The sequence below is a fragment of the Yersinia sp. Marseille-Q5920 genome, from assembly GCF_946902935.1.
Lineage (GTDB): Bacteria > Pseudomonadota > Gammaproteobacteria > Enterobacterales > Enterobacteriaceae > Yersinia > Yersinia rochesterensis.
Window position 1 is genome coordinate 115,344 of record NZ_CAMPQA010000008.1, and the last position, 110,241, is coordinate 225,584.

The following is a 110,241-nucleotide window of genomic DNA, read 5'->3' on the forward strand; positions in this document are numbered from 1 at the left end:
TCATGGCAGCCCATTGCCACCGGCTACCGTGAGCGGGTGCGAGCAAGCTGACGCCATTTTATTTGGCTCCGTGGGCGGCCCCAAATGGGAACATTTGCCACCAGCGGAACAACCTGAGCGCGGTGCATTGTTACCCTTGCGCAAACATTTTAAATTATTCAGCAACTTACGCCCTGCGCGTTTGTATCAAGGTTTAGAAGATTTCTGCCCATTGCGCAGTGATATTGCTGCTCGAGGTTTCGATATTCTGTGCGTGCGTGAATTAACCGGCGGTATCTATTTCGGTCAACCCAAAGGTCGTGAAGGCCAAGGTATGCACGAACGTGCATTTGATACTGAAGTTTATCACCGCTTTGAAATTGAACGCATCGCCCACATTGCTTTTGAATCTGCACGTAAACGCCGTGGCAAAGTGACCTCTATTGATAAAGCCAATGTGTTGCAAAGTTCAATTCTGTGGCGCGAAGTGGTCACCGCCATTGCCTCCGATTATCCAGATGTTGCGTTATCCCATATGTATATTGATAACGCCACCATGCAGTTAATTAAAGATCCATCCCAGTTTGACGTGTTGCTGTGCTCCAACTTATTTGGCGATATTTTGTCCGATGAATGCGCGATGATAACCGGCTCGATGGGCATGCTGCCGTCCGCCAGTTTGAATGAGCAAGGTTTTGGTTTGTATGAACCCGCTGGCGGCTCCGCACCGGATATCGCGGGCCAAAATATTGCCAACCCTATTGCGCAAATTCTGTCTTTGGCCCTGTTGTTGCGCTTTAGTTTGGGTAAAGACGACGCGGCTGACGCGATTGAAAACGCCATCAATCAAGCATTGGAACAAGGCTATCGCACCGCTGATTTAGCCGGTGATGGCAAAGCAATCGGCACCAATGAAATGGGCGATATCATCGCTAAATTTGTGGCGGAGGGGGTTTAACATGGGCAAGACGTTATATCAAAACAAGACGTTATATCAAAAGTTGTATGATGCGCATATCGTGCACGAAGCGCCAAATGAAACCCCGCTGTTGTATATCGACCGCCACTTAGTGCATGAAGTGACCTCGCCGCAGGCCTTTGACGGCTTGCGCGCCATGGGCCGCCCGGTACGTCAGCCGGGTAAGACCTTTGCCACCATGGATCACAACGTTTCGACGCAAACCAAAGATATCAATGCCAGCGGCGAAATGGCGCGCATTCAGATGCAAGAGTTGATCAAAAACTGTGCTGAATTTGGCGTTTCTTTATATGATTTGAATCACCCATTCCAGGGCATCGTGCATGTGATTGGCCCAGAGCAAGGAATGACTCTGCCGGGGATGACGATTGTGTGCGGAGACTCCCACACCGCGACTCACGGCGCATTTGGCTCATTGGCATTTGGTATCGGCACCTCAGAAGTTGAGCACGTGTTGGCCACCCAAACCCTGAAACAGGGCCGCGCCAAGACCATGAAAATTGAAGTTAATGGGGATGTTGGCCCCGGTATTACCGCTAAAGATATCGTGCTGGCAATTATCGGCAAAACCGGCAGCGCCGGGGGTACTGGCCATGTGGTGGAATTCTGCGGCAGTGCGATTGAAGCGCTGAGCATGGAAGGCCGGATGACTTTGTGCAATATGGCGATTGAAATGGGCGCTAAAGCCGGTTTAGTTGCACCGGACGACACCACTTTTAACTATCTGAAAGGCCGACAATTTGCACCAACTGGCGAGCAATGGGAGCAAGGTGTGGCTTACTGGCGCAGCTTGAAATCTGATGCTGACGCCAAATTCGATACTGTCGTCACCTTAGATGCTGCCGAGATAGCGCCACAAGTGACTTGGGGCACCAATCCGGGCCAAGTCATCGCGGTGAATGAAATCATCCCGGCACCGGAATCCTTTAGTGATCCGGTTGAGCGCGCCTCGGCAGAAAAAGCCTTGGCTTATATGGACTTGCGCCCTGGTATCAAGTTGACCGAAGTGGCGATTGATAAAGTCTTTATCGGCTCTTGCACCAACTCGCGCATTGAAGATTTACGTGCCGCTGCCGCCGTGGCGCAAGGGCGCAAAGTGGCGACCGGCGTACAGGCGATTGTGGTGCCCGGCTCCGGCCCGGTGAAAGCGCAGGCCGAAGCAGAAGGTTTGGATAAAATCTTTATCGAAGCCGGTTTTGAGTGGCGTTTACCCGGCTGCTCTATGTGTTTGGCGATGAATAATGACCGCCTGGAGCCAGGCGAGCGCTGTGCTTCCACCAGCAACCGGAATTTTGAAGGGCGTCAGGGCCGTGGAGGCCGCACCCATTTGGTTAGCCCGGCAATGGCTGCCGCAGCGGCAGTCAGTGGTCACTTTGCTGATGTCCGCGACTTATCCGCCGCCACCCACTAATCGGAGACACCACCATGACAAAATTTACTCAACACTCTGGTTTGGCTCAACAAACGGGTTTGGTTCAACATAAGGGTTTGGTCGTTCCATTGGATGCGGCAAACGTCGACACTGACGCGATTATCCCGAAACAGTTTTTGCAAAAAGTGACGCGCACCGGTTTTGGTCAACATCTGTTTAACGACTGGCGTTTTCTCGATGATGCTGGCAAAGTGCCCAACCCTGAATTTGTGCTGAACCAACCGCGCTATCAGGGCGCGACCATTTTGTTAGCCCGCGAAAACTTCGGCTGCGGCTCATCACGCGAACATGCGCCTTGGGCACTGACAGATTTCGGTTTCAAAGTGGTTATCGCCCCAAGTTTTGCTGATATTTTTTACGGCAATTCATTTAATAACCAGTTATTGCCGGTCACATTAAATGAAGCGGATATTGATACTTTATTCCAATTGGTTAAAGAAAATGAAGGCATCGAATTTATTGTCGATTTAGAGCACCAGACGGTAAATGCCGGTGGAAAAAGTTATTCTTTCGAAATTGATAGTTTCCGCCGTCATTGTATGATTAACGGTTTAGACAGCATTGGCCTGACACTACAGCATGAAAGTAATATTTCAGCCTACGAAAAACAACAGCCAGAATTCCTACGTTAATTATTTTTAATTCATTTTGTGAGTATATTGTTGGTGTCAGGTTCCCTGACCCAACAATTCAAACCCCATCTAAACTCTAATCAAAAAAAAAAAAATCAAAAACCCTAATAAAAAACCCATTACCATTTTATCCCTCACCCGAGAAATAATAAAAATATGATTATAATCAACAGAATACAAATCAGCACCTTAATCTATACAATTGCATAAACATTAATAATTATAATATATTCTGCATTGATTGTAATTTGTGCTGACGGTCACTTTTTATTTCCTCAACAACGCTATGCTGTAATTGACTATTTCCTCCCTAGAGGTCGCCTTATGACACGCATTATATTGCGTTACGAAGCACGTATCTCCGGCGATAGCCGAGCTTGGTTTAATATAGATTACCGCCTCGCCAACGATTTCCCGCGTTAATTCCCCCATTGCTTATTCAGCTTCGGCTGAAAATCTCATTTCTTTATTTTTTTGCCGTCATAGGTGATGCGAATAATGACTTTCGCTCGTCACTAAATGACAGCATTTTTAATATATAGCCAAAGTCATTGGAGTTGCAGGTCGGCAGCTAACGCCCCTGCGGTTTCAAGTACGACGGGTATTTGGAGTTATAAGCCATGAAACGCATTCCTGAACCTTTCCGTATTAAAATGGTAGAAAATATTCGGATGACTAACCGGGAGGATCGTGAGAAAGCACTGATTGAGGCGGGCTACAACCCATTCTTACTCCCCAGTGAAGATATTTATATTGATTTACTGACTGACTCTGGCACTGGGGCGATGAGTGACCGCCAGTGGGCTGGCTTAATGATGGGCGATGAATCCTATGCTGGCTCGCGTAACTATTATCACTTGTGTGACCAGGTTAAAAAACTGATTGGCTACCCATTTACTATCCCAACACATCAGGGCCGCGGCGCGGAACAAATTCTATTCCCTTGCCTCATTGCCAAAAAACAAAAAGCAGGGGGAGCCAAGAATCCCGTTTTTATTTCCAACTTCCACTTTGATACCACCGCCGCCCATGTTGAGATCAATGGGGCGAAAGCTATCAACGTGGTCACCCCGAAAGCCTTTGATACTGTGACTTATTATGACTGGAAAGGGGATTTCGATTTAGACCAACTGAAAGCCACTATTGCCGAGCATGGTGCTGACAATGTGGTGTCAATTATTACCACCGTCACTTGCAACAGCTCCGGCGGGCAGCCAGTTTCAATGAGTAATATGCGCGAAGTATATCGAATTGCTCAACAGCATAATATTCCAGTGGTGATTGACTCCGCCCGCTTCTGTGAAAACGCCTGGTTTATCAAGCAGCGCGAGCCGGGTTATGGCGATAAGTCGATCAAAGAGATCATTCTGGAAATGTATCAGTATGGCGATATGCTCACCATGTCAGCCAAAAAAGACTCGCTGGTAAACATTGGCGGTTTATGCTGTTTCCGTGCCGATGAAGACCTGTTCAACGACGTTCGCATCCGTTGTGTGCCAATGGAAGGTTTTGTGACTTATGGTGGTTTGGCTGGCCGCGACATGGAAGCGCTGGCGATTGGGCTGGAAGAGGGAATGAATGAAGACTTCCTGACTTACCGTATTGGTCAGGTCGAATATTTGGGCGAGCGCCTGCGGGCTGGCGGCATCCCCATTCAATATCCGACTGGCGGTCATGCCGTATTTGTTGATGCCAAAATCCTGCTGCCACATATTCCAGCCGAACAATTCCCAGCACAAGCCCTGAATAATGCCCTGTATCTGGAGGCGGGAATCCGCAGTGTGGAGATTGGTTCATTGTTGCTAGGCCGTGATCCGGAAACCGGCCAACAAAAACCATCGCCATTGGAATTGCTGCGCTTGACCATCCCGCGCCGGGTCTATACCAATGACCATATGGACTATATTGCGGATGCACTGATTTCACTCAAATCACGCGCCGAGGAAATCAAAGGTTTGACTTTCACCTACGAACCGCCAGTTCTACGCCACTTTGTGGCCCGATTAAAACCGGTCGAATAAACAACAATTTCCCCCAAGATCACTGCATTGGGTTTTGGGGGTATTCTCATGATTATATTGGTTTAACTGTCCGGGCGATTAACACCATCGCCCCTATCCTGCCCGAACCTGCGGGGTGCTAAGCTTCTCTGACTCGCGCACAAATGATAAGTGAGAGAATGGCGAGAATCATCGCCATGACATACACCGAATCATGTCCCCAAGTTTCCGTTAATACCCCTTGCAGCACCCCTGCCAGAATCACCCCGGTTGAAATACTGTTGGTAAACAACGTGGTAGCGGCTCCTGCCCTGCCGGGCATTAAATCCTGAAAATAAAGCATACCAATCCCGGCGACAATGCCGATGAAAATGGCATTAAAAATCTGCAATAACATCAGGGCGGTTTTGAATTTAAACAGCACCAATCCGGTATAAAACAGCACGCCAGCCAGCACCGCAAACAACATGATTTTGCGCTTACCAAAACGTCTGACTGAATACCCCGCCAACAACATGATAGGAATTTCCAGCCCGGCCGCCGTCCCCATCAATAAACCCGCTAACCGCTCAGGTAACCCCAAGTTTGCGGTGATATATAAAGGCATATCAATGATATACATGGTATTGCAAGTCCACATCAGCATTGAAGCAATAAACAATAACAACACGTTTTTATCAGCAAACAAGCTCACTTGCGCCACCGCAGGGGCATCCGCTACCGGCTCTGCCCGCGGCACCGACGGCAGAATAAACCACACCACCAGCGCGCTCAGCACAAAAATACCGGCCGCAATACTGAACATCAGGGTAAAGCCATAATTCAGCGCCAGCATAAATGACAGCGGCGGCCCGATAACCCAAGCCAATGAGAGCTGCGCACGCATAATGGAGCTGAACATCACCACTTCTCGGGCCGAGCTATCAGCATATTCACGCGCTAGAGCGAAAATTTGCGGCATGGCGGTGTTAGCCACGGCGGCCAACACCACTCCGGCGGTGATCAAGGTCAGATAATCACGATTAAAGGCAAATAACAGGCAGTTCCCCACCGCCATTAAGTAGCAAACCATAATGAGTTTGCGCCGATCCCCGCGCGAGTCCGAGCGCTTGGCCAGCACAAAGCTGACGGTAATCCCGGCAATAGCATTCACAGTGTAAAACAGCCCAACCCATAGTGGCCGCACTTTGACTTCGGTGCTTAAAAACAGACTTAAGGTCGGAGCTTGCAAGGCACCCGCAATACCAGAAAGAAAAGCCACCACAAAGAAAGCGAGAAAAACCGGGTTGATACGGCGGGAAAAGGTTAATGCAGATTTCATTCCAGGCTCCAGCGCCAGAAACAGCTATTAAACGCTATGCTACAGAAGCGCGCAGATTTATATAGAGAAAAATATAAAAGCCGCATAAATTTCACATCCCAATGATTCGGGTGCGCGAACGTCGCTAACAACGCCACAGCTTCGAGTGCGAAAGGTAATAAAAAAAGCCAGTGGCATAAACCACTGGCTGGTGAAATACACCATTACTCAGAAACTTTTGCTACTCGGTAAAGCAAGACTAAATTACAAAGTATGTTCAGTGCGGGCGATAATATCGTCCTGTGCATCCGGCGACAGCGCGGTGAAGAATGCCGAGTAACCGGCAACTCTGACCACTAAATCACGGTAGCGATCCGGGTGCTGCTTGGCTTCCAGCAAGGTTTCACGCGACACAATGTTGTATTGCACATGCCAGCCCAAATACTCCTCAAAGAAAGTGCGCAGCATCATCATCAACTTTTCGCGGTCACGCGGATTATCCAATGTGGACGGGTTCAACTTTTGATTGAGCAACACGCCGCCCAGAATCGAAGCCGTTGGCAATTTTGACAATGAGTTAAACACCGCCGTTGGCCCCAGATGGTCAGTGCCAGAAGCGGGGCTTGCCCCCTCCGCCAATGGGCTGTGCGCTTTACGGCCATCGGGTGTTGCCATGGTCGCCGCGCCAAATGGCACGTTGGCAGAGATAGACGAGGTTCCCGCATAATAAGTGCCGCCAATCGGGCCGCGACCAAAACGCGTATTGTGATATTGCTTCAGCTCATCAATGTAAGTCTGATAAGCCCGCACTAACAGTTGGTCGACATCATCAACATCATTGCCGTATTTCGGCGCTGAATTAATCAAATGCTGGCGTAGCTGCTCGCCATTCAGACCAGCAAAATCATTGGCTAATGCAGTGGCCAGCTGTTTTTGGCTGATAAGTTGTTGTTCAAATACCAATTTGCGCACAGCCGCCAGACTGTTACCCAAATTGGCAATTCCGACTTGCAAGCCAGAAACCCAGTCGTAGCGCGCCCCGCCCTGTTTGATACTTTTGCCGCGCTCAATGCAATCATCCACCAGCGCTGAACAGACGATATCGTGGGCGTTTTCTTCCAAGATAGTGTCCACCACACACTCTATTTCAATGGATTTGCGGGTGTAATAGCGAATCTGCGCATCCCATTGCGCCATGACTTGAGAAAAATCGCTAAAGTTACCTTTCGACAATCCTTGCTCTTGTGGCAAGAACACCTGGCCGGAAGTGGCATCGCGACCTTGCTCCAACGCAGCCAACATCACTCTGGCGAAGTTAATGAAACTCATACCGGTGCAGCGGTAGCCCCACTTGCCGCCGACGGCGGTTTCAATGCAGCCAATCGCCGCGTAATCATAGGCATCCTGCGGCTCGACACCCAGTTTGATAAATTCGGGAATAACAATTTCGTCATTATTAAATGCGGGCATACCAAAACCACAGCGAATGACTTGCACGCAAGCATCGAGGAAATCATCACTGATACCGGCATGATAGCGAACACTGAGATTCGGCTGGGTTGAACGTAAGCGCCCACAGGATTCCAGCACCGCATAAGAGAGCGGATTCACCGCATCAATGGCTTTGCCCTGCACCAATTTTTGCCCGCCGATAGTGACGTTTTGATAAAGCGGGCTACCCGCCGAGGCCTTGGAGTGCGAACCGGAGCGGATTTTGTTCACTTCCAGCAATTTCAGCCAGCAGCTATGCAGCATCTCAATAGCATGCTCGCGGCTGAGGGTGTTTTCCAACTCAACATCGCGGCGATACCATGGATACAGATATTGGTCCAAACGGCCAAACGAGACGGAATGACCATTGGATTCAATTTGCAAAATCAGTTGAATGAAATAGCACAATTGCAGAGCTTGCCAGAAAGTTTGCGGCGGCTGATGAGCAATCAGCTCACAGTTTTCGGCGATTTCTTGTAGTTCAGTGCGCCGCCATTCACGCGTTTCTTCTTCCGCCATTTGCCGGGCCACTGTGGCATAGCGCTCAATATGTGCGCTCAGAGCCGCCAGCGAGATATCAATCGCTTTCAGGAATTGTTCTTTGTGCAGGTCACTCCAGTCAGTCAGTTGCAGCCGAGAGCGACGGCTGGCCACTTTACTGCGCAGACCATCCAGCCCTTTTTCTAGCAATAACGGGAAGTTAACCGCCAAATGCGCATCGCCGGAGGTCATATTGCCCTCGGCTTTTATAATGCCGGTCGCCAACAGCGCTTTTTGCTCATCAGTAAACATGCCGTAGCAGCGGTCTTGCACTGTTTGCCCGCGCCACCATGGGCACAGCTGGTGTAATACCGTTTTGTCGGCTTCACTGACTGAGAAACCGGCACCGGGGCGGTCGGCTAACGCGTCAATTTCACTCTCAATCCAGCCCACGGTGTATTCAGGAAAAATCGGCGCGGCGCGTAATTGGCTGGCCTGATTACCAATAATTAGCTCATCATTTTTAATCCAAACAGTGCGTTGCTGTAAGTGATGGGCCAGTGCCAGCGCCCGCCGAACCGGCAGCGGTTTATCCTGATGTTGTTGATAAGCCTCGGTATAATGCAACGCCCGCTCAGTACAAACCGGCGGTTTTACAATATGAATCAGCGCGTTTTTATGCTGTTTTGTCCGTTCGCTTAAGGTTACCAAATCGAGAGTGGTCATTGCGTCATCCTCTTAAGATTGCCGTCAGGCCCTTTTCACGGGCATAACTTTCCGCGAAGGCCAGCAGGGAAGGAGAGTCCAAAGGTGTACTTGCCGCCAGATACTTTTCACCCAGCAGCGAATATTTATTGATGCCCAGAGTGTGATAAGGCAAAAAATGAATTTCTTTCATGCCAATCTCATCCGCAGCAAAATCGACAATTCCTTGTACCGAGCGGCGGTCAGCATTGAAATCCGGGATTAAAGGCACCCGCACCGTGATATCGGTGCCCGCGGCCGCTAATTTGCGGAAGTTATCCATCACCCGTTTGGCAGAGCCGCCAGTCCACTGTTGAAAACGGCGCTCATCGGTGTGTTTCAAGTCTGCCAGCATCAAATCCAGCCACGGCAAAGAGGGGGCGATATAGCGCCACGGGGTGTGCAAACAAGATTCAACCGCGGTATGGATGCCCAGTTGATGGCAGCGCTGCAATAATTCAGCGGCCACTTCCGGCTGCATAAAAGGTTCGCCGCCAGATAATGTCACCCCGCCACCACTGCGCCGATAAAATGGCAAATCGCGCAGCAATATCGCCATAGTGCCGTCAATATCAATGGGGTCACCGCACACCGTCAACGCACCACTGGGGCAGCGCGTTTTCAGTGCTTGAAAGTCGTCTTCAGCCAATAGCTGGCGATGAATAACAATTTTATTATCAATATGTTGGATTGCTTGTGGGCAAGTCTGATGACACAAATCGCAGCCGGATAAACACAGGCGCGGGTCAAATAACATCTCCGGCTCACGTGAGCGGCTTTCGGGGTTTTGGCACCAGCGACAACTCAACGAACAGCCTTTGAGGAACACCACGCTACGAATGCCGGGGCCGTCATGAGTGGAATAACGTTGTAAATTAAAAATCATCTTATTCCTCCCATTCGCTGACTAACCCGCTTTCATTAACAAGCAGTATCCGCGTAATATAGGGAAAGAAAAATTGATGAAGTTTGCCGAGGAGTTCCCCTTTTATGTCTACCTCCCGCTTGCAACAGCAGTTCATTCGCCTTTGGCAACGTTTTAGCGGTTTGCCCACAGAAACCACCTTGCAGGAGCTGGCTGACGTGCTCTGTTGCTCGCGCCGCCATGTGCGTTCCTTATTGGGCAGTATGCAGCAAGAGGGATGGCTGAGCTGGCAGGCGGAAGCTGGCCGAGGTAAGCGCTCACAACTGACTTTCCTCTGCTCCGGCCTGGCCTTACAGCAACAGCGGGCCGAAGAGTTACTGGAACAAGAAAGTATTGATCAACTGGTGCAGTTGGTCGGGGATAAAAAAGCGGTGCGCCAAATGCTGCTCTCTCAGTTAGGGCGCAGCTTCCGGCAAGGTAAACATATTCTGCGGGTGCTCTATTATCGCCCCTTACAAAATCTATTACCCGGCACCGCGCTGCGCCGCTCAGAAACCCATATGGTGCGGCAGATTTTTAATGGTCTGACGCGGATAAATGAGGAAAATGGGGAACTGGAGCCGGATTTGTCTCATCACTGGCAAGCCATTAGCCCATTGCATTGGCGCTTTTATTTGCGCCCGGCGATTCATTTTCACCATGGCCGTGAGCTGGAAATGAATGATGTGATGACCAGCCTGACTCGGTTAATCCCCCAACCGCTGTTTTCACATATCACCGCGGTGCGCTCACCCACCCCGTATGTGATTGATGTGCATCTCAGTACCCCGGACAGCTGGCTGCCGTGGTTGTTGGGCAGTGTACACGCCATGATCTTGCCGCAAGAGTGGGAGAATCAGCCGGATTTCCGCCGACATCCTATTGGGACTGGCCCCTATTCCGTGATTCGAAATCATCATAGCCAATTGAAAATTCAGGCATTTGATAATTATTTTGGTTTTCGCGCACTTATTGATGAGGTCAATATTTGGGTATTACCGGAGCTGTCCGAAGAGTTGGTTTATTCCGGTGTGCAATTGCAAGCTGATGATACCAGTAAAAATGAGCTGGAAAGCCGGCTGGAAGAAGGCTGTTATTTTCTGCTATTCGACCAGCGATCTCCCCAAACCTGCAATCCTGATATCCGCCGTTGGCTCTGTGAACTCATCACCCCCGTCGCCCTACTCAGCCATGCCGACCCTTTTTACCAACGCTACTGGTCACCGGCTTACGGCATGTTACCGCGCTGGCACCATAACCGGCTCAGGGTACTGGAAGCGAAACCGGAAGGTTTGACCGAACTGACACTGACTTTTTATAGTCACCATTCAGAGTTTGATGCTATCAGCCAAACATTGGCCACATTATTAGCGGCACATGGGGTCAAATTGATCATAAATGTGGTGGATTATGCCAGTTGGTATCAAGGGGATGCACAGAGCGACATCTGGCTCGGCAGCGCCAATTTTTATCTGCCGCTGGAATTTTCCCTGTTTGCCACCTTGTATGAGCTGCCGCTGCTGCAATATTGCCTGGATGAAAAACTGCACCAAGATGTTGAATTATGGCGAAATAATACTCTGCCAATGGCGGAATGGAGCCAGCGTTTGGTCAGCCAGAATCAATTTCACCCACTGTTCCATCACTGGCTAGAATTATATGGGCAGCACAGTATGCGCGGGGTGCGCATGAACACACTCGGCTGGTTTGACTTCAAATCGGCCTGGTTTACGCCACCAGAGGATTAAACCCGCTTTCGCCCACTGCAATTAAACTCTACAATAGCGCCGTCTCAACGGGGTGCGGAAAAACTGTTGTGGTCGTGTCCAGAATTTATACTGGTTCGTTCCATTAACAATGAAACAAAAACGTCGCGAGGTAGGTTCAGCCGGAAGCGGACAGCACGCAGAAACCGGAGCGTACACGTAGTACGTGAGGATTTCGAGTACTGCCCAACACCGGATCAACCTAACCGCAGCAAGTTTTTTCGCTGAGAGCAAACCCGTCGAACCTGATCCGGTTAACACCGGCGGAGGGATTTGAGAAAAATAACGCTGTATCTTCTTGATATTCATGTTATTTACCGCCTCAGATACCTTTGCCACCTTTATCTTTAAGGAGTGCAAAGTGTTTAAACGCATGATTTCCTGCTTGTTTTTTCTGTCTGCCGCTGCCGTCGCTGCTGATAAACCCACCTTGACTGTTTATACCTATGATTCTTTCGCGGCTGATTGGGGCCCGGGGCCGTCGATTAAAAAAGCCTTTGAAGCCGAGTGTGATTGTCAGCTTAAATTTGTGGCGCTGGAAGATGGTGTTTCCCTGCTGAACCGCCTGCGGATGGAGGGTGAAAATAGCCAGGCCGATGTGGTGTTGGGCTTAGATAACAATCTGCTGCAAGCGGCAGAGCAAACCGGATTATTCGTACCAAGTCAGGTAGATACCAGCCATCTGACTTTGCCAGAAAAATGGCAGAATAAAATTTTCGTCCCCTACGATTATGGCTATTTTGCGTTTGTGTATGACAAAAATAAATTGAAAAACCCGCCGAAAAGCCTGCAAGAATTAGTCGACAGCAAAGAACCGTGGAAAGTGATTTATCAAGACCCGCGCACCAGTACCCCGGGCCTCGGTTTAATGTTGTGGATGCAAAAAGTCTATGGCGACCAAGCCCCGCAAGCCTGGCAGAAATTAGCGAAAAAAACCGTCACCGTGACCAAAGGCTGGAGTGAAGCTTACGGCTTGTTCCTGAAAGGTGAAGGGGATTTCGTGCTGAGCTACACCACTTCTCCGGCTTATCATCTGATTGCAGAGAAGAAAGACAACTATGCGGCGGCTGATTTCAGTGAAGGCCACTATCTGCAAGTGGAAGTGGCCGGTGTGGTCGCGTCCAGCAAACAACCGGAACTGGCCCAGCGCTTTATGCAATTTATGGTCACTCCTGCATTCCAGAATCATATCCCGACCGGCAACTGGATGTATCCGGTAATCAAAATGGACTTACCGGCTGGATTTGAAACACTCACCGTGCCGCAAAAAGCTTTGCAGTTTGATGCAAAAGACGTGGCTGATAATCGCGGTAAATGGATTCAAGCATGGCAATCCGCCGTCAGCCACTAATCCCCGCGTGGCTATGGCCGGGGCTACTGGCCGCCTTGCTGATAACCGGTGTCGCCTTACTGGCGTTCACCGCTATCTGGCGTCACGCGCCAGCGGCAGACTGGCAAAGCATCTGGCATGACAGTTATCTGTGGCATGTGATTCGCTTCACTTTCTGGCAGGCGTTTCTCTCTGCGCTGCTGTCCGTTATTCCGGCGATTTTTTTGGCGCGCGCCTTATATCGCCGCCGCTTCCCCGGCCGCCAATTGATGCTGCGCTTATGTGCCATGACATTGGTGCTGCCGGTGCTGGTCGCCATTTTCGGCATCCTGACGGTTTATGGCCGCCAAGGTTGGCTGGCGGCACTATTGGGCTGGCTAGGAGTGGATTACCGCTTCTCGCCCTATGGTTTACAAGGGATTTTGCTGGCGCATATTTTCTTTAATATGCCGCTGGCAACCCGCTTGTTATTGCAGTCATTGGAAAGCATTGCCGTTGAGCAGCGCCAGTTAGCCGCCCAATTGGGCATGAACGGCTGGCAGCATTTTCGCTGGATCGAGTGGCCCTATCTGCGCCGCCAAATTCTGCCGACTGCCGCGCTGATTTTCATGCTGTGTTTTGCCAGCTTTGCCACCGTGCTCTCTCTGGGCGGCGGGCCGCAAGCTACCACCATCGAACTGGCTATTTATCAGGCACTTAGTTATGACTATGATTTAGGGCGCGCCGCATTATTGGCACTGATTCAACTGGGTTGCTGTCTGGGATTGGTGGTGCTGAGCCAACGGCTAAGTTCAGTGTTGGCGGTGGGGAATACCCATGCTCAGGAGTGGCGCAGTCAGCAGGATAGTACCTGGTCGCGCATTAGCGATACCTTGTTAATCGGGGCGGCGTTATTATTGATGGTGCCACCATTGCTGGCTGTTGTAATTGATGGCAGCAATAAAACGATATTGACCGTGCTACAACAACCGGCGCTGTGGCAAGCTTTCTTTACCTCACTAACTATCGCTATTGGGGCCGGATTATTGTGTGTCACTCTGACTATGATGCTGTTATGGAGCAGCCGTGAGCTGAAACTGCGCCACCACACGGCTTACGGGCAAGTATTGGACATCAGCGGCATGGTGATTCTGGCGATGCCGGGGATCGTGCTGGCAACCGGCTTTTTCTTATTGCTCAATGACACTCTGGGCTTGCCGCAATCGCCTTATGCACTGGTGATTCTGACCAATGCGCTGATGGCGGTGCCCTATGCATTAAAAGTGTTGGATAACCCGATGCGAGACTTGGCTGAGCGCTATACGCCGCTGTGTTTATCACTGGATATTCGCGGCTGGCACCGTGTGCGCCACATTGAGTTACGGGCGCTGAAACGCCCGCTGGCTCAAGCGTTGGCCTTCGCCAGTGTGCTTTCTATCGGGGATTTTGGCGTGGTCGCGCTGTTTGGTAACGAACATTTCCGCACCCTGCCATTTTATCTCTATCAACAGATAGGGTCTTATCGCAGCAATGATGGCGCGGTGACCGCCCTGCTGCTGCTGTTACTGTGTTTCCTGCTGTTTACTCTGATTGAAAAACTGCCGAGCCGCCATGCTAAAGCTTGAGAAAATCACCTATTTATACGACCACTTACCGATGCGTTTTGATTTGCGCATGCAAGCCGGTGAGCGGGTGGCTATTCTTGGCCCCAGTGGGGCGGGTAAAAGCACGCTATTGAGCTTAATTGCGGGCTTTTTAGCTCCGGCCAGTGGTCAAATGCTGCTGAATAATCAAGATCATACCCTAACACCGCCCGCCCAAAGGCCGGTATCCATGTTATTTCAGGAAAATAATCTGTTCGCGCATTTGAATGTCGAACAAAACATTGGGCTGGGTTTGCATCCGGGGCTAAAACTCAATCATGAGCAAAAATTACTGCTCGGCCAGATTGCGCAACAAGTTGGGTTGGAAGAGTGTCTTGACCGGCTACCGGCACAGCTTTCCGGCGGCCAACGCCAACGGGCAGCACTGGCGCGCTGTCTGGTGCGCAGCCAACCCATCCTGCTGCTGGACGAACCCTTTTCCGCATTAGACCCGGCACTGCGCAATGAAATGCTGCAATTGGTCGAAAACGTCTGCGAAAATCGCCAATTGACCTTGTTGATGGTGTCGCACAATCTGGATGACGCCGCCCGCATTGCTGAGCGCACTTTATTGGTGGTGGATGGCCGTATTTACTATGACGGCCCCACTCAGGCACTGGTCAACGGCACTGCGCCGGAAGCCAGGGTGCTAGGGATTACTCCCCAGCGGTAGTTGATGGAACCGCTAACCCCCTGCGGCGTCAAGGCCGAAGGGGATTACCCAGCAAGAACCTTCCATAATAGATGACGATAAAGCGGCATGATGGGTTGCATATGGAGCCAGACAAAACTGGCTATCGCCAGCATAATGGACAGCACCGTCACCCAGCGCAAGCGGGCCAAAGGCAGCCATTTGCTCAGGCGGTCTGGGCTGCGTTTACCAAAGCGCCACCAGCGCCATGCCAACCACAATGCCAGCCAAATCAGTACCACCACGGCAAATAATAGCCACTTAAACATATAACTGTTGGCATTCGGCGGGATATCTATGGCGACGCCAGCCAGTATGCCAGGGAAGAAATAAAGCGGCGGCCAGGTGAGGCAACCAATCACATTCGGCAACGCGAATTTTACTGGCGGCAGGTTTAACATCCCCGCCACCATCGGGACGATAGGCCGCGTTGGGCCGATAAAGCGCCCCAACAGCACCGTTGCCATGCTGTGGTTATGCAAAGCATGCTCAGTTTTCGCCAACAGCGATTTATGCTTTTTCAGGAAAGACCAGCGATGCAGCGGCTCTTTGAAGCGGCGGCCAATAAAATACGAAGCCCAATCCCCCACCAGACAGCCCACAGTCGCTGCGGCCCAAGCAGAATAAAAGCCCACTTCCCCGCTGCCAATCAACGCGCCCACCGTGGTCATCATCACCGTGCCAGGCAGCAACATCCCCACCAAAGCTAAAGATTCGAGAAAAGTGACTAACATGACGACAAATAGCGTGAAAGCCAGCGATTGCGTCAATAAATGTAATAAATAGGCTTCCATAGATTTGTCCGTTGGGTTCAGGCGCGGGAGATTGTCCAGTGCCCCATGAAATGAGTCAATCAGGGAATTGTGTGAATTAATGGTAAGTCATCATTAAAATAGACAAACACTGTATAAATACCCATACTAAGATAGCATAATCCCTCAGGCGTTATTGTTGCAGTCAGTTTGGATGCGGACAGCGCGCAGAAACCGGAGCGTACACGTAGTACGTGAGGATTTCGAGCACTGCCCAAGTTCAAAATGACAAATAAAATAGCCTGTACATTATTAAAGGTTAGCACCGTGGGGAAAACCCGTCAGGGCTTCCTGCTCACCCGCCACTGGCGCGACACGCAGGCTGGCACCGAAGTTGAATTCTGGTTAGCCACCGATGATGGCCCGCAGCAAGTCAGGCTGCCGCCTCAACCCTCGGTGGCATTTATCCCGGCCGAACAACGGCAACGGGCTGAAACCGTGCTGCGCAATGAACGCCGCTGGCAACTGCGCCCACTTGAACTGACCGATTTCCATCAGCGCCCGGTTTTGGGGCTGTATTGCAGCCAACATCGCCAATTAATCCGCCTGGAGAAACTGCTCAGAGAAAGTGGCGTGAATGTCTACGAAGGTGATATTCGCCCACCAGAGCGCTTTTTAATGGAGCGTTTTATTACCGCACCGGTCTGGTTTAGCGGCGAAGATAATGGCAACGGGCCGCTGCTCAATACCCAAATGAAACCGGCCGATGACTACCGCCCGATCCTAAAACTGCTGTCACTGGATATCGAAACCAGTGAACACGGCGAGCTTTATTGCATTGGTTTGGAGGGCTGCGGCCAGCGGCAGGTTTACATGCTGGGGCCACCCAATGGCAATCAGGCCGATGAAGCCGCACTGGATTTCAAGCTGGAATATGTCGCCAGCCGCCCGCTGTTACTGGAAAAACTGAATCAATGGCTGGAACAGCATGATCCCGATGCCATCATCGGCTGGAATCTGGTGCAATTTGATTTGCGTGTGTTACAAAAGCACGCCGACCGCTATCAAATCCCATTGCGCTTTGGCCGGGGCGGCAACCTGCTAGAGTGGCGGGAACACGGTTTTAAACAGGGGCATTTTTTTGCTTCTGCTGCCGGGCGGTTGATTATCGATGGGATTGAAGCATTGAAATCTGCCACCTGGAATTTCCCGTCATTTAGTCTGGAATCTGTCTCCCAGACCTTGCTGGGCGAGGGAAAAGCCAGTGATAGCCCCTATCAGCGAATGGATGAAATCAACCACCGTTTTGCTCATGATAAACCGGCGCTGGCCCACTACAACCTGAAAGACTGCGAGTTAGTGACGCGGATTTTTGCCAAAACCGAGCTGCTGAGTTTCTTACTTGAGCGCTCGACCGTCACCGGTCTGGCGGCGGACCGCAGTGGCGGGTCAGTGGCGGCATTTACCCACCTTTATATGCCACGGATGCACCGTGTTGGCTATGTTGCGCCCAACTTAGGTGAGTTGCCGGAGGAACATAGCCCCGGCGGTTTTGTGATGGACTCTCAGCCGGGCTTGTATGACTCGGTGCTGGTGCTCGACTACAAAAGTCTGTATCCCTCGATTATCCGCACTTTTTTGATTGATCCAGTTGGCTTGGTTGAGGGAATGTCTCAACCCGATGAACAACATTCGGTGCCGGGTTTTCGTGGTGCCTGGTTCTCACGCGAAAAACACTGTCTACCGGCGATTGTTAACCAGATCTGGCAGGGGCGCGAAGCCGCAAAACGCCAACAAAACAAGCCATTATCCCAAGCACTGAAGATAATCATGAATGCCTTTTATGGTGTATTGGGTTCCAGCGGATGCCGATTTTTTGATCCCCGGCTGGCATCCTCAATTACCCTGCGCGGCCACGACATCATGCGCCAAACCCGTGAATTGATTGAAGCACGGGGCTATCAGGTTATTTATGGCGATACCGATTCAACCTTTGTTTGGCTGAAAAGCGCCCACAGTGAAGAACAAGCTTCGCGCATTGGCCAAGAGCTGGTGCGGTATGTCAATCAATGGTGGCAAACCCATATCCGTGAAACCTATGATTTGCCCTGCGCGCTGGAATTAGAATTTGAAACTCATTATCGGCGCTTCTTGATGCCCACCATCCGGGGCGCGGAGCAAGGCAGTAAAAAGCGCTATGCCGGGCTAATTTCCACCCCGACGGGCGATCAAATGATCTATAAGGGGCTGGAAACGGTACGCACTGACTGGACACCATTGGCCCAGCAATTCCAGCGCGAGCTGTACCTGCGGATTTTTCAGCAACAACCCTATCAAGACTATGTGCGCGATTATGTCGCCCGAACCCTCAATGGCGAGCTGGATGAACAACTGATTTACCGCAAGCGCCTGCGCCGCCGGCTCGACGACTACCAGCGCAATGTCCCGCCACATGCCAGAGCGGCGCGCCTGGCGGATGAATTCAACCGTAAGCTTGGGCGGCCATTGCAATATCAGAATGGCGGTTGGATAAGTTATGTCATGACCACCGCTGGCCCCGAACCCCTCGAAACCCGACAGTCCCCGATTGATTACGATCACTACCTGACTCGGCAGCTCCAGCCCGTGGCCGATGCTATACTGCCCTTTATGCATGATGACTTCACGACACTAATAACCGGTCAGATGGGGCTATTTTAATCGTAATAACGTTTTTTTACGGGTGACGAAAGGCTCTGCTTCCATTACCATAGCGCCCTTGCCAAAATTCGCATCAATCACATTTACATAACCGACTGGTTATAATTAACCGTGTAATCGAATCCTGTCATTTTCAGACAGACTCGTCAGCCACGTAAGCTGCGTGGGCGGTAAACTATTGCCAGCAATTTTATTTTTGTTCTCTATACGCACTTAAATTTACAAAAACCTTATTACTAATAACTGTCCAACAAAAAAATCGAGCCGATAATTTATGCCTTTTACACTTGGTCAACGCTGGATCAGCGACACAGAAAGCGAACTTGGATTGGGTACCGTCGTTGCCATTGACGTACGCATGATCACCTTACTGTTTCCCGCCACCGGTGAAAACCGCCTTTACGCCAGAAATGACTCGCCAATTACCCGCGTCATGTTCAATCCGGGTGATACCATCACTCACCACGAAGGCTGGCAGCTGAAAGTGGAAGAGGTGTCTGAGGAGAATGGGCTGATTACCTATATCGGCACTCGCCTGGATACCGAAGAAACCGGCGTTTCTATGCGTGAAGTGTTGCTCGATAGCAAACTGACTTTTAGCAAACCGCAGGACAGATTATTTGCAGGCCAAATTGATCGTATGGATCGATTCGCACTGCGTTTCCGCGCCCGTAAATATCAAAGTGAGCAATTCCGCTTGCCATGGAGTGGTTTGCGCGGTATTCGTGCCAGCCTGATCCCACACCAATTACATATTGCTTATGAAGTGGGTCAGCGCCATGCACCGCGTGTCTTGCTGGCCGATGAAGTCGGCTTGGGTAAAACCATCGAAGCCGGGATGATTATCCACCAACAATTGCTGTCAGGCCGTGCTGAACGCATCCTGATTGTGGTGCCGGAAAGCTTGCAACATCAGTGGTTGGTCGAAATGCTGCGCCGCTTCAATCTGCGCTTCTCGCTGTTTGATGACAGCCGCTACTCCGAATCCCTGCTCGACAGCAGCAATCCATTTGAAACCGAACAAATGGTCATTTGCTCACTGGATTTTGTGCGCCGTAATAAACAGCGCCTGGAACAGTTGGCAGATGCCTCCTGGGATTTGCTGGTGGTGGATGAAGCGCACCATCTGGCCTGGAGTGAAGAGGCCCCAAGCCGCGAATATCAAGTGATTGAACAGCTCGCCGAGCATATCCCCGGCGTGTTGCTGTTGACCGCCACCCCTGAACAACTGGGCCAGCAGAGCCACTTTGCTCGCTTGCGCCTGCTTGATCCCGATCGCTTCCACGATTACGAAGAATTCGTTAATGAGCAACAAAAATACCGCCCAATCGCCGATGCAGTCACCTTGCTGCTGGGTGGTGAGCGCTTAACTGATGACAAGCTGAATCTGCTCGGCGAGCTGATTAATGAGCAAGATATTGAGCCGCTGCTGAAAGCCGCAAACAGTCAAACTGAAGACAGCGAAGCCGCACGCCAAGAACTGGTGACTATGCTAATGGACAGACATGGCACCAGCCGTATCTTGTTCCGCAACACCCGCAATGGGGTGAAAGGCTTCCCACACCGTGTTTTGCATCAGATTAAGCTGCCGCTGCCGACCCAATACCAAACAGCCATTAAAGTCTCTGGCATTATGTCGGCGAAGAAAACCCTGGAAGCACGCGCCAAAGACATGCTTTACCCAGAACAAATCTACCAAGAGTTTGAGGGCGAAAATGCCACTTGGTGGAACTTTGATCCGCGAGTTGAATGGCTGCTTAACTACCTGACAGCGAATCGCAGTGAGAAAGTGCTGGTTATCTGCGCCCAAGCCGCCACCGCCTTGCAGCTTGAGCAAGTATTGCGCGAGCGCGAAGCTATCCGCGCAGCCGTATTCCATGAAGGTTTGTCACTGATTGAACGCGACCGTGCGGCGGCCTATTTTGCTTCTGAAGAAGATGGCGCGCAGGTATTGCTGTGTTCAGAAATCGGCTCCGAAGGGCGCAACTTCCAGTTCGCTTGCCAATTGGTGATGTTCGATTTGCCTTTTAACCCGGACTTGCTCGAACAACGTATTGGCCGCCTGGACAGGATTGGTCAAAACCGTGAAATTCAAATCATGGTGCCTTATCTGGAAAATACTGCGCAAGCGGTGCTGGTGCGCTGGTATCACGAAGGTTTGGATGCTTTCGAGCACACCTGCCCGACCGGTCGCACCATTTATGACAGTGGCTATCAGGAATTGATTACCTATCTGGCGACGCCGAATGAGCAGGAAGGTTTGGATGAATTTATCCACGCCTGCCGCCAGCAGCACGAAGGCCTGAAGCTCCAATTGGAACAGGGTCGTGACCGCCTGCTAGAAATGCACTCCAACGGCGGCGAACATGGGCAAGAACTGGCGCAAATCATTGCCGACCAAGACAATGACGTCAATTTAGTCAGTTTCGCCCTGAATCTGTTTGATATTGTTGGGATTAACCAAGAAGATCGCAGCGACAATTTGATTGTGCTGACCCCCTCTGACCACATGCTGGTGCCGGACTTCCCAGGGCTGCCGCAAGATGGCTGCACAGTGACATTCGATCGCGAACAGGCGTTATCGCGTGAAGATGCTCAGTTTGTCAGCTGGGAGCACCCGATCATCCGTAACGGCTTGGATCTGATCTTATCCGGCGACACCGGCAGTTGTGCAGTTTCTTTGTTGAAAAACAAAGCATTGCCGGTCGGTACTCTGCTCGCGGAGTTGGTCTATGTGGTCGAAGCACAAGCGCCAAAACACTTGCAACTGACTCGCTTCTTACCGCCGACGCCGGTGCGGATGCTGATGGACAAAAATGGCACCAATTTGGCCGCGCAGGTTGAATTTGAAAGCTTTAATCGCCAACTAAATGCCGTCAATCGCCATACCTCCAGCAAATTGGTCAATGCGGTTCAGCAAGAAGTTCATGCAATGTTGCAGCAAGCAGAAGCCCTGATTGAAGAACAGGCGCGTTTACTGATTGAAGCGGCTAAACATGAAGCGGATGACAAACTGAGCACTGAACTTTCACGTCTGGAAGCCCTAAAAGCGGTTAACCCCAATATTCGTGATGACGAAATAGAGACTCTGGAACATAACCGTAAAATGGTGCTGGAAAACCTGAATCAGGCGGGCTGGCGTTTGGATGCTATTCGTTTAGTCGTGGTGACGCACCAGTAATGGAACCCTATAATCCCCCACGCAACCCTTGGCTGCTCGTCCTGTTTCAGGATGAGCACATCATGGTGGTCAATAAACCGAGCGGATTACTTTCTGTACCTGGTCGTGCGCCGGAGAACAAAGACAGCATCATGACGCGTATTCAGGCGGATTATCCTACGGCGGAATCTGTTCACCGGCTGGATATGGCGACCAGTGGCGTGATTGTCGTGGCGTTGACCAAAGCGGCTGAGCGCGAGCTGAAGCGGCAATTTCGCGAGCGCGAACCGAAAAAATCTTATATTGCGCGGGTATGGGGCCATTTGGCGCAAGATGAAGGGTTGATTGACTTGCCTTTAATTTGCGACTGGCCGAACCGGCCCAAACAAAAAGTGTGTTACGAAACCGGTAAATCCTCGCAAACTCAGTATCAAGTGCTGTCTCGGGATGCTGACGGCAGTACGCGAGTGAAGTTATCCCCCATTACAGGCCGCTCACACCAATTACGGGTTCATATGCTGGCGATGGGTCATCCGATCCTCGGCGATGGCTTCTATGCCCATCCCGAAGCAAAAGCCATGGCCCCCCGGTTGCAGTTACATGCTCAAGAGTTATGTATTACTCACCCGGAATTTGGCACAGCAATGCATTTTAAATGCGATCCCGAGTTTTAACTTTTCACTAGAAGATCGCACCAGAATCAAACTAGATCGGAACAGAAGATCCGATCTAGTTTTGGTTTTGCTAACACCACAATCCTTACTTAAATCCTTTCTCGCGCTTAATCAAATCATACGCGGCTTGAATTTCTTGGGCTTTTTGCTTAGCCATCTCCATCATTTCCGGCGGCAAACCTTTCGCCACCAGCTTATCTGGATGATGCTCTCCCATAAGCTTACGGTAAGCCCGTTTGATGGTCACACTATCATCCGTGCTACTCACCCCCAGCACTTTGCAGGCGTCCTCTAATGTCGGGCCTTGTGGCGCTTGCTGATAGCCTCCTTGAGAATAACCACTCTGTTGGCCCTGCCAACCGCCACCACCAAACTGACGCCCGCCCTCAATCATGCTCAGGAACTGATCAAACTGACCACGGGAGATCCCTAATTCTTCAGCAATGACATACAAAACCTGCCGTTCATTAGGATGCAAAGAGCCGTCAGCAAATGCGGCTTGTAACTGAATTTCCAGAAACATCCGAATTAAATCAAAACGACCAAAGCAAACACCACGGAGTTCCTGCAATCTTTCACGCAACGGGAACCCACTCTCTTTCCCCTCGCGGAACGCTTGCTGTGCCGCTGTTCGCGCCTCGCCATGCAATTGCATTCTATCCATCAATTGGCTGGCAAGTTGAATATCGACCTCCGTCACGCGCCCCTTAGCCTTGGTTAAATGCCCCATGACCTGAAAAGTGGTGCGGAAAAAAATTAATTGTCGTGTTTGTTGATCGGCAAAATAGCCGCGGCGCTTTGTGCTACGCGCCTTGTCGACCATATGGCCAACAAGCAACCCCAAGATTGCACCCCAGACGCCACCGGACATAAAGCCCAATATCAGACCGAGCAGTTTTCCCCAATACCGCATATACTCCTCAATTCATCATGCCGTCAGTCAAAATTTGCATTATCATACTCGGCATTCAGCTCAGCGCCTAACAACGAGACGTGTAAACGGCCGGATTTAACACTAGCGCAACTGTGATGAGTAATATAGTCTCAGACCGTTTGCCGGCATGATGCCCCCCGATGACGGAACACCAAAACCGCGTATGAAAAAAAGATTCCCAACACTGCTGGCCACATTGATATGGACGGCACTATATAGCCAGCACACTCTGGCTGACCTTTCCGAGCAATGTATGCTTGGGGTACCGACCTATGACCAACCTTTGGTCACTGGCGATCCGAATCAGCTGCCGGTCCGTATTAATGCGGATAAAACCGAAGCCAATTACCCGGATAATGCCCTGTTTATCGGCAATGTTATTGTCCAGCAAGGCAATAGAACCCTGACGGCTAATCAGGTCGAACTCAATCAAGTACAGAAACCGGGCGAAGCTATCCCGGTGCGTACCGTCACCGCGACCGGTGACGTTAATTATGACGATCCGCAAATTAAGCTGGAAGGGCCGAAAGGCTGGTCAAACCTGAATACCAAAGACACTGATATGGATAAAGGCAAATATCAGATGGTTGGTCGTCAGGGGCGTGGTGAAGCAGACCAGATGAAATTACGTGGCCAAAACCGCTATACCATTTTAGAAAATGGGACATTCACCTCTTGCTTGCCTGGCGATAATAGCTGGAGCGTAGTGGGCTCCGAAGTGATCCATGACCGCGAAGAACAAGTCGCAGAAATCTGGAATGCGCGTTTTAAAATTGGCAAAGTACCGGTGTTCTATAGTCCGTACATGCAATTACCGGTGGGCGACAAACGCCGGTCTGGTTTCCTGATCCCAAATGCTAATTACACCAATAATAACGGCTTTGAATTTATACTGCCGTATTACTGGAACATTGCGCCAAACTTTGATGCCACCATCACCCCTCATTATATGGAGCGGCGTGGTTTGCAATGGCAAAATGAGTTCCGCTATTTGCTGGCTCCCGGTTCTGGCACCATGGCGTTGGATTGGCTACCGAATGACCGCTTATATCACGGCGCTGACGGCACCGATAAAGATGCGACCCGCTGGTTGTACTACTGGAGCCATTCAGGGGTGATGGATAAAGTCTGGCGCTTCAACGTCAACTATACCCGTGTCAGTGACCCAGATTACTTTACCGATTTAACCTCACAATACGGTTCGACCACTGACGGCTATGCCACACAAATTTTCAGTGTGGGTTATGCAAACCAAAACTGGGATGCCACCTTGGCCTCCAAACAGTTCCAGGTATTTGCTACCGGTGGTAACAGTAATGCTTACCGCGCCCAGCCGCAGCTGGACATGAACTACTATAAAAATGATATTGGTCCATTTGATTTACACGTCTATAGCCAAGCGGTCAAATTCACCAGTGTCAGTCCGTATAATCCGGAAGCCAGCCGTTTCCATCTCGAACCCTCAGTTAATCTGCCCTTGTCCAATGGTTGGGGTAGCTTAAATACTGAAGCTAAATTACTGGCGACACATTATCAGCAAGATGTGCCAGACGGTTTTGCCAACTACTATAAAAGGCAAAATGGTGGTGCAACCCCGCCAAACTTGAAAGACTCGGTTGATCGCGTGATGCCACAGTTTAAAGTGGACGGTAAAGTGGTCTTTGACCGGCCAATGGACTGGGCGACAGGTTTCACCCAAACCTTGGAGCCGCGCGCACAGTATCTTTACGTTCCTTACCGAAATCAGGATGATATCTATATTTACGACACCACGTTGATGCAGTCGGATTACTCCGGCCTGTTCCGTGACCGTACTTATAGTGGTCTGGACCGCATAGCTTCAGCAAATCAGGTGTCTACCGGTTTAACTTCTCGCATTTATGATGATGAACTGGTTGAACGTTTTAACGTTTCAGTGGGTCAAATCTATTACTTTAGCCGTTCGCGTACCGGTAAAATCGAAAGCATTGATAATAGTGATGATACCGGTAGCTTGGTTTGGGCGGGTGATAGCTTCTGGCGCATTAGTGATCAACTGGGTATGAAAGGCGGCGCGCAGTATGATACCCGCTTGGGGAGTTTGACTCAGGGTAATGCGGTAATGGAGTATAGGAAAGACTCAGAGCGTATGATTCAATTGAATTATCGCTATGCCAGCCCGGAATATATTCAAGCAACAGTTCCTAACGTGAGAAGCCCAGGCTACCAACAGGGTATTTCTCAGATTGGTACTACGGCCAGTTGGCCAATTGCTGACCGCTGGGCATTGGTTGGAGCTTATTATTACGATACCAAAGCCAATCAGCCTGCAAGTCAATTGGTTGGCGTACAATACAATACTTGCTGTTGGGCAATTAACTTAGGTTATGAGCGGAAAATTACGGGCTGGAATGCGCAAAATGAAACCAGTAAGTATGACAACAGAGTTAGCTTTAACATCGAATTACGTGGTCTGAGCAGCGACCATAGCCTGGGGACTACGCAGATGCTAGGCTCAGGTATTCTGCCTTATCAAAGTGCATTCTGATACTGTGTAACACACTGAATACAGTGAATTTTAACCCGCAAAAGCGGATTACATAAATGGAAAAGGTATGAAGAACTGGAGAACGCTTATTCTCGGATTGGTTGTCTGTGCCAATACCGCGTTCGCAGCACCACAAGAAGTTGATAAAGTTGCCGCAGTGGTTGATAACGGCGTCGTCCTGCAAAGCGATGTCGACGGTCTGTTACAATCAGTGAAACTGAATGCACAGCAAGCCGGACAAGAAGTGCCGGATGATGCGACTTTGCGTCATCAAATTCTTGAGCGTCTGATTATGGATAATATCCAATTACAGATGGCTAAGAAGATGGGCATTACCATCAGCGACGAAGCGCTGGATAAAGCTATTGCTGATATTGCCGCGCAAAACCGAATGACTCCTGACCAGATGCGTAGCCGTTTAGCGGCCGACGGTCTGAATTACGACACTTACCGTGAACAGATCCGCAAAGAAATGCTGACGTCAGAAGTGCGCAACAATGAAGTGCGCCGTCGCATTACTATTCTGCCGCAAGAAGTTGAATCGCTGGCCAAGCAAGTGGGTAACCAAACTAGCGGTGATGCGGAATTGAACCTCAGCCACATACTGATTCCATTACCTGAAAATCCGTCGCAACAACAGGTTGATCAGGCTGAAAATGTGGCTAACAAGTTAGTATCTGACATTAAAGGCGGAGCTGATTTTGGTAAATTGGCTATTGCCAACTCAGCTGACTCTCAGGCGTTGAAAGGCGGCCAGATGGGTTGGGGTAAATTGCAGGAATTACCTTCTTTGTTTGCGGAAAGACTGCAATCGGCTAACAAAGGTGATGTTGTTGGTCCAATCCGTTCCGGTGTCGGCTTCCATATTCTGAAAGTGAATGATATCCGTGGGGCTGATAACACGGTTTCCGTTACCGAAGTTCACGCCCGCCACATCTTGTTGAAACCGTCACCTCTTATGACTGACGATCAAGCTCGTGCCAAATTAGCGGCTGCGGCTGCGGATATTAAGAGCGGAAAAGCCAACTTCGCCACTATCGCCAAAGAAATTTCTCAGGATCCGGGTTCTGCTATGCAAGGCGGTGACTTGGGTTGGGCTTCGCCAGATATTTATGATCCCGCATTCCGTGATGCGCTGATGAAACTGAAAAAAGGCGAAATCAGTACACCGGTTCATTCTTCTTTCGGCTGGCATTTAATTGAGGTTGTTGATACCCGTCAGGTAGACAAAACTGATGCAGCACAGAAAGATCGGGCGTACCGTATGCTCTTTAGCCGTAAGTTTGCAGAAGAAGCTCAAACCTGGATGCAAGAGCAACGCGCCGCAGCTTATGTGAAAATTCTTGATGGTAGTGATGCGAAAACACAATAATCGGATTGTTATCACCCCCGGCGAGCCTGCCGGGGTTGGGCCGGATTTAGTCGTCGCCTTAGCGCAGCAGGATTGGCCTGTTGAGCTGGTGGTGTGCGCTGATCCGGCCTTGCTACTTGCTCGTGCCAGTCAACTTAACCTGCCATTGCAGCTACGTGAATATCAGCAAGGTAAGCCCGCATTGGCGCAACAAGCGGGCACTCTGACTATCTTGCCGGTGAAAACTGTCGTTGAGGTGATTCCCGGTCAGCTTGATGTCAGAAATAGCCACTATGTGGTGGAGACACTGGCTAAAGCCTGTGATGGTGCAATCAGTGGCGAATTTGCTGCATTGGTCACCGGCCCGGTACAGAAAAGTATTATCAATGATGCGGGTATCCCCTTTATCGGGCACACTGAGTTCTTTGCTGACCGTAGTCTCTGCCCACGGGTGGTGATGATGTTGGCAACAGAAGAGTTGCGGGTCGCGCTGGCAACCACTCACTTGCCTTTACTGGCAGTGCCGGGGGCTATCACTCAGGCGAGTCTGCATGAAGTTATCACCATTCTTGATAATGACTTGAAAACCAAATTTGGTATTAGCCAACCACAGATTTATGTGTGTGGGCTTAATCCGCATGCGGGTGAAGGTGGCCATATGGGCCATGAAGAGATCGATACCATTATTCCCGCGTTAGATGCATTGCGTCAGCAAGGAATAAACCTTATCGGTCCGCTCCCCGCAGACACACTATTTCAGCCTAAATATCTGCAACATGCGGATGCCGTTCTTGCCATGTACCATGATCAAGGGCTGCCAGTACTGAAATATCAAGGGTTTGGCCGAGCTGTCAATATCACACTTGGACTACCTTATATCCGCACATCTGTGGATCACGGTACCGCTTTAGAACTCGCCGCAACCGGTTCTGCCGATGTCGGCAGTTTCATTACGGCATTAAACTTAGCCATTAAAATGATAAATAATAGCAATGAATAATAGAGTCCACCAAGGGCACTTTGCCCGCAAACGCTTTGGACAAAACTTTTTAAACGATCAGTTTGTCATCGACAGCATTGTCTCCGCTATCCATCCGGTTCCCGGTGAAGCGGTAGTTGAGATTGGCCCCGGTTTAGGCGCATTGACTGAACCAGTTGCCGCTCGTATGGATCATATGACAGTCATCGAGCTAGACCGCGATTTGGCTGCTCGTCTGGCCAGCCATCCTCAACTGAAAGACAAGCTCACTATTCATCAAGAAGATGCGATGAAAATCAATTTTTCTGAGCTAGCAGAGCAAGCAGGGCAATCATTACGGGTCTTTGGTAACCTGCCCTACAATATCTCTACCCCGCTGATGTTTCATCTTTTCAGCTATACTAATGCAATCCGCGACATGCATTTCATGTTGCAAAAAGAAGTGGTTAACCGCCTGGTTGCAGGGCCTAACAGTAAAGCTTATGGCCGTCTGACAGTAATGGCGCAATACTATTGCAACGTCATCCCTGTGCTGGAAGTGCCGCCAACTGCATTTACCCCGGCCCCGAAAGTGGATTCGGCCGTGGTGCGTCTTATTCCTCATGTGAATATGTCAAATCCAGTGGGTGATGTGCGAATGCTGACCCGCATTACCACGCAAGCATTCAACCAGCGCAGAAAAACCGTGCGTAATAGCTTGGGTGACCTATTCACTTCAGAGCAATTAATCGAATTAGGTATTGACCCGATAATGCGGGCAGAGAATATCTCGGTAGCACAATACTGTAAGCTGGCGAACTGGCTTTCAGCTCAATCGGCACCACAAGAATAAGCAGGAGCACATTATGATTGAACAGCCCCGCGTTTGTGTACAGGTACAAAGTATCTATGTGGAAACTCAGTCGATACCTGATGAAGAGCGTTTTGTCTTCGCCTATACCGTGACAATTCGTAATTTAGGCCGTTCAAATGTGCAACTTATTGGCCGCTATTGGTTAATTACCAATAGCAATGGCCGACAGACAGAAGTTCAGGGCGAAGGAGTCATTGGCGAACAGCCGTTGATCCTGCCAGGTAACGAGTTCCAATACACCAGCGGAGCTGTTCTAGAAACGCCGCTGGGTACCATGGAAGGGCATTATGAGATGGTTGACCACCTCGGTCAGGCTTTCCGTACTGTGATTCCGGTGTTCCGTTTAGCGATCCCCGCACTTATCCATTAACCCTGACCTCAACTATGTCTACTTATCTTATTGGCGATGTTCATGGCTGCCTTGATGAGTTACTCGCGCTATTAGCGCAAGTGAACTTTGACTCGCAGCAAGATACCTTGTGGCTGACCGGTGACTTAGTTGCCCGAGGCCCGGCCTCACTGGATGTATTACGTTACGTCCGCTCACTAGGGCCAGCCGTACGGATGGTTCTGGGGAATCATGACCTGCATTTGCTGGCGGTTTATGCTGGCATCAGCCGCAATAAACCCAAAGACCGCATCACTCCGCTGCTTGAAGCCCCGGATGCTGACGAACTCATTAATTGGTTACGCCGCCAACCGGTTTTGCAGGTTGATGACGAATTAAAATTGATTATGGCCCATGCCGGTATTACCCCTCAGTGGGATATAGAAACAGCCCAGATGTGTGCCCGTGAAGTCGAGGCCGTCTTAAGTAGTGATAGTTACCCGCTATTCCTTGATGCAATGTACGGTGATATGCCCAACAACTGGTCACCAGAATTGACGGGGTTAGCGCGTTTGCGTTTTAGCACTAATGCATTGACCCGCATGCGTTTTTGCTTCCCAAATGGGCAACTGGATATGATCTGTAAAGACACGCCAGAAAATGCCCCTGCCCCACTTAAACCTTGGTTTGAGCTACCGCGACTGGTCAGCCCTGAGTATTCAATTATCTTTGGTCACTGGGCATCGCTGGAAGGAAAAGGTGTCCCTGAAGGAATTTATGGGCTGGATACCGGTTGTTGTTGGGGAGGCAATTTAACCTTGCTCCGTTGGGAAGATAAATGTTATTTCACACAACCTGCTTTCAAAGTTGAAGCTGGAATGAGTCATGCTGATGAATTATCGCCAACAGCAGAGAATCCTCCCAACTATTTATAAATTACAACAAAGATAAAGGTGCATACTAAAATGTACCTTTATCTTTTATTAGGGTGTCGTCAATATTATTTTCTAACATTTCAATTTCCGCCGAAACCAACCCAATTACGCCACTGAGTAGTCCGACCAATCCCATATCACTCATACTAAAATCACAAATTTCACGCCGCTCAGCATGACATAATCTATCAACGTTCAATTTACTGTTAGTCATATTATGATTTCTCTTTTCATCACACCAAGACATTGCCATTAAACAGTTAAAAAATGAAGACATCCTAATAATAAGAATAGATCATGAAGGAAATATGACATTAAAATGTAGAATAAAATATCATTGTGACGATACGTTATCAGAACTACAATACGTTATCAGAATGTTGCTTTATAAGCCGATACAACATCATGGGTAAGCCGCTTTAAAATACATTGGTTAGTGTGAGTCGCAGTACACATATAAGCTTCGCTACCATATAATAACTCAGGGCTTTTTAACCAATTTATTTCCCCCTCAATCGAAAGATACATTCCGCCATCACCCAAGCTATCCTCATCTCGAAAATACATATCAACTGAACCAAACTCCAGAGAATATTTACAACTGGTTAATGTGCCAATTTTCTGATCGAGGTTTTTATATGGGATATAAATAACATGCATAAAAGAATTAATATACCCATTATTTTCAGTACCAAGAGAAACTCCCAGCCATTTACCATCATTACTGGTGTAAACACCTTGCTGATGGTTAATTTCAGATTTACTGGGACATGAAAATTTTTCATCCGCTAATATATATTGACTAAATAAAAACAAAGATAGCGCTACTAGTTTATTTGTCATCTTACTCTCTCATGTTTTAGGTATGCAATATTAGGTTGGTTTCATTATCTCTATTCATATAGCTATCGCTACGATTAAAAGATTAACATTCATGAGAGAATTGAAAACATCAAATAGTAATAAAATATCATTATTAATTAATAAGTAGTATTCCAAAAAAAAGAAAGGCTCATCAATTAATAATGAGCCTTTCTGTCTGATCATATTGTTATCGCAATTAGCGGCGCTCAAGGATCTCGAAGCAATAGCTGTGTGAATTAGCCTCGTCTGCATCATGGAACTCACTAAAGGTGCTTTCCCATTCATCAGGCTCATAGTCTGGGAAATGAGTATCACCACCAACTTCAGCATCAATGTGAGTGAGATACATGCGGTTAGCGCGGTCTAAAAATTGCTTATAGACACGCCCCCCCCCCATCACCATCACTTCTTCTACATTCCCCGCCAAGGCCAGCGCATCATCAATAGAGGTAGCCCATGTCACGCGGTCATCAGTGCCCGGTTGGCTACTGATAACAATATTCAACCGCCCAGGTAGAGGGCGGCCGATAGATTCGAATGTCTTGCGACCCATAATTACCGGTTTATTTAGCGTGTTACGTTTGAACCACGCTAAGTCAGCCGGTAAGTGCCATGGCATGGCGTTTTCCATACCAATAACGCGATCTGCTGCCAATGCAGCGATCAGGCTGATAATCATTATTAAACCCTGTAGGCTGCGAGAGCCAGTCCCGAAAAATTGCTCACACTATACGGAAAGCCTAATCCAGCGTCGATAGCGATAAGCAGACTAATCACACATATAAGACTGCTCCTAGCCCGATGCAAAAGACAGGGAAGAAAAAAACCCTTATACACCAGGACGTTTGCGATATAACCATAATCCAGGCAAGGATAAACCAATCGACAACGCACCGACAATAAATGATGCCTTCAAGAAATTAGTCACCATCGTGGACATTAATGCCTCGGTGTAACCCAGATGAGAAATCTCTACGACTGATATCATCGCGGTGTAAGCAGAAATCCCAGGGAACATCGGAATGACGGCAGCAACAGTGAAGACTTTCGGGTGCGCCAACAACCAGCGCGACCAATTAATTCCGATGACGCCAATCATAACTGAAGCCAATAATGAAGCTAGCTCGATATTCATACCAAAATGAATCATCAGCATGCGCGAGCCGTGCCCAACAGCCCCCAGCAATGCGCAGTAGCGTAATGCCCGCACCGGCACATTAAATACCATAGCAAAACCCAGCGCCGGAATAGCCGCCAACACCATATCTTGCAATAATGCCCAGAGTAAATTCATCACCATCCGCGTAATCCCCACGCCGCCATCGCGAATATCACCCCAATACAGGTTGATAACGTCAATAAACTGGCCATTGCCCAACGAGCAAGACCCGTATTCACGTGCCCTTTAAACATATCGGCGACTGCATTGATCAGTGGGAATCCGGGAACTAACAACAGCACACTCGCCGCCATTGCTACACTGGAAGCCTCGTGGAAAAACGGTAAACGCATTAATAGCCCAGAAACGGATGTTGCGACAAACGCGGTAATACAGAAGTTAATCAGCGGGTTCATATGGCGTGCCGTTAAGCTTTGGCGCACAAACATCGCCAGCCCACTGGCTAAGAAAGTGATGGAAAATGCATCCCAACCGCCGCCATTTAACTTGCTAAAACAGCCGCATGATAAGGCGACCATCACCACCACTAGCCAGCGCGGATACCGCAGCGGCTTAATATGCTCAAGGCGTTTTTCCACATCTTTTATATCTAACAAATGATGTTCCGCCATAATCACAATATGCTGCACCTCCGTCACGACATGCATATTGATGCCACGGTCAATATTTTTGCGGGTAGATGTCAGGCAATTGCCCTGGCTGATGGTGGTTAACACCACGGCATTAGCTGAAATGGAACTTTCGACACTGTCCATCCCCAAAGCGATACCAAGGCGCGCGGATAGCTGCTCAACCAGCATACTTTCTGCACCGTGTTGTAGCAGCAGCAATGCACACTTGATACACAAGCGTGTGATTTCCCGCTGTTTCTGATTTGGTACGTCACTGCTTATCACATTGTCCAGACTCATATTCGCGCATCACTATCCATCAAAAGAGTAAAAGATAAATGCAGGGAAACCCCGGTAGCGCTATTATCGTCAGAACGCGCCACTCTCACTGGGTATCCCTTATGCTTGAAACCTCTTTATTCGTCGCAACTATTGCTACATTGGGGATGCTCTCCCCCGGCCCTGATTTTTTTCTGGTGATTAAAAACGCCGCCCGCTATCGTCGCCCCGCAGCAATGATGACAGCACTCGGCGTCATTTTGGGCGTCGCTACACATATGTCTTATTGCGTAGCTGGCCTGGCCGTGGTTATCACCACCACACCGTGGCTGTTCAATTTCCTGAAATATGCCGGGGCCTGCTATTTAATCTGGATTGGTATCCAGGCACTGCTGTCGCGCGGAGAAAGTAAACTCAGCATCGGTAGCACCACACTCTCCCCCATTACACTGAAAGCCGCATTCTTGCAGGGATACCTTTGCAATTTATTGAATCCCAAAGCAACTCTCTTTTTCCTCGCCGTTTTCACCCAAATATTGCAGATTAACTCCGGCGTGGGTGAAAAACTGTGGTACGCCTCAATCATCTGGGTACTGGCCGTCATTTGGTGGCCTTTGCTGGTTATTCTGATTCAAAGTGCACCAGTACGCCGTGGTTTGGCGAAAGCGCAAAAAGTTGTCGATAAGCTACTCGGTGGGCTATTAATAGGTTTGGGTATCAAAGTCGCTTTAAGCTAGTTAAACCGGCTGTGAGCCGCCGGACTATAAGCTACTCCCCACAACCCGCACGAACATTGATCTTCACCAATGTTGTTTATGAACAATACTATCGTTTATGAATAATACTTCTGCGTATAAGAAACACTGTTTCGGTGAGTAAAAAGCGCGATTTTATAAATAATAAGCATAAAAAAGGGCGATGTTTCCATCGCCCGCTTTCTTACAATCTAAATTAACCTTTCATATTCTTAATCTTGGCGTGCATCTCTTGTACTGAAATCACTTGCTCGGTTGGGTCAGAATTCAGCGCCATTGCCGTCGCGAAGCCGCCATTCAAGGTCGTGTCGTAATGCACTTTGTATTGCAATGCACTACGGCGGATCAGCTTAGAGTCTTCAATCGCCTGACGCCCGGCTGTGGTATTCACGATATAAGTGTATTCGCCATTCTTGATGCGATCCTGAATGTGCGGACGGCCTTCATGCACCTTGTTGACCAAGCGCGGATTTATCCCCGCCTCGCCCAGCACCACCGCTGTACCGTGAGTTGCATCCAATTCAAAGCCCTGTTTCAGCAGCTTCGCGGCTAAATCAACCACCCGATGCTTATCCCCCTCGCGTACAGATAACAGTGCGCGGCCACTCTTTTTCATACCAGACTGGCTGCCCAGCATCGCTTTAGAGAAAGCTTCAGCGAAGGTACGGCCAACCCCCATAACTTCACCGGTAGAGCGCATTTCTGGCCCTAAAATCGGGTCAACACCAGGGAATTTGTTGAATGGCAGCACCACTTCTTTGACCGAGTAGTAAGGCGGGATAATTTCTTCCAGAACCCCTTGCTGTGCCAATGTCTGCCCCACCATCACACGAGCGGCAATTTTTGCCAGTGGCATGCCAGTTGCTTTAGAGACGAATGGCACAGTACGCGCCGCACGAGGGTTAACTTCAATCAGATAAACTTCGTTATTCTTCACCGCAAACTGCACGTTCATCAAGCCACGAACACAAAGCTCAAAGGCCAGTTTTTCTACCTGCTGGCGCATAACATCCTGAATTTCCTTGCTCAGGGTGTAAGCTGGCAATGAACAAGCTGAGTCACCGGAGTGAACCCCTGCTTGCTCGATGTGTTCCATAATGCCGCCGATTAACACGCGCTCGCCGTCACAAATGGCATCAACATCCACTTCTACTGCATCATCAAGGAAGCGGTCGAGCAGCACCGGCGCATCATTTGACACACTGACAGCATTTTGGAAGTAGCGGCGTAGGTCGACTTCGTCATACACGATTTCCATCGCGCGGCCACCCAACACATAAGAGGGGCGAACCACCAGCGGGTAACCCAAACCCGCTGCTTTTTCAACAGCTTGCTCGATAGTCGCTACCGTGGCGTTTGCCGGCTGTTTCAAACCCAGACGATTAACCGCCTGTTGGAAACGCTCGCGGTCTTCGGCACGGTCAATAGCATCCGGGCTGGTGCCGATAATAGGTACACCGGCCGCTTCCAACTCACGCGCTAATTTCAGTGGTGTTTGACCACCATATTGCACGATAACGCCCTGCGGTTTCTCGATACGGACGATCTCCAACACATCTTCCAGTGTCACTGACTCAAAATAGAGGCGGTCAGAAGTGTCGTAATCAGTGGAAACCGTTTCTGGGTTGCAGTTCACCATGATGGTTTCATAACCATCTGCACGCAGTGCCAGTGATGCATGTACACAGCAATAGTCGAATTCAATCCCCTGGCCGATACGGTTCGGGCCGCCGCCCAGCACCATCACTTTCGGGCGATCGCTGGTTGGGTTGGATTCGCACTCTTCTTCATAGGTAGAGTACATGTAAGCGGTGTCGGTGGAGAACTCAGCCGCACAGGTATCTACGCGCTTATAAACCGGGTGCAAACCCTGTTTGTAACGTAATTTGCGCACTTCGCTTTCAGCCGCGCCGACCAATTTCGCCAGACGGGCATCGGCGAAACCTTTGCGTTTCAACTGGCGCATATACTCAGCATTCAGGCCATTGATACCGCACTCCGCCACGTTTTCTTCTAAGCGCACCAGTTCTTCAATCTGCACCAGGAACCAGCGGTCGACGTTAGTCAGGTTAAAGACGCCATCAACAGACATACCGGCGCGGAATGCATCGGCGATATACCAAATTCGGTCAGAACCCGCTTCTTTCAATTCACGGCGGATCTTAGTCAGGGCCTCTGGATCATCAAGGCTGACTTTAGGATCAAAACCGGTCACGCCAACTTCCAGACCCCGCAATGCTTTTTGCAGTGATTCCTGTAATGTGCGGCCAATCGCCATCACTTCACCCACAGATTTCATCTGTGTGGTCAGGCGGTCATTAGCGCCAGCAAATTTTTCGAAGTTAAAGCGCGGGATTTTGGTGACAACATAGTCGATGGATGGCTCGAAGGAAGCCGGAGTACGGCCACCGGTGATGTCATTCATCAACTCATCCAGCGTATAGCCCACCGCCAGTTTGGCAGCAATCTTGGCGATCGGGAAGCCAGTGGCTTTAGAGGCCAGAGCGGAGGAGCGGGACACGCGCGGGTTCATTTCGATCACGATCAAACGGCCATTCTTCGGGTTCACCGAGAATTGCACATTAGAGCCGCCGGTCTCTACGCCAATTTCACGCAATACCGCCATCGAGGCGTTACGCATGATTTGATATTCTTTGTCAGTCAGGGTCTGCGCCGGGGCAACAGTGATGGAGTCGCCGGTATGAATGCCCATGGCATCGAAGTTTTCGATGGAGCAAACGATGATGCAGTTGTCATTTTTGTCGCGGACAACTTCCATCTCATATTCTTTCCAACCAATCAGTGACTCATCAATCAGCAACTCTTTAGTTGGCGATAAATCTAGACCGCGCTCGCAAATTTCTTCAAACTCTTCGCGGTTATACGCAATGCCGCCACCGGTGCCGCCCATGGTAAAGGATGGGCGGATAATGCAAGGGAAGCCGACGTCAGCTGCAACAGCCAATGCTTCTTCCATATTGTGCGCGATACCTGAACGGGCGGTATCCAGACCAATTTTCTTCATCGCGATATCAAAGCGACGGCGGTCTTCCGCTTTATCGATAGCATCAGCGGTAGCACCAATCATGGTGACACCGAATTCAGCTAGAACACCTTCGCGTTCTAATTCTAATGCGCAGTTCAGTGCGGTTTGGCCGCCCATGGTCGGCAATACTGCGTCCGGGCGCTCTTTTTCAATGATTTTGCGCACAACTTCCCAGTGAATCGGCTCGATATAAGTGGCATCGGCCATCTCTGGGTCGGTCATGATAGTGGCGGGGTTAGAGTTCACCAGAATAACGCGGTAACCCTCTTCACGCAGTGCCTTACAAGCCTGAGCACCGGAATAGTCAAATTCACAGGCCTGACCGATAACAATGGGGCCAGCGCCCAAAATCAGGATGCTTTTTATATCTGTACGTTTTGGCATGGTTTGACGCTCCTGATTATTTATGGGTATGGCTAGCAGCCGTCGCACGGTAAGCTTCAATCAACTCAATAAAGTGATCAAACAGCGGGGCGGCATCGTGCGGCCCAGGACTGGCTTCCGGGTGACCTTGGAAACTGAATGCTGCTTTATCAGTGCGGTGAATCCCTTGCAGGGAACCATCGAACAAAGAAACGTGTGTAGTGCGCAAGTTAGATGGCAATGTGCTTTCATCGACAGCAAAACCGTGGTTCTGCGCGGTGATCATCACACAATCAGCACCCAAATCTTTCACCGGATGGTTGCCACCATGATGACCAAATTTCATTTTGATGGTTTTTGCGCCGCTAGCCAATGCCAGCAGTTGATGACCTAAACAGATGCCAAACACCGGAATGTCGGTTTCGAGGAAGCGTTTAATCGCCGCGATGGCATAATCGCATGGCTCTGGGTCACCAGGGCCGTTGGATAAGAAAATGCCATCTGGATTGAGCTTCAGAACCTCTTCAGCCGGGGTCTGGGCCGGAACCACCGTCAGGCGGCAACCGCGATCAACCAACATGCGCAGAATATTGCGTTTTACACCGTAGTCATAAGCCACAACATGGAATGGCAGGTCTTCCGCTGGCTTCGCCGCAGGTAAGTCACCTTCCAGAGTCCAGCTACCTTGCAGCCAGTGATAAGCTTCTTTGGTGGTAACTTCCTTGGCCAGATCCATCCCTTTCAAACCGGGGAATGCTTTGGCTTTTTCCAGCGCCAGCGCAGCATCAGATAAGTCACCCACAATAATACAGCCGTTTTGAGCGCCCTTCTCGCGCAGCAACCGTGTCAGCTTACGCGTATCGATATCTGCAATCGCAACAATGTTGTGACGCTTGAGATACTCAGCTAAGCCTTCTTCATTACGATAGTTGCTGGCAATCAATGGCAGGTCGCGAATAACAAGACCTTGGGCGTGTACTGCGGAGGATTCTTCATCGGAGGCATTAGTGCCGACATTGCCGATATGAGGATAAGTAAGAGTGACGATCTGGCGGGAGTAGGAAGGATCAGTAAGGATTTCTTGATAACCGGTCATCGACGTATTGAAGACCACTTCCCCCACTGCCGTACCTTCTGCCCCGATGGCCCGACCGTGAAATTGGGTTCCGTCTTCGAGAACCAATAGCGCTGACTTAATCAAAACATCCTCCAGGGAATAAACAGTCACATTATTTGCATATTAATTCATATCTAGCGATCTAAATCAATGCAAAAACCGCCCTCAGAGCCAATTTTTGGCAAATTGGGCGCATTTTAATGATGAGTGACGCTTTTGTCTAGCCAAAGTGCCTTTTTTTCTCTGTTTTTTACCGTTTTCATTGAAATGAGTGGATTGTAGTGGCAAAAACACATGCTAACTTAACATAGTAAACGGTTGCGAGGGTAAGTGACTGGAAAAAATCGTTCTGGCGTAATGAAATCAAACATTATCACTTAATAGAGAGAGGAAAAGATAAAAAAAAGTGAGAAAACACAATAAAAAACAGGATAATGATAATAAAATAAATCAAAGCCATTATTTACAACAAGTATAAAAAAGGACAATAAAATATTGCCCTGTTATCATATGATTATGATAAAAACAACCACATCACGGGTTGTGCTTCACACCTTTAAAGTTCGTTCAAATTCAGCACATCGCGCATATCAAACAAACCATTATCACGCTCAGAGACCCAAATGGCAGATTTAACCGCTCCATTGGCAAAAGTCATACGGCTAGTGGCTTTGTGAGTGATTTCTACTCGCTCGCCGATATCAGCAAACATCGCCGTATGCTCGCCCACAATGTCACCCGCGCGCACGGTGGCGAAGCCGATAGTGCCGGGTTTGCGCTCTCCAGTGTGGCCTTCGCGGGTATAAACCGCGCAATCTTTCAGTGAGCGCCCTAAAGATTCAGCTATCGCCTCCCCCATGGCCAACGCGGTACCTGACGGCGCATCAACTTTATGGCGATGATGCGCTTCAATAATTTCGATATCAGTGTAATCGCCCATGACTTTGGCCGCTTTTTCAAGCAGCTTAAGCACCACATTGACCCCAACACTGAAGTTAGCGGCGAACACAATGCCAATATCAGATGCCGCGGCACTGATGGCGGCTTTGCCGGCATCATCAAAACCGGTTGTTCCAATCACCATGGCCTTGCTATGTGTATGACAAATCGCTAAATGTTCCAGAGTGCCCTCTGGCCGCGTAAAGTCGATCAAAACATCAAAATGATCGATTACTTTAGATAAATCATCACTTACTGTGATATCTAGCAATCCTACTCCGGCCAGTTCACCTGCATCACTTCCCACCAAGGTGGACCCCGCGCGCTCTACAGCAGCCCCCAATACAACACCTTTAGTCTGTGTAATGGCCTGGATAAGCTGCCGGCCCATACGGCCACCCGCGCCAACGACGGCGATACGAATTGTTGAATCAGTCATGAGTTCTCCCAATATTGTGTCATCTACCCTGACAAGGTTTCAGATTAGCCGCCCGCCATGCACTCTGCCAGCCTATTTAATCTGTATTAGAAAAAAATGATATACGCTCACTTTTATCAGTGAAACCACTTAATTCCTTATATAATACTCGGTAACACTTCATCTGGCGTCCTGTGGTTATTTCGCATATTCATGCAGTTATGGCGAAATACACCCATAAAAAAGCAGCCACTTAGGGCTGCTTGATATTGCCGATTAACACCTAACTGAAATCAGTCGACCTGCTTAACCTCAACACGCAATTCTTTTGGCACTTCAAAAATGATATTTTCTTCACGGCCACGCAGTTCAACAGACGCATCCGCACCGAGATCTTTCAAGCGAGCAATGACTTGCTGTACCAGAATATCCGGTGCCGAAGCGCCAGCCGTCACACCAATACATGCCGCATCCTGTAACCAGGACTCTTGGATATCAGCTGCAGAATCAATCAGATATGCCGCTTTCCCCATGCGCTGCGCAAGCTCAGCCAAGCGGTTCGAGTTGGACGAGTTTTTCGACCCTACCACCAAAACCACATCGGCATCATTCGCCAAATTCCGTACCGCTTCTTGCCGGTTGGTTGTGGCATAGCAGATATCATCTTTACGCGGGCCGATAATCTTCGGGAAACGCTGGCGCAAGGCATCAATCACGGCGGAAGTATCATCAACTGACAAAGTGGTCTGGGTCATAAAGCAGAGGTTATTCTCGTCTTTAATGTTCAGTTTCCAAACATCATCAGGTGACTCGACCAAATACATCCCCCCTTTCGGGTTGTTATATTGGCCCATAGTCCCTTCCACTTCCGGATGGCCAGCATGGCCTATCAGGATAGCTTCTTTCCCTTTGCGACTGGCTCGAGCAACTTCCATATGAACTTTAGTGACCAATGGACAGGTTGCATCAAACAGCATCGTCAATTCGCGCGCGCGCGCCTCGGCACGAACAGCCTGTGACACACCATGGGCCGAGAAAATCAAAATGGAACCATCAGGTACCTCAGAGATATCCTCGATAAAAATAGCCCCGCGATCGCGCAGGCTATCAACCACATAGCGATTATGCACCACTTCATGGCGCACATAAATTGGCGCGCCGTACATTTCGATCGCGCGTTCAACAATACTGATAGCCCGATCAACTCCGGCACAAAAGCCGCGTGGATTAGCCAGCAATATCTGCATGCATAGCCTCCTGTTGGGGGTCAATCTCCAGCACTTCAATATCAAAGCTGACGACATGCCCGGCCAACGGGTGATTAAAATCAACAGTAATGGACTCTTCTGCTACTTCCCGCACTACGCCCGGCATTTCACTGCCATCACGGGAGGTAAACAGCATAATAGTGCCCGCATCCGGTACGCCAGTTTGCGCAAAGTCACGCTGTGTAAAGTACTGAATCAAATCAGGACTTTCCAAGCCAAATGCATCTTCAGGTTGTAAAGTAAAAGTGTGTTTATCACCCACTGTCAAACCAATTAACTGTTGCTCCAGCGCGCCGCTTAGGCTGTTATCGCCTAAGCGGAATAGCGCGGGCTTCCCGTGAATATGGGTAGATTCGGCCGTTGAGCCATCTTCCAATTTCAGAGTGAAATGCACTAATACGGCACTACTGTTTTGTACAAAATGGTCTTGTACTTGATGACTTTCTACCTGTTCAGACATATCACTCCCCTTTATTCATCGCGGTTTTTTCAGCCGGGCTTAAGAAGCCTTCAAAGATAACCAGCGCAGCACCGATACAGATGGCGGTATCGGCGAAGTTAAATGTTGGGAAATGCCAGTTATTGACGTGAAAATCGATAAAATCGATTACCGCGCCATGTACCATACGATCAAATAAGTTACCTAATGCCCCACCAATAATTAGGGCATAAGCGCAATTAAGCAGACGTTGTTTGGCCGTAGACCGATACATCATCACCATCAATAGGACTGAAATACCGATAGCTATCCCTGCAAAGAACCAACGCTGCCAGCCGCTTTTATCCGCAAGGAAGCTAAATGCCGCGCCAAAATTCTGCGCGTAGGTCAGGTTGAAAAAAGGAATCAGTGGCACGGACTCATACAGTGCAAAGTGGGTCATAACCCACTGTTTGCTGCCGAGATCCACAATCACCACCAGTACAGCCAGCCATAACCAGCGCAATCCGGTCGAACAAATAGGTTTACTCATCAGGCGTACTTACGCTCTTCGCCGTCTCCGGCAACGTTAGTGACACAGCGGCCGCACAATTCAGCATGTTCCGCCACCAAACCGACATCCTGAGTGTAATGCCAGCAACGCGGGCACTTCTCACCGTCAGCTTTATTAAAGGTAATTTTCAGCCCAGAGATTAGCTCGCTTTGCTGCGCATCATCACCGGCATCAGCATAATCTGCGACTTTCGCAGCCGATGTCAGCAACACAAAACGCAGCTCATCTTGCAAGCTGTTCAAACGCGCTGCCAATTCAGGTGTGGCAAACAAAGTCACGGCAGCTTCCAGCGAACCACCGATACGTTTATCGCTACGGGCTTGCTCCAACACCTTATTCACTTCGCCGCGAACTTTTAACAGCTCGGCCCAGAAAGTATCGTTCATACTCTCATCGCCCGCCAACCCGAACAGCCCCTCATACCACTCTTCAGTAAAGACATACTGCGGGCGCTCACCTGGCAGTTGGTTCCAGATTTCATCTGCGGTGAATGACATAATTGGTGCCATCCAGCGAACCAATGCTTCTGCAATATGGAACAGCGCGGTCTGGCAACTACGACGGGCAACACTGTCGCCTTTGGCGGTGTATTGACGGTCTTTAATGATATCGAGGTAGAAAGAACCCATCTCGACCGAACAGAACTGCATCAAACGCTGCACAACTAAGTGGAAATCGTAATTTTCGTACGCTTCCATGATCTCGGCTTGTGCGGCTTGCGCGCGGCCCACGGCCCAGCGGTCTACCACCACCATCTCTTCTGAGGCCACCTGATGCAATGCTGGATCGAAGCCATTAAGGTTAGCCAGCAAGAAACGCGCGGTGTTACGGATACGGCGATAAGAGTCCGCAGAGCGCTTCAGGATTTCATCAGAAACCGCGATTTCGCCAGTGTAATCGGTAGAAGCCACCCACAAACGCAGGATATCGCCACCCAATTTGTTCATGACATCTTGCGGGCTGATGGTATTACCGATGGACTTGGACATTTTACGCCCCTGACCATCAACGGTGAATCCATGAGTCAATACCTGACGATAAGGCGCTTTGCCTTTCATCGCGGTCGCAATCATCAATGAAGACATAAACCAGCCGCGGTGCTGGTCAGAACCTTCCAGATACATATCCGGGCTATGACCACCAAACTCTGGGCGGACGTCAACCACAGAAGAGTGGGTTGAACCGGAGTCAAACCACACATCCAATGTATCTGGCACTTTGACATAATCAGCAGCATCGGCACCTAAGATCTCAGCCGGGTCTAGATCCCACCATGCTTGAATGCCATCTTGTTCAACACGTTTGGCTACTTCTTCCATCAGCTCAGTGCTGCGCGGGTGAAGCGCTTCGGTCTCTTTATGAACAAACAGAGACATCGGCACACCCCAGGTACGCTGGCGCGAAATACACCAATCTGGGCGGTTTGCGACCATGGTTTCAATACGCGCCTGGCCCCACTCGGGGATCCACTGCACGCCTTTTATCTCTTCCAGCGACTGCTTGCGCAGACCTTTTTGATCCATACTGATGAACCACTGCGGTGTAGCACGGAAGATAATTGGCGTTTTGTGACGCCAGCAGCATGGGTAGCTGTGAACCAGTTTTTCAACTTTCAGCAATGCGCCTTTTTCGCGCAGCAGCTCAACAATCACATCGTTGGCTTTAAACACGAACATGCCGTCCAGCATCGGGTAAGTCCCCGCCAAATAGCAGCCGTTCGGGCCGACCGGATTAGCCACTTCCAAACCGTATTTCTGACCAATAACAAAGTCATCCGGGCCGTGGCCAGGGGCGGTATGAACTGCGCCGGTACCGGCATCCAGTGTTACGTGATCGCCCAAGATTGCTGGGACATCAAAGCCCATAAACGGATGATTGAAGCGCAGCAGTTCCAGATCAGAACCTTTGCAACTGCCTAATACCGTCCATTCCGTAATGCCAGCGCGCTTCATAACGCTTTCAACCAGATCTTCCGCCAGAATCAGGCATTCGCCTTGGATCTGTACAAGCTGATAAATGTATTCAGCATTCAGTGAAATGGCGCGGTTCGCTGGCAAAGTCCACGGCGTGGTGGTCCAAATAACCAGTGAAATCGGGCCGTTAGCATTTGCTGCACCGAATTTAGCGCACACTGCAGCCACATCGACCGCGTTAAAACGCACATCAATGGAGGGGGAGGTTTTATCGTAATATTCAACTTCGGCTTCAGCCAGTGACGAGCCGCAGTCTGTACACCAATGCACTGGCTTCGCGCCTTTGTGCAAGTGGCCGTTATCAATGATTTTGCTTAATGCGCGAATGATATTGGCTTCAGTTTTGAAATCCATCGTCAGATAAGGATGGTCCCAATCGCCCAACACACCCAAGCGGATGAAATCTTTCTTCTGGCCTTCGACCTGCTCAGCTGCGTATTTACGGCACGCAGTACGGAATTCCGCGGCGCTGACTTTTTCGCCTGGCTTACCAATTAATTGTTCAACTTTTAACTCGATCGGCAAACCATGGCAGTCCCAACCTGGAATATAAGGTGAGTCGTAGCCAGCCATTCCTTTCGATTTAACAATAATATCTTTGAGAATTTTGTTAACAGAGTGACCAATGTGAATGTTGCCGTTCGCATAAGGAGGGCCGTCGTGCAAAATAAAGGTCTTTTTACCCTTCTTGGCCGTACGAATAATCCCGTACAGATCCTGCTCATACCAACGTTTCAGCATGTCAGGTTCACGCTTAGCCAGATCGCCGCGCATCGGGAACCCTGTTTCAGGCAAATTCAGGGTATTCTTGTAGTCACTCATTAGATTCTCGGTTCCGTTTCGGCTAGAAATATTAAACCGGTGTCTTTAGCCCGAAAAATGTTCGGGCCGTCACCACATCATGGGCGATTTGCTGCTTCAAAGCATCGAGCGAAGCAAAACGCTGTTCGTTGCGCAGTTTCGCGCGGAGCACCACATCAATATGACGCCCATAAAGATCCATAGTTATATCAAGCAGATGAACCTCTAGCTGCTGGCGGACACCAGCAACGGTAGGCCGAGTGCCAATATTGGCAACACCGGGCAATGGCTTTGGACCTAAGCCATACACATCAACCGCATACACTCCTTTTACGGGAGCAACTAAACGTTTTAACGGCAAATTCGCCGTGGGGAAACCTATCGTCCGTCCCAGTTCGTCCCCGTGAACCACTCGGCCGGAAATACTGTATGGGTGACCCAGCAATGTCTCAGCCAACACCAAATTGTCGTCATGAAGTGCCTGACGAATCGCGGTGCTGCTAATGCGCAGACCACCATCACAAAAGCTGTCAGTGCTGATGACATCAAACCCAAACTCAGCACCCGCTTGTTGTAATAGCTGAAAATCCCCCTGACGCTCTGCGCCAAAGCGGAAATCATCGCCAACAGTTAAAAACTTAACACCCAACTTCTCTACCAGCAACTTAGCAACAAAAGCTTGCGCAGTAATAGCAGCAAAACGCGGATCAAATTTAACGCACAATAAATAGTCAACACCGGCATCGCTCAGATATCTGGCTTTATCGCGTAAACGCGTCAGTCGAGCCGGTGCTTTATCCGCTGCAAACAATTCCAGTGGTTGCGGTTCAAATATCATCACCATAACGGGCAGCCCCAAGCGCTGACCTTCGCGCTTTAACTGCTCCAATAAGGCCTGATGTCCGCGATGGACACCATCAAAGTTACCGATAGTTAGCACGCAACCATGGTGGCGTGCCCGGATATTATGTATACCGCGAATTAGCTCCATAGCTGGCTCAAAACAGTGGAAATCGCCGGATTATACCTTGTACCGCGGTTAAGGTTAACCCGCGATTGGTACCTTTAACCGAAAGTCATGCCATTTTGCTAAAAATACGCAGGTAAAATCCCTTTTACTCACTTTATCCTGTAGAATACGCACGCCGTTGAATACAGAAGCAGGCTGAGATTTTTACAAGAACCACCGTCGAATCCCTTCGAGGCAGTGAACTGTGGAATTTTCTTTCGAAAGACTGTATTCCGCAGCGCGAAGCTGGTAAAATCCCGCTCCATCACAACGTAGCAAGTGCCGCCCGTACAAACGGCGCTTATTTGCACAAATCCATTGACAAACGAAGGCTAAAAGGGCATATTCCTCGGCCTTTGAATTGTCCTCAATAGAATATATTTGGGAGTTGGACCTTGGCTAATATCAAATCAGCTAAGAAACGCGCCGTACAGTCTGAGAAACGCCGCAAGCATAACGCTAGCCGTCGCTCAATGGTGCGTACCTTCATTAAGAAGGTGTATGCGGCAATCGCAGCTGGCGATAAAGACGCAGCGCAAAAAGCATTTAATGAGATGCAACCAATCGTGGATCGTCAGTCCTGTAAAGGTCTGATCCACAAAAACAAAGCAGCGCGCCATAAGTCAAACTTAGTAGCGCAAATCAACGCAATGCAGTAATTGCATTATGTTGGCTGCTTCGTAAAAAGACCGGCCTAGGCCGGTTTTTTTATATCTAAAATTTGGCTAACTCATCAAATCGTAAAGCTAATGCTAGCTACGAATAGCTGATAGCTATGCCACTTACGATTCGAATCAATCGGTTTAACCGCTAAAAAGTGCGGAAAAATCCTTGTTACATACCCGCTGCACCGCAGGATGTTGAATCATGCGCTCGGCAAAAATAACGTAATACTCTTCCTGCACATTATCTAAACGGCCAATTTCTACAATTTCGTCATCTTTGGCATAGGTATCTGCGGCATACAGAGTTGGCGCAACGAAAATAGCATTGTTATAGATAGCAAAGGCTTTCATCAACGCCGCGTCATCAAATTCTCCCAGAATTTCCACTTGTAGGCCTTTGCTGTTAATCCAGTTTAATAATTTACGCCCCAACATTGAACGGCGACCGGGCACCAACAAACGTTTTTGTTGCAAACAAGCCGGGAAAGGCAAATCTGGAATGGGCTGGCGACAATAAAAACTCACACTACATTCGCCAAGCTTCACCGAAAATAGCCCCTCTTGCTGACTGGAATCCACCGGGCAATCAGACAGTATCATGTCCAACTTATGCTGACTTAATTGCTCCAGCAGCATTTCGTGGGTCGATTCAAAACAGCGTAAATGAATTTTTTCATGATCCACCACGGCAGTTTCCAGCACCTGGCTAACCAAGCGCTTGGATAAAGCATCAGCAACGCCAACATCAAATAACAAGTTAGATTCTTTACGATAGTTAACGATATCAAGCATTTCATGGCTGAGCATGAACATCTTATCAGCATAGCGAAAGACCAATTGCCCCAATTCTGATGGCACCAGCCCACGCCCCTGGCGCTTAAACAATTTACCGCCCAGACGCTCTTCCAATGCTTTAATTTGCCCGGTAATCGTTTGTGGCGTCAAAAACAGAGCCTCAGCCGCGCCCACGACAGAGCCTTCCTTGCAGACCTGCCAAAAATAATAAAGATGATTGAAATTGATGTGCGACATTCGCATGTTGTTATCTCCTTAACATATCGGCGAGCTATAAACTCGTCATACTTCAAGCTGCATATGCGTTGGCTGCTCTTGCTCACCCGAATCACTTATCTGTGGATTCACTCAATTGCTGCCTTCCTGCAACTCGAATTATTTAGAGTAGATACAGCCCTATGCACGACTAAACATTCCCTGTTCCGAGACTTAGCCTAGAAATCCATCAGGTAGAACGCCAGTACCTTGACGAGCGGTACTGGCCATTCAAATATTAATCAATAAGTTATTTCTTCTTTGCCGGCAAAGCCAGGCGCAACAAGCTATAACCCACAATAGCTGCGGTGGTGGAACCTAGTAATATGCCCAACTTAGAATAGGTAAGCAAAGCAAGATCGGCCCCATCGAATGCCAGCGAGGCAATAAATATCGACATAGTAAAGCCGATACCGCATAACACTGACACCGCAAAAATTTGCTTAAAGTTGATGGCATCGGGCAGTTTAGCAATCCCTAACTTAACCGCGAGCCAACTAAAGAGAAAAATCCCCAGTGGTTTACCAATAAACAGGCCGCTCGCAATCCCCAAAGGCAATAGCGATGTCAATCCAGCGATTGAAACGCCTTGCAACGAAACTCCCGCATTGGCAAAAGCAAATAACGGCAGAATCAAATAGGCAACCCACGGGTGCAAACCATGCTCCAATGATTCCGAAGGCGAGCGCTTATCTTTGGTGTGCAGCGGGATCATAAAGCCGACAATCACACCAGCTAAGGTCGCGTGTACTCCTGATTTAAGAATACAGACCCACAGAACCAATCCGACCAGCAGATAGGCGGATGTTTTCCCCACCCCACGCCAGTTCATATAGCCCAGCAAAGCAATAGCGGCGGCGGCAATCCCTAAAGCTTGCAGAGAAACCTCATGGGTATAGAACAATGCAATAATAATGATGACGCCCAGGTCATCAATAATGGCCAATGCCAGTAAAAAGACTTTTAGGCTGGTTGGAACCCGGTTCCCCAGTAATGCCATCACACCCAATGCAAAAGCAATATCGGTTGCAGCTGGAATTGCCCAACCTTGGCGAGTGACTTCATCAGCCCCATTAAACAGTAGATAAATCAAGGCCGGGGCGAGCATACCGCCCAAAGCAGCAATCGCCGGAAAAACGGCTTTATCGCGCCCCGCCAGTGAGCCTTCCATCAGCTCCCGTTTAACTTCCAAGCCGACAACCAAGAAGAATACGGCCATTAAGCCATCATTAATCCACAACAGCAGCGGTTTGCTGATATCCAGTGACGCAATTTTTATCGATACCGGGACATCTAAAAATGATTGATAAGCCCCTTGAAGAGCGCTGTTAGCCATAAATAAGGCGACGATGGCGGCAAAAATTAAAATCAGACCGCCCGCGGCCTCTTGGCGTAAAAATTGACGAATAATGTTTGTCACAATGAATAGCTCCTTACATCAGACAATGAGCTGCTGCTCGACAAATCAATTCATGAATTTTAGGATAACCCTTAACTCGAAAAAAGTCGTTTTTATGGCAAGTAATACTCGGAAAAACCGATCAATTGAGCATATGCATCACATATTTTTACACCAAATAATGAAAAAAAATCCCCGATATTTATCGAGGATTTTTAATTTTCATTTTTATTAGCAGGTTAACTGCTTAGCCATGATTAGCGGGTCAAGTCATCAAAGAATTTCTTAACACCGTCTAAAAAGCTTTTAGAGCGAGGGCTGTTTTTCTCACCCGCAGCGCCAACAAAACTTTCTTCCAGTTCGCGCAGTAATTGTTTCTGTTTTTCACTTAGGTGGACTGGAGTCTCAACTACAACGCGGCAGAGCAAGTCACCTTGGCTACCACCACGAACAGATTTAACCCCTTTCCCGCGCATACGGAACAGTTTGCCGGTTTGCGTTTCCGCAGGCACTTTCAGTTTAACGCGGCCATCCAACGTCGGGACTTCAATCTCGCCACCTAAGGCCGCCATAGCGAAGTTAATCGGCACTTCACAATACAGATTATTGCCTTCACGTTCGAAGATTGGGTGCGCTTTAACCTGTACCTGAACATATAAATCGCCTGCTGGTGCGCCGTGTTCGCCGGCTTCACCTTCACCACTTAAACGAATGCGGTCACCGGTATCAACGCCCGCCGGAATTTTAACCGACAGTGTTTTTGATTTCTCAACGCGACCATGCCCATGACATTTGTTGCACGGATCTTTAATAATTTGGCCGCTGCCATGACAAGTCGGACACGCCTGTTGTACGGTGAAGAAACCTTGGCGCATATGCACCTGACCTGCACCACGGCAAGTCGAGCAAGTCACTGGTGAGCTGCCCGGTTTAGCACCGCTACCATGGCAAACATCACATTCATTTAGCGTTGGGATGCGGATTTCTTTGGTTACACCGCGCACCGCTTCTTCCAGTGTCAGATCCATGTTATAGCGCAAATCTGAACCACGGGAAGCTCGCTGACGACGGCCACCGCCGAAGATATCACCGAAAACATCACCAAAAATATCGCTAAAATCAGCACCGCCACCACCAAAACCACCGCCGCCCATGCCACCTTGTTCAAAGGCTGCATGACCATACTGATCATATGCTGCGCGCTTTTGTGGGTCGGTCAAAATTTCATAGGCTTCTTTAACTTCTTTGAAATTTTCGCCGGTATCGTTCTCATCCTGATTACGGTCCGGATGATACTTTACTGCCAGGCGTTTATAGGCCTTTTTGATTTCACGTTCATCGGCACCCTTTGCAACGCCTAAAACCTCGTAATAATCTCTCTTCGCCATTCTCTTTTTTTCCTACCCTTAACATGCGTGCACGGGCGTAGAGTTTCCTCGACGCCCGTGCTGGTTCCCAGCAACAGTAAGGCCTACTGTTGCAGTGCCCGCTTAAGGGCTATTATTTTTTGTCTTTTACTTCTTCGAATTCGGCGTCTACGACGTCGTCTTCTTTCTTAGCACTGGTATCACCAGCATCACCGCCTGCGGCTGCTTGCTGCTGCTGAGCCATTTCCAGCAATTTGCCAGAAACTTGCACCAGAGCCTGAGTTTTGGCTTCGATCTCAGCTTTATCTTCGCTTTTCAAAGCCGCTTCCAGCGCTTTCACTGCATCTTCGATGATAGTTTTGTCTTCTGCTGGCAGTTTGTCACCGGCTTCTTCCAACTGTTTACGAGTACCGTGAATCAGGTGGTCAGCTTGGTTACGAGTCTGTACCAGTTCTTCAAACTTACGGTCTGCTTCAGCGTTTGCTTCAGCATCGCGAACCATTTTCTGGATTTCTTCCTCGTTCAAACCAGAAGATGCCTTGATGGTAATCTTCTGCTCACGACCGGTATTTTTGTCTTTAGCAGACACATGCAAAATACCATCGGCGTCGATATCGAAGGTCACTTCGATTTGCGCCATGCCGCGAGGTGCCGCCTGGATACCATCCAGATTGAACTGCCCCAGAGACTTGTTATCCTGAGCACGTTTACGCTCACCCTGAAGCACATGGATGGTTACCGCAGACTGATTGTCTTCCGCAGTAGAGAACACCTGGCTGTGCTTAGTTGGGATAGTGGTGTTTTTGGTGATAAGCGGAGTCATCACACCACCCATGGTTTCAATACCCAGTGACAGTGGAGTCACGTCCAACAACAGAACGTCTTTCACTTCACCAGACAGAACACCACCCTGCACTGCCGCACCAATAGCTACAGCTTCATCTGGGTTAACGTCTTTACGTGGTTCTTTACCGAAGAAATCAGCTACTTTTTTCTGAACCATTGGCATACGAGTCTGACCACCGACCAGGATAACGTCCTGGATATCGGAAACAGACAAGCCAGCATCCTGCAGAGCCACTTTCAGTGGTTCAATAGAACGGTTGACCAAATCTTCTACCAGTGACTCCAACTTAGCGCGGGTCACTTTGATGTTCATGTGTTTTGGACCGCTACCATCAGCCGTAATGTACGGCAGGTTAACGTCGGTCTGTTGAGCGGAAGACAGCTCAATTTTTGCTTTTTCAGCGGCTTCTTTCAGGCGCTGCATGGCCAGTGGATCGGTACGCAGATCCATACCCTGGTCTTTCTTGAATTCATCAACCAGATAGTTGATCAGGCGGCTATCGAAGTCTTCGCCCCCCAAGTGGGTATCACCGTTGGTTGCCAGAACTTCAAAGGTTTTTTCGCCGTCGACTTCATCGATTTCGATAATTGAGATATCGAAAGTACCACCACCGAGGTCATAAACCGCGATAGTACGGTTACCGACTTCTTTGTCCAAACCATAAGCCAATGCAGCCGCTGTTGGTTCGTTAATGATACGTTTTACTTCCAGACCTGCGATACGGCCAGCATCTTTAGTTGCCTGACGCTGAGCATCGTTAAAGTATGCAGGTACAGTGATAACCGCTTCAGTAACTGGTTCACCCAGAAAATCTTCAGCTGTTTTCTTCATTTTCTTCAGCACTTCAGCAGAAATCTGCGGCGGTGCAACTTTCTGGCCTTTTACTTCAACCCACGCATCACCATTGTCAGCTGCCACGATTTTGTACGGCATGATGTCTTTATCACGCTGTGCTTCTTCGTCCTGGAAACGACGGCCAATCAAACGCTTGATCGCAAACAGTGTATTTTGCGGGTTAGTAATAGCCTGACGTTTAGCCGGTTGACCAACCAGAATCTCACCATCTTGGGTATAAGCAATAATAGAAGGCGTGGTGCGATCGCCTTCGCTGTTCTCCAGCACACGTGCTTTAGTACCATCCATAATTGCTACACAAGAGTTGGTAGTACCCAAGTCGATACCAATAATTTTACCCATCTAAAACGCCTCCACTAAAAAGTCATATTCGGTCAAGTTACTAATCTATATGTGGGCGAATTGTTGATTTTCAACTGCCCGTATTTTCATAATCAATGCTTTCATACCCAGCATTCTGCTGATGTATGTCTCCATTGAAGAGTAATTAGTCCCTGCGGTTGGAAATAAGATGGGGCCACGAAACGCAGCATCAAGGGGGGAGATGAAAAAAAATTACTTTTTATTACTCTCCAGATCATTGTTTCCAACCGCGCGGATCATTATGATGCCGCGCGCACTGAGGGATATCGACGACTTCTTGGTCATTCAGGCGATTTATACTTATTCGGATAATTATCCATTTTTTTTAGCATTCTGTTACTTGCAGAGGACTTATGAACACCACCAAGTTGGCGAATCCTGGCCCATTAGGCCTGATGGGTTTTGGGATGACTACCGTCTTGCTTAACCTGCACAATGCAGGCTTCTTCCCTTTAACCTCTGTTATTTTGAGTATGGGGATTTTTTATGGCGGTTTGGCACAAATTCTGGCAGGTATGCTGGAGTATAAGAAAGGCAATACTTTTGCTGCAACTGCATTTACCTCATATGGCGCATTTTGGCTGAGCCTGGTCGGTTTGCTGATGTTACCCAAAATGGGTCTGGCAGAAGCCACCGACGCACAGTTCCTCGGCGTTTATTTAGGTCTATGGGGTATCTTCACACTGTTTATGTTCTTCGGTACCTTGCCAGCGAACCGCGCTTTGCAGTTTGTTTTCGGTAGCCTGACGCTACTGTTTGCTCTGTTGGCGGTCGGTAACTTCACCGGCAACCATTCGCTGCTGGTTTTCGCCGGTTTCGAAGGCATTATTTGTGGTGCCAGCGCTATTTACCTGGCCATGGCTGAAGTTTTGAACGAACAATATGGCCGTACGGTCCTGCCAATTGGTGAACCAAACCAGACTTTGCATGTGCAATCTGTAGCTTAATTACAGTCCACTGAGAAAGTTTATATTTAATGACACTCTGAACATTTATATTCAGAGTGTTTTTTTATATCTATACATTAGTTCTAAAAAATAAATAGCCTCATTAAAATCAATACAATAAAATAATAAATAAGAACAATAAAAATAAATAATGTGAAGAGGGATAGCATCATATAACATCGCCCCCTATAGATAACGCAATGCCTAAAATTAAGGATTCGCCTATGCGAATAGTCATAAAACTATTAATAATGATTGTATCAATAATATCGCAACCAGCCTATTCATATAAAGCTAAAGTTTGTTTTTATGAACTAGCGGATTTTGGTGGAGAATCATTTTGCTCCGCAGAAAGTGAATCAAACTCAGTTTTCAATGATGGTTTTAATAATAAAATAGAATCAATCTCTGTCCCGCCCGGGATGATTGTGACCCTTTATGATGGCGTCGATTTTTCTGGAAAAAAAACAACATTAAAGAATGATATTAATCTGCCAGAATTAAAGTTATCTGGGTTATATAACACAATAAACTCATACGAAATAGAACCTGCCATCTGTTTTTATACAGAAGATAAATTCCAAGGGGATAGCACCTGTTTAGCATCAAACCAACAGATAGATTTATATAATGATAGCGAACCCCTCATTGAGTCTGGCCGAGAAGTATTACCCATTCATAATGATAGTATTAAATCCATAACAGTCCCCCAAGGAATGATGGCTAAGATATATAAGAATGATAATTTCCATTCTCCTTTTTTTTCATTAACAGAGAGCATGGCTAATCATAGCTTAAAAGCCCTACGAATGAGTGATGCCATTACTAGCATCAGAGTATCAAAAAATGAAGGCCTTAGTTGCGATCAACAATGCGTTATTAGCGACAGCTATAGAATAGATCTTATCGATGCTTTTGGTAAGTATTGGGATGACGAGCGTTTAAAAAACAAACAGATTCTACTTGTTTTTAACACAAGCGATCTTGGGGAACACGATAATTATACGCTTAATTTATATAACGGCCCGAACATTACTTTAAATAAAAGACAAATTATACTCTCTGATCATAAAATGACTAATAAATTTTATTTTGACCGTTATATTAATATCGATAATCTATCATTCATTATACAAATACAAAAAGATACGGTACAAACTCAATTCGTTCAAACACTGAAACATAACGTTGTGGATACGTCACCCATTATATCCTTTAATTGGGATTCCGAAACTAACATACAACCAGAAATAATAATAAATAACTTCAATGAAGATACTCCATTAATTCTTGAAAAATCGATACTTACCGCAGATACTGGTGATAAAAGATGGGAAAAAAGAGACTTAACACAAATAAGTCAGATCATCTGTTTTTTCACCCCTTTTTTGAATATCTATAATTATATTACGCAAGACAAGTGCCAACAATTGGATAGTATCGTATTCAGTGCGGATAAATTTTTTCACAGTAATACAAAAGGGAAAACATTACATATTGCAGGAAAGAGCACCCCACTAAAAAATAATGATTTTGTAGATAAAGAAATATCCGATAGCATAAGCAACAACATGAATCTCACTTATATCGACAACACAACTTATAGCCAATCCCTCAGCCTACCGGCCACAATAAAAGCTTGCAATATTTCTATCTATTCTATTCTGAGTTCACGCCAAATACGACAAGTAAGGCCTCCGTGCATAGACTGGACATTAGATATAATGACTGACTTCACTTTATTATTTGGCAATAGTTTAGAAACTTGGAATTCGGATTTCTTTGGTAGGGTGATAGACTCTACTATAAGAACAGAAAGCACTGGAGTTGCAGTGCAAAACACAGAGTTAGAAAGTCGATTAATTAAAAATATCAGAGAAAAGATAACAGATAACAGTCATGAAAACTCTATCAGAAATGTTAAAAGTGCTTTTGATTATGCACAACTGAGTTATATTAATTATAGTATTTATTACTCATCCAGTGAAAATCCGTCCGCAGTAGAACTATTACCACTTGGTATTTATGAGTTGTTACTCGATACCTTTATTTATACCCCAACAATACCAACCATTATGGAACAAGGTATTGCAGTAGAACACCCTGAATTAGAATTTGAAGTGGAAATTATCCCCACACTCTCTCCCGAGGAGGAAAAAAGACTGTCGGATATCGAAATTGCCAATTCACAAGCTATGCGAAAAAAACTCAGGGAAACAATAGCTCAATGGGGACAAGAGTATCAAGGCACTCATATGGAAGAAGCTAGCGCGGCCAGTGCGAGCGATACAAATACCTCACTCAGTAAACTGCTACATGCCGGACACATAGTTACCAGTATTATTCACCGTAGGTTACTCATTCAGCGTCCTGGGGAAATATATGTAGTCGTCAAATTGCGGGGACAAATTGTCACGATAATTGTCGCAGATAGGTTCAATAGTCGAAATGAGGTTGAACTAGTGGCATCTGCAACATTTCCAAATTTTGTATTATCACCCGATAGAGACGGAACAGTGAGAGGAGCAGGAACGGCTGCAGTCAGAGAATTGGCTCGATATTTACAGCAGCAAAGCGCCAGAACATTATATTCGGAAGTTATTTCCCAGCCCTCAGCTCGCGTTAAACAAAAGGTCGGATTTACGTTCATTGGGGCCGCTTTCAACGATGAATTATAAGAACATGAATATCGAAAGAGCTCATAATTTTTGAGCTCTTTTTATTAAAATTGGCTTTGTACTTATTTCTGAGCGGCCTTTACTCAGCCAAGGCTTTCTTTGACATCTGAATTTTCACATCACTATTAATATCATTGCGTAGATAGATTCCTAACAAGAATCCCACCAGCGATAACAACAACATGTAATACGCGGGGGCCATAGGAGTCACCTTCATCAATAAGGTCACCACGATAGGTGTCAACCCACCAAAAATGGCATACGCCACATTGTAGGAGAAAGAAATTCCAGTAAAACGAATCTCAGCCGGGAATGCGCGCACCATGACATATGGCACTGCGCCGACGATACCGACACAGAATCCAGCCAACATATAATGTGTAAATAACTGACCAGGGTCAGTCAGATTAGTATGATAAAACGACCATGTCGACACCGCCAACATCAGGCTACCAACAATAAAGGTTTTACTCGCACCGAAACGGTCAATAACAAGACCCGCAATCACACAACCAAATACCAACGCGACAATAGCCAGACTGTTTGCTTGTAATGCCAGTGCTGGCAGTACGCCGAATTGCTTCTGTAAATAAGTCGGGGTCATCAAGATAACGACTACGATACCGGCAGACAGCAACCAAGTCAGCAGCATCGAAACCACTATTTCTTTCTTATGATTGACCACCACAGATTTCAGTGGCAGCTCCTCAGCTAAAGTTTTACGTGCCTGCATTTCTTTAAAGATTGGGGTTTCCTGTAACCAACGGCGTAAATACATGGCGAACAAGCCGAAAATCCCGCCGAGGAAGAACGGTACACGCCAACCACCATCTAAAATAGCCTGAGGACTTAAGGTCGTGTTCATCGCAGTGGCCACCAGTGACCCCAGTAAGATCCCTGCCGTCAAACCCGCAGTTAAAGTACCGCAAGCAATACCAATGCGCCGACGCGGTACGTGTTCCGCGACAAATACCCATGCACCGGGAACTTCACCACCAATTGCCGCACCTTGCAATACGCGCATTAGCAGCAACAGCAGCGGAGCTGCAATGCCGATAGAAGCATACGTCGGCAGCATACCAATCGCGAGTGTTGGCAATGCCATTAATAGAATACTGAGAGTAAACATCTTCTTACGGCCAACCAAGTCACCAAAATGCGCCATGATAATGCCGCCCAGCGGACGCGCCAGGTAACCCGCCGCAAAAATACCGAATGTCTGTACCTGACGCAGCCACTCAGGCATATCGACTGGGAAGAAAAGATCGCCGATAACCGCAGCAAAGAAGACGAAAATAATGAAATCGTAAAACTCAAGCGCCCCACCTAACGCAGCCAAGGTGAGGGTTTTATAATCTTGCTTATTTAGCCGACGATTATGATTATCTTGTTGGGCAACATGAGGTTGCGATAAGTCGACTTGAGATAGACTGTGTTCTTGAGACATATGACACCGTAATAAACCAGAGTAGGGGAAGAAAAATATTTTCAGCTTTTTGTAAAGTAAATATGACTATACCGTACAAAATTCCCCACACTCACAGAATGGTATCTTATGTTGTAAAAAGTTTTAATTTAGCTTTTTATATCGATAATTGCATTCTTCGGACGAAAAGCCGCTACCACTTTAGCATTGGTCTCTATATAAGGCCCATCCAGTAGTTGAATGCAATAAGGCACACTGGCAAAAATACCCGCAACGACAACCTTCGACTGAGCATCTTTCACTCCTTCAAGGGTCTCTTTGATAGATTTAGGCTGCCCCGGTAAGTTGATAATCAATGCCTGCTTACGGATAACCCCTACCTGCCGGGATAATATAGCGGTAGGGACGAAATGAAGGCTGATTTGGCGCATTTGTTCACCAAAACCCGGCATTTGCCGATCGGCGATAGCCAAGGTGGCATCAGGGGTGACATCACGCCTTGCCGGGCCTGTACCACCGGTGGTCAATACCAAGTGACACCCCATCTCATCAACTAATTCACACAGGGTTTGTTCAATCAGAGTTTGCTCATCGGGGATAAGGCGGGTTTCTATGTCAAAAGGAGTGGTTAACGCGCTTGCCAACCACTCTTCCAGTGCTGGAATGCCTTTATCCTGATATACCCCACTTGATGCGCGATCAGAGACGGAAACTAAACCTATACGCAATGTATTCATATAACTACCTCGACGAAAACCCTTTATCTGTGGCGAATAATAGCATACCCCATGTTACTGGAACTGCTGCTAGCCTCAGGTTATATACCCGTCATCCTTCAAATCTCATGTGTGTTCGCTGCCCTTGTTTACCCAAATCATTGAGTTATCTCAACCCATTGGGTTCACTCAGTTGCCAACTTCCTGCCACTCAAATTATTTAGGGTATAGGCAATAAAAAAGGCGGCTTACGCCACCTTTTTCGTCAAATAACTGCGGAGAATCAATCACCGCCAGTCAAATTACAGCAGGTCTGAGATCATTTTCTCAAGCTTGCCCTGATCAACAGCAAATTTGCGAATGCCATCAGCCAGCTTATCAATCGCCATTGGGTCCTGATTGTGCTGCCAGTAGAACTCAGCTTCAGTCAGTGGCGTAGGTTTAGCCTGAACTTCACCGGTATAAGACAATTTACGTTCTACCGGGCCTTCGCTTTCTGCTAACTCTTTCAGCAGCGATGGCGCGATAGTCAGACGGTCACAACCAGCCAGTTCGATGATTTCACCCAGATTACGGAAGCTTGCGCCCATAACGACAGTCTTATAGCCGTGTTGTTTGTAATACTGGTAAATCTCGGTCACAGAAACAACACCTGGATCTTCGTGTGGTGCGAACTCTTTTTTGTCGCCATTGGCTTTGTACCAGTCAAGAATACGGCCAACAAACGGTGAAATCAGGAACACACCTGCTTCAGCACAAGCACGCGCCTGAGCGAAGGAGAACAGCAGAGTCAGGTTACAGTTAATGCCTTCTTTTTCCAGCTGCTCTGCAGCACGGATACCCTGCCAGGTAGAGGCCAATTTGATCAGAATGCGGTCATTACTGATACCAGCTTCGTTATACAGTTTGATCAAGCGCTTAGCTTTTGCCACGCTGGCAGTGGTGTCGTAAGACAGGCGGGCATCTACTTCAGTAGAAATACGGCCTGGGATCAGTTTCAGGATTTCCAAACCAATATTAACCGCCAGTTTGTCAGTGGCATCCACGATTTGCTGAGCGTGATCGCTGCTTTGTTCGCGCGCCCAAGCAATAGCGTCGTCAATCAGCTTGCGGTATTCAGGAATTTGAGCAGCATTCAGAATCAATGATGGGTTGGTAGTTGCATCTTGCGGCTGATACAGCTTCATTGCCGCGATATCCCCAGTATCTGCTACTACAGTGGTGATTTGACGTAGGGAAGTCAGTTTATCGGTCATGTTGTCGTTTCTCATCGTTTGTGCATGAACTTTTGGCATGTCGCAACTTTTATGCTTGTCGAAAGAGTATATTGCCGAAATGGCGCTTTATCTCATTCGGAATGTTAGCCGTTTCGCAATATTAGCGATTTCGACACCTGCCTTGTCTTGATAATAACATGCGTAAGCCTTGGTGCAAGGCAGTTAAACTGATTAAAAAAACCGCAAAAGCGCAGTATTCGGTTCGCAACCGTTTTCGCCTTTCAAAACAGCGTGAAACCGGTAGGTTAATAGCAACTTTATCCATTCCTAACGTGCTGAGACGATTTAGCTAAACTATAGCATCTCTGACAAAGCAGCCCATCTATCTCTGCAATCGCCCAATCTTCTTTTCGCTGGCTGGCGCTTTTTGCTACAGTGTCTTATTTGGCTCATTAGGATGTCGTTATGCTTATTGTAATTTCCCCGGCTAAAACCCTTGATTATCAAAGTCCGTTAGCAACCAAGAAATTTACTCAGCCAGAAATGTTGGATAAATCACAACAGCTTATCGAGATCTGCCGTGAACTGACCCCAGTGCAAATTAGCAGCCTAATGGGAATTAGCGACAAACTGGCCGGCTTGAATGCCGCCCGTTTCGGCGAATGGCAACCCAATTTTACCCCAGACAATGCGCGTCAGGCCATTTTGGCCTTTAAAGGCGATGTCTACACCGGTATGCAAGCTCAGGATTTCAGCGCTGCTGATTTTGATTTTGCCCAACAGCATTTGCGCATGCTTTCTGGCCTCTATGGCGTATTGCGCCCGCTAGACTTAATGCAGCCGTATCGGCTGGAGATGGGGATCAAGTTGGCTAATCCGCGCGGCAAAGATCTCTATTCATTCTGGGGCGACCAGATAACTGAGAAACTGAATCAAGCACTGGAGCAGCAAGGCGATAACGTGCTGATTAACCTCGCCTCTGATGAATACTTTAAGGCCGTGAAGCCCGCCAAACTGGCCGGCTCACTGATTAAACCGGCCTTTTTAGATGAGAAAAATGGCAAATATAAAATTATCAGTTTCTACGCCAAAAAAGCCCGTGGCCTGATGAGCCGATTTATTATTCAGAACAAGCTAACAAAACCAGAGCAACTGGTTGATTTTAATCTGGAAGGTTATGAGTTTGATGCTGGGTTATCGGCGAAAAATGAGTTAGTTTTTAAGCGGGCTGAACAGCACTAAAATGCAAAAAGGGCCAGTATGTGGCCCTCTGATTTTTATCTCTCAATGAGAGCAATTATTTCGGTAATGCCATCAAGAAAGTCCGCAGTTGCACAAAATCTGCCGGTAAATCATGAGATAACAAAGGTAATTGCGCCCGCACCGCCAGTGGTTTTGGCAGCGGTAATTCTTGGCCCAAAATCTCTTCAACACTTTCTTTGAATTTCGCCGGATGTGCCGTCCCGATGAATAATCCAAACTCCCCGTCTTGTAGCTGATCTCGCAACACACGATAAGCAATGGCAGCATGAGGTTCTGAGATATAGCCCAACTCCGCCAGCTCGCGCATGGTGTCTTTGGTGATATCATCACTGACCGCGCCGTAGCCCAATTCTTTTAATTGCCAGATTTTGCGACGATAAAGCTCTTCAACACGCGGCCAGTTATTCGGCTGACTGACATCCATGGCATTCGATAAGGTCGCTACCGTCTGTTTCGGCTGCCACTGCCCATTAACCAAGAAGCGCGGCACGGTGTCATTGGCATTGGTGGCGGCGATAAAGCGTTTTACCGGCAAACCTAAGGATTTCGCCAGCAAACCGGCGGTCAAATCACCAAAGTTGCCACTCGGCACGGAGATAACCAACTGGTTACGTGCTTCTTGCGGTAACTGAGCCACCGCTTCAAAGTAATAGCAAATCTGTGCCAGCAAGCGGCTGATATTAATCGAGTTAGCAGAGTTAAGGCTCAGTTCTTGTTTCAGTTCTTCATCATCAAAGGCTTGTTTGACCAGCGCCTGACAAGCATCAAAATCACCCTCAATGGCCACGGTGTGAATATTGCCACCCAGCGTACAGAACAGTTTTTCTTGCAGCGTGCTGATTTTGCCACGCGGATAAAGAATGACCACACGAACATTTTTCAGACCATAAAATGCATGGGCCACTGCCGCCCCGGTATCACCGGAGGTTGCTGTCAAGATAGTCACCGGCTGATCGCCTGCCACTTCAGCCAACATCTGCGCCATAAAACGGGCACCAAAGTCTTTAAAGGCTAATGTTGGGCCGTGGAACAGCTCCAGTACCGCGATATCATTCTCAACCTGAGCAACCGGAGCTGGGAACTCAAAAGCAGCCTGGACGCGCTTAGTTAAGACTTCCGGCGCAATTTCATTGCCGATAAATGCAGACAAGATACGGCTGCTGCGCGTGACAAAATCCAGATCCAACAGTTTATCAATTTCTGTCAGCTCAAACTCTGGCAACTCCAACGGGAAAAACAGCCCTTGCTGCTTGCCCAGGCCTTGCTTAATCGCTTGCGCGAAGCTGACCTGCTCGTTGTGATCTTTAAGGTTATACAGTTTCATGCGTTATCCCAGTAGTCGTGCGCCTGCGGTATCCAGACGGCAAATATGAACAAAACCTTCGTCGTTTTGCAGGTAATGATTTTGTAGCCAGTTAGCCATACGCTGTGCGGTTTCGGTATCATTGCAGACCGCAAACAGTGTTGGGCCAGAACCGGAAATACCACAGGCCAGCGCACCAATATCCTGCGCGGCTTGCCGTGCCGCAGCAAAGCCCGGCAACAATTGAGTGCGGTAAGGCTCGGCAATCACATCTTTCATCATTTTAGCAGCCAGATTTGGCTGCTGAGTGTGGCAGGCGTGAATGAATCCAGCCAAATTGCGCCCATGCGCGATACAATCCTGACGGCGATATTGTGCCGGTAAAATCGCGCGGGCCTCGGCGGTAGAGACTTTAATGCCCGGATAAGCCATTACCCACAGCCAGTCGTCAAATCCGGGGACTCCTTGACTGATATAGCCGGGCTGCTCGAGAATCAGCTGCATCCCGCCTAAATAGCACGGTGCAACATTATCAAAATGGACGCTACCGGACACTCGCCCTTCCAGCTCGCCCATCATGCCCAACAGTGTCACTTTATCCAGCGGCTGGCCACAAAACTCATTCATCGCCATCAAACCGGCCACCACTGAACAGGCGCTGGAACCCAGCCCTGAGCCAATCGGCATGTTTTTTTCCAGCACCATCGCCACCGGGATCTCTTTGCCCATTTCCTGACAAAAACGCTCCCAGCACTGGTAAACGATATTTTCTTTTGGGTCATCGGGCAATTTGCTGACAAAGCGGCCCTCGTTGCGCAAACTGAAGCTGTCCGCCGCGGTCACGCTGACACAATCGCCCAGCAGAGTGCCGTCGACCGGAGAGACTGCCGCACCCAGCACATCAAACCCAACGCTGACATTGCCAATCGATGCCGGAGCATAGATCTTAACCATATTTAAACTCCCAACTTCCATGATAATGTGCGTAAAAGATCAGCAAATACCCCGGCCGCTGTCACGTCATTCCCCGCGCCATACCCGCGCAGCACCAACGGAATTGGCTGATAATAGTGGGTATAGAAAGCCAACGCATTCTCGCCATTTTTAACTTTATACAGCGGATCGTTACCATCTACGGCATCCATCCAGACGATACAGCGCCCCTCTTCAATCACCCCGACATAACGCAGCACTTTGCCCTGTTCGGCGGCATTTGCCACCAGGCGACTAAACTCGGCATCCAGTGACGGCAAGCGAGCGAGGAAGCTATCTACATCGCCGCTGGCATCAAAGTTGGCTGGCAGAACTGATTCAACTTCAATATCTGCCAACTCCAGTTTGTACCCTGCTTCGCGGGCCAAAATCAACAATTTACGGGCGACATCCATCCCAGAAAGGTCATCGCGCGGGTCTGGCTCGGTATAACCCAGAGCTTTGGCCTGCAATGTGGCCTCGGATAATGTCATCCCCTCGTCCAACTTGCCGAAGATAAAGGACAGCGACCCTGACAGAATGCCAGAAAAACGCATCAGTTCGTCACCAGCATTAAGCAAATTCTGTAAGTTTTCGATAACAGGCAGGCCCGCGCCGACGTTGGTGTCATACAAGAATTTACGGCATGATTTTGCTGCTGCTGCGCGCATCTGACGGTAGTAATTCATTGATGAGGTATTGGCTTTCTTATTTGGCGTGACGACATGGAAACCGTCCGCCAGGAAATCTGCATATTGATCCGCCACGGCTTGGCTAGAGGTACAATCGACAATCACCGGATTGAGCAAATGATACTCTTTTACCAAGCGAATCAAGCGGCTGAGATTAAACGGCTCTTTCACTTCGGCCAGCTCGTGACGCCAGTTATCCAGCGCAATGCCGTGCACATTGGTCAACATGGCTTTGGAGTTGGCAATGCCGCACACGCGCAAATCTATATGACGCTGTTTCAGCCATGGCTGCTGGCGATAGATTTGTTCGATTAATGCCCCGCCGACCCCGCCGACACCAATGACAAACACTTCAATCACCTGATCGGTATTGAACAACATTTGGTGGCAAACACGCACCCCGGTAGTGGCGGAATCATTGCTGACCACCACAGAGATAGAGCGCTCGGACGAGCCTTGCGCAATCGCGATGATATTAATATTAGCGCGAGCCAACGCCGAGAAGAAGCGAGCTGAAATACCGCGCAGGGTGCGCATGCCATCACCGACGACCGAGATAACCGCCAGATGCTCCATAACATCCAATGGCTCTAAGAGGCCGTCTTTTAATTCCAGATAAAACTCTTCTTCCAATGCTTTGCGGGCGCGGATTAACTCGCTTTGTGGCACGCAAAAACTGATGCTGTACTCAGAAGAAGATTGGGTGATAAGCACCACTGAAATACCGCTGCGTGACATCACGGCAAAGACGCGGGCCGCCATACCGACCATGCCTTTCATTCCAGGGCCAGACACGTTAATCATCGCCATATTATTCAGGTTGGTGATGCCTTTAACCGGGAAGCCGTCATCACTGCTTTCACCACCAATGAGGGTGCCGGGGGCTTGCGGGTTAGAGGTATTTTTAATCAAGCAAGGAATTTGGAACTGAGCAATAGGGGCGATAGTGCGGGGATGGAGAACCGAAGCGCCAAAATAGGACAACTCCATCGCCTCCTGATATGACATCGATTTCAATAATCGGGCATCAGGTACCACCCGTGGGTCGCAAGTATAGACCCCATCAACATCAGTCCAGATTTCACAACAATCAGCGCGTAAACAAGCAGCCAACACAGCAGCAGAATAGTCGGAACCATTGCGCCCCAGCACCACCAACTCCCCTTTGTCATTACCGGCAGTGAAACCGGCCATCAGGATGATATGGTCAGTTGGGATCTTGCTAGAGCCGATGCGGTGGGTAGATTCAGTGATATCAACCGTAGATTCGAGATAATGGCCCTGTGCCAGCAATTTCTCGACCGGATTAATTACGCTAACCTGATAACCTTTGGCTTGGAATAATGCTTCCATGATAGCGATAGAGAGTTTTTCGCCACGGCAGATAATGGCGGCATTGATGCTATCAGGGCATTGGCCAAGCAACGAGATACCATGCAGGACGTGTTTGAGTTGCGCAAACTCATGGGCCACCAGCGCTTTTAAACGCTCATAGTCAAAGCCCGGTTGAGCATCAGCCAATCCCCGCAGCAACTCGGAAAAAATTCGCTCAGCATCGCTGATGTTCGGCGAGATATCTTGCCCGGCCACCATTTTGTCGATCATCGCGACCAGATGGTTGGTAATTTTCGCGGGAGCGGATAATACCGTCGCCACTTGTCCCTGCCGCGCATTACTTTCGATGATATCGGCAACCCGCATAAAGCGTTCTGCATTTGCTACTGATGTCCCGCCAAATTTCAGCACTCGCATTTCTGATTCTCTCCCGCTTTCGCGCTTTTTTTATCGCAAACTTTTTTGCAAAGATTTGATTGAAAAAAAAAGCCCGCACTGTCTAGGTGCGGGCTTTTTTCTGTTGTTTCCTGTACGCGTCAGCCCGCCCCGTAACCTGTGGTTTCGGTGGTGGTAATAATTGTTGTATTCAGGCTGATGTATAGCATTTCGTCTGTCTGTCTCATTAATAATATGTCTCTACCTCTATTGGTTAAAGCAATCGGCCTCTCAAGTCAAATTTTTTCAGTCGCCCAGCTCAAGAAACTAACCATTCCTAGGTGAGTTATTATTTCATCATGACAGCAGAATTCGGTGATACGCACAAATAAAAAAACAAATAATGCAGACAATAAAACCATGAAACTACATTTAACCAACATAATATATTTTGCGGTTTTTTTTACTTAGCTGAGAGCTTTTCACTTAACTAAGATAGAGAAGACGGTGACAGATAATTGATATAATTTTTAAAGCGAGCAACAACGCTATCTTTTACAGGGCCGCTTTTCACCCAAGTGATTAAAAAAGAAACAAAAATAAAAACCTCGCCACCGCCCTTTACATTTAACTAACATTGATGATAATTCTTCTAATGTTTTTAGTCGAAATAGACCATTGATAAGAAAAGTAGGCTCATTGGTACTATGACGAAAGAATATTGATTTTTAACAATAAAAATCAACAAATTAGAAAATTCATTTTTTTGTTACGTCTGGCCTGCGATTTTTAATATTAATAACACTGAATCGACCACATAATTTAACCCACTTTGGCTTAAGCTGGTATTCTTGTAAGTCTTTTTCACAAAAGTGTTAACGTGCTACAATTGAATTTGATATATGTCAACAAAGCGTAGTTTTGTTGGGTGGTACATTCGGCTCACACTGTTATATTGCTGTTAATAGGGTTAGGATATGCGCCGCTTTTGTCACCTTTGGGGCTGTAGGGAGTAACACCCCGACCAAGCTAGTGATGTTGTTGACGTTGATGGAAAGTGCATCAAGAACGCGTTTACGTACTTTAGTCATGTGATGAACGGGATGACGAGTAACTAGTCAATAAAAATCCTAATATAACAAAGACTTTTGTACTTCCTATTTCTATTTTGTTGGCAATTTTAGGTAGCAAACATGCAGACCCCGCACATTCTGATCGTAGAAGACGAGATAGTTACTCGTAACACCCTGAAGAGCATTTTCGAGGCGGAAGGCTATGTTGTTCATGAGGCCAATGACGGCGCAGAAATGCACCACATTTTGTCTGAGAATGATATCAACTTAGTTATCATGGACATCAATCTGCCGGGCAAAAATGGCCTGTTGCTGGCACGGGAACTTCGTGAACAAGCAAGTGTTGCCCTAATGTTCCTGACCGGTCGTGATAACGAAGTAGATAAGATCCTTGGCTTGGAAATTGGTGCTGATGATTACATCACCAAACCTTTCAACCCGCGCGAATTAACCATTCGGGCACGCAACTTGCTGTCACGTACCATGAATTTGGGTAATGTTGGCGAAGAGCGCCGCTTGGTTGAGAGCTATAAATTTAATGGCTGGGAACTGGATATTAATAGCCGTTCACTGATAAGCCCTACTGGCGAGCAGTATAAACTGCCACGTAGTGAGTTCCGCGCCATGCTTCACTTCTGCGAAAATCCGGGCAAGATCCAATCCCGTGGCGAATTGCTGAAGAAAATGACCGGTCGCGAGTTGAAACCGCATGACCGTACTGTTGACGTGACTATCCGTCGTATTCGTAAGCATTTTGAATCTACGCCGGACACCCCAGAGATCATCGCGACTATCCACGGCGAAGGTTATCGTTTCTGTGGTGACCTGGAAGAGTAACTCTCTGACATGTCTACAATAAAAAGCCAGCACTCACATGCTGGCTTTTTTACCCGTCCTACTTCAAGCTGCATGTGTGTTGGCTGCTTTCGCTCACCCGAATCATTGACTGGCGTCAACTCATCGGGATTAATGAGCCTCATCCTTGAGGCTCACCCTTGAGGCTCACCCTGCGGGCTAGCATAAATGCTGTTCAAATCGGTTCCCGACCGATTTGTCTCTCAATTGCCGCCTTCCTGCAACTCGAATTATTTAGTGTATATACTCCCTATTTCTTATCTTCCCACGGCATAATAGGCACCGCGCTTATGGCGTTTTTCGGTGAACCGTCAACAATTCTGTCGGAGTAAGTCAGGTAAATTAAGGCATTACGTTTCGGGTCATAGAAACGAACTACCTGTAGCTTTTTAAAGACTAATGAAGTTCGCTTCTGGAAAACTACAGTACCGTCAGATTTCTTGTTCTTAATTTTGTCACTTAACTCAATCGGCCCCACTTGCTGGCAAGAGATTGCCGCATCAGAAGTATCTTCAGCTAACCCTAAGCCCCCTTTGATACCACCGGTTTTTGCCCGGCTGATATAACAAGTTACATTTTTAACATCGGGGTCATCAAAGGCCTCAACCACGATCTTATGGTCAGGCCCCAGTAATTTAAATACCGTGTCAACCGAGCCAATTTCCTCTGCATGGGCCATTATTGATCCCAAAGAAAGTATGCAACCAAGGAATATCCAATTTTTTTTCATACACTTACTCCAAACTACTGAATAACGTTATCTAATGTTAAAAGATTTCGCTAATAATAAAATACTGGTTAAAAAGTCACTTTATAAATCTTAGATGCTTTTTTAACACACAATGGCAGTAAATTCTTAAGCAGTCGGGAACATAAAAAGTTGCTACTATGCGCCAGAGCTATTCTTTTCATATGACTAATACCCTAAATTTAGGCCGCTTTACGAGGAAGATCTATGGATCAAGCCAGTATCATTCGTGATTTGCTTAGCTGGCTAGAAAGTCATTTAGACCAGCCTTTAGCATTGGACAATGTCGCCGCCAAAGCAGGTTATTCAAAATGGCATTTACAGCGAATGTTCAAAGATGTCACCGGGAATGCTATCGGTGCGTATATCCGTGCCAGAAGGCTGTCTAAAGCCGCTGTCGCATTGCGATTAACCAGCCGCCCTATTCTGGATATTGCTCTGCAATATCGTTTTGACTCACAGCAAACTTTCACTCGTGCTTTTAAGAAACAGTTTGCGCAAACACCTGCGTTGTACCGCCGGGCTGAAGATTGGCATTCAGCCGGAATATGTCCACCGATTCGGCTAGGGGAATATACGCTACCTCAACCAGAATTCATTACTTTACCTGAGCAGCATTTGGTGGGGCTAACACAGAGCTATTCTTGTACTCTTGAGCAAATATCGACTCATCGTACTCAATTGCGATCGCATTTCTGGCAACAGTATCTTGGTGACGCAGACCATTTGCCGCCCGTACTTTATGGCTTACATCACTCCCGACCAAATCAGGAGAAAGATGATGAGCAAGAGATTTTCTACACTACCGCCATTGAGCCACAACATGTGCCGGGTAATGTGCAGGAAGGGCAACCGGTTATCTTACAAGGTGGCGAATATGTGCAGTTTAGCTATGACGGGCCACTAGAAGGGTTGCAGAACTTCATCCTGACACTGTATGGCACCTGTTTACCACAGTTAGAATTAACCCGTCGGCGTGGATACGATATCGAGCGATTCTTCCCTCAAGGGAAGCCGAAAGATGGGCCTCCGGCCTCACTCAAGTGTGAATATCTCATTCCTATCAAGCGTTAACGCTGTAGCTCATCCAGTGCTGGCATATCCAAGTGGGCGGTATCGCCAGCACTTTCAATCACCCAACCCGAAGCCAGCCATGGGCTTTCCTGATAATCAACCCGTGATAGCGAACAGTTGCGCAAACGCAGCCGCCGTTCAGCATGAGCCGGCAACCCCAGCAAAGTGCTCAATAAGCACCCCAGAGCCATACCGTGGCTGACTAACAACGGTTTACTCCCCTCAGGTAGCTCTCGACAACTATTCAGTGCCGCATGCATTCGCCGCCCCAACTCGGCCATCGACTCACCTTCAGGAATTCGAGCACCTTCTGTGCCATTGACCATCTGCTTGCGCCACTGTTCTTCTTCCGGTGTTAAGCCCTCTATCGGGCGCGTTTCCAGCACGCCCATGTTCAGTTCACGCAGGCGCGGGTCTGTGACTATTTTTAGCCCACAAGCATCGGCGATAATTTTGGCCGTCTGCTGCGTACGACCCAGGTCGCTGGTAATAATATGGGTGATCCCTTGGCTGCGAACCCGTTGCGCCACCAGCTCTGCCTGACGAACTCCAGTGTCGGTCAGCGGACTGTCCGATTGGCCCTGAATGCGGCGTGCCGCGTTCCATATAGTTTCGCCGTGGCGCACGAGATATACCTGTAACATGTCATTTTTCCGTTATACTGCGTGAAATAAACACAAAACTATTACGTGGATTCTTAACTCATTATGTACCATGTTGTTGCCGCAACTACCAACCCTGCAAAGATTAAGGCTATCAGCTTCGCTTTCGATGACGTTTATGGCCCCGGTCAGTATCGCATTGAAGGTATCAATGTCGATAGCGGTGTTCCCCTACAACCAATCGGCAGTTCTGAGACGCGCACCGGCGCCAGACAGCGCGTGCACAATGCACGTCAGATTCGCCCTGAGGCAGATTTTTGGGTCGGGGTTGAAGCCGGTATTGAAGATAATATGACCTTTGCCTGGATAGTAATTGAACACTTACAGTTGCGGGGAGAATCCCGTTCTGCCAGCTTGATGCTGCCCGATATTATATTGCAAGGGATTCGCCAAGGCCGTGAGCTGGGCGACGAAATGGCAGATTTAACCGGTATATCCAATGTAAAACACCAGGGCGGTGCCATCGGTATTTTTACCAACGGCAAATTGACCCGTACCAGTGTTTACCATCAGGCATTACTGTTGGCGCTGGTGCCCTTTCATAATGAGATTTACCAACGCTCAGTATTATAGGGCTAAGTTTAGGACGATTTGTTTGTCAATAATTGGGCTTCAAGCCAGCTCTTTAACTCTGGAGGAGCGGCTTTCAGGCTATTGGAGCCGCGCGTGATAGTCGCAATCCCTGCGCCCAACTGATTCTTGAGTTCCCGCTGACTTAATTCCCCCCGCATTAACTCCTCAATAATACGCACTCGCGTCCCTAAAGCAGTGCGCTCATCAGGTGTCAGCATCAATTGCAGTAGCGGTAAATGGAGGTCTTGCGCAATGGCGTCTTGTAACAGCGCAACAAAAGTCAGCCAGTGCTGATTATCTTCAGTCGACAGATTCGGATCGGTCAATCGTAGTTTTGTCATGATAGGAAAAGCCGCCATACTATTTAACTAGTACAACAGCTTATCATAACCTCAGATATAGCCAAAGAACTTGGCATTGCGGCAGGTGTAGCTAACACCGCCGCAGCGTCAAGGACGACTAGCCCCCTCAAAGTCATTGGCGTTGCGGCAAGGCAGCAAGCGAGCAAACCCCGATGAGCTTACTCCAGTAAGTGATTCGGGTGAGCAAGCGCTGCTAACACCGCCGCAGCGTCAAGGACGAAGAGGATCAGTAGCGCCGCTGCCACTCGGCATCACTCAGCACCTTAGCCGGGCGATTCATAAAGTGACGATAAAAAGCATCATACGCCAAGACGTTTTTTACATAGCCGCGCGTTTCTGAGAACGGAATGCTTTCGATAAATGCCACGGCATCCACCTGTCCACTGCTATTTCCCAACCAGGTATTCACCCGCGATGGGCCGGCGTTATAGGCTGCACTGGATAAAATCCGATTGCGCCCAAATTGCTGATAAACCTCTTCCAGATAGCTGGTGCCAATCTCAATGTTAGTGACAGGGTCGAGCAACTGGCTGCTGTTCACATAACCGGGGATGTTATTCAGTTTGACCGTGTGTTCCGCAGTCCGCGGCATCACCTGCATCAGACCTGCCGCCCCGACGGGCGATTGTGCTTTCGGGTTCCAGGCACTTTCCTGACGAGCTATTGCCATTGCATAACTTGGAGTTATTCCTTTGCCTTCAGTCGCCTGACGGAATTCTTTTGGCCAAGCCAGTGGGAAGCGCTCTTCCAGATGATCCCATAATTTGGCCACAATGGTCGCCTGAACACTCAAGTCAGCCCATTTTTGGTCAAATGCATAGCGCGCCAGTGCTTCCTGCTCCGGTTTGCTGCGGCTGGCGACCAAATAGCTCCACTCATTGCGGGCCAAATTGTCCATATTCCAATACATTAACTCGCGCACCCGGGCAATTTCAGGCCGCTGCGCCAGTGAAGCATCAGGTTTGGTGGCCACTTCAACATTAATCGGGTAAGGCACCCCCAGTTTTTGCGCGGCGACCATCGGATAGAAACCGCGCTCCTGCATCAGGCTACGCAGAATGGCTTCGCCCTCGGCTTTCTTACCCTGCTCCAGCAACAATGTGGCACGCCAGTAGCGCCACTCATCTTTATTTTGTGCCTCTGCCGGTAAACGGGCCATCCAGGCCGCTAATCCTTGGCGATCGCCGGTGCCCAGCGACATACGGATGCGGCGCTCCAGCAACGGGGTGGAATGGCTACGCAAAGTGACTTGATCACGCCATTTGGCTTGCTCGTAATTCGCATCATTGCCCATTAGACGCCAGGCCACTGCTTCTTCCAGTTCCAGCTTCTCGCTGTCACTCATTTTTTGCAGCCGCGCCAGCGTTGGGATCATCGCACGCGCATTTTCCACGTCCTGCCGTGCCAGCCGGGTAAAGGCAATGATAGTGGCTGAGCGGGTAAAATCTGTCGGCCCGACAGTTCGAGCAAAACTTTCGACACTGGCCGGGTCACTTTGCAATTTTGCCAGTGCCGTGCCCATGGTCTGATAATCGGCTGGCAGTTGCTTGAGTAAGTAACTCACCAAACTGGCATTACCTTCTTTCAGCGCCAGCTTCATACGCGCCAATGTTGCCAATGGGGTTTGATGCCCGGCTTGTTGCCAGACACTGAATAATTTATCGCAGCTACCCGGTAGCGTCTGGCCGTTGAGCCAAATCTCGCTGGCACCATCCCAGGCGACTTGCTGCTCGCCAGTGGCCCATTTGGCATAGTAATAATTACAGCGAGCTGCCGCCGGTTTAGGGGCTTGTGGACTGAACGCCAATAACCCGCGCCAATCCTCACGACGCGCCAGCTCGTTAACAAAACGGGATGATAGCGAACTTGCTGGCGGCAATGTGGGGTTCCGAGTCAGAAAATCGGTCACTTGCGCCGCACTCAATTGGCTTAAATCTTGCGTTAACTGGCGGTATTCCAGATACGGATACAGCGGATATTCACGCAATGTGGGCATCAGTTGCGCCACGGTATCCATCTGATTGCTGTCCCAAGCCAGTTTAACTTGCTGATAGCGTTGCCGTTGGGCATCAATGGAGTCGGCAAATGCCACTCCTGAGGTCGTCACCAGACACACGCCAATCGCCAGATATCGCCACTTGTCCATACTCACTGTTTCCTCACTGGTTGTTGGCTACTGCATTTTGCTTACCGCAACTTCTGATTAGCATAGTCATGATTAGTTCCGGCAGCAGGACATACTAACTAAGAGTTTCACCTGATAGCCAGCGATTACACCTACAAATGGGCAAGGATAATTAATCTTTCTGAGTGATGATTGAAATGATGGATGATATTCAGGACATTGGGAAATATAAGTCACAGAAAAATTTTCTTAGAATTAACTTATTATTCAATATGTTATTAGATAATTATGACCGATAATTTCGATTTTATTATCTCAGATCAAGACGCTATTTTGATAAAAATCTACTATCCTTGCTTAATATAACTATGTTGATATAAACATATCATTCAGAATCATTTTTTTGTCTTTTAATAAAAATCAAATAATTTAGGAGCAGGATTTTTCACGGAAGAGCATTTGCTGCCCTGCGCCGTTACCTCGACGGTAATGAGATGAAAAACAGATAGATTTCAGATTTTTAATTTTTAAGAAGGTTCTTTCAATGCAAAATTCATCAAACCCCAAACCCGCCTCGCCGCCAGAAGGCCAGGCTTGGTATCAACTCACTGTGGAAGAATCTTTGCAGCAGCTAAAAAGCCGCGAAGAAGGGTTAAGCCAACAAGAAGCCGAAGAACGCCTTAAACAATACGGCCCCAATGCACTACCCGCAAAAAAAAGTAAGCACCCGCTACTGCAATTTCTCGCTCATTTTAATGATGTCCTGATTTACATTCTATTAGCTGCTGCGTTAGTCAAAGGCCTTATGGGCCACTCGGTCGATACCATTATCATTCTTTGTGTCGCCGTCATTAACGCATTAATTGGTTATGTTCAGGAAAACAAAGCCGAGAAGTCACTGAAAAGCATCCAAAATATGCTCTCCAGTAAAGCTGTGGTCATCCGTGATGGCAATGCAAAAACCATTGATGCACAGGATTTGGTGCCGGGGGATATCGTCACATTGAAACCGGGGGATAAAATCCCGGCTGACTTACGGTTACTCGAAGCTCACAACCTCCAGATTGAAGAAGCTATCCTGACCGGTGAATCAACCGTGGTTGAGAAGCAAATTGGGGTGATTGAAAATGAATCAGTGATTGGCGACCGCAAAAACCTGTTGTTCTCGGGCACCACTATCAGTGCCGGTACAGCAAAAGGCGTGGTCATCGCCAGTGGCGGTGATACCGAACTGGGTCATATCAACCAAATGATGTCGACGGTTGAAGCCACCCGCACCCCACTGCTGCAACAAATGGACCGCCTGGGTAAAGCGATTTTCATCCTGATTCTGGTGATGATGGCATTCTTATTTGTCTTCGCCTTTATCCTGCGCGACCTGCCAGTGGATGAGTTGTTGCTGGCGCTGATAAGCCTGGCTGTGGCCTCGGTTCCTGAAGGGTTACCGGCCATTATTTCGATTATTCTGTCTTTGGGTGTGCAAGCAATGGCGCGTAACCGCGCGATTATTCGCAAGCTGCCAACGGTAGAAACCTTGGGTGCCATGACCGTCGTCTGTTCCGATAAAACCGGCACCCTGACGATGAATGAAATGACCGTCAAAGCGGTGATTCTGGCTGACAATTGCTACCGGGTCACCGGTGAAAGCTATGAGCCAGTGGGTAACATTTATCCGGAAGGCAGTGACCAACAAGCCGTTCTCGCCGGGCCGTTAAAAACATTTATCACTGCGGTGAATTTATGTAATGACAGCCAGATTCAAAAGAATGACCAAGGCCATTGGATTATTGTGGGCGGCCCCACCGAAGGCGCACTGAAAGTCTTGGCGGCCAAATCAGGTATTGAACTGGGCCAGGTGACTCAGCACGGTAAAATTCCTTTCGATTCTGCCTATAAATACATGGCAACCAGCCATCAGGTTGAGTCTGAAAGCTGTATCTTCCTGACCGGCGCACCCGATGTGCTGTTTACTTTCTGCCAGCAAGAACTGACGGATAAGGGCGTAATTCCTTTCCGTCGTGATTACTGGGATGCCGAGATGACGCGCTACACCCAGCAGGGCCTGCGCATGTTGGCGGCGGCTTACCGCCCAACAGAACAGACTGTCAGCGAGTTAGAACACAGTGATATCCAGCAAGGCATGGTGTTTGTCGGCATCGCTGGCATGATGGACCCACCGCGCCCTGAAGCTATCGACGCCATTGCTACCTGCCAACAGGCGGGGATTCGCGTGAAGATGATCACCGGCGACCATCAGGAAACCGCGATGGCGATTGGTGCCATGCTGGGCATAGGCAATGGGAAAGACTCCATTACCGGTGGCCAGTTGGAGCATATGGATGATAAAGAACTGGCCGAAGCAGCCGTTCGCTATGATATTTTTGCCCGCACCAGCCCTGAGCATAAACTGCGTCTGGTCAAAGCATTACAAGAGAAAGGCGAAATCGTCGGGATGACCGGCGATGGCGTGAACGATGCACCGGCGCTGAAACAAGCCGATGTGGGCATTGCCATGGGTATCAAAGGCACCGAGGTGACAAAAGAAGCCGCCGATATGGTGCTGTCAGATGATAACTTCGCCACCATAGCCCACGCGGTTGAAGAAGGCCGCCGGGTCTACGATAACCTGAAAAAAACCATTCTGTTTGTGTTGCCGACTAACCTGGCGCAAGGGATGTTAATCATTTTTGCTATCTTGGCTGGTGCGGTGATTCCGCTAACGCCACTGCAAATCCTGTGGATAAACATGGCCACCTCCACCACACTTTCCTTCGGTTTGGCCTTTGAACCGGCAGAAAGAGGCATCATGCGCCGCAACCCACGTGACCCATCAAAACACGTGTTAGACGGCCATGCCATCTGGCGTATCGCGTTTGTCGGCACCTTGATTGCGTGCAGTGCATTCGCCCTGGAAGCCTATATGGAACCACGCGGCTACAGCACTGAATTTATCCGCACCGTGTTGATGCAAACCTTGGTAACCGCGCAGTGGATTTACATGTTTAACTGCCGTGTGATGGATAGATTCCCGCTGAACAAAGAAGTGTTTGTTAACAAGGGATTGTGGTTAGTTTCTGGTGTGCTGATTCTATTGCAGTTAGCTATTATCTATCTGCCGTTTATGAACACCGCTTTCGGTACCGAGCCATTACCGGCTTATTACTGGGGCATCACACTGTTGGTCTCTATCGCCATCTTCTTAATTGTAGAAGTCGAAAAATGGGTCATCGGGCGCTTCAAACGCGGCTAGAATCCTATCTGATATCAATCAGTTATCCAATCAAGCCCGGCTATTCCGCCGGGCTTTTTTTATGCATCGCAAAGATAACTTAAGATAAATCTCACATTGCGGATGCCACCAACGGGAAGCGCAAAAAATGAAGGCGGCAAACGAGGAAATCCCGATGAGCTGACACTGGTCAGTGATTCGGGTGCGTGAGAGCAGCCAACACCCCTGCGACTTGAAAGATGACGGGTATAGTAAAACGGGCTACACTCCGCACCAGATATCCTAATAAAAACTGATCTAGAGAGGCTGAGGCAACGTGGCTCAATACGTCTATTCTATGCATCGTGTCGGTAAAGTAGTTCCACCGAAACGGCATATTCTGAAAAACATCTCCCTGAGTTTCTTCCCTGGGGCAAAAATTGGTGTGCTGGGTCTTAACGGCTCCGGTAAATCCACCCTGTTGCGCATTATGGCTGGCATTGATACTGACATTGAGGGTGAAGCGCGCCCACAACCCGGCATCAAAATCGGTTACCTGCCACAGGAACCAAAACTGAATCTTGAACAAACAGTGCGCGAGTCGGTTGAAGAAGCCGTCGGCGAAGTGAAGCGCGCCCTGACCCGTTTAGATGAAGTTTATGCGCTCTATGCCGATCCTGATGCTGATTTCGATAAGTTAGCGAAAGAGCAAGGTGAGCTAGAAGCCATTATTCAATCCCACGACGGTCATAATCTGGATAACCAGTTAGAACGTGCGGCTGATGCTCTGCGTTTGCCACCTTGGGATGCAAAAATTGCCAATTTATCCGGTGGTGAGCGCCGCCGTGTCGCCATCTGCCGCCTGCTGCTGGAAAAACCAGACATGCTGCTGCTGGATGAACCGACCAACCACTTGGATGCTGAATCCGTGGCATGGCTGGAGCGATTCCTGCATGATTATGAAGGCACTGTGGTCGCCATCACCCATGACCGTTACTTCCTCGATAACGTCGCGGGTTGGATTCTGGAGTTGGACCGTGGTGAAGGTATTCCATGGGAAGGCAACTATTCCTCATGGCTGGAACAAAAAGACGCCCGTCTGGCGTTGGAAGCCTCTTCTGAAGCTGCTCGTCGTAAATCTATTGAGAAAGAGCTGGAATGGGTTCGCCAAAACCCTAAAGGCCGTCAGGCGAAAGGTAAAGCGCGTCTGGCTCGCTTTGAAGAACTTAACAGCGTTGAATACCAAAAACGTAACGAAACCAGCGAGTTGTTTATTCCGCCTGGCCCACGTTTAGGTGATAAAGTGCTGGAAGTTGAGCATCTGAGCAAGTCTTACGGCGACCGTGTGCTGATTGACGATTTGACCTTTGCGCTGCCAAAAGGCGCGATAGTCGGGATCATCGGGCCGAACGGTGCGGGTAAATCCACCCTGTTCCGCATGTTATCGGGCCAGGAGCAACCGGACTCCGGCACAATCTCACTGGGTGATACCGTGCAATTGGCCTCGGTTGATCAGTTCCGTGACAACATGGATGGCAGTAAAACCGTGTGGGAAGAAGTTTCCGGCGGTCAGGACATCATGAAGATCGGCAACTTTGAAATTCCAAGCCGCGCCTATGTTGGCCGCTTTAACTTTAAAGGCATTGATCAGGGCAAACGGGTGGGCGAACTGTCCGGTGGTGAGCGCGGCCGTATCCATTTGGCCAAATTGCTCCAGGTGGGCGGCAACATGTTGCTGCTCGATGAACCGACCAATGATCTGGACATCGAAACCTTACGCGCGCTGGAAAACGCCTTACTGGAATTCCCAGGTTGCGCCATGGTTATTTCCCATGACCGCTGGTTCCTTGACCGAATTGCCACTCACATCATCGATTATCAAGATGAGGGTAAAGTGGAATTCTTCGAAGGTAACTTTACTGAATACGAAGAGTGGAAAAAACGCACTCTGGGTGCCGAAGCACTGGAACCACACCGTATTAAGTATAAGAAAATGACCAAATAGTTTTTGATTATTATCTAGACTAAGGGCCTGCAATTGCAGGCCTTTTTCATAGGAAAGGGGCCTATCTATCACTCAAGATATTTCCAGCCCTTGCACATAATCCTCAAATACCGGGTGCCCAATCACCACATCTATAAAGCAACTGAGTGCTGGAGAGTTCAGCTTGCGGCTCGGGTAGACCAAATACAGCTCATTTCCCTCCGCTTGCCACTGTGGCAAAACTTCAATTAACTGCCGACTGGCGACCACTTCGCGGCTTAGAAATGCGGGCAATAGCGTAATCCCCCCGCCATTCAGCGCACACTCACGGGCATATAACAAATTATCAGTCACATGCAGCGCAGGAACCTGCCAGCGATAAAACTCATCTTCATAGCGTAAAATCAGCGCCTGCCAGGCACGATGGGCAATGCAGCGGTGGGTATCGAGCTGACGTGGATGAAGCAATGGCGGGTGTTGGGCCAGATAAGCGGAGGAAGCCAAAAGATAACGCGGCGCGTATCCTAATCGCCGACCAATCAGTGACGAATCCTGCGGTTTACCGGTGCGTAGCGCCACATCAAAGCCGTCCTCGACCAAATCAACCATAGTATCTGACACCAAAACCTCCAGCAGAACATCAGGATATTGCTGCTGAAAATCTGTCGCCAACTGTGCCAACAACGTTGCTCCCAGCCCTGCGGGGGTCGAAATACGCAGACGGCCGCTGGGGTTGTCTTTCAGCCGTTGCAGTGCCAAGTCCGCACGTTCGGCGGCTTGCAGCATCTCCTGGCAATGCACCAGATAGCGCTCACCGGCAAAAGTCAGGTTCAACTGACGGGTGGTTCTGTTCAATAAGCGAATCCCCAAATTCTGCTCGAGCTGACTCACCCGCTGGCTGACGCTAGATTTAGGTAAACCCACCATTGCGGCGGCGCGGGTGAAGCTGCCGCATTCCGCGACCTTGGCGAACAGCGCCATATCCTGTAATTGCTTAAACATAATTGAGTTGCTTAAACATAATTGTTTATCTCAGGCGAACACTGCGTTATTGATTGTCCATCTTATCACTCTGCTTAGAAAGGTCTAGACTCAGTGGATAGGCTAAACAGGAGCAGGAAAATCACCATGTCAATTAAAGCTATTGCGGTAAATCCGCAACAACCCGCTGATTTTATTGAAATCACTTTAGATTCCCTCACGCCCGGCGCATTTGATTTGCTGGTTGAGGTCAAAGCCGCTTCCATCAATCCGGTGGATACCAAGGTTCATGGCGGTCTGAAGAAAAATGGTCTGCCACAGCCGCGCATTCTGGGTTGGGATGCCGCCGGTGTGGTGGTCAGTGTGGGTGAGAAAGTCACCGGTTTCCGTGTCGGTGACCAAGTTTGGTATGCCGGTGATATCACCCGCCCCGGCAGCAACGCCACTCAGCAGTTGGTCGACGCCCGCATTGCCGCCCATAAGCCGCGCTCATTGAATTGGGCACAGGCCGCCGCCCTGCCGCTAACCGCCATCACCGCGTGGGAAGCGCTGTTCGAACACCTGAAAATTCAACAGGCTAGCGCGGATCAAAGTCTGCTAATTATTGGTGGAGCCGGTGGCGTTGGCTCCCTGGCAATCCCTCTGGCGGCCTTGCGCAGCCCGGTCAAAGTGATTGCGACTGCATCACGCCCAGAGTCAGCCGCCTGGTGTCTTGAACGCGGTGCCGACCTGACAGTGGATTACCGCGACCTGAAAGCACAGTTAGCAAAAGAAGGCATCGATAAAGTTGATTATATTCTTTGCCTGAATGATACCGACGGGCACTGGCCCGCTATCAGTGAATTGATCGCGCCGCTGGGGCAAATCTGTACCATTGTGGAAAACGAAAAACCGCTGGATCAGAATCAATTGAAGCTGAAAAGCGCCGCCCTGCATTGGGAATTTATGTTCACCCGTAGCATGTTTTCGACGCCGGATATTGCCCAGCAAGGGGAAATTTTAAAGCAAGTCAGTCAGTTAGTGGATGAGGGTAAACTGCAAGGTACTCTGAGTGAAACACTGCATGGCCTGACGGTTGAGAATTTGAAAGCTGCCCACGCGCAAGTCGCAGGCGGGCATATGCAGGGTAAAATCGTGATTGCCTATTAATGATCCTACCCTTCCCGCGCTTCAGTCAATACTGAGGGGCGGGCAAGTCTTTGCAAATCGGCGGCCAATAACTGTTGCACCAGTTCAACACAGCGCAGGAAGCGCGTATCGTAGTCCGCCGATTCAACATGGACATATTCTATGTTATTGCTGCGTAGCATCTGCTCGAGTAAGGTCTGGAAAGATTTGCGGTCGCGGTCACTGCCCAAGCTCCGCAAACCATCAGCCACCCACGGCGTATTGTTTTCCAGCAAAATCACCAGATCAAAGCGATATTCATCAATCAGCGCCTGGACAAATGGGTGCTCCCGCCCTTCATATTTCTTACAAAATGCCTGCGTGGTGACAAAATCGGTGTCAATGAATGCTACTTTATTGGCATATTTTACCGCAAAATCAACATATTGCGCCTGCCCCAGTGCAATTTTGTCATAGTCGGAATATTGCAGCGCCATCTCATCGCCGCCCAAATGAGAGAAAACATAGTCACGGCCATATTCCCACGCACTGGTGGTGTTGAAAATGTTTGCTAACTTATTGACTAAGGTGGATTTTCCACTGGATTCGCCCCCCAATATCGCCACGGTGCGCACGAAAAAGGGCTTCACTTCGGTCGGAATATAATCCCAATAGCGGAAAGGATCACGGCGGATCTGGCGGCCACTGATATTCATAAAGGAGCGCTGCGGATCAATCAGAATAGTTTCAATGCCAAACTGCTCATTATAGTGCGGCGCATCTTGGCTTTCACTGGAGTAAATGAAGTTCGGTACTATGCCTTTCTCATTCATAAACTTTTTGACGCCGTGGCTCCAGACATCCCAACCATGGGGATAAGGCTCAATACCATGCTCGTCAAATGAATGAATATGGATATTTTTCTGATACTTAAAAGTTTGTAATAACCAGCGCAAGCGGTCGCTGACTGTCGGCTGCTGCGACATAGAACTGTTCTCGAACAACTCGCGATCACGGGGTTCATCGAAGCAAAGGATAATATGCAGCTCATCAACCTGGCTACAAGCGCGCTGAATAAGATAGATATGGCCAGTATGCAGTGGGTAAAATTTACCAAACACTACGCCGACTTTTTTCTCGCGGCGCGGAAATTCCAGCTCAAGGTAGCGGTGTAGGGCTTCTAGCTTTTGTGCACTGGGGCTTTTGATTTTGTCATTGAGTAGCTGGCTTAAATAACCTTTGGTCATGCCGCTGGCATCAGCCACCTGCTGTAAAGTACAGCCTTTTTGCTTAATTGCTGTTTTGAGATAGTCGAATTGCAGCATACCGCCTCCTTGTTTAGCGCACTAAACAAAAATAACACAGTATGCGGCAAAATGAACACGACTATAATCAAAGTAATTCGAGTTTCTGGACACATGCAGCTTACTGTTTCTCATGATTGTTTCTGGTTTATATAAAAGACATAGGTTTTTAATACATTTCATATTGATTCATCCCCCTTGCATTTAATCATTAAATATTGTCGTGGCCTTTATATATCAACAAGGTAAGTTCCAACCAATAAAAATTATTATGCGAAACTGGAGAGTGATGTGCAATTATTGCTTTCGCCATTCTAGAACGGTGATATGCGATAAGTATTTTATTATATATGTCAAAGAGGAAATATATTAATTATATATCCGATAAATAAGTTATTTTATACCCTAAATAATGCGAGTTGCGGGAAGGCGGCAATTGAGCAACAAATCGGTCGGGAACCGATTTGAACAGCATTTATGCTAGCCCGCAGGGTGAGCCTCAAGGATGAGGCTCATTAATCCCGATGAGCTTACTCAGGTAAGTGATTCGGGTGAGCGAGAGCAGCTAACGCACATGCAGCTTGAAGTATGACGGGTATATATCCATGCAGTTTAAATCAATTATATCAGCCATGTATGGCGATGATAATTTAAAAGGAGTTTTATACGTCAACAGTACAAGCATAGGCCGCACCATTATTTTGGGGGCCGTGGGTAGATTTAGCCGGGCATTTTGGTGACAGCGATGTCTACACCGTGAGTTTTGACACGGAGTCAGATACGCCCTCATCCTTTGATGTGGAAATAGAATACGCGACAGAATCACATCTTGAGCAGGTCTTTACTATGGGGCCTGGTAATTATCAGATTAAAGCGAGTGGGGCCGGGACAGACAGAATACGATTTAAAAGTCATTCTGTCGGTCAGGTCATTAGAGTTAACTATTAAGTAAAATAAAATCCCATGACTTATTTATGTTTATAAATAATGAAATTCATTTATATAAACACCACGGGATTTTTTAATGAGCATATCCCTTGACTATCTCTAATGCTATCTCCCTTTTAGTAACTCCCTGAGAAAGGATCCCACTGTCAAAGGGCATTGCAGTCATTATTCTAGTAGCAGGCGTTATTTCAGTGCCCTTAAATAACATACTCATTTTCTCACCAATATTCGAACTGATAAAATCAGCGAATTGTTGTACACACTCTTTTTTGTTATCCAGTTCTATAATTACATTATCATTTAAATAAAATATAGGCCTGTTTTCGCGCAGGTATACGCGTTCAACACATTCTTTATCCAGAGAAAAATATTCATCATTGATTTTGTATACTAATAATTGCTGTTCTTTTTTTGTTGCACACGAAGATAACAAAGATAAACAAAGAATAGCAAAAGTGATTTTGTACCGCTTACCCAAATTTTCATCCATAAAAATAAACCTCATTGATGTATATAATTAATGAGCGCTATAAATCTTCCAACACCGCCAGCGCATCGGCCAGTTTTTTCACCCCGAAAACCTGCATATTAGGCAGCGGTTTCTTCGGCATATTGGCATAAGGCACGATAGCGCGTTTAAAACCGTGCTTGGCGGCCTCGGAAATACGCTCTTGACCACTGGGCACCGGGCGAATTTCGCCAGCCAGCCCGACTTCGCCAAAGACCACTAAATCCTGTGGCAGTGGGCGGTCACGCAAACTGGAAACCAGCGACATCAGCAAGGCCAGATCGGCACTGGTTTCTGTCACTTTTACGCCGCCGACCACATTGACGAATACATCTTGATCCGACATCTGCAAACCGCCATGACGGTGTAACACGGCCAGTAAAATTGCCAGCCGATTCTGCTCCAGCCCGACCGCCACCCGGCGCGGGTTCGACATCATCGAGTGATCCACCAGCGCCTGAATCTCGACCAATAATGGGCGCGTCCCTTCCCACACCACCATCACTGAGCTGCCCGCCGTCACTTCATCCCCTCGGCTCAGGAAGATCGCCGACGGGTTACTGACCTCGCGCAGACCTTGCTCGGTCATGGCGAATACGCCCAATTCATTGACCGCACCAAAGCGATTTTTGTGGCTACGCAAAGTGCGAAAACGTGAGTCGCCGTCGCCATCGAGCATCACCGAGCAGTCAATGCAGTGCTCCAAGACTTTCGGCCCCGCCAGCGAACCGTCTTTGGTCACGTGGCCTACCATCACGATGGCAACCCCGCGAGTTTTGGCAAAACGGGTAAGATAAGCTGCGGTTTCACGCACTTGCGCCACACTGCCCGGTGATGATTGGATATCCGCCATATGCATCACCTGGATGGAGTCGATCACCATCAGCCGCGGTTGTTCTTGTTCGGCAATCAGGCAAATCTGCTCAATGCTGGTTTCAGACAGCATATTCAGCCCAGCAGTGGGTAATCCTAGACGGTGCGCGCGCATCGCCACCTGTTGCAATGACTCTTCGCCAGTGACATACAGGGTTTTCATGGTTTCGGACAGTTTACACAGTGTTTGCAGCAGCAGAGTACTTTTCCCCGCACCGGGGTTGCCGCCAATCAGAATGGCACTGCCGGGCACCACGCCGCCGCCCAGCACCCGATCAAACTCAAGAAAACCGGTTGAGAAGCGCGGTAATTCGTCCAGACTGATGTCGGATAATTTCTGAACCCGACTGACTCCGGCATCACCGGCATAGCCGCCAAAACGTTCATTGCGGGTCGAGGATGTTGCCGCCGCCAGCCGAATTTCGGTAATGGTATTCCAGGCATTACAGGCGCTGCATTGCCCCTGCCAGCGCGGGTAATCAGCGCCACATTCATTACAGACGAATGCCCGTTTTGGTGCTTTAGCCACGTTTCACCTCAATCAAATAATCAACATCTGCAGTTATTTTTCGTCACGCTTTAGACTGCCGGTCAGGATACACAGCACACTCAGCAAATCGCCGTGGCGGATAGCTACTTTTGCTTTGGCATAAACCTTTGGTTTAGCATGAAAAGCCAGACCCAGACCGGCGGCTTTCATCATTTTCAGGTCGTTGGCACCATCACCGATTGCCACGGTTTGCGCCACCGGGATATTCAATCTTTCGGCCAGCTTGAGCAGGATGTCGGCTTTGTATTGCGCGTCGACAATCGGCCCCAGCACTTTGCCCGTCAGTTTGCCGTCTTTGATTTCAAGCTCATTGGCGGCCACTTCGACCAGCCGCAGTTTATCGCGCAGATATTCGGCATAATAGGTAAAACCGCCGGAAGCAATCGCCACATGCCAATCTAACGCCTGAAGCTTGCACACTAAGCTGGTCAGCCCCGGCATCAATGGCAATTCGTCACGCACCTGTTTGAGAATATTGGCATCCGCCCCTTTCAGGGCCGCGACGCGCTGGCGCAAACTGGCGGAGAAGTCCAACTCGCCTTGCATCGCGCGCTCCGTGACCGCTGCCACTTCTTCACCAACACCGGCCAACTTGGCAATCTCATCAATACATTCAATTTGGATGGCGGTGGAATCCATGTCCATCACTAACAGGCCCGGTGTGCGCAAATGCGGAATCGCGCCCAAGGGAGCCACATCCAGCCCGCTTTCATCGGCCAGCGTTTTAATGCGCGGAGTCAAACTACCCGCCAAACGGATAACTTGATAATCCTCCACACACCAGGCAGAGACAATCACCATTGCCGCGCCCAGTTGACGTTGGAAATCAGTAATGCGCTTTTTATCCAGTTTTCTGCCGTACAACAGCCAACCTGTATGACCAGCACGATAATCCAGCGGCATAACTTCATCGCCACTGAGTGAAAGTGGCAGACCCGGCCATTGATAGATCTCGGCGGGAAGATCGCAATAGGTCAGACTATTAGACATGAATGGCTCCTGTAAAAAACGGGGTAAAGGCAAGACAAAAGGACGCATCAAGCTATCCTATCGCCCTTGCTTCTGGCAACATAAAGTCATCAAATACGGCAAGGAACCTGCATGGCTAAGGCTAAATTAAAATTCCGATTGCACCGCACCGCCATTGTGTTGATTTGCCTGGCATTATTGGTTTTGCTTATGCAAGGTGCATCCTATTTCAGCCTCAGTCATCAACTCGCCCGCTCGGAGCAGGTTGAAGAGCTGGCAAAAACGTTGGCAAAACAAGTCACTTTCAGCCTGTCGCCGCTGATGGATACCAGTGATGATGATATTGATAGCCAGAAAGTCGATGAAATTCTGCAACAATTGACTCAGTCAAGCCGCATATTGGATGCCAGTGTATATCAGATTGACGGTACTTTGGTTGCCAGCGCGGGAGAGAATGTCAAAGTTCGTGACAGACTGGCTTTGGATGGTAAGCGCCCTGGCAGTTATTTCAATCACCAGATTGTGGAATTAATTCCTGGGAAGAGTGGGCCAACCGGGTTTCTGCGCATGACGCTCGACACCCACGTGCTCGCCACAGAATCCAAGCAAGTGGATAATACCACCAATTTACTGCGGCTGATGATACTGGTGGCGTTGGCTGTCGGCATTATTCTGTCTCGCACCTTGCTGCAAGGTCGCCGTAGCCGCTGGCAGCAATCGCCCTATCTACTGACCGCCAATACGCCAGTGAAAGAAGATGAAAGTGAGGATGAAACGGCGGAGTCAGATAAGAAACCGGATGATAAATAGATTCAGCGGCAGAGAGTTCTGCCGCTGAAGAGAAAAACTCAGTAATAAATTACTCTTTGTCGCCCAGCAAAACAGATTCCAATGCAATCTCAATCATGTCATTGAACGTGGTCTGGCGCTCAGCGGCAGTGGTTTGCTCACCGGTGCGGATATGGTCAGACACGGTGCAGATAGTCAGGGCTTTCGCGCCGAATTCAGCAGCAACACCATAGATACCAGCCGCTTCCATCTCCACACCCAGAATGCCGTATTTCTCCATCACATCAAACATTTGTGGGTCTGGTGTATAGAACAGATCCGCAGAGAAGATGTTGCCCACACGGACATTCAGACCTTTCGCTTTTGCCGCATCAACAGCATTGCGAGTCATGTCGAAATCAGCAATCGCCGCATAATCGTGGTCTTTAAAGCGCAGGCGGTTTACTTTGGAATCAGTACAAGCGCCCATGCCAATAACCACATCGCGCAGTTTAACGTCAGCACGAACCGCACCACAGGAACCCACACGGATGATTTTCTTCACGCCAAAATCAGTGATCAATTCTTTTGTGTAAATGGAGCAAGATGGGATACCCATGCCGTGACCCATGACTGAAATTTTGCGCCCTTTATAGGTGCCAGTGAAACCCAACATGCCACGCACATTGTTCACTTCGCGTACATCTTGCAGGAAAGTTTCGGCGATGAATTTCGCACGCAGCGGGTCCCCTGGCATCAGTACAACGTCAGAAAAATCACCCATTTCAGCATTAATATGTGGCGTTGCCATAATTATTTTCCTTAAAAATCATATAATTAAAATTTATATTACCGAACTATCCATCGGCAATCAAAGCATATTCTTCCCGTAATCCATTGGGGAAAGATCGAAATACTTGGCAACCGTCTGCCCGATATCAGCAAATGTCTCACGATGCCCCAATGAGCCAGGTTTCACTTTCGGGCCGTAAACCAAGACCGGAATATGCTCACGAGTATGGTCGGTGCCCGGCCAAGTTGGGTCACAACCATGGTCAGCAGTCAGGATCAAAATGTCATCTTCTTTTACCAGCGCCATCAACTCTGGCAGACGGCGGTCAAACAATTCCAACGCGGCGGCATAACCCGCAACATCGCGACGGTGACCATAAGAAGAGTCAAAATCAACAAAGTTAGTGAAAACTATGGTGTTGTCACCGGCTTTTTTCATCTCTTCGATGGTGGCATCAAACAGAGCATCCAGACCAGTAGCTTTCACTTTCTGCGTGATCCCGACGTGGGCGTAGATATCGGCAATTTTACCGATAGAAACCACTTCGCCGCTCTTTTCTTCTACCAGTTTTTTCAACACAGTTGGCGCTGGCGGTTCAACAGCCAGATCATGGCGGTTACCGGTACGCTGGAAGTTACCGGGCTTATCGCCAATGAATGGGCGCGCAATCACACGGCCAATATTGTAGCCGCCTTCAGTCAGCTCTTCGCGGGCGATTTCGCACAGTTCATACAGGCGATCGAGGCCAAAAGTCTCTTCATGGCAAGCAATCTGGAACACTGAGTCCGCAGAGGTATAGAAAATCGGTTTCCCGGTTTTCATATGCTCTTCGCCCAGTTGATCAAGAATCACGGTGCCAGAAGAGTGACAGTTACCCAAATAGCCCGGCAAATTGGCGCGTTTAACCAGTTTTTCCAGTAATTCTGGTGGGAAGCTATTCTCCACATCACTGAAATAACCCCAATCGAACAAGACGGGGACACCGGCAATTTCCCAGTGGCCCGATGGAGTATCTTTGCCAGAAGATAATTCGCTGGCATACCCATAAGCGCCAATGATGTCTGCATTTTTATCCAGCCCTACCGGGAATTTACCGGTAGATTCTTCGGCGGCTTTACCTAACCCTAAGCGGCTCAAGTTCGGCAGCTTCAATGGGCCGCTACGGCCGACATCAGCTTCGCCACGGGCGCAGGCCTCGGCGATGTGGCCCAGTGTATCGGCTCCTTCGTCGCCAAATTTCTTAGCATCAGCACTCGCGCCAATACCAAATGAGTCTAATACCATAATAAATGTACGTTTCATCATTTTCTCCTGCATAGGTTCACACGCTGTGCGGCACCTTTAAATAGGGTGTTTATTCAGTGATACGGCGATAAATTACCGGGGTTTCTTCTGGCTTTTTGTCGCCCAGAGTGATTGCTGCCCGCACCGCATCAGCCGCCTGCTGCCAGTCATCTTCATTATTGGCGTGAATCACGGCTAATGGCTGCTGGCCATCAACAGTAGCGCCCAAACGGGCCATATCGGTAAGGCCCACACTGTAATCAATCGGGTCAGTTGCCCGGCGGCGACCACCGCCGAGAGAAACCACGGCCATACCTAATGCTCGGGTATCCATGGCAGTGATGATTCCTGACTGTTCGGTAAATACCGGTTTGCTTAACATCGCGGCGGGTAAATAACTGTCATAACGCTCGACAAAGTCGCTCGGGCCTTTTTGCGCCGCGACCATGCGGCCAAAGATTTCCGCCGCTTTGCCGTTATCCAATACAGTTTGCAACTTAGCACGGGCATCAGCATCATCTTGCGCCAAACCACCGGACAACAGCATCTCGACACACAGCGCCATGGTCACTTCCAGCAGACGCGGATTGCGATATTCACCCGTCAGGAAGCGCACCGCTTCACGCACTTCAACCGCATTACCGGCGCTGGAAGCCAAAACCTGATTCATGTCGGTCAGCAGCGCGGTAGTTTTACAACCCGCCCCATTCGCGACACCGACAATGGCCTTGGCTAAATCCTCAGATAGCTGATAAGTCGGCATAAATGCACCCGACCCCACTTTGACATCCATTACCAGCGCATCCAGCCCTTCAGCCAGCTTTTTAGCCAGAATAGAGGCGGTAATCAGCGGAATGGAATCCACCGTGGCGGTGATATCGCGCGTTGCATAAAAACGTTTATCTGCCGGTGCCAGTGAACTGGTTTGGCCAATGATGGCGACGCCGACATCCTGAATAATTTTGCGGAATGCACTGTCATCGGGGAAAATATCAAAACCGGGGATAGCTTCCAGTTTGTCCAAAGTCCCGCCGGTGTGGCCCAAACCACGGCCCGAAATCATTGGTACATAGCCGCCGCAAGCCGCCACCATTGGGCCGAGCATCAAGGAAGTCACATCACCCACGCCGCCGGTGGAGTGCTTGTCCACAATCGGGCCGTTAAGATTTAAACTTTTCCAGTTCAGAACTGTGCCCGAATCGCGCATTGCCATGGTGAGCGCCACACGTTCGGGCATGCTCATATCATGGAAATAAATAGTCATCGCCAGAGCAGCAATTTGCCCTTCGGAAACCACGTTATCGCGAATGCCATTGATAAAGAAACGAATTTCTTCTTCGCTCAGTGTCTGGCCGTCGCGTTTTTTACGGATAATTTCTTGTGCGAGAAACAAGGTATCCCCCTGCTTATGAAATAAAAGCAGCACAGCAGACAACATAGCCCGCAGTGCATCTGCTCAGTTCAATGACTGAGATAATGATTAGTAGCCGGTGGTTTTGCTGTTGCTCTGATGACCTAACGTCGTCAATAAGCTACCTAGCAGACTGGATGCGCCAAAACGGAAATGGCGCGCATCAGCCCAACCTTCACCCATTAATTGATCAGCCAGCTGTAGGAATTCCGCCGCGTCTTGCGCAGTACGCACGCCACCCGCCGGTTTAAAGCCCACGGTTTTCGCCACGCCCAAGTCACGGATGGTGCGCATCATGATACTGGCACTTTCCAGCGTGGCATTTACCGGCACTTTACCCGTGGAGGTTTTAATGAAATCTGCCCCGGCTTTGATAGCAATCTCGGAAGCCTGGCGAATCAAATGTTCTTGCTTTAACTCACCGGTTTCAATGATAACTTTCAGCAGCACATTGGCCGCTGCACAAGCATCTTTGCACTGTTTCACCAGTTCAAAACCGACTTTATCATTACCCGCCATTAAGGCGCGGTAAGGGAAAACCACATCCACTTCATCAGCACCGTAGGCGATCGCCGCCTGGGTTTCCGCCAGAGCGATGGCTATATCATCATTGCCGTGAGGGAAATTGGTGACCGTGGCAATGCGGATTTCAGGTGTTCCCTGTTCACGTAATGTTTTACGCGCAATAGGAATAAAGCGAGGATAAATACAAATTGCCGCGGTATTACCGGCAGGACTTTTAGCCTGATGACACAGAGCAATAACCTTATCGTCGGTATCGTCATCATTCAGGGTGGTTAAATCCATCAAACTCAGTGCGCGTTTGGCATAGCCGTTGAGATTCGCACAGGCGGTTAAATCGGTCATAAAACTCTCCAACACTATTTCAGCCCCGGCACCTTGCCAAAGCTGAGCATTTATTTATGAGCCGTATATACCCGTCATACTTCAAGCTGCATGTGCGTTGGCTGCCGTCGTTCACCCCAGTCACTTACTGGTGTAAGCTCTTGGGGATTCGCTCAGTTGCCGCCTTCCTGCAACTCAAATTATTTAGGGTATAGCTCTGGCTCAATACGTTGGCGAGCGGACTTGGTTCCTTGAAGATAGCCCCGTATGGGTGGCAATTGAGATCCATCTCACCGCACTAACTTGTCGCTCTATTTGAACACGTTATCAGCACATGAGATGTGTTCGAATTCACACTAATCAATAGTAACTTGTAACGAAACGAGATTATATGTGATTGGAATCACAAAATAACCTGATTTATGGCTTTATGCCAGTAAATGCCCACTTGCATCAAGGATAGCTTATGGGCAGAAATACGCAGGATTATGGGCCATCTTATCAAGACGGCCCTGTGGCAAAATTACAGGGCCAGGAAGAAACCGGCAATAGTGGCACTCATCAAATTAGACAGAGTCCCTGCGGCCACCGCTTTCAGTCCAAAACGCGCGATATCATGGCGGCGGTTCGGTGCCATACTGCCTAATCCACCCAACAAAATGGCGACAGAAGACAAGTTGGCAAAACCACACAATGCAAAGGAGATAATGGCCTTCGAATGGTCAGAAAGTACCTGTAAACCAGCCGCGCGCACCAACTCTTCGGCTTGTAGATACTGACCGAAATTCATGAATGCCACGAATTCGTTCACAATAATCTTCTGGCCGATAAAGGAACCAGCCACCATCGCCTCGCTCCAGGGAATGCCGATCAGATAGGCAATAGGAGAGAACACCCAGCCGAGGATAAGCTCCATAGAGAGTTGTGGATAATCAAACCAGCCGCCAATCCCACCGAGAATGCCGTTTAGCAATGCAATCAAGGCAATAAAGGCCAGTAACATCGCCCCAACATTCAGTGCCAGTTGCAGACCGGAAGCCGCGCCCGATGCCGCAGCATCAATGACGTTAGCCGGCCGGTCATCTTCAGCAATTAAGGTGGCCGCATCCACATTATCGCGGGTTGTTTCAGTTTCTGGCACCATTAATTTTGCGAATAGCAGCCCACCGGGTGCGGCCATAAAGGAGGCAGCAATCAGATATTCCAGCGGCACGCCCATTTGCGCATAACCGGCTAATACCGAACCGGCGACTGAAGCTAAACCGCCACACATGATTGCGAACAATTCAGATTGCGTCATGGTCGCAATATAGGGGCGCACAACCAACGGAGCTTCTGTTTGTCCAACAAAAATATTGGCCGTTGCAGAAAGAGATTCAGTACGCGAAGTCCCTAGCAGTTTTTGTAGCCCACCACCTAATACTTTAATCACCAATTGCATCACGCCGAGATAATATAAAACGGCAATTAATGAAGAGAAGAAGACAATAACGGGCAATACTCGCAGGGCAAATACAAAACCGCCGCCGCCAAAGACTTCAAACATTTTGTCGGAAACCAAACCGCCAAACATAAATGAAATCCCTTCATTGCCATAAGCAATAACATTCGCGACACCTTCGGACATCCCGCCCAAGATACGACGCCCTAGCGGTACATATAACACCAGCGCACCGATAGCCACCTGGAGAATAAACGCCCCAACTACAGTGCGGATATTAATCGCCCTAAAATTACTTGAAAGAATTACAGCTATTAATATCAGTACTGCCATTCCGACCAAACTCATGAGCATGCTGATAATCCTGTTAATGATTTGTATTAAAATAATGTGGGATGGATTATACCGGCATGATCTGGCGTTCAAACAATCTCGGTCACAAATAAACACAACTAAAAGTAACCGTAAGGTAATTATCGTGACAGGAATCACATTAAAGTAGCAAGCAAAGTGTAGCTCGCTAACTATTAGTGCGATTTATTCAGTGAAATCCAAAATTAGCGTGCGGATTTATCGGCTGGCGGCAATTGAAATAAGCGCTGACTATTGTGCAAAAGGTGAGCAGAAATCTCTTCTGGTGCTTCTTGCCGTAGCTGGCACAATGCAGCGAACACATTAGCTGCTTGCTCTGGCCGATTAGGTTGGCCCTGAAAACCGGCGAGAGGCATATCCGGCGCGTCCGTTTCCAGTAATAATGTAGACAGCGGTAATTCAGCCATGACATTTCGCGTTTTCTGCGCCCGTTCATAAGTGATGGTTCCGCCCACACCAATGTAATAACCCAAGCGAATGAATGCTTGTGCCTGCGCTAAACTGCCCGCAAAACCGTGTATCACCCCCGTGCGTGGTACCGCAGCTTTACGCAATGCTGAGGCCAGTTGATCATGCGAACGGCGCGAATGCAAAATAACCGGGAGACCATGCTGCTTGGCAAGCTTCAACTGGGCGTTTAAAAATGCCAATTGGCGTGGTAACTGCGGCTCATCCATATAGAGATCCAGGCCAATCTCCCCCACCGCCACCAGTTTTTCTGTTTTATCCGCCAGCGCTGTGGCCAGAGTGGCTAAATCAGCTTCCTGATGCTGCGCAATATATAATGGATGCAGACCCAGCGCGGCAAATAATGGCGGATAGTTAGCCGCCAACTCGAGAATACGTGGGAAATAATTCGCACTGACGGCGGGCACAATAATTTGCCGGACATTCGCCGCTGCCGCACTCATTAAGCTGACCGTTTCCGCGCCGCTGAAGGGCGGAAAATCAAAATGGCAGTGTGTATCGATAAAATAGGATGTATCGATAAAATAATGTGTATTGATGACATTCGACACTTGCCCGCTAATCAATGCCATTACGCGCTATCACCTTTGGTTCTCGCCACATCATCCGGCGGCAAGATAACCTCCGCTTGCAGTGACTTCTTTTTGCTTCGTGTCGCTGCCGGAATAATCAGCCCACTGTCTGCCACTGTCATCTGTGGCGGAAGAGCATGATGTGAGATTTTTGCGGCGTCGGCTGGCGCGGTAATATCCGGCGATTGAATGACATCAAATGAAAAATCATCATTATCAATCAACTCGGCCATATCTGGTTGGTTAATATCTTGCGGCTGAATAATACTACGAGAAAGAGAAATCGAAGCTTTCTCACCGTGGATCTCAGACTGAGCCAACTGATCCCGAGGCAGCAGCCAGTGGCCGACAGTGGCCAGAAAATAACGGCCACAACGACGCCCTAAATGATAATCACGATTCAACGCAGGGATCCGGCTCCCTAAAGCATTACTGGCCAGCGGCTTAGGCGGGAAAATTTCGAAAATGCGCAAGTCACCCGGCGGTTTTTCAATAAATTGCTGAATACGATGATAACTCTGCTCATGCTGCTGCATAATTCGCACCAATTGCTGCAAGCTACTTTCACTCAGCCAATGCTCCATCCGCTTCATCCATTGCGGCGTATAATAAGCCTGCGAAGGTACAGTGCGGATGACCACTATTGTATCGGCCCCACGGCGATAAGCTTCTTCGACCGGGATAGCATCACTAATACCGCCATCCAGATAACTAACGCCATCTAAATCAACCCCTTGACGATATAAACCCGGAATAGCACTGGAGGCTTTAATTGCCGGCAACCAACTTTCTCGAGTGGGGGATATATAGGTAGGTTCGAAATCATCACTGCGGCAAGCGCACATGAGAAACTCGCGGCCCTCACGTAGATGCTGTTCGGCTTGATCCATCGCCAGCGGCAATTGCTGGGAGGTGATATCCACCAGCCAATCGAGATCAATCAGGTGCCCACCACGAACAAAACGCAGTGGATTGAAGAAGTTGGCAGTGGTGGTGTAACGGGTAATGACACGGCGCGCATAGCCAGGTTGGCCGCAGATAAAAGCAGAGAGATTTTGTGCGCCAGCGGAGGTGCCAATCATCAGATCAAAAGGGTTAAAGCGGGCGCGCTGGAATTCATCCAGCACACCGGCTGTAAAAATTCCCCGCTGCCCGCCCCCCTCGCAAACCAATGCCATTTTACCGGGTTGGTATGGTTTATAGGCGAGTGGCTCTATATTGCCGAGCGTGATAGGTATTCTGTATCCCACCATCCATCCTTAATTCCGTTACAACAGGTGTTGAGGATACCTCTTCTTGCCTGTACTGTAACCCTCGCCCCGGTCTAAAGGCGTTTACGTCCTGTAAACAAGCTGATGAGAAATAGAATAATACCGACGACAAAAACAACTTTTGCGGCCCAAGCTGCTGTACCGGCTAACCCACCAAAACCTAATGCTGCCGCGATTAGTGCAATAATCAGAAATATAATGCCCCAGCGAAACATAAGCTTCTCCTTCCCGTTTGAAAAAATGACTTCGTAAACTCACGTTCAAAAATCACTCTTTAACTCTTCTGTCTATTTAACAGTAGCGTATTTGACAGAAGTCGTATTATTTGGATTTATTGGATAAGTTATTTGGCTGACTAACTGACTTATTAACGAGTATTTCGCGGGCTATATTGTTGCCCCACGAAATACTCATCAGCCAGGTAATAATTAAGGCTTGATGCTGAGGTCGTTTTTAACGCTTTTTACGCCATCAACGGCTTTAGCAATACTTTCGGCACGTTCGGCCTGAGCTTTATTCTCAACATTACCGGACAATTGCACCACGCCATCAGTCGTTTCTACTTTAACTTTACGTGACGGTACGATGTCATCTGCCAGTAATTTGGCTTTAATTGAACTGGTGGTTGCCGCATCACCAGCATATTCGCTAACTGATTGGGTTTTCTGATCTTTCACATGTAACTTGTCACTGACAGATTTAACGCCTTCAACATTTTTGGCGATATCAACTGCGGTTTCAGCTTCAGCTTGAGAAGTGACAAAACCAGTCAGCGTCACCACACCATGGTTGGTTTCAACTGAAATATCAGTGCTTTTAAGGGTTTTCTCTTCCAGCAATGCGCTTTTTACTTTAGCTGTTGCGGCGCTGTCACCCATGTAATTATCGACTTTCTTCATCGAGCTATCGAGTTTCTCACCGGCGCTGTCCACAACGTTGTCAGCCTTATTAAGCATCGTTTCTTCAGCGAACACGCTACCACTTATCAGTGCGGTACCTAAAACAACAGCCATCATTGAACGAGCAAATTTTGTGTTTGTCATCGATTTCTTCCTTTTTGTTTGGAATCCAAAAACAGGAATAACGCCCCCAGATTTCGGATTCTTACGCCACCTTATATGGGCGGACATTTGATGAATACTTTACGATTATTGCAGGTTAACTGACTCGAATTTAGTACAAGCCTGTCCTGCCAGTACCTATAAAGATAGAGCATCCCAAGAGAACTACTGTCGGAATCGCCCTAAAATCAGAATATTGCTATTAAGTAGGAGTTATCTTAGAGAGGTAATAATGAGGAAAATTTATGAATCGGGGCACGGAGTACCCCGACAGAATGCGGCTTGCAGCTTGATTAATGCTCGCGCGTTTTACGGAAACGGACTTCCGGGTAGCGCTCTTGCGTAATATTAAGATTGACCATCGTTGGGGCGATATAGCTCAAATTATCACCGCCATCCAGTGCCAGGTTAACCTCATTCTTACGTTTAAACTCTTCGAATTTCTTCACATCGTCACATTCAACCCAACGCGCGGTTGATACGTTAACCGATTCATACACCGCTTCCACGTTGTATTCGCTTTTCAGCCGTGAAGAAACCACTTCAAACTGCAACACACCAACAGCGCCAACAATCAGATCATTGTTGGTCAGGGGACGGAACACTTGCACCGCGCCCTCTTCTGACAACTGAACCAATCCTTTGAGCAACTGCTTCTGCTTCAATGGATCACGCAGACGAATACGGCGGAACAATTCAGGGGCAAAGTTCGGAATACCGGTGAACTTCATATCTTCACCTTGAGTGAAAGTATCACCAATCTGAATGGTACCGTGGTTATGCAGGCCGATAATATCTCCTGCATAGGCTTCTTCAAGGTGGGAACGGTCACCGGCCATAAAGGTCAATGCATCTGAAATCACCACATCTTTCTTGGTGCGCACCTGGCGCAGTTTCATGCCTTTGTTAAAGCGGCCAGAAACCACGCGCAAGAAAGCCACACGGTCGCGATGTTTCGGATCCATATTGGCTTGAATTTTAAAGACAAAACCGGTGAATTTCTCTTCAGCAGCCACGACTTCGCGAGTGTCAGTTTTACGTGGCATTGGCGCTGGTGCCCACTCAACCAGGCCATCCAACATATGGTCGACACCAAAGTTACCTAATGCTGTACCAAAGAATACCGGGGTTAAATCGCCCGACAGGAAAGCTTCATGATCAAACTCATGAGATGCCCCCTGAACCAGCTCCAGCTCTTGGCGGAACTGTTTAGCCAAGTCTTCACCTACGGCAATATCCAGATCCGGGTTATTCAGCCCTTTAACAATGCGTACTTCCTGGATGGTGTGGCCTTTACCGGTCTGGTACAGATAGGTTTCATCTTTATAAAGGTGGTAAACCCCTTTAAACAACTTACCGCAACCAATCGGCCAAGTAATTGGCGAGCAAGCAATTCTCAGCTCGCGCTCCACTTCATCCAGCACTTCCATCGGGTCGCGAATATCGCGGTCCAATTTGTTCATAAAAGTCAGGATCGGCGTATCGCGCAAGCGGGTAACTTCCATCAGCTTGCGGGTCCGGTCTTCGACCCCTTTAGCCGCATCAATCACCATCAAACAGCAGTCAACGGCGGTCAGAGTACGGTAAGTATCTTCGGAGAAGTCTTCATGCCCTGGGGTATCGAGCAAGTTCACCAAACAGCCGCCATAAGGAAACTGCATCACAGAAGTGGTGATGGAAATACCGCGTTGCTTTTCCATTTCCATCCAGTCAGATTTGGCATGATGGCTGGAGCCACGGCCTTTTACTGTACCGGCGGTCTGAATGGCGTTGCCGAACAACAACACTTTTTCGGTAATGGTGGTTTTACCGGCATCGGGGTGGGAAATGATGGCGAAAGTACGTCTTTTCGCAACTTCCAGTGCGTATTCACTTGGAGACATAGTTTGAAATTCTACTTTTAGGCCGCCCTGCTCTGGGCCACACATCTTATTGATACGCGGCCCAAGCAAAGCAAGGCATTGATTATGGCGCTATACCCCTTTACGTGAAAAGCCGCGTTATCAGCAGCGATTTCTATCACTTTTGGGTATAAGTGGTTATAGCGCGGTATTTTCCCTGATTTATGCGGGATAGACAATTTTTTCAAGACAAACAGTCGTTATTCAAGACAGAAAATCGGCAAAAAGGCGCTACCCCATCGGTAAGGCCATCATAATCGCGTCTTCACGGCCATCCGCACTGGGATAATAGTTGCGGCGCACGGAAACCTCGTTAAACCCGAGGCTCTCATACAAGGCTATTGCACGTGTATTTGAAGCCCGGACTTCAAGCCAAAGCGTGACAATATTACGCGTTTCCAACTGCGCAATGACATGCTCAAGCAGCAAACGGCCACAGCCTTGGCGCTGATACTGCGGATCAATAGCAATGTTAAATAAAGTTGCCTCATCCAATACAATTTGGGTGATAGCAAAACCCGCCATTTGCTCGCCAATATTCAGCTTGAAATTGAGGTAGCGCTCGCCTTGATTGCTGGCTAAGGTTTTCGCCGTCCACGGGAAAGCATGGCTGGCTTGCTCAATTTGGTACGCGGTGGCCAGATCGGCTGGCGTCAGGATAGAAATCTGCTTCATGATGACAAATCTGCTGCCAAAGTGTGCGCTTAGCGCTCGCGTCTTGATAAAGTCCGGTCAATGCCGGACTGTGTAACTGCACACCCGCGACCGCAAGCGGTTCACTGATGCCCAATCGCCAACTGTTGCATTGTGTCTCTTCGGGTAACATCGCTACCCTTTCCGGCGTCAGTGCATAAACTTGACCGGAAGTCAGCCCGAGGCTGCGCAACACATCGCACAACAACGGATCATCCTGATCAGGAAGCGGGTCTGCTACAATCAACAGGCGGGTATCGTCGGGTAAACGTATGGCGATTTCGCCCTGTAAAACGGCCGGGCGGCGCAATGTCCACTGCGTAATTCCAAGCTGTTTTAACAGCAAGTCTCGTCTTGATGCCATGCCCTTTCCTGTCAAAGCGACCCGAATTTCAGCGCTATGCTAGCAAACCCATCGAACATGCGCCAACAAACCTCTATAATCGCCGATTATATTCTTAAGGAGCCAAAGACTGATGTCTGCATTAACCCCAGCCAGTGAAGTGATACTGCGCCATAGTGATGAATTTATAGCCCGCCACGTGTTGTTTGCCGGTGATTTACAAGATGCGCTGCCAGCGCAATTTGATGCAGCCGGGATACGGGTTCACACCAATCAATATCACCACTGGCAATTACTGAGCAATACGCTGGAAGAGAATGTTCAATTCGGTCTTGTGGCGACCCCTGAAACAGTAGCAACCTGCGATACGCTGGTGTATTACTGGCCAAAAAGCAAACAGGAAGCCCAGTTCCAACTGGCGAATTTACTGTCTTTACTGCCCGTCGGCACCGATATTTTTGTGGTGGGTGAGAACCGCAGCGGCGTGCGCAGTGCAGAAGAAATGCTGTCAGATTTCGCACAATTGACCAAAATTGATAGCGCCCGCCGGTGTGGTCTTTACCATGGCCGTTTGGATAAACAGCCAGAATTTGATGCCGATGCTTGGTGGGAAAGCTATCAGATTGGCGATGTCATCGTAAAAACCTTACCTGGGGTCTTCAGCCGTGATTCGCTGGATTCTGGCAGCCATCTGCTGCTATCTACATTCAGTGAGTCGTTTAAAGGCAACATACTGGATGTGGGTTGTGGTGCCGGCGTGTTGGCCTCGGTGTTAGCGCCAAAAATGCCAAAAATCAAATGGACTCTGAGTGATGTATCCGCAGCCGCGATTGAATCCAGCCGGGCAACATTGGCGGCAAATAATATCGACGCACAAGTGATTGCCAGCAATGTCTATTCTGACATTAAAGGCCGCTTCGAGATGATTATTTCAAACCCGCCTTTCCATGATGGGATTCAAACTAGCCTGACTGCGGCTGAGTTGCTGATCCGCGGGGCTACCGCGCACCTGCATGTGGGCGGTAAATTGCGTATCGTGGCGAACTCCTTCTTGCCGTACCCTGCTCTACTGGATGCCGCCTTTGGTAGCCATGAAGTGCTGGCGCAGAATGGCCGTTTTAAGGTCTATCAGGCAACTGTCGGGCGTCCGCCACGCGATACTAAGAAAAAACGTTAATATTATCAATCAGTAATGTTAAGCGTTAAGATAAACCATCCCTTCCGCGCCGTAGCGTTCCCCTGCTGCGGCTTGGAATGGGAAGACTGCATCTAAAGCCGCCAACTCTTGCTCACTGAGCACCACATCCAATGACCCCAAATTCTCCTCCAGATAAGTGCGCCGCTTGGTTCCAGGGATTGGCACGATGTATTTCCCCTGCGCCAACACCCAAGCTAATGCTAATTGTGACGGCTTAACCCCCTTGTCTTGCGCCATTTTTGTTACTGTATCGGCCAATGCCAGATTCAGAGCAAAGTTATCACCTTGAAAACGTGGATTATTACGGCGAAAATCATCAGCGGCTAAATCATTCGGGCTGCGTATTGCACCGGTCAGAAAACCACGGCCTAATGGGCTATAGGCAACAAATCCTACCCCTAATTTTTCGCAGGTCGCCAAGACGGAAGTTTCCACATCTCGTGTCCACAGTGAGTATTCACTCTGCACCGCAGTAATCGGGTGTACCTGATGGGCTTTTTCTAATGTTGCTGCCGAGACTTCACTCAAGCCAATGTAGCGAATCTTACCCGCGGTGACCAAATCAGCCAAAGTCCCAACGACATCCTCGACGGGAACCGTCGGGTCGCCCCGATGCTGATAATAAAGGTCAATAACATCAACATCTAAGCGCTTGAGACTACCCTCAACAGATTGGCGAATGTAATCCGGGCGGCTGCTAACACCGCGAACCCTTGGATCTGTTGGGTCGCGCACAATGCCAAACTTGGTGGCTAAAAAGACCTGATCTCGCTTGCCCTTAATCGCCCGACCCACCAGCTCTTCATTAGTAAAGGGGCCATACATGTCAGCGGTGTCCAGCAGAGTGACGCCCAACTCCAGTGACCGGTGCAAAGTAGCAATGGACTCATTAACATCCTGATTAGTCGAGTAAAAATCACTCATTCCCATGCAGCCAAGGCCCAAAGCAGAAACCAGCGGGCCATTTGAACCTAATTGACGTTGTTGCATTGCGATACTCCCCATTAGTGGTGTCGGAAGAAAGTGTGGTTGTTTCATGAGGAAAGATAAATAATGCAGATCACTCATCACTGTTCAAAAAACACCAACAATAGGCGAGCGCAGTTATGGACCAAATACAAGCCATGCAGATTTTCGTACGGATTGTTGAGTTGGGCAGTTTCAGTCGCGCAGCAGAAAAACTGCAATTGCCGCGAGCCACGGTCAGCCACACCCTAAAGCGGTTAGAACAGCGGTTAGGAGTTCGCTTACTGGTGCGCACCACCCGGCAAGTGAATATCACCGCCGAAGGCACACTGTATTATCACCGTTGCCTGCAATTATTGTCGGCATTTGAAGAGGCAAACTCGCTGTTCAGCCACCAGCGGTTGCAACCGGAGGGGAAAGTTCGCATTGATATGCCACACTCACTGGCGCGCAATGTGGTCATCCCGGCTTTAAGTGATTTCTATCAGCGCTATCCTCATATCACACTGATTCTTGGCGCAAATGACAGCACCATCGACCTGCTACGCGAAGGAGTCGATTGTGTATTGCGCGCCTGGTTGCCCCACGATGAACAATTAGCTGCACGTAATATTGGTCAGCAACCACAAATTACCTGTGCGTCCCCGGCTTATTTGGAAAAATACGGTATTCCAATGTCACTGGATGACTTAGCGGGTCATCAAGCCGTGGGCTATTTCTCACAGTTAAATAACCGCGATTACCCGCTGGAGTTTGTTTATCAAGGGAAGGTTGAAAACCGTGTTTTGCCCAGTATTTTGAGTGTCAGTGGCGCAGATGCTTATATTGCGGCTGGAGTTGCAGGTTTGGGGTTGATTCAAGCGCCAACGGCGGGAATTCAGCATCAATTAGCACAAGGCGAATTGATTGAAGTGCTTTCCCACTTACCTCCGCCGGTAATGCCGCTATTTATCATGTACCCTCCGGGCCGTTTTTTGGCCCCAAGAGTTAGGGTGCTAATTGACTGGCTAATCGAACTATTCGCCCATTATCCGCCCAAATCAGATGACTTTGGGGACAAAACATAAAATCAGAAAGACTTCAGTAATCAAATCAATTGCTCAACATATGATGCTTTTTACAGCAAACACCCAAATGAGGGGAAATAAGTATTGACCTGAACGCGAAAATCTCTAGAATTCGCCTCCGTAGTACAGATTTATATTGCACAGCACATGCGATGGTGGCGGAATTGGTAGACGCGCTAGCTTCAGGTGTTAGTGTTCTTACGGACGTGAGGGTTCAAGTCCCTCCCTTCGCACCAAGCTGGTGATATAAATCCTAAGTTTTACTCTTTTCAAGACATACCCTAAATAGTTCGAGTTGCAGAAAAGCGGTAACTGAGTAAATCTCCAAGAACTTACATAAGTCAGTGACTGGAGTGAATAAAAGTAGCCAACAAACATGCAGTTTGAAGTATAACGGGTATATGCAGTAAGAAATCATTTGGGCGATGGTGGCGGAATTGGTAGACGCGCTAGCTTCAGGTGTTAGTGTTCTTACGGACGTGAGGGTTCAAGTCCCTCCCTTCGCACCACGATGATTTCTAATTTCAGCACGACCTAACTTCCCCTTCCCTATAGCAATATTTTTTCAATGCGTACTAATACCGCCACGTAAAATTAATTGTGCATCAATACTGCGACTATACCCGCCAAAAGCGCCAGACAAGATGGCAATAATAGAAAATGCCGTAACCGTGCGTGATACAGCATGCTCACAGTCGCCAGCATGGCAACTATAATCAAAACCCGCAACTGGCCCACAGTGATATCAGCCCACCCCAGCACCGGTAACAAAGCAAAAGGCAGTAACATCCCCCAACCACTGGACATCCCACGACTCAATAAACCGCTTATCCCCCATGAACGGTAAACTGCAAATCTGGCTGTAGTCATAATATCGCCCACCCAAGTGATAATGATAACCAATAGCATATATCACTCTGGCACAATCTGCATCATGAAGTTATTGCAAGAAAACACCTGATTGGACTGATCCGATGCCATTGACACCATCTATACATCAGATTTAGAGGAGTAAATTGATTAGTCGATCGACATCATGATGACAGGGTGAAACAAAAATGGTAATTTTGATTAAGAAAATTCCCAAATCAATGTAAAAACGCTTCAAACAAAAATAATTACTTAAAATGACTATTTATCGTGATGCTTAAATAAAAGGGCTTCATGAGGATATTGTTTATTTGTCTACTGACAACGCGGCATTATGCAGAGTGAATTGAATATGAATAGCCATTCCTACGATCAGCTTCTGAAAAGTAAGCATCGGCTCTCTTTGTTGCTTTTTCTATTTCTTAATGCGTCGTCAGCTATTTTTAGTATGATATTACCCGCCCCTGAAACACCGGCAGTGACATTACCTATCCTTATGATCACGTTTATCAGTCTCAGTGCAGTGGGGTATTTGGTTTTTATTTCGAAGAATTATGCCGATAAATTGAATTTATTTTCAATTACTCTGGGTGTGCTCTGGGCTTGGCAAATCATTCTTAAATACGAATATCTGGGCACTAATGAAAATAACTACTTATTGCTCAGCCTGTTTACCATTTTCTTTATCAGCACTATTGCGCTGTCCGATAACTTTCTCGCCTTTTGTCTACATACCGCCCCGCCTGCACTTACTGTTATTTTTCTGGATGATTTTCAAAATATTTTCCGCATCATATTCACCGTCATGTTGCCTCTGATTGGCTTTTCTTTACATCATTTGATGCTGCGCCGCAGTAATGATTTCACCCGCAAACTCGTGGCACACCTTTATAACGAAAGAGAAAAATTCAGCGATTTAAGCATGATAGACCCGCTCACCAGTTTGTATAATCGCCGGGGATTGGAAAATAAGCTTGAGACACTACTCGCACAGTCTCCCGGTAATCATTACGTGCTGCTACTCGATATCGACCACTTTAAAGCTTATAACGATAACTATGGCCATACTATGGGAGACCAAGCATTGGTGCGCGTAGCGGTCGCTATTCGTGATGCTGTCCGTTCGCGCGATATCGTGGTGCGCTATGGTGGCGAAGAGTTTTTAGTGTTGCTGACACATGTAAGTGAAGAATATGCCACACAGTTAGCTGAACGTGTAAGACAGAGAGTTTTAGGGCTTGATATTCCACATGTTTTCAATCATAAAGTGTCTACAACCGTCACTTTAAGTGCAGGGATTTCGCCGTTGCAATCCTATGATTTAGCATCTTCACTCAAAGCCGCAGATGAGGCACTTTACCGGGCTAAAAAAGATGGCCGGAATAAGGTTGCGTTTGCCAAAGATGAATTATCAAAACTTGAATCTTCACCCTGACAAAATGACTGAAAGTGGCGCTTAATGATTAATTCTCATGTAAATGCATGGGTTGAATACTGCGGTATTATATTTTTCTTTTATTTTGTTATTAAACTCTTTCATTGCATATACAAAAATAGCCTTCTAACGCATCTGGTGATAGATAACATCTATCCCGTCATACTTCAGACTACATGTGTGTTAGCTGCTTCATTCCCACCAATCAATAACTGTGTAAACTTTTGGGGACTCGAGCTATTGCCGCCTTCCTGCAACTCGAATTATTTAAGCTAATCATTCTAACTTTTCCAATCAAAAAATAAGTAATCGGAAGGTACGAAACTTGATAGGATTTAAAAGATCAACACCTCGTCTGTTCTTCTGTTCCCGCACTGAGACTTATCTGTTACAGTCCGCTGTTAAGGTGATCTTTTATTATTTTTTCCCATGTTTCCCATGTAACTGGGTTATTTGTAGGAGGTTCGCCCCAAGCTACACTATATGTACGAACTCTCAGTTTAGTCCCATTATCACGTCATCTCAGGTAATAGTCTATTGAATCTAAACCTGATAAATACAACGAATCGCCACTGACGATAACCGCTGTTGACAGATTCAAAGAGTAAATTTGTAAAGCAAACTTAACAAGAATTCTTGAAGTAACAGTCCTACTGAGACTACACTGGAAAATAGATTTAGTTACTGTGTTCTGTGAAAGCAAGTTACCACGGTTCAGAAGTTCCTCAACTTACTTAACTTTCAAATGAACCACCTTGCAGGGAGGCTTTTTTCGTTTCTGAGCAAGAAATTGCGTTCTCTACAACTCGACCTCTAGGAGAATTTTGAAGATAATGCTGACTTTGTAGCCATTCTCCATAGCATGCAAAACTTGAACCCCCCCCACAATAATGTATACTATAGTGTTCGAATTAAAGTTAGAGGTTGAATATGATATCTGCAAGTTTATTTTCCGGTGCTGGGTTTGGTGATATGGGGTTTAGAGCAATGGGATTCACTCCGTCCTTACTATGTGAAATAGACCCCAAAAGAACAGAATTTACAAAAATAAACTTTCCAGCGGCAAAAATATTAACATGCGATATATCTGAAAGCGTGGATGAAATTAGCTCTGAAATATTCAAATTATTGAAAGAAAAAAAAGAAGACCAGCTATTTCTTTTATATGCAACACCTCCATGCCAAGGTATGTCAAAAAATGGAATAGGGTCGATACTTAAAGCCATGGCTGAAAATAAAAGACCTAAAATAGATAAAAGAAATCACCTTTACATACCCGTAATTGATATCGTAAGAAACGTAAAACCTCGCTGGATTTTTTTTGAAAATGTTTGTCGATTATTTAACTTTAAAGATGTGGATAAGCATGGCGAAGTTAGAACGATAACAGAAATAATAGAAGCGGAGTTTAGAGATATTGGGTATTGTGGTAAATTTGAACAGGTACAAATGGCTGATTATGGTTTACCTCAAACACGTTTAAGAAGCGTAGGGATTTTCCGCTTAAATCAAGAAAATTCATTTAAAAAAGATGAAATATTCTTACCAGAAAAAATCATTAAAGATCCCAAAAGAAGAATAACTATAAGATCAATTATAGGTCGCAATGAAACATTAGTAGCGAATGATAATAAAAAAAGAATTTCAGAGCTTAACCCCTTGCATCGAGTACCTAAATGGAGGCCAGACTTAGATTTTTGGCTACGAAACACACCTGAAGGATGTTCTGCATTTGACAATAACATGTGCCTATCATGTTCTTATGTTAATAACAGAAATGATATTTATTGTACTGTCTGTCACACCTTACTGCCAAAGCCTGTAATAATGAAAAATGGGGAATTGAAATTAATTAAAGGATTTGTGTCAGCATATAAAAGAATGTATTGGGATAAACCTTCACCTACGATTACGACGCGCTCTGCTTATGCATGTTCTGATCATAAAGTTCACCCGAGTGAGCATAGAGTTTTATCTATATATGAAACAGCTCAACTTCAAGGTATTGATGTTGAATCAGTAAATTGGAAAAACAATCAAGGAAAACAATTCCCTGACACACTTCTTCGTGAGCTTATCGGCGAAAGTGTACCACCACTATTTACAAAAGTCATAGCAAAGAAAATAGTTGAAATAGAAATAGAAATATCTAAATCAGCTATTCTCAACGCTGAAAAAAACTTAGTTACAGAGTGAAACCTAACGATTTCCCATATCTTTCAATATATTTTGGATTGTCTAAAACGGCAATCCACCCTTCGGCCATTTTTCTTTTTCCACTTGATAGCATTCCAGATACTTTAGTATTCCTGCCAGTAGTGCCACTTATAGCCCCCCAATCCCCTGAATTTAGCTCATTAGAATAAAATACAGCAGTTATACTTGGGTAAAAAAAAGTTTTTCCTGAATCAACAAAATCCCAAACTAATCCCATTAACGCTTCTACTTCTTGGTGGTGAGCCTGCCAAGTAAGACCTATTATAGAGTCAATTCTGTTTTGTCCCGCACGCAAGTTAGCGCCCGTCGTAATATTTCCAACTGTACACTTAATTTCAAGACCTTGAGGGTAATTTCTTAGCTGTTCTTCACTGGCATTTAAAGCACTTTTAGGCAGAATATCTGGATGACCTTTTTCTATTGGATTTACTATAGAATTAGTAATCCGGGCTAATGCATCACAATATACAGAACCTATCATCGCACTTGTTGTTTTGTAATCAATACTATTAAATAACGTTGATGGTAAGTTACCCAAACTTATATTAGTTTGCTGTACAGCCCTTAAGACATCATTTTGATTAACAAAAAAACCAATATCAATATTAAAATTATTATTATTTTTGTAATTCATATAATTCCATTTTACTTATCATTGTAGACAACGGTATTTTCAGCGCCTTGGATAAATCGTTAAGCACGTAAAGTGTTGGGCATTTAATCCCCCGTTCAATTTGGCTTAAGTAAGTCCTGTGTATATTTGAAAGACCAGCAAGCTCCTCCTGAGACAAGGATGATTGGCGTCTAAGTTTTTTTATGACAAAAGCTATGCTTTCATTTATTTTTTCCATCTTTCAAATTTACGCGGATGAATACTATTGCTCTACAGACAATAGTATTCATCCACAACTTAATCACCTTATATTGAAAGCCTTTACCTAACAACTCGAAGAGTTATTACTCATATTTTTTACTACGAAACATCTGAGAGCCATCACTCTCACAAAAAAATAAGTATAAAAAACAGCAAATTAACTCAAATCACTAGCAATATAAAAAATTTTAATGAGAGCTAAATGTTTCTAACTTTCGTGTCCCCATCTTAGCCTCACAATCCAGAAGCGGAGAAGGCCATCTGCAAGGTACTCTTTCTCACAAGTCGGACATTTTTACCATAACGTCTGAACTGCGTATTACGTGACTCCGCGCATTGCGGCTATCTATCAAGGCCAGTTAGAATGAGTTAATAGTGACTAATTCACTCGGTGAAAGCATTAATCTGTGAAAACCAATAAACGTATTAGCATCAATGACATTGCCAAATCGGCTGATGGTATCGAAGAGAATTTTCTCCGGTTTTTTCCTCAATGAGCAGTACTAAGCCGCTTGCGACTCCGGCGCTAGTAGGGTCGTGGCAACGCTGCCAAAAACTGATGCAAGCCCAGCAATGGCGGATTCCTCACCGTGCGGTGGGAGCAACTTTTCAGTCAATTTGTCAGCGAAAAAATGACTTACTGGTGTTAGGCCAAGCCGCACTGGAAGATGCCTATGAATACATGGAATCGCGCCACTGTGTTCTGCTAATTCTTGATGAAAGTGGCTGCACCTTGTGGCAATGCGGCCATCCACAGACCATCAGTCAGTTACAAAAATTGGGCATTGATAGTGGTAGTTATTGGGCTGAGGGATTAATCGGCACCAATGCCCCCGCTCTGGCAATAGCTGAAGGACATCCAATACAGGTCAGCGGCCAGCAACATTTCAAGCAGGCGCTGCATCCGTGGCAATTTTGTGCCACCCCGGTGTATGACAATAGTGGCCGTCAACGGGCTGTGATTGTTCTGGGAAGTTTACTGGTTGATAACGCCGCCAGTGACTTGCCGCTGACACTGGCAATTGCCCGAGAAATTGGCAATTACCTCCACGCCGACACCTTATTGGCAGAAACTAACCGTCATCTGAATGAACTCAATGCCCTGCTTGATGGGGTTGAAGATGGTGTCATGGCTTGGGATCAACGGGGGTGTCTGTTGTATCTTAACCGCCGTGCGGCCGCTATTTTGCAACTCGATGAAACCAGCAGCCTCGGCAAGCCCGTCACAGATTTACTCACCCTCCCCGCCTTGCTGACCCAAGCTATTTTGCACCGCAATCCTCTCAGCCATGTGGAAGTGACCTTTGAAAATCAGCAGCAATTTATTTCTGCCTTATTGACTCTCAAACCCATTCCCGATGGCGATCGCTGTGGTTTTATTGCACTTTTACATCCGCAAGAATTACTTCGGCAAATGATTCATAACCAATTAGGCCGAGCCAGTTATACCTTTGATGACATGCCCGTCGCGTCTCTAGAAATGCGCCGCTTGATTCGTTATGGCAAACAGGCTGCCAAAGGCCGACATCCCATTTTACTGCATGGGGAAGAAGGTGTCGGGAAGCAACAATTGGGGCAGGCAATTCATAATGCCAGCAATCGAGCCGCTGGCCCATATATCGTATTGAATTGTCAGGCATTGCCACAAAATCTTATGGCCCGAGAATTTCTTGGCTGTGATGCCAGTGAAGGCGAATCAGGGCAGCCCAGCAAATTTGAATTAGCCAACGGCGGCACTTTATATCTGGAGCAAGTCGAATACTTATCACCAGAAATGCAGTCGGCTCTGCTGCAAATGGTCAAAACCGGCATAGTCATGCGGGTAAACTCCAATCGGGTGATCCCGGTTGATGTGCGGATCATTGCGGCCACTGGCGCTGATCTACCTTTGCTAGTGAAACAAGGGCATTTTCGCCGCCAACTGTTCTATACCTTGCAATCTTTCGAGCTCCATATCCCCCCTTTGCGCCAACGTCAGCAAGATATTCCACTGCTGGTTCAGCATACGCTGGCAAGTCTTGGGCAACATTTTCACTGCCAATATCAGCCAGACGAAAATGTGATTCGCCAATTGTGCCAATACCCATGGCCTGGTAATGATCAGGAGCTGAAAAGTGTGGTTGAGCGAGCCGCCATGGCCTGCCGCAACAACCGTATCAATCTCAATGACTTGCCAGAACATCTGCTAGGTGAAAAATTATTGTTGGAGCCGGATATGCCGCAACCTCAGCCAGTATTATCACTACAAGAATTAGAAAGGCAGGCTATTATTCGCGCCGCATTAGTCTGCCAAGGACAACTGAATGAAATGGCCGTTTTATTGGGAATAGGCCGTACAACATTATGGCGAAAAATAAAATTCCACCGATTGGATATTCACCAATTCAAGGGTGGTGAATCGTTGCCAGTTTAACCTCTATAAATCCCCCTCAGTGACAAATCAGCACCAGATTAAACCCACACAACATTACTATCAATTTTGGATAAGTTTTGCGTTAACAGAGCATAAGACAAAAGTTAGAATTAATTCCATTTTGATGAATGGGGTTTAAATTATTATTGAGAAAATAAAATAATTACTTATCTTTTTAACATGATTTACAGAAATTAAAGATGATATTAAATATGCAGATGAATAAATAAAATCCGTTATTGATAACCGTTAATCATTAAATATGTCTTTATAAATTCACCGATAAAAAACATCAAAAAAATATAGTTTGATAAACATGCATACCGATGCGCATTTATAAAAGCTTGCTGAAAAGAGATCTTTGAGATATAAAAAAAGAGAAATAAAAAAATTTAACACACCCTTATAAAACAAATTAATTAATATATATAATTTTGTATTATTT

Annotated in this window: 90 protein-coding genes, 2 tRNA genes, 1 pseudogene, 1 riboswitch and 1 other annotated feature (1 of these 95 cut by a window edge); of the genes and pseudogenes, 38 read left to right on the plus strand and 55 right to left on the minus strand. The window is 48.0% G+C overall.

Annotation, left to right across the window (positions count from 1 at the left end; all coding sequences use genetic code 11):
- The 5 genes from leuB to tnaA all read left to right on the plus strand — a co-directional run.
- Positions 1-937 carry the 3' portion of a 3-isopropylmalate dehydrogenase gene (leuB, locus tag OVO64_RS13165; protein ID WP_038636327.1) on the plus strand. Its footprint begins 155 nt before the window's first position, so 937 of the gene's 1,092 nt are visible here — the last part of the coding sequence; its start codon lies beyond the left edge, outside the window; it ends in the stop codon at positions 935-937.
- Between the two features lies 1 nt (position 938).
- Positions 939-2,369 carry a 3-isopropylmalate dehydratase large subunit gene (leuC, locus tag OVO64_RS13170; RefSeq protein WP_050113688.1) on the plus strand — a complete coding sequence of 477 codons (1,431 nt, stop codon included), beginning with the start codon at positions 939-941 and terminating at the stop codon, positions 2,367-2,369.
- Positions 2,370-2,383: 14 nt separating this feature from the next.
- Entirely contained in the window at positions 2,384-3,022 is a 639-nt protein-coding gene (gene leuD, locus OVO64_RS13175) for a 3-isopropylmalate dehydratase small subunit (RefSeq protein ID WP_038636333.1), read from the plus strand.
- Between the two features lie 324 nt (positions 3,023-3,346).
- Positions 3,347-3,445: a tryptophanase leader peptide gene (tnaC, locus tag OVO64_RS13180; protein WP_071841742.1), complete on the plus strand. Its 99-nt coding sequence runs from the start codon at positions 3,347-3,349 to the stop codon at positions 3,443-3,445.
- 197 nt (positions 3,446-3,642) lie between these two features.
- Positions 3,643-5,043, plus strand: a complete 1,401-nt coding sequence (gene tnaA, locus OVO64_RS13185) for a tryptophanase (RefSeq protein ID WP_038636336.1) — start codon at positions 3,643-3,645, stop codon at positions 5,041-5,043.
- Between the two features lie 118 nt (positions 5,044-5,161).
- Here tnaA and OVO64_RS13190 read toward each other — a convergent pair whose 3' ends face one another.
- From OVO64_RS13190 to OVO64_RS13200, 3 genes are all read right to left on the minus strand, one after another.
- Complete coding sequence (locus OVO64_RS13190) at positions 5,162-6,343, minus strand: sugar efflux transporter (protein ID WP_038636339.1); 1,182 nt, start codon at positions 6,341-6,343, stop codon at positions 5,162-5,164.
- Between the two features lie 243 nt (positions 6,344-6,586).
- Complete coding sequence (locus OVO64_RS13195; RefSeq protein ID WP_050291596.1) at positions 6,587-9,019, minus strand: formate C-acetyltransferase/glycerol dehydratase family glycyl radical enzyme; 2,433 nt, start codon at positions 9,017-9,019, stop codon at positions 6,587-6,589.
- A gap of 4 nt (positions 9,020-9,023) precedes the next feature.
- Complete coding sequence (locus tag OVO64_RS13200; RefSeq protein WP_038636345.1) at positions 9,024-9,923, minus strand: glycyl-radical enzyme activating protein; 900 nt, start codon at positions 9,921-9,923, stop codon at positions 9,024-9,026.
- Positions 9,924-10,027: 104 nt separating this feature from the next.
- On the opposite strand from OVO64_RS13200, the gene sgrR reads away from it, so the two are divergent.
- The 4 genes from sgrR to thiQ all read left to right on the plus strand — a co-directional run bounded on the left by sgrR (position 10,028) and on the right by thiQ (position 15,332).
- Positions 10,028-11,689, plus strand: coding sequence for an HTH-type transcriptional regulator SgrR (sgrR, locus tag OVO64_RS13205; protein ID WP_145510166.1), 1,662 nt, complete (start codon positions 10,028-10,030; stop codon positions 11,687-11,689).
- A gap of 214 nt (positions 11,690-11,903) precedes the next feature.
- Positions 11,904-11,996, plus strand: a riboswitch (TPP riboswitch).
- A 72-nt stretch (positions 11,997-12,068) separates the two neighbouring features.
- On the plus strand, positions 12,069-13,058 hold the full coding sequence (thiB, locus tag OVO64_RS13210; RefSeq protein ID WP_186379544.1) for a thiamine ABC transporter substrate binding subunit: 990 nt from the start codon (positions 12,069-12,071) through the stop codon (positions 13,056-13,058).
- Positions 13,034-14,641 carry a thiamine/thiamine pyrophosphate ABC transporter permease ThiP gene (gene thiP, locus OVO64_RS13215; RefSeq protein ID WP_038636354.1) on the plus strand — a complete coding sequence of 536 codons (1,608 nt, stop codon included), beginning with the start codon at positions 13,034-13,036 and terminating at the stop codon, positions 14,639-14,641. Before thiB ends, thiP begins: the two co-directional genes overlap by 25 nt.
- Complete coding sequence (thiQ, locus tag OVO64_RS13220) at positions 14,628-15,332, plus strand: thiamine ABC transporter ATP-binding protein ThiQ (protein ID WP_038636357.1); 705 nt, start codon at positions 14,628-14,630, stop codon at positions 15,330-15,332. Before thiP ends, thiQ begins: the two co-directional genes overlap by 14 nt.
- A gap of 44 nt (positions 15,333-15,376) precedes the next feature.
- Here thiQ and OVO64_RS13225 read toward each other — a convergent pair whose 3' ends face one another.
- Positions 15,377-16,144 (minus strand): DedA family protein, encoded by a 768-nt coding sequence (locus OVO64_RS13225; RefSeq protein ID WP_050291592.1) that lies wholly within the window; start codon positions 16,142-16,144, stop codon positions 15,377-15,379.
- A gap of 285 nt (positions 16,145-16,429) precedes the next feature.
- Here OVO64_RS13225 and OVO64_RS13230 point away from each other — a divergent pair, with 285 nt between their 5' ends.
- The 3 genes from OVO64_RS13230 to rluA all read left to right on the plus strand — a co-directional run bounded on the left by OVO64_RS13230 (position 16,430) and on the right by rluA (position 22,636).
- On the plus strand, positions 16,430-18,802 hold the full coding sequence (locus OVO64_RS13230; protein ID WP_038636362.1) for a DNA polymerase II: 2,373 nt from the start codon (positions 16,430-16,432) through the stop codon (positions 18,800-18,802).
- 274 nt (positions 18,803-19,076) lie between these two features.
- The gene (gene rapA / locus OVO64_RS13235) at positions 19,077-21,983 is read left to right on the plus strand and encodes an RNA polymerase-associated protein RapA (RefSeq protein ID WP_267248821.1); all 2,907 of its coding nucleotides are present in this window, start codon (positions 19,077-19,079) and stop codon (positions 21,981-21,983) included.
- On the plus strand, positions 21,983-22,636 hold the full coding sequence (gene rluA / locus OVO64_RS13240; protein WP_120011114.1) for a bifunctional tRNA pseudouridine(32) synthase/23S rRNA pseudouridine(746) synthase RluA: 654 nt from the start codon (positions 21,983-21,985) through the stop codon (positions 22,634-22,636). The genes rapA and rluA overlap by 1 nt, the downstream gene beginning before the upstream one ends.
- An 85-nt stretch (positions 22,637-22,721) precedes the next feature.
- On the opposite strand, the gene djlA is transcribed toward rluA, so the two are convergent.
- Positions 22,722-23,549 carry a co-chaperone DjlA gene (djlA, locus tag OVO64_RS13245; protein ID WP_038636370.1) on the minus strand — a complete coding sequence of 276 codons (828 nt, stop codon included), beginning with the start codon at positions 23,547-23,549 and terminating at the stop codon, positions 22,722-22,724.
- Between the two features lie 184 nt (positions 23,550-23,733).
- Between djlA and lptD the strand changes: the two genes are divergently transcribed.
- The 6 genes from lptD (at position 23,734) to apaH (ending at position 30,543) form a co-directional block, all read left to right on the plus strand.
- Positions 23,734-26,097 carry an LPS assembly protein LptD gene (gene lptD / locus OVO64_RS13250; RefSeq protein WP_038636373.1) on the plus strand — a complete coding sequence of 788 codons (2,364 nt, stop codon included), beginning with the start codon at positions 23,734-23,736 and terminating at the stop codon, positions 26,095-26,097.
- 67 nt (positions 26,098-26,164) lie between these two features.
- On the plus strand, positions 26,165-27,469 hold the full coding sequence (surA, locus tag OVO64_RS13255) for a peptidylprolyl isomerase SurA (protein WP_038636376.1): 1,305 nt from the start codon (positions 26,165-26,167) through the stop codon (positions 27,467-27,469).
- Complete coding sequence (gene pdxA / locus OVO64_RS13260) at positions 27,453-28,448, plus strand: 4-hydroxythreonine-4-phosphate dehydrogenase PdxA (RefSeq protein ID WP_050291624.1); 996 nt, start codon at positions 27,453-27,455, stop codon at positions 28,446-28,448. The genes surA and pdxA overlap by 17 nt, the downstream gene beginning before the upstream one ends.
- Positions 28,441-29,259, plus strand: a complete 819-nt coding sequence (rsmA, locus tag OVO64_RS13265) for a 16S rRNA (adenine(1518)-N(6)/adenine(1519)-N(6))-dimethyltransferase RsmA (protein WP_038636379.1) — start codon at positions 28,441-28,443, stop codon at positions 29,257-29,259. The genes pdxA and rsmA overlap by 8 nt, the downstream gene beginning before the upstream one ends.
- A gap of 13 nt (positions 29,260-29,272) precedes the next feature.
- Positions 29,273-29,650, plus strand: coding sequence for a Co2+/Mg2+ efflux protein ApaG (gene apaG, locus OVO64_RS13270; RefSeq protein WP_032820792.1), 378 nt, complete (start codon positions 29,273-29,275; stop codon positions 29,648-29,650).
- 14 nt (positions 29,651-29,664) lie between these two features.
- Positions 29,665-30,543, plus strand: coding sequence for a bis(5'-nucleosyl)-tetraphosphatase (symmetrical) ApaH (gene apaH / locus OVO64_RS13275; protein ID WP_038636383.1), 879 nt, complete (start codon positions 29,665-29,667; stop codon positions 30,541-30,543).
- A 25-nt stretch (positions 30,544-30,568) separates the two neighbouring features.
- Here apaH and OVO64_RS13280 read toward each other — a convergent pair whose 3' ends face one another.
- From OVO64_RS13280 to OVO64_RS13300, 5 genes are all read right to left on the minus strand, one after another.
- Positions 30,569-30,757, minus strand: coding sequence for a hypothetical protein (locus tag OVO64_RS13280; RefSeq protein WP_038636386.1), 189 nt, complete (start codon positions 30,755-30,757; stop codon positions 30,569-30,571).
- 158 nt (positions 30,758-30,915) lie between these two features.
- On the minus strand, positions 30,916-31,386 hold the full coding sequence (locus tag OVO64_RS13285) for a DUF3757 domain-containing protein (protein WP_038636388.1): 471 nt from the start codon (positions 31,384-31,386) through the stop codon (positions 30,916-30,918).
- A 217-nt stretch (positions 31,387-31,603) separates the two neighbouring features.
- The gene (gene folA / locus OVO64_RS13290; RefSeq protein WP_038636391.1) at positions 31,604-32,086 is read right to left on the minus strand and encodes a type 3 dihydrofolate reductase; all 483 of its coding nucleotides are present in this window, start codon (positions 32,084-32,086) and stop codon (positions 31,604-31,606) included.
- A gap of 150 nt (positions 32,087-32,236) precedes the next feature.
- Positions 32,237-32,701, minus strand: coding sequence for a threonine/serine exporter (locus OVO64_RS13295; RefSeq protein WP_038639826.1), 465 nt, complete (start codon positions 32,699-32,701; stop codon positions 32,237-32,239).
- On the minus strand, positions 32,701-33,498 hold the full coding sequence (locus tag OVO64_RS13300; protein ID WP_038636393.1) for a threonine/serine ThrE exporter family protein: 798 nt from the start codon (positions 33,496-33,498) through the stop codon (positions 32,701-32,703). Before OVO64_RS13300 ends, OVO64_RS13295 begins: the two co-directional genes overlap by 1 nt.
- Positions 33,499-33,599: 101 nt before the next feature.
- On the opposite strand from OVO64_RS13300, the gene OVO64_RS13305 reads away from it, so the two are divergent.
- A complete protein-coding gene (locus tag OVO64_RS13305) occupies positions 33,600-34,214 on the plus strand; it encodes a LysE family transporter (RefSeq protein WP_038636395.1) in 615 nt (204 codons plus the stop codon).
- A gap of 214 nt (positions 34,215-34,428) precedes the next feature.
- Here the strand turns inward: OVO64_RS13305 and carB are convergent, their stop codons facing one another.
- From carB to ribF, 8 genes are all read right to left on the minus strand, one after another.
- The gene (carB, locus tag OVO64_RS13310; RefSeq protein WP_038636397.1) at positions 34,429-37,662 is read right to left on the minus strand and encodes a carbamoyl-phosphate synthase large subunit; all 3,234 of its coding nucleotides are present in this window, start codon (positions 37,660-37,662) and stop codon (positions 34,429-34,431) included.
- Between the two features lie 16 nt (positions 37,663-37,678).
- Complete coding sequence (gene carA / locus OVO64_RS13315) at positions 37,679-38,842, minus strand: glutamine-hydrolyzing carbamoyl-phosphate synthase small subunit (RefSeq protein ID WP_038636400.1); 1,164 nt, start codon at positions 38,840-38,842, stop codon at positions 37,679-37,681.
- 472 nt (positions 38,843-39,314) lie between these two features.
- Positions 39,315-40,136 carry a 4-hydroxy-tetrahydrodipicolinate reductase gene (gene dapB, locus OVO64_RS13320; RefSeq protein WP_038636403.1) on the minus strand — a complete coding sequence of 274 codons (822 nt, stop codon included), beginning with the start codon at positions 40,134-40,136 and terminating at the stop codon, positions 39,315-39,317.
- Positions 40,137-40,408: 272 nt separating this feature from the next.
- Positions 40,409-41,362, minus strand: coding sequence for a 4-hydroxy-3-methylbut-2-enyl diphosphate reductase (gene ispH, locus OVO64_RS13325; protein WP_038636406.1), 954 nt, complete (start codon positions 41,360-41,362; stop codon positions 40,409-40,411).
- Positions 41,343-41,843, minus strand: a complete 501-nt coding sequence (gene fkpB, locus OVO64_RS13330; RefSeq protein WP_267248822.1) for an FKBP-type peptidyl-prolyl cis-trans isomerase — start codon at positions 41,841-41,843, stop codon at positions 41,343-41,345. Before fkpB ends, ispH begins: the two co-directional genes overlap by 20 nt.
- Position 41,844: 1 nt before the next feature.
- Complete coding sequence (gene lspA / locus OVO64_RS13335) at positions 41,845-42,354, minus strand: signal peptidase II (RefSeq protein ID WP_032820783.1); 510 nt, start codon at positions 42,352-42,354, stop codon at positions 41,845-41,847.
- Entirely contained in the window at positions 42,354-45,170 is a 2,817-nt protein-coding gene (gene ileS / locus OVO64_RS13340; protein WP_267248823.1) for an isoleucine--tRNA ligase, read from the minus strand. The genes lspA and ileS overlap by 1 nt, the downstream gene beginning before the upstream one ends.
- Before the next feature lie 31 nt (positions 45,171-45,201).
- Positions 45,202-46,140: a bifunctional riboflavin kinase/FAD synthetase gene (gene ribF / locus OVO64_RS13345; protein ID WP_038636415.1), complete on the minus strand. Its 939-nt coding sequence runs from the start codon at positions 46,138-46,140 to the stop codon at positions 45,202-45,204.
- Positions 46,141-46,553: 413 nt separating this feature from the next.
- Between ribF and rpsT the strand changes: the two genes are divergently transcribed.
- Entirely contained in the window at positions 46,554-46,817 is a 264-nt protein-coding gene (gene rpsT / locus OVO64_RS13350) for a 30S ribosomal protein S20 (RefSeq protein ID WP_002220715.1), read from the plus strand.
- Between the two features lie 144 nt (positions 46,818-46,961).
- Here the strand turns inward: rpsT and nhaR are convergent, their stop codons facing one another.
- From nhaR to dnaK, 4 genes are all read right to left on the minus strand, one after another.
- Positions 46,962-47,861, minus strand: a complete 900-nt coding sequence (nhaR, locus tag OVO64_RS13355) for a transcriptional activator NhaR (RefSeq protein WP_038636420.1) — start codon at positions 47,859-47,861, stop codon at positions 46,962-46,964.
- Between the two features lie 262 nt (positions 47,862-48,123).
- Complete coding sequence (gene nhaA, locus OVO64_RS13360) at positions 48,124-49,293, minus strand: Na+/H+ antiporter NhaA (RefSeq protein WP_038636423.1); 1,170 nt, start codon at positions 49,291-49,293, stop codon at positions 48,124-48,126.
- A gap of 236 nt (positions 49,294-49,529) precedes the next feature.
- Entirely contained in the window at positions 49,530-50,660 is a 1,131-nt protein-coding gene (gene dnaJ, locus OVO64_RS13365; protein WP_038636426.1) for a molecular chaperone DnaJ, read from the minus strand.
- A 112-nt stretch (positions 50,661-50,772) separates the two neighbouring features.
- Positions 50,773-52,683 carry a molecular chaperone DnaK gene (gene dnaK, locus OVO64_RS13370; RefSeq protein ID WP_038636429.1) on the minus strand — a complete coding sequence of 637 codons (1,911 nt, stop codon included), beginning with the start codon at positions 52,681-52,683 and terminating at the stop codon, positions 50,773-50,775.
- Positions 52,684-53,057: 374 nt separating this feature from the next.
- On the opposite strand from dnaK, the gene satP reads away from it, so the two are divergent.
- Together satP and OVO64_RS13380 are read left to right on the plus strand one after the other, a co-directional pair.
- The gene (satP, locus tag OVO64_RS13375; RefSeq protein WP_038636432.1) at positions 53,058-53,651 is read left to right on the plus strand and encodes an acetate uptake transporter; all 594 of its coding nucleotides are present in this window, start codon (positions 53,058-53,060) and stop codon (positions 53,649-53,651) included.
- Positions 53,652-53,875: 224 nt separating this feature from the next.
- Entirely contained in the window at positions 53,876-56,329 is a 2,454-nt protein-coding gene (locus OVO64_RS13380) for a peptidase inhibitor family I36 protein (protein WP_267248824.1), read from the plus strand.
- A 79-nt stretch (positions 56,330-56,408) separates the two neighbouring features.
- Here the strand turns inward: OVO64_RS13380 and OVO64_RS13385 are convergent, their stop codons facing one another.
- From OVO64_RS13385 to tal, 3 genes are all read right to left on the minus strand, one after another.
- A complete protein-coding gene (locus tag OVO64_RS13385; RefSeq protein WP_038636439.1) occupies positions 56,409-57,776 on the minus strand; it encodes an MFS transporter in 1,368 nt (455 codons plus the stop codon).
- A gap of 128 nt (positions 57,777-57,904) precedes the next feature.
- The gene (gene mog, locus OVO64_RS13390) at positions 57,905-58,492 is read right to left on the minus strand and encodes a molybdopterin adenylyltransferase (protein ID WP_038636442.1); all 588 of its coding nucleotides are present in this window, start codon (positions 58,490-58,492) and stop codon (positions 57,905-57,907) included.
- 281 nt (positions 58,493-58,773) lie between these two features.
- Entirely contained in the window at positions 58,774-59,727 is a 954-nt protein-coding gene (gene tal, locus OVO64_RS13395) for a transaldolase (RefSeq protein ID WP_038636445.1), read from the minus strand.
- A 426-nt stretch (positions 59,728-60,153) separates the two neighbouring features.
- On the opposite strand from tal, the gene yaaA reads away from it, so the two are divergent.
- Positions 60,154-60,930, plus strand: coding sequence for a peroxide stress protein YaaA (gene yaaA, locus OVO64_RS13400; RefSeq protein ID WP_050291582.1), 777 nt, complete (start codon positions 60,154-60,156; stop codon positions 60,928-60,930).
- Positions 60,931-60,985: 55 nt separating this feature from the next.
- Here yaaA and thrC read toward each other — a convergent pair whose 3' ends face one another.
- From thrC to OVO64_RS13425, 5 genes are all read right to left on the minus strand, one after another.
- The gene (thrC, locus tag OVO64_RS13405; RefSeq protein WP_038636451.1) at positions 60,986-62,275 is read right to left on the minus strand and encodes a threonine synthase; all 1,290 of its coding nucleotides are present in this window, start codon (positions 62,273-62,275) and stop codon (positions 60,986-60,988) included.
- A gap of 3 nt (positions 62,276-62,278) precedes the next feature.
- Positions 62,279-63,208 carry a homoserine kinase gene (thrB, locus tag OVO64_RS13410; RefSeq protein ID WP_038639828.1) on the minus strand — a complete coding sequence of 310 codons (930 nt, stop codon included), beginning with the start codon at positions 63,206-63,208 and terminating at the stop codon, positions 62,279-62,281.
- A 2-nt stretch (positions 63,209-63,210) separates the two neighbouring features.
- The gene (gene thrA, locus OVO64_RS13415) at positions 63,211-65,670 is read right to left on the minus strand and encodes a bifunctional aspartate kinase/homoserine dehydrogenase I (RefSeq protein WP_267248825.1); all 2,460 of its coding nucleotides are present in this window, start codon (positions 65,668-65,670) and stop codon (positions 63,211-63,213) included.
- 62 nt (positions 65,671-65,732) lie between these two features.
- Positions 65,733-65,851 (minus strand) — a sequence feature (Thr leader region).
- Positions 65,790-65,876, minus strand: a complete 87-nt coding sequence (gene thrL / locus OVO64_RS13420; RefSeq protein WP_071777583.1) for a thr operon leader peptide — start codon at positions 65,874-65,876, stop codon at positions 65,790-65,792. It overlaps the preceding feature by 62 nt.
- Positions 65,877-66,578: 702 nt before the next feature.
- Complete coding sequence (locus OVO64_RS13425) at positions 66,579-66,719, minus strand: hypothetical protein (RefSeq protein WP_004706054.1); 141 nt, start codon at positions 66,717-66,719, stop codon at positions 66,579-66,581.
- A gap of 102 nt (positions 66,720-66,821) precedes the next feature.
- Here OVO64_RS13425 and arcA point away from each other — a divergent pair, with 102 nt between their 5' ends.
- The gene (gene arcA, locus OVO64_RS13430) at positions 66,822-67,538 is read left to right on the plus strand and encodes a two-component system response regulator ArcA (RefSeq protein ID WP_004389406.1); all 717 of its coding nucleotides are present in this window, start codon (positions 66,822-66,824) and stop codon (positions 67,536-67,538) included.
- Between the two features lie 268 nt (positions 67,539-67,806).
- Here arcA and creA read toward each other — a convergent pair whose 3' ends face one another.
- Positions 67,807-68,286, minus strand: coding sequence for a protein CreA (creA, locus tag OVO64_RS13435; RefSeq protein WP_038636458.1), 480 nt, complete (start codon positions 68,284-68,286; stop codon positions 67,807-67,809).
- A gap of 225 nt (positions 68,287-68,511) precedes the next feature.
- Between creA and robA the strand changes: the two genes are divergently transcribed.
- The gene (gene robA / locus OVO64_RS13440; protein WP_038636461.1) at positions 68,512-69,378 is read left to right on the plus strand and encodes an MDR efflux pump AcrAB transcriptional activator RobA; all 867 of its coding nucleotides are present in this window, start codon (positions 68,512-68,514) and stop codon (positions 69,376-69,378) included.
- Here the strand turns inward: robA and gpmB are convergent.
- Positions 69,375-70,022: a 2,3-diphosphoglycerate-dependent phosphoglycerate mutase GpmB gene (gpmB, locus tag OVO64_RS13445; RefSeq protein ID WP_145586539.1), complete on the minus strand. Its 648-nt coding sequence runs from the start codon at positions 70,020-70,022 to the stop codon at positions 69,375-69,377. The genes robA and gpmB overlap by 4 nt on opposite strands.
- 63 nt (positions 70,023-70,085) lie before the next feature.
- Here gpmB and yjjX point away from each other — a divergent pair, with 63 nt between their 5' ends.
- On the plus strand, positions 70,086-70,613 hold the full coding sequence (yjjX, locus tag OVO64_RS13450; RefSeq protein WP_145586536.1) for an inosine/xanthosine triphosphatase: 528 nt from the start codon (positions 70,086-70,088) through the stop codon (positions 70,611-70,613).
- 8 nt (positions 70,614-70,621) lie between these two features.
- Here yjjX and trpR read toward each other — a convergent pair whose 3' ends face one another.
- Both trpR and sltY read right to left on the minus strand, forming a co-directional pair.
- Positions 70,622-70,954 (minus strand): trp operon repressor, encoded by a 333-nt coding sequence (gene trpR, locus OVO64_RS13455; protein WP_145586534.1) that lies wholly within the window; start codon positions 70,952-70,954, stop codon positions 70,622-70,624.
- Positions 70,955-71,201: 247 nt separating this feature from the next.
- The gene (gene sltY / locus OVO64_RS13460; RefSeq protein ID WP_038636472.1) at positions 71,202-73,121 is read right to left on the minus strand and encodes a murein transglycosylase; all 1,920 of its coding nucleotides are present in this window, start codon (positions 73,119-73,121) and stop codon (positions 71,202-71,204) included.
- 523 nt (positions 73,122-73,644) lie between these two features.
- Between sltY and OVO64_RS13465 the strand changes: the two genes are divergently transcribed.
- Positions 73,645-76,350, plus strand: coding sequence for a cation-transporting P-type ATPase (locus OVO64_RS13465; RefSeq protein ID WP_038636475.1), 2,706 nt, complete (start codon positions 73,645-73,647; stop codon positions 76,348-76,350).
- A 295-nt stretch (positions 76,351-76,645) separates the two neighbouring features.
- Positions 76,646-78,313, plus strand: a complete 1,668-nt coding sequence (gene ettA, locus OVO64_RS13470; protein WP_038636479.1) for an energy-dependent translational throttle protein EttA — start codon at positions 76,646-76,648, stop codon at positions 78,311-78,313.
- Between the two features lie 72 nt (positions 78,314-78,385).
- On the opposite strand, the gene OVO64_RS13475 is transcribed toward ettA, so the two are convergent.
- The gene (locus OVO64_RS13475) at positions 78,386-79,294 is read right to left on the minus strand and encodes a LysR family transcriptional regulator (protein WP_038636481.1); all 909 of its coding nucleotides are present in this window, start codon (positions 79,292-79,294) and stop codon (positions 78,386-78,388) included.
- 126 nt (positions 79,295-79,420) lie between these two features.
- Here OVO64_RS13475 and OVO64_RS13480 point away from each other — a divergent pair, with 126 nt between their 5' ends.
- A complete protein-coding gene (locus OVO64_RS13480; RefSeq protein ID WP_038636484.1) occupies positions 79,421-80,422 on the plus strand; it encodes a zinc-binding alcohol dehydrogenase family protein in 1,002 nt (333 codons plus the stop codon).
- A gap of 5 nt (positions 80,423-80,427) precedes the next feature.
- Here the strand turns inward: OVO64_RS13480 and nadR are convergent, their stop codons facing one another.
- A complete protein-coding gene (gene nadR, locus OVO64_RS13485; protein WP_038636487.1) occupies positions 80,428-81,705 on the minus strand; it encodes a multifunctional transcriptional regulator/nicotinamide-nucleotide adenylyltransferase/ribosylnicotinamide kinase NadR in 1,278 nt (425 codons plus the stop codon).
- 678 nt (positions 81,706-82,383) lie between these two features.
- Between nadR and OVO64_RS13490 the strand changes: the two are divergent.
- A pseudogene (locus OVO64_RS13490) lies at positions 82,384-82,632 on the plus strand (colicin Z C-terminal domain-related protein); the annotation flags it as partial.
- A gap of 73 nt (positions 82,633-82,705) precedes the next feature.
- Here the strand turns inward: OVO64_RS13490 and OVO64_RS13495 are convergent.
- The 3 genes from OVO64_RS13495 to serB are packed head-to-tail and all read right to left on the minus strand — an operon-like array spanning position 82,706 to position 85,553.
- Positions 82,706-83,122 (minus strand): hypothetical protein, encoded by a 417-nt coding sequence (locus tag OVO64_RS13495; RefSeq protein WP_050291580.1) that lies wholly within the window; start codon positions 83,120-83,122, stop codon positions 82,706-82,708.
- 37 nt (positions 83,123-83,159) lie between these two features.
- The gene (gene radA / locus OVO64_RS13500) at positions 83,160-84,542 is read right to left on the minus strand and encodes a DNA repair protein RadA (RefSeq protein WP_038636492.1); all 1,383 of its coding nucleotides are present in this window, start codon (positions 84,540-84,542) and stop codon (positions 83,160-83,162) included.
- 33 nt (positions 84,543-84,575) lie between these two features.
- Positions 84,576-85,553, minus strand: a complete 978-nt coding sequence (gene serB, locus OVO64_RS13505) for a phosphoserine phosphatase (RefSeq protein WP_038636495.1) — start codon at positions 85,551-85,553, stop codon at positions 84,576-84,578.
- A gap of 111 nt (positions 85,554-85,664) precedes the next feature.
- Here serB and OVO64_RS13510 point away from each other — a divergent pair, with 111 nt between their 5' ends.
- Positions 85,665-86,342, plus strand: coding sequence for a YtjB family periplasmic protein (locus OVO64_RS13510; protein WP_145540816.1), 678 nt, complete (start codon positions 85,665-85,667; stop codon positions 86,340-86,342).
- 49 nt (positions 86,343-86,391) lie between these two features.
- Here the strand turns inward: OVO64_RS13510 and deoD are convergent, their stop codons facing one another.
- The 12 genes from deoD to OVO64_RS13570 all read right to left on the minus strand — a co-directional run bounded on the left by deoD (position 86,392) and on the right by OVO64_RS13570 (position 98,777).
- A complete protein-coding gene (deoD, locus tag OVO64_RS13515) occupies positions 86,392-87,111 on the minus strand; it encodes a purine-nucleoside phosphorylase (protein WP_267248826.1) in 720 nt (239 codons plus the stop codon).
- A gap of 60 nt (positions 87,112-87,171) precedes the next feature.
- Positions 87,172-88,395: a phosphopentomutase gene (deoB, locus tag OVO64_RS13520; RefSeq protein ID WP_038636504.1), complete on the minus strand. Its 1,224-nt coding sequence runs from the start codon at positions 88,393-88,395 to the stop codon at positions 87,172-87,174.
- 52 nt (positions 88,396-88,447) lie between these two features.
- Complete coding sequence (gene deoA, locus OVO64_RS13525) at positions 88,448-89,770, minus strand: thymidine phosphorylase (RefSeq protein ID WP_050291623.1); 1,323 nt, start codon at positions 89,768-89,770, stop codon at positions 88,448-88,450.
- 87 nt (positions 89,771-89,857) lie between these two features.
- Entirely contained in the window at positions 89,858-90,655 is a 798-nt protein-coding gene (gene deoC, locus OVO64_RS13530; protein WP_038636507.1) for a deoxyribose-phosphate aldolase, read from the minus strand.
- Between the two features lie 502 nt (positions 90,656-91,157).
- Positions 91,158-92,429: a NupC/NupG family nucleoside CNT transporter gene (locus OVO64_RS13535; protein WP_072089064.1), complete on the minus strand. Its 1,272-nt coding sequence runs from the start codon at positions 92,427-92,429 to the stop codon at positions 91,158-91,160.
- Between the two features lie 203 nt (positions 92,430-92,632).
- Complete coding sequence (locus OVO64_RS13540; RefSeq protein ID WP_267248827.1) at positions 92,633-93,487, minus strand: TatD family hydrolase; 855 nt, start codon at positions 93,485-93,487, stop codon at positions 92,633-92,635.
- Positions 93,487-94,740 (minus strand): patatin-like phospholipase family protein, encoded by a 1,254-nt coding sequence (locus OVO64_RS13545; protein ID WP_267248828.1) that lies wholly within the window; start codon positions 94,738-94,740, stop codon positions 93,487-93,489. The genes OVO64_RS13540 and OVO64_RS13545 overlap by 1 nt, the downstream gene beginning before the upstream one ends.
- Positions 94,741-94,811: 71 nt before the next feature.
- The gene (locus OVO64_RS13550; protein WP_011191683.1) at positions 94,812-94,973 is read right to left on the minus strand and encodes a DUF1328 domain-containing protein; all 162 of its coding nucleotides are present in this window, start codon (positions 94,971-94,973) and stop codon (positions 94,812-94,814) included.
- A 213-nt stretch (positions 94,974-95,186) separates the two neighbouring features.
- A complete protein-coding gene (gene osmY, locus OVO64_RS13555) occupies positions 95,187-95,801 on the minus strand; it encodes a molecular chaperone OsmY (RefSeq protein WP_038636516.1) in 615 nt (204 codons plus the stop codon).
- 311 nt (positions 95,802-96,112) lie between these two features.
- Positions 96,113-97,702, minus strand: a complete 1,590-nt coding sequence (gene prfC / locus OVO64_RS13560) for a peptide chain release factor 3 (RefSeq protein ID WP_038639837.1) — start codon at positions 97,700-97,702, stop codon at positions 96,113-96,115.
- A 249-nt stretch (positions 97,703-97,951) separates the two neighbouring features.
- Positions 97,952-98,395: a ribosomal protein S18-alanine N-acetyltransferase gene (rimI, locus tag OVO64_RS13565; RefSeq protein ID WP_050291577.1), complete on the minus strand. Its 444-nt coding sequence runs from the start codon at positions 98,393-98,395 to the stop codon at positions 97,952-97,954.
- Complete coding sequence (locus OVO64_RS13570; RefSeq protein WP_038636522.1) at positions 98,340-98,777, minus strand: DNA polymerase III subunit psi; 438 nt, start codon at positions 98,775-98,777, stop codon at positions 98,340-98,342. Before OVO64_RS13570 ends, rimI begins: the two co-directional genes overlap by 56 nt.
- Before the next feature lie 112 nt (positions 98,778-98,889).
- Between OVO64_RS13570 and rsmC the strand changes: the two genes are divergently transcribed.
- The gene (gene rsmC, locus OVO64_RS13575; protein ID WP_038636526.1) at positions 98,890-99,933 is read left to right on the plus strand and encodes a 16S rRNA (guanine(1207)-N(2))-methyltransferase RsmC; all 1,044 of its coding nucleotides are present in this window, start codon (positions 98,890-98,892) and stop codon (positions 99,931-99,933) included.
- Between the two features lie 18 nt (positions 99,934-99,951).
- On the opposite strand, the gene OVO64_RS13580 is transcribed toward rsmC, so the two are convergent.
- On the minus strand, positions 99,952-100,944 hold the full coding sequence (locus OVO64_RS13580) for an aldo/keto reductase (protein WP_038636529.1): 993 nt from the start codon (positions 100,942-100,944) through the stop codon (positions 99,952-99,954).
- A 116-nt stretch (positions 100,945-101,060) separates the two neighbouring features.
- Between OVO64_RS13580 and OVO64_RS13585 the strand changes: the two genes are divergently transcribed.
- From OVO64_RS13585 to OVO64_RS13595, 3 genes are all read left to right on the plus strand, one after another.
- On the plus strand, positions 101,061-101,987 hold the full coding sequence (locus OVO64_RS13585; RefSeq protein ID WP_050291575.1) for a LysR family transcriptional regulator: 927 nt from the start codon (positions 101,061-101,063) through the stop codon (positions 101,985-101,987).
- Between the two features lie 149 nt (positions 101,988-102,136).
- A tRNA-Leu gene (locus OVO64_RS13590) sits at positions 102,137-102,223 on the plus strand.
- Positions 102,224-102,409: 186 nt separating this feature from the next.
- Positions 102,410-102,496 (plus strand) — tRNA-Leu (locus OVO64_RS13595).
- Between the two features lie 85 nt (positions 102,497-102,581).
- Here OVO64_RS13595 and OVO64_RS13600 read toward each other — a convergent pair.
- Entirely contained in the window at positions 102,582-102,857 is a 276-nt protein-coding gene (locus OVO64_RS13600) for a DUF1435 domain-containing protein (protein WP_038639840.1), read from the minus strand.
- A gap of 334 nt (positions 102,858-103,191) precedes the next feature.
- Here OVO64_RS13600 and OVO64_RS13605 point away from each other — a divergent pair, with 334 nt between their 5' ends.
- On the plus strand, positions 103,192-104,292 hold the full coding sequence (locus OVO64_RS13605) for a GGDEF domain-containing protein (RefSeq protein ID WP_145510212.1): 1,101 nt from the start codon (positions 103,192-103,194) through the stop codon (positions 104,290-104,292).
- Positions 104,293-105,222: 930 nt separating this feature from the next.
- Positions 105,223-106,488, plus strand: a complete 1,266-nt coding sequence (locus tag OVO64_RS13610; protein ID WP_145510211.1) for a DNA cytosine methyltransferase — start codon at positions 105,223-105,225, stop codon at positions 106,486-106,488.
- Here the strand turns inward: OVO64_RS13610 and OVO64_RS13615 are convergent.
- Positions 106,478-107,143, minus strand: a complete 666-nt coding sequence (locus OVO64_RS13615; RefSeq protein WP_267248829.1) for a hypothetical protein — start codon at positions 107,141-107,143, stop codon at positions 106,478-106,480. The two genes, OVO64_RS13610 and OVO64_RS13615, sit on opposite strands and share 11 nt — an antisense overlap.
- The gene (locus OVO64_RS20645; protein ID WP_416371391.1) at positions 107,127-107,360 is read right to left on the minus strand and encodes a helix-turn-helix domain-containing protein; all 234 of its coding nucleotides are present in this window, start codon (positions 107,358-107,360) and stop codon (positions 107,127-107,129) included. Before OVO64_RS20645 ends, OVO64_RS13615 begins: the two co-directional genes overlap by 17 nt.
- Before the next feature lie 516 nt (positions 107,361-107,876).
- Between OVO64_RS20645 and dhaR the strand changes: the two genes are divergently transcribed.
- Positions 107,877-109,796 carry a dihydroxyacetone kinase operon transcriptional regulator DhaR gene (gene dhaR, locus OVO64_RS13620; RefSeq protein WP_038636538.1) on the plus strand — a complete coding sequence of 640 codons (1,920 nt, stop codon included), beginning with the start codon at positions 107,877-107,879 and terminating at the stop codon, positions 109,794-109,796.
- Positions 109,797-110,241: the final 445 nt, after the last annotated feature.

Excerpts from the sequence above, each read along its gene's own strand:
- OVO64_RS20645 (WP_416371391.1), bottom strand. The coding sequence starts at position 107,360 with ATGGAAAAAATAAATGAAAGCATAGCTTTTGTCATAAAAAAACTTAGA.
- djlA (WP_038636370.1), bottom strand. The coding sequence starts at position 23,549 with ATGCGGTATTGGGGAAAACTGCTCGGTCTGATATTGGGCTTTATGTCC.
- OVO64_RS13225 (WP_050291592.1), bottom strand. The coding sequence starts at position 16,144 with ATGGAAGCCTATTTATTACATTTATTGACGCAATCGCTGGCTTTCACG.
- dapB (WP_038636403.1), bottom strand. The coding sequence starts at position 40,136 with ATGACTGATTCAACAATTCGTATCGCCGTCGTTGGCGCGGGTGGCCGT.
- apaH (WP_038636383.1), top strand. The coding sequence starts at position 29,665 with ATGTCTACTTATCTTATTGGCGATGTTCATGGCTGCCTTGATGAGTTA.
- tnaA (WP_038636336.1), top strand. The coding sequence starts at position 3,643 with ATGAAACGCATTCCTGAACCTTTCCGTATTAAAATGGTAGAAAATATT.
- OVO64_RS13580 (WP_038636529.1), bottom strand. The coding sequence starts at position 100,944 with ATGCAACAACGTCAATTAGGTTCAAATGGCCCGCTGGTTTCTGCTTTG.
- sltY (WP_038636472.1), bottom strand. The coding sequence starts at position 73,121 with ATGGACAAGTGGCGATATCTGGCGATTGGCGTGTGTCTGGTGACGACC.
- OVO64_RS13465 (WP_038636475.1), top strand. The coding sequence starts at position 73,645 with ATGCAAAATTCATCAAACCCCAAACCCGCCTCGCCGCCAGAAGGCCAG.
- surA (WP_038636376.1), top strand. The coding sequence starts at position 26,165 with ATGAAGAACTGGAGAACGCTTATTCTCGGATTGGTTGTCTGTGCCAAT.
- OVO64_RS13280 (WP_038636386.1), bottom strand. The coding sequence starts at position 30,757 with ATGACTAACAGTAAATTGAACGTTGATAGATTATGTCATGCTGAGCGG.
- tnaC (WP_071841742.1), top strand. The coding sequence starts at position 3,347 with ATGACACGCATTATATTGCGTTACGAAGCACGTATCTCCGGCGATAGC.
- OVO64_RS13195 (WP_050291596.1), bottom strand. The coding sequence starts at position 9,019 with ATGACCACTCTCGATTTGGTAACCTTAAGCGAACGGACAAAACAGCAT.
- thiQ (WP_038636357.1), top strand. The coding sequence starts at position 14,628 with ATGCTAAAGCTTGAGAAAATCACCTATTTATACGACCACTTACCGATG.
- OVO64_RS13285 (WP_038636388.1), bottom strand. The coding sequence starts at position 31,386 with ATGACAAATAAACTAGTAGCGCTATCTTTGTTTTTATTTAGTCAATAT.
- apaG (WP_032820792.1), top strand. The coding sequence starts at position 29,273 with ATGATTGAACAGCCCCGCGTTTGTGTACAGGTACAAAGTATCTATGTG.
- yjjX (WP_145586536.1), top strand. The coding sequence starts at position 70,086 with ATGTACCATGTTGTTGCCGCAACTACCAACCCTGCAAAGATTAAGGCT.
- OVO64_RS13475 (WP_038636481.1), bottom strand. The coding sequence starts at position 79,294 with ATGTTTAAGCAATTACAGGATATGGCGCTGTTCGCCAAGGTCGCGGAA.
- ribF (WP_038636415.1), bottom strand. The coding sequence starts at position 46,140 with ATGGAGCTAATTCGCGGTATACATAATATCCGGGCACGCCACCATGGT.
- arcA (WP_004389406.1), top strand. The coding sequence starts at position 66,822 with ATGCAGACCCCGCACATTCTGATCGTAGAAGACGAGATAGTTACTCGT.
- carB (WP_038636397.1), bottom strand. The coding sequence starts at position 37,662 with ATGCCAAAACGTACAGATATAAAAAGCATCCTGATTTTGGGCGCTGGC.
- thrA (WP_267248825.1), bottom strand. The coding sequence starts at position 65,670 with ATGCGAGTGCTGAAATTTGGCGGGACATCAGTAGCAAATGCAGAACGC.
- thrL (WP_071777583.1), bottom strand. The coding sequence starts at position 65,876 with ATGAGACAGACAGACGAAATGCTATACATCAGCCTGAATACAACAATT.
- OVO64_RS13300 (WP_038636393.1), bottom strand. The coding sequence starts at position 33,498 with ATGAGTCTGGACAATGTGATAAGCAGTGACGTACCAAATCAGAAACAG.
- OVO64_RS13610 (WP_145510211.1), top strand. The coding sequence starts at position 105,223 with ATGATATCTGCAAGTTTATTTTCCGGTGCTGGGTTTGGTGATATGGGG.
- ileS (WP_267248823.1), bottom strand. The coding sequence starts at position 45,170 with ATGAGTGACTACAAGAATACCCTGAATTTGCCTGAAACAGGGTTCCCG.
- OVO64_RS13600 (WP_038639840.1), bottom strand. The coding sequence starts at position 102,857 with ATGACTACAGCCAGATTTGCAGTTTACCGTTCATGGGGGATAAGCGGT.
- OVO64_RS13550 (WP_011191683.1), bottom strand. The coding sequence starts at position 94,973 with ATGTTTCGCTGGGGCATTATATTTCTGATTATTGCACTAATCGCGGCA.
- pdxA (WP_050291624.1), top strand. The coding sequence starts at position 27,453 with ATGCGAAAACACAATAATCGGATTGTTATCACCCCCGGCGAGCCTGCC.
- thrB (WP_038639828.1), bottom strand. The coding sequence starts at position 63,208 with ATGGTTAAGATCTATGCTCCGGCATCGATTGGCAATGTCAGCGTTGGG.
- trpR (WP_145586534.1), bottom strand. The coding sequence starts at position 70,954 with ATGACAAAACTACGATTGACCGATCCGAATCTGTCGACTGAAGATAAT.
- OVO64_RS13605 (WP_145510212.1), top strand. The coding sequence starts at position 103,192 with ATGCAGAGTGAATTGAATATGAATAGCCATTCCTACGATCAGCTTCTG.
- OVO64_RS13305 (WP_038636395.1), top strand. The coding sequence starts at position 33,600 with ATGCTTGAAACCTCTTTATTCGTCGCAACTATTGCTACATTGGGGATG.
- OVO64_RS13495 (WP_050291580.1), bottom strand. The coding sequence starts at position 83,122 with ATGGATGAAAATTTGGGTAAGCGGTACAAAATCACTTTTGCTATTCTT.
- lspA (WP_032820783.1), bottom strand. The coding sequence starts at position 42,354 with ATGAGTAAACCTATTTGTTCGACCGGATTGCGCTGGTTATGGCTGGCT.
- dhaR (WP_038636538.1), top strand. The coding sequence starts at position 107,877 with ATGAGCAGTACTAAGCCGCTTGCGACTCCGGCGCTAGTAGGGTCGTGG.
- OVO64_RS13380 (WP_267248824.1), top strand. The coding sequence starts at position 53,876 with ATGCGAATAGTCATAAAACTATTAATAATGATTGTATCAATAATATCG.
- sgrR (WP_145510166.1), top strand. The coding sequence starts at position 10,028 with ATGTCTACCTCCCGCTTGCAACAGCAGTTCATTCGCCTTTGGCAACGT.
- folA (WP_038636391.1), bottom strand. The coding sequence starts at position 32,086 with ATGATTATCAGCCTGATCGCTGCATTGGCAGCAGATCGCGTTATTGGT.
- nadR (WP_038636487.1), bottom strand. The coding sequence starts at position 81,705 with ATGCTGCAATTCGACTATCTCAAAACAGCAATTAAGCAAAAAGGCTGT.
- OVO64_RS13190 (WP_038636339.1), bottom strand. The coding sequence starts at position 6,343 with ATGAAATCTGCATTAACCTTTTCCCGCCGTATCAACCCGGTTTTTCTC.
- robA (WP_038636461.1), top strand. The coding sequence starts at position 68,512 with ATGGATCAAGCCAGTATCATTCGTGATTTGCTTAGCTGGCTAGAAAGT.
- rsmC (WP_038636526.1), top strand. The coding sequence starts at position 98,890 with ATGTCTGCATTAACCCCAGCCAGTGAAGTGATACTGCGCCATAGTGAT.
- dnaK (WP_038636429.1), bottom strand. The coding sequence starts at position 52,683 with ATGGGTAAAATTATTGGTATCGACTTGGGTACTACCAACTCTTGTGTA.
- serB (WP_038636495.1), bottom strand. The coding sequence starts at position 85,553 with ATGTCTAATAGTCTGACCTATTGCGATCTTCCCGCCGAGATCTATCAA.
- leuD (WP_038636333.1), top strand. The coding sequence starts at position 2,384 with ATGACAAAATTTACTCAACACTCTGGTTTGGCTCAACAAACGGGTTTG.
- fkpB (WP_267248822.1), bottom strand. The coding sequence starts at position 41,843 with ATGTCTGAACAGGTAGAAAGTCATCAAGTACAAGACCATTTTGTACAA.
- tal (WP_038636445.1), bottom strand. The coding sequence starts at position 59,727 with ATGACCGATAAACTGACTTCCCTACGTCAAATCACCACTGTAGTAGCA.
- deoC (WP_038636507.1), bottom strand. The coding sequence starts at position 90,655 with ATGACCGATTTAACCGCCTGTGCGAATCTCAACGGCTATGCCAAACGC.
- satP (WP_038636432.1), top strand. The coding sequence starts at position 53,058 with ATGAACACCACCAAGTTGGCGAATCCTGGCCCATTAGGCCTGATGGGT.
- OVO64_RS13545 (WP_267248828.1), bottom strand. The coding sequence starts at position 94,740 with ATGGTGGGATACAGAATACCTATCACGCTCGGCAATATAGAGCCACTC.
- OVO64_RS13570 (WP_038636522.1), bottom strand. The coding sequence starts at position 98,777 with ATGGCATCAAGACGAGACTTGCTGTTAAAACAGCTTGGAATTACGCAG.
- mog (WP_038636442.1), bottom strand. The coding sequence starts at position 58,492 with ATGAATACATTGCGTATAGGTTTAGTTTCCGTCTCTGATCGCGCATCA.
- deoB (WP_038636504.1), bottom strand. The coding sequence starts at position 88,395 with ATGAAACGTACATTTATTATGGTATTAGACTCATTTGGTATTGGCGCG.
- rimI (WP_050291577.1), bottom strand. The coding sequence starts at position 98,395 with ATGAAGCAGATTTCTATCCTGACGCCAGCCGATCTGGCCACCGCGTAC.
- rsmA (WP_038636379.1), top strand. The coding sequence starts at position 28,441 with ATGAATAATAGAGTCCACCAAGGGCACTTTGCCCGCAAACGCTTTGGA.
- dnaJ (WP_038636426.1), bottom strand. The coding sequence starts at position 50,660 with ATGGCGAAGAGAGATTATTACGAGGTTTTAGGCGTTGCAAAGGGTGCC.
- yaaA (WP_050291582.1), top strand. The coding sequence starts at position 60,154 with ATGCTTATTGTAATTTCCCCGGCTAAAACCCTTGATTATCAAAGTCCG.
- OVO64_RS13385 (WP_038636439.1), bottom strand. The coding sequence starts at position 57,776 with ATGTCTCAAGAACACAGTCTATCTCAAGTCGACTTATCGCAACCTCAT.
- deoD (WP_267248826.1), bottom strand. The coding sequence starts at position 87,111 with ATGGCAACGCCACATATTAATGCTGAAATGGGTGATTTTTCTGACGTT.
- OVO64_RS13200 (WP_038636345.1), bottom strand. The coding sequence starts at position 9,923 with ATGATTTTTAATTTACAACGTTATTCCACTCATGACGGCCCCGGCATT.
- thiP (WP_038636354.1), top strand. The coding sequence starts at position 13,034 with ATGGCAATCCGCCGTCAGCCACTAATCCCCGCGTGGCTATGGCCGGGG.
- OVO64_RS13585 (WP_050291575.1), top strand. The coding sequence starts at position 101,061 with ATGGACCAAATACAAGCCATGCAGATTTTCGTACGGATTGTTGAGTTG.
- OVO64_RS13510 (WP_145540816.1), top strand. The coding sequence starts at position 85,665 with ATGGCTAAGGCTAAATTAAAATTCCGATTGCACCGCACCGCCATTGTG.
- rluA (WP_120011114.1), top strand. The coding sequence starts at position 21,983 with ATGGAACCCTATAATCCCCCACGCAACCCTTGGCTGCTCGTCCTGTTT.
- nhaR (WP_038636420.1), bottom strand. The coding sequence starts at position 47,861 with ATGCGAATGTCGCACATCAATTTCAATCATCTTTATTATTTTTGGCAG.
- gpmB (WP_145586539.1), bottom strand. The coding sequence starts at position 70,022 with ATGTTACAGGTATATCTCGTGCGCCACGGCGAAACTATATGGAACGCG.
- prfC (WP_038639837.1), bottom strand. The coding sequence starts at position 97,702 with ATGTCTCCAAGTGAATACGCACTGGAAGTTGCGAAAAGACGTACTTTC.
- thrC (WP_038636451.1), bottom strand. The coding sequence starts at position 62,275 with ATGAAACTGTATAACCTTAAAGATCACAACGAGCAGGTCAGCTTCGCG.
- osmY (WP_038636516.1), bottom strand. The coding sequence starts at position 95,801 with ATGACAAACACAAAATTTGCTCGTTCAATGATGGCTGTTGTTTTAGGT.
- OVO64_RS13540 (WP_267248827.1), bottom strand. The coding sequence starts at position 93,487 with ATGGCATTGATTAGCGGGCAAGTGTCGAATGTCATCAATACACATTAT.
- OVO64_RS13615 (WP_267248829.1), bottom strand. The coding sequence starts at position 107,143 with ATGAATTACAAAAATAATAATAATTTTAATATTGATATTGGTTTTTTT.
- OVO64_RS13535 (WP_072089064.1), bottom strand. The coding sequence starts at position 92,429 with ATGCTCATGAGTTTGGTCGGAATGGCAGTACTGATATTAATAGCTGTA.
- creA (WP_038636458.1), bottom strand. The coding sequence starts at position 68,286 with ATGAAAAAAAATTGGATATTCCTTGGTTGCATACTTTCTTTGGGATCA.
- lptD (WP_038636373.1), top strand. The coding sequence starts at position 23,734 with ATGAAAAAAAGATTCCCAACACTGCTGGCCACATTGATATGGACGGCA.
- OVO64_RS13480 (WP_038636484.1), top strand. The coding sequence starts at position 79,421 with ATGTCAATTAAAGCTATTGCGGTAAATCCGCAACAACCCGCTGATTTT.
- ispH (WP_038636406.1), bottom strand. The coding sequence starts at position 41,362 with ATGCAGATATTGCTGGCTAATCCACGCGGCTTTTGTGCCGGAGTTGAT.
- OVO64_RS13295 (WP_038639826.1), bottom strand. The coding sequence starts at position 32,701 with ATGAATTTACTCTGGGCATTATTGCAAGATATGGTGTTGGCGGCTATT.
- OVO64_RS13425 (WP_004706054.1), bottom strand. The coding sequence starts at position 66,719 with ATGACTAAAGTACGTAAACGCGTTCTTGATGCACTTTCCATCAACGTC.
- leuC (WP_050113688.1), top strand. The coding sequence starts at position 939 with ATGGGCAAGACGTTATATCAAAACAAGACGTTATATCAAAAGTTGTAT.
- rapA (WP_267248821.1), top strand. The coding sequence starts at position 19,077 with ATGCCTTTTACACTTGGTCAACGCTGGATCAGCGACACAGAAAGCGAA.